The organism is Pseudomonas sp. DR208, assembly GCF_019823005.1.
Classification (GTDB): Bacteria; Pseudomonadota; Gammaproteobacteria; order Pseudomonadales; family Pseudomonadaceae; genus Aquipseudomonas; species Aquipseudomonas extremorientalis.
The window spans coordinates 5371924-5484546 of the sequence record NZ_CP081944.1 but is presented as its reverse complement, the minus strand read 5'-3'; the positions used below and the strand labels follow the sequence as shown (position 1 = coordinate 5484546).

Sequence of the window (112623 nt, the reverse complement as noted above, 5' to 3'; positions counted from 1 at the left end):
CGGCCTCGCGCGCTTCAGCCAAGTCCTGCTCTGTGTGCACAACCCTTGCCGCCACCATTGGTCCGACATCGTCGCCGACAAAGACCTGCTGCGTAACGAATATAAGCGTCAGGCGCGTAAAGCGGGCATGCCGGTCACCATCGACCCACAAACCCTGCACCAGCACGCCCACCCGTTACTGGCGGCCTGGGGCAAGCAAGGTCGTGACTACATCAGCTTGCTGGACAGCTACGACGACCCCAACAGCTACCGCGCCGCTTTCCGCGACGGCCGCATCGACCTGTTCAGCGACAGCGAGCCGGCAACACTGCTCAATCAACTCCAGGACGATATCCTCGAACTGCGCCCACTCAATGAAACCCGCGAACTATGGCCCGCTGTGGATCTGGAGCGTGATACCTCAATCCGCTTCCACATCGCCCACAGCGCCCAACGCGAAGTGGAAATCCTCCACGACCAACTGCTCCAACGCTTCAGCGCCGACCCCACGCTGCGCCCCCGGGATATCATCGTCATGGTACCTGACGTCGACAGCTACGCGCCGCACATCCGCGCCGTGTTCGGGCAGCTCGAGCGCAATGACCCACGCTTCATCCCGTTCACCCTGACCGACCAAGGCCAACGCGGCCGCGACCCTCTGCTGATCGCTGTCGAACACCTGCTGAAACTCCCCGACAGCCGCTTTCCCGTCAGCGAAATTCTAGATCTGCTTGATGTTCCAGCCTTGCGCGAACGCTTTGCCATCAAGGAGCGCGACCTGCCCACGTTGCACCGCTGGATAGAAGGCGCCGGCATCCGCTGGGGGCTCAACGCCGAACAACGTGCAGACCTCGGCCTGCCAACCGGGCTGGAACAAAACAGTTGGCGTTTCGGCCTGCGCCGCATGTTGCTCGGTTACGCCGTAGGTACAGGTGCAGCGTGTGACGGTATCGAGCCCTACGACGAAATCGGTGGACTCGACGCTGTCCTGATCGGCCCCCTGGTCGCCGTGCTCGACGCACTCAACGATGCGCACCAAGCCCTGTCTCAACCCGCTCCCGCGAAGGAGTGGGGCGAACGCCTGCAACGCTTGATGCAATTGTTTTTCTTGCCGAGTAGCGAACACGACGACTACCTGCTGGGCCAACTCGAACAACTCAGAGAAGCGTGGCTGGAAACCTGCGAGTCCGTCGGCCTTAACGACGACTTACCCCTCACCGTAGTCCGTGAAGCCTGGCTAGCGGGTTTGGACCAAGGCCGCCTGTCCCAACGCTTCCTCGCCGGGGCTGTCAATTTCTGCACCCTGATGCCTATGCGTGCGATCCCTTTCAAGCTGGTGTGCCTGCTCGGTATGAACGATGGCGACTACCCGCGCGCGCAGCCCCCGTTGGACTTCGACCTGATGGGCAGTGACTACCGCCCCGGCGACCGTTCACGCCGCGAAGACGACCGCTACTTGCTGCTCGAGGCGCTGCTTTCAGCCCGCGACCAGCTCTATATCAGTTGGGTCGGCCGCAGCATCCGCGACAACAGCGATCGCCCGGCCTCGGTGTTAATCGGCCAACTGCGTGACCATCTGGCCAGTGGCTGGCACTGCGCTGACAGTGACGAGCCGCTGATCGAAGCCATGACCCAGGAGCATCCACTGCAACCGTTCAGCGCTCGCTACTTCCATGAGGGCGACTCGCTGTTCAGCTATGCGCGCGAATGGCAGTTGCTCCACGAAGCATCCGATACCACTCCGACAGAACACGGCCTGGCGCCCCATCAACAGGACGAGCCCCTGACCCTCGGCCAGCTACAAGACTTCCTGCGCAACCCCGTCAAACACTTCTTCAGCCAACGCCTGAAAGTATTCTTCGAGGCCGCCGAAGTACCGCTGGCCGACGAAGAACCCTTCGTGCTCGACGCGCTGCAACGCTACAGCCTGAGCGATAGTCTGCTCAGTGCAGCACTCACCGCGCCCGATCACTTCGACCAGGCGCTGAACGCCCAGGCTTTGCGCCTGCAAAGCAGTGGCCTGTTGCCGATGGTGGGTTTCGGCGAGTGCCTTCGCAACGAACTGATCGAGCCATTGCCCGATCTGCTGCGACGCTACCAACAATTATTGGCCCTCTGGCCCACCCCGCACCCCGGCGCCGAACCGATCAGTTTTGAGCATCGCGGCATTCAGTTGGAAGGCTGGATCAGCGGGCTGCATAGACGCAGTGATGGTGGGTTGCTCAGCGTCACCACCATCCCCAACAGCATCGGCTCGATCAAGACCCGCAAGTGGCATCGCCTGATTCGACCCTGGGTCAATCACGTGGTTGCCTGCGCTTGCGGTCTGCCGTTAAGCACCGGCTTGGTGGCCAGTGATGACACCCTGCTGCTGCCACCGCTGGATCAAGCCAATGCCCAGGAAATTCTCTGCAACTTGCTGCTCGCCTGGCACACCGGGATGAGCAAACCGTTGCCCATCGCCGTCAAGACCGCGTTTGCCTGGCTCGGCCAAACTGACCCGGCCAAGGCCGAAGCCGCCGCGGGTAAAGCCTACGAGGGTGACGGGCTCAATAACGAAGGCGAGCGCCGCGAAACCCCAGCGCTCACCCGGCAATTCCCGGACTACGCCACACTTATTGCCAGCGAAGAATTCGAAGGTTGGTGCGAAACCCTGTATCGCCCCCTGCTCAACGCCCCCTGGCGATCACTCACAAGCGAGGAGGCCGGCGCATGAACCACAAACCCTTGGCCCTGGCCTTCCCGCTCAACGGCAGCCAGCTGATTGAAGCCAGCGCCGGCACCGGCAAAACCTTCACTATCTCCGCCCTTTATCTGCGCCTTGTCCTCGGTCACGGTAGTGAAGGGGCTGGCTTTGGCCGCGAACTGCTACCGCCTCAAATCCTGGTGGTGACCTTTACCGACGCCGCCACCAAAGAGCTGCGTGAACGCATCCGTATCCGTCTGGCCGAAGCCGCACGCTTTTTCCGCACAGAAATTGAACAGCCCGACGCCCTTATCGCTGATCTGCGTGACGAATATCCCGTCGACCAATGGCCGGCCTGCGCCAATCGGCTGGACATCGCTGCGCAATGGATGGATGAAGCCGCCGTTTCGACCATCCACAGTTGGTGCCAGCGCATGCTGCGCGAGCACGCCTTCGACAGTGGCAGTTTGTTCACCCAGACTCTGGAAACCGACCACAGCGATCTGCTCGGCGAGGTGCTGCGCGACTACTGGCGGCTGTTCTGCTACCCGATGCATGACGATGCGCTCAACTGGGTGCGCAACAACTGGGTCGGGCCTGCCGCGTTGATGCCGCGAGTCCGTGCGCTGTTCGGCAGCGAACGGCCCGTCGGAGAGACCCGCGAGCCCGCCGAGCTGATCGACGCCTGCCTCCAAGAACGCCGTGAAGCGCTGATGCAACTCAAGGCACCGTGGCAGCAGTGGGCCGCCGAGCTACGTGATATCTGCCTGCAAGCCGTGGCGGCCAAGGCCGTCGATGGCCGCAAGATGCAAGCCCGCTACTTCGAGCCCTGGTTCGAGAAGATCAGCGCCTGGGCTGTTGACGACACCCTCGAACAACTCGATATCGGCACCGGTTTCACTCGCCTGACACCCGACGGCATGGCCGAAGCCTGGAAGGGCGAGCCGCCTCAGCATCCGGGTATCGATGCCATGGCCGGCCTCAAGGCTGCCCTGGATGCCTTGCCGACGCCCGACGCCGCCGTGTTGCAACACGCGGCCGGTTGGGTCGGCAAACGCTTCGAAGAGGAAAAGCGTCGACGCGCCGAAATGGGCTTCGACGACATGCTCATCCGCCTCAATGCCGCCCTGCAATCCGAGGGAGGCGAGCGTCTGGCGAGCGTGATCCGCGAGCAGTTCCCGGTGGCGTTGATCGACGAGTTCCAGGACACCGACCCGGTGCAATACAGCATTTTCGACAGCATCTACCGCATTGAAGAAAACCACCTCGACAGCGGCCTGTTCCTGATCGGCGACCCCAAGCAGGCGATCTACGCCTTCCGTGGCGCCGACATCTACACCTACTTGCGCGCCCGCCAGTCCACCACCGGCCGCCATCACAGCCTGGGTACCAACTTCCGCTCCAGCCATGCGATGGTCGAGGCGGTGAACCATGTGTTCCAGCGTGCGGAAACGGGCCGGGGTGCGTTCCTGTTCCGCGAGCCGGATGGCAAAAACCCCGTACCGTTCCACTCGGTGCTGTCCCAAGGCCGCAAGGAACACTTGCAGGTCGATGGGCAAACGTTGCCGGCATTGAACCTCTGGCACTTGCCCACCGACCAGCCGATTTCCAACGTGCTGTATCGTCAGCAGCTGGCGGCGGCCTGTGCCACGCACATTGTTGAATTGCTCAACGGCGGCCAGCAGGGCAGTGCCGGTTTCCTGCAACCGGACGCGAGCTTCAAAGGCGTGCTGCCGTCAGATATTGCCATTCTGGTGCGCGACGGCAAGGAAGCCCAGGCGGTACGCGCAGAACTGGCCGCCCGTGGTGTGCGCAGCGTTTACCTGTCCGACAAGGACTCGGTGTTCGCCGCCCAGGAAGCCCACGACCTGCTGGCCTGGCTCAAGGCCTGCGCCGAACCGGACGTGGAGCGCCCTTTGCGTGCCGCCTTGGCCTGCGTCACCCTGAACCTGTCTTTACCGGAACTGGAGCGTCTGAACCAGGACGAACTCGCGTGGGAAAGCCGCGTCATGCAGTTCCGTGGCTACCGCGCAATCTGGCGCACCCAAGGCGTGCTGCCGATGCTGCGGCGCCTGCTGCACGACTTCAAACTGCCGCAAACCCTGATCGCGCGCAGTGATGGCGAGCGTGTGCTGACCAACCTGCTGCACCTCAGCGAACTGCTGCAACAAGCGGCCTCGGAACTGGACGGCGAACAGGCGCTGATCCGCCACCTGGCCGAACACCTGGCGCTCTCGGGCCAGGCGGGTGAAGAACAGATCCTGCGCCTGGAAAGTGATGAGCAACTGGTCAAGGTCGTGACCATCCACAAATCCAAAGGCCTGGAATACGACCTGGTTTTCCTGCCGTTCATCTGCTCGGCCAAACCGGTGGACGGCAGCCGCTTGCCGCTGCACTACCACGATGAACACGGCAAATCCCAGGTCAGCCTGCGCCCAACGCCCGAGTTGATCGCCCAGGCCGACAACGAGCGCCTCGCCGAAGACCTGCGCCTGTTCTACGTCGCCCTGACCCGTGCCAAACATGCGTGTTGGCTGGGCATTGCCGACCTCAAGCGCGGCAACAGCAACAGCTCCGTACTGCACCTTTCGGCACTGGGCTATTTGCTTGGCGCAGGCGCATCGCTGGGAGAGTCCGCCGGTTTGGCGCGCTGGCTCTTGGACCTTCAAGAAGGTTGCACGGCAATCAACTACGCCCAAGTGCCCGAAGCGCAAGACATCCTCTTCCACCCACCGCGCAACCAAGCCACGCTGCGCGCGCCCCTGCTGCCCAAGCGCAAGGCGGCGGAAAACTGGTGGATTGCCTCCTACAGCGCCTTGCGCATCGGCGACAGCATGAGCGCTGCCGCGCTCGAAGCGCCGGAAAGCCCAAAGGCCCAAAAGCTGTTCGATGACGAACGCCTCGACCCCGACGCACCCCGCGAAGTGGCGGCGTCCGGCGGTGACATTCACCGCTTCCCACGTGGGCCCAACCCCGGGACCTTTCTCCACGGGCTGCTGGAGTGGGCCGGGGAGGAGGGCTTCAACGTCACACCCGAGGCGATCGAAAAAGCCGTGGGCGCCCGCTGCAATCGGCGCAACTGGGAGGGCTGGATCACCACCCTCGGCAGTTGGCTCGGCCACCTGCTGCAAACACCATTGCCGGTGGAAAACGGTCACGTTTCCCTCAGCCGGTTGCAGCAGTACCAGATTGAAATGGAGTTCTGGTTCGCCAGCCACAAAGTCGACGTACTCGCCCTCGACAAACTGGTGTGCCAATACACCCATAACGGCGTCTCCCGCGTCGCCGCCGAACCGGTGCTGCTCAACGGCATGTTCAAGGGCTTTATCGATTTGACCTTCGAACACGACGGACGCTATTACGTCGCCGATTACAAATCCAACTGGCTTGGCCCCGACGATTCGGCCTACACCCCGGACGCCATGGAACAGTCGATCCTCGAGCATCGGTACGACCTGCAATACGTACTTTACCTGCTGGCCCTGCACCGCCAACTCAAGGCGCGCCTGCCGGACTACGACTACGACCGCCATATCGGCGGTGCGCTGTACATTTTCCTGCGTGGTACGCAGTCCGCGAGCCAGGGGGCGTATTTCACCCGGCCGCCACGAGAGCTGATCGAAGGCCTGGACCTGCTGTTCCAGGGCAAGCCGATCCCGCCCAGGGTTGAGCCCGCCTGGGAACAAGGAGTGTTGTTATGAGCCTGTCGCCATTACCGCTGGAGGAGCTGACACCCCTCAGCCGCGCCGCCGACCTGGTGCAATTGCTGGCGCGTTGGGTGGAGCGTGGCTGGTTGCGTGCCCTGGACAAAGCCTTCGTCGGCTTCCTGCACGAGCTCGATCCACAGGCTGACCCGCTGGTGCTGCTAGCCGCCGCGCTGACCAGCCATCAATTGGGTCATGGTCACGTCTGCCTCGATTTGTTCGAAACCCTCAAGGCGCCCGATTTCGCCCTGTCACTGCCGCCTGAAGGCGACCTGCAAACCGGCGCCATGCTGCTGCCATCGCAGTTGCTCGACGGCCTCGACGGCGCCCACTGGTGCCACGCGCTCGCCGCCAGCCATCTGGTCGCCCTGGCCGTCGATGGCAGCGAGCCCGCCCAAAGCCGTCCGTTGGTCCTATCCGGCAAACGCCTGTATCTGCGCCGCTACTGGACCTACGAGCGGCGCATCGATACCGCCTTGCGTCTACGGCTCGCCACCCAGGAAAACGTCGCCGCCGATCTGCCGCAGCGCCTGAGCCGTTTGTTTGACCAACCGCCGCCCGACGGCGTGATCGACTGGCAAAAACTCGCCTGTGCCTTGGCCACTCGCGGCGCATTCAGCATCGTCACCGGCGGCCCTGGCACTGGCAAGACCACCACTGTGGTGCGCCTGCTCGCGCTGTTGCAGGCGCCCGCCGTGGAAGCCGGCAGTCCGTTGCGCATTCGCCTGGCCGCACCGACCGGCAAGGCTGCCGCACGCCTCACCGAGTCCATCAGTCAGCAAGTGCTGTCGCTGAAAGTGCCGGACAACGTGAAGGAAAAAATCCCGACCCAGGTCACCACTGTCCACCGCCTGCTGGGCAGTCGCCCGGGCACGCGGCACTTCCGGCATCACATTGGCAACCCATTGCCCCTGGATGTGTTGGTCGTGGACGAAGCCTCGATGATCGACCTGGAAATGATGGCCAACCTGCTCGACGCCTTGCCGCCCCATGCACGCCTGGTGCTGCTGGGCGACAAGGACCAACTCGCGTCGGTAGAGGCGGGTGCAGTGCTCGGTGACTTGTGTCGCGACGCCGAAGCCGGCTTCTACAGCACCGAGACCCGCCAATGGTTGCAAGCGGTCAGCGGCGAAGACCTCAGTGCCAGCGGCCTGCAGGAAGACCTCGACGCCAGCCACCCATTGGCCCAACAAGTGGTGATGCTGCGTTACTCGCGGCGTTTCGGCGAGGGCAGTGGCATCGGCCAACTGGCGCGTTGGGTCAACCAGCAAAATGCCGAAGAGGCGCGCAAGCTGCTGGCGGCGCGCAGTCACGATGATCTGTTCTGCGTCAGCCTAAAGGGCGAGCACGACCACGCCCTGGAGCGTCTGGTGCTGGACGGGCAGGGTGATGGCGCCCACGGTTATCGCTATTACCTCAACCTGCTGCACAGCGCCCGCCCGTCACTTGATATCCCGCGGGAAAGCGACGCCTGGACCCACTGGGCGCAACAACTGCTGCAGGCCTTCGATGCGTTCCAACTGCTCTGCGCGGTACGCAAAGGCCCCTGGGGCGTGGAAGGCCTGAACCTGCGCATCACTGCTGCCCTGCGCAAGGTACGTTTGATCGAAGGCGACGAGCAATGGTACGAAGGCCGCCCGGTGCTGATGACCCGCAACGATTACGGTCTTGGCCTGATGAACGGCGATATCGGCATCGCCCTCAAATTGCCCGAAAGCGACGGCGGTCCCCAGGTGTTGCGCGTGGCCTTCCCACGCAATGATGGCCAGGGCGGTGTGCGATTTGTGCTGCCTAGCCGTCTGAATGATGTGGAAACTGTTTACGCCATGACCGTGCACAAATCCCAGGGCTCCGAGTTCACCCACACCGCATTGATCCTGCCGGATGCGTTGAACCCCGTGCTCACCAAAGAACTGATCTATACCGGCATCACGCGGGCCAAGCGCTGGTTCAGCCTGATCGAGCCCCGAGGTGGTGTGTTTGAAGAGGCGGTCAGGCGCAAGGTCAAGCGCTTGAGTGGGCTGATGCTGGAATTGGGCCACGAACCGGAAAAAACTGACTGACAGGTCATGCCATATTTCTGATTCAGTCGACTGATTTTTCTGGAAAAATAGCGGCCCCCGTGAAGACCTACTCTTCGCGGGGTTTTGCGCCGCTGTGCTATCGTTGCGGCATCATCTAAAAAACACCTGAGAGAATCGCTGCATGAACGTGGCTGTCTCGCCCACAGAGCGCAGTTTGAGCTGGAGACGCATGCTGCTGGTGGCGTTGCTGTGCGTACTCGCGCCGCGCGCCTTCGCCCAGGCGCCCGACCCCGCTGATCTTGCCGCCCAGCGCGCCCAAGCGGTCACTCAGGTGGTACTCGGTATCCTCAGTTATGCGCGCTGGCCGGTCGAGCCTGCGCAATTGCGCCTGTGCGTCGTCGGCCCGACCCAATACACCGACGACCTAATCAAAGGCACCACCCAGGCCACCGGTCGTCCGGTGGTGGTGCAGCGCCTGCTGGCCAACCATCCCGATATCGTCAATGCGTGCGATGCGGTGTACATCGGCAAACTGAGTGCCGATGAGCGTAGCCAGTTGTTCACCTCGTTGATCGGTCACCCGGTGCTGAGCATCAGCGAAGGCGGCGACCAGTGCACCGTGGGCAGCCTGTTCTGCCTGCGGGTGAGTGATGAGCAAGTGTCCTTCGAGGTCAACCTCGACTCCGTGGCGCGCAGCGGCGTGCGCATTCACCCCAGCGTGCTGCAGTTGTCCCGTCGGCGAGCGCCTGCGCCATGACTGTCACCAAAGTGCGACCTACCCTGCGCTCGGTCATCGGCAGGGGGCACCTGATCCTGGCTCTGGTGGCGGTGACCCTGGCCAGCATCTCGCTGACCCTGCTGGGTGTGCTGGCGCTGCGGGTGTATGCCGAACACAACCTGCACCTGATCGCGCGCTCTATCAACTACACCGTGGAAGCGGCAGTGGTGTTCAACGACAGCGCGGCAGCCACTGAAGCGCTCAGCCTGATCGCCTCCACCGAAGAAGTGGCCCAGGCCGAAGTCTTCGACGCCAATGGCAAGTTGCTGGCGCAGTGGATACGTCCGGATACCGGCATGCTCTCGCGAGTTGAACTGGAGCTGGCGCACACCCTGCTCGAACAACCCATCAGCCAGCCTATCCTCCACCAAGGGCGAGTCATCGGCAGCACTCACCTCACCGGTCACGGCGGTAGCCTGCTGCGTTTCCTGCTCAGTGGCCTGGCCGGGATCCTCATCTGCACCGCGCTCAGCGCGTGGATCGCTCTGCACCTGGCGCGACGCTTATTGCGCGGTATCACCGGCCCACTGCAAAGCCTCGCCGCCGTGGCCCACGCCGCCCGCAGCGAACGCGACTTCGATCGCCGTGTGCCGCCGGCGCGAATCGCCGAGTTGGACAGCCTGGGCAGCGACTTCAACGCTTTGCTCGGCGAGATGGAAGCCTGGCAAAACCATTTGCAAAGCGAAAACGAATCCCTCGCCCACCAGGCCAATCACGACAGCCTCACCGGCCTGCCTAACCGTGCGTACTTCGAAGGCCGTCTGATCCGTGCCCTGCGCAGTGCGGCCAAGGCCAAGGAACAACTGGCGGTGCTCTACCTCGACAGCGACCGTTTCAAAGAGATCAACGACAGCTTTGGCCACGCCGCCGGCGATGCCGTTCTCGTAGCGGTGGCCGAGCGCGTGCGTGCTCAACTGCGTGAGGATGACCTTGTCGCGCGCCTGGGCGGTGACGAGTTCGCCATCCTGCTGGCGCCGCTGCACAAGGTGGAAGACGCCGAGCGCATCGCCGACAAAATCATCGCCAGCATGGACCTGCCGATTCCGGTGCCCGGCAACACCCAGGTGTTGACCTCACTCAGTATCGGTATCGCCATCTACCCTGATCATGGCGCCACACCCGGCACCTTGCTCAATGCCGCCGACGCGGCGATGTACCAGGCCAAGCGTTTGTCCTCGGGCGGCCAGCAAACGGCGGAGTCGGAGAATTCCGTCGTCAACGTTCAACACAGGAGTTGACCCCTTGTTCACGACCGCGCGTTTCATGTTTATCACCTTGCTGGTGGCCCTGCTCGCCCTTGGCGGCTGCCAGACCGCTCCACCCAAAGGCCTTACCCCGGCACAAGTCGCGGTCCTCAAGCAGCAAGGCTTCGAACTGACCGACGAAGGCTGGGCCTTCGGCCTGTCCGGTAAAGTGCTGTTTGGCAGCGACGTCGAGACGCTCAACCAACCCAGCACCGACATCGTCCAACGCATCGGCAAGGCCCTGCTGGGCGTGGGCATCGAACGCGTGCGCGTCGACGGCCACACCGATGCATCGGGCAAGGAAACCTACAACCAGCAACTGTCCCTGCGCCGCGCGAAAAGCGTGGCGGCGGTGTTGACCGGTGTGGGCATGAAAGAAGAAAACATCCAACTGCGCGGCTTGGGCAGCAGCGAGCCGGTGGCCTCCAACGATACGGCGGCAGGGCGCACCGAGAATCGGCGGGTGTCGATTGTGGTGATTGCGGACTGAGTCACTACCCCCATCTCGACTTGAAACCCAATCAACTGTGGGAGCTGGCTTGCCAGCGATGGCAGTGTGTCAGTCAGTACATCCGGTACTGAGACACCACTATCGCCGGCAAGCCAGCTCCCACAGTTGGTTTGGCGGTGCGCATGGAACAGCGTTTGCTAAGTAACTTCTACGTAGGAAAGCTCTGCCATGACGAATTTTGATGGCTAGGCTGACGAGGTTTCGCTTTTTCGCAAATGGTGAGCTTAGTTAAATGAACGCTCCAACTAACCACCGTAAAGGATTGCGATGAATATAAACGTCAGTGATTTCCGGCAAGCAGTTTCCAAAGTTAGACATTTCAAAATGTGCCTTCGATGAACTTTTGAGCGCAAGAGAGTTGCTAGCATCTGAAAGTCAGGGGGCTCGATTCGATACCAAGGCTGCCTACATCAATTCTCTACAATCATCCGTCTTGAGTGAGGAGCTAGATAGAATCCGAACCATGATCGACCATGAATGCCATGTCTTGATTCTTGATGGTTTTAAGGTCGAGAAACTTGAAAACTTTAAATCACTGATATGGACATTTGGTTCGCTACTTGGCGTACCTATGGTACAGAATCATCTGGGTCACAAGGTGATTGAGGTTTATGACAGAGGCGGTAAGAGTATTGAGGAGGGGGCTAGATACCATCAAACCCGTCAAGGTGCGTACGTACACAACGATGGAGTGAGCGATCCGCTACCTATCGATTACTTGATCCTGGCTTGCGGACAGCAAGCGCTTTTGGGCGGCGAGAGCATCCTGATTGATGCAAGCGCGGTATACGCGGAGCTGATGGCGTTTCCGGAAATATTGGAAGAGCTTAAATGCAACTTCTTTTTTGAAAACCGCGGTATGTCAGATGAAGAGCAGCTTTTCAAGGCGCCCATTCTGAGTTTTTCCAATGAAGGCATTCCACTGATCAGATACTTTCGGGTCTACATTGAATCCGCCCACATCAAAGCGGGAGTGCCGTTAACGGTGGCTCAATGTCAAGCGCTGGACTTTCTGGATACTGTTCTCGATCAGTCATCCGTTCAGCAGCGAGTGTTGCTGGAATCAGGGCAGGTACTTATTTCGGCCGATAATAAGTTTCTTCATACTCGCACGCACTTCATTGACAGGAATACGCCACGTTGTGTGATAGATGATGCTGAGTCTTTGAGCGATCTAAATCGCTACATGCTACGGATGTGGTTGCGTAAACAATGACACCTCGATGCCCATAGCGTACATCCTCTACTATCCGCCATAAGCCGAGCCCCATGGACAACTCCGATATCGCGATCACGCTGGTCTTGATCTCAGCCTTCATGCACGCCACTTGGAACGCTGTCGTCCGCGCCGGCAGCAGTCGCTTCATGACCTTGGCCATGGTGGATGGCACCGCCCTGGTGATATGCCTTTTGGCGTTGCCGTTTGTCAGCGTGCCGAGCCTGGAGGTGTGGGGCTACATCCTCGTCTCCGTGGGACTCAATACGGTCTATCGGCTATTTCTGATCAAAGCCTACGAAGCGGGAGATTTCGGGCAGGTGTACCCGGTGATGCGTGGGATACCGCCGGTACTGGTCGCTTTATTTTCCTACTTTCTGTTGCATGAGCAGTTGTCACGCGAGGTGCTGGCGGGTGTGGTGTTGATTTGTGTAGGCATTATCAGCCTGACCTTTGTGCGCAGGATGACGGCGCAGATGCTCAAGCCGATCCTGATGGCGGTGTGTGCCGGGGCGTTTATCGCGGCTTACACGGTGGTGGACGCCAAAGGCGTGAGAGCCAGTGAAACGGTGTTGCAATACATCATCTACCTGACGGTATTCCAGAGCATTCCGATCCCGGTTCTGGCGTTTTCCAGGGAGCGTTTGGCCTTGATGCGAGCGATACGTGGGCATTGGCGAGTCGGCCTGTTGGGCGGTGTTTTTTACCTGGCGTCTTACGGATTGGTGTTGTTTGCATTGTCGCTGGACGCGGTGGCCAAGGTCTCAGCGCTGCGGGAAACCAGTGTTATTATCGGCGCCATTATTGCCGCGCTGTTCTTCCACGAACAGTTTGGTTGGCGACGGATGCTGTCGGCATTCGTCATTGTTTGCGGGATCATCTTGATCAAAGTGAGCACCTGATGGCCCAGCGTCCGCCTCCCACTCCGATGCTTCAAGCGTTCGTCAGCGCTGCGCAAACCGGTAGCTTTGCGCGTGCGGCGTCGCAGCTTAACCTCACCGCCAGCGCCATCAGCCATCAAATTGCAGGCCTGGAGGAATGGTGGGGCGTGCAGTTGTTTGAGCGGCATTCGCGCGGCGTCAAGCTGACGTCCGCAGGGCAGGCTTTGTTGCCAGTCACCGACGGATTTTTCAAGGCGCTGGATGGGGTCTTGCATTCACTCAACCCCGCAAAGTCCCGTCCGCTGTACCTCTCATGCACGTCCTCGCTCTGTTCGACATGGCTGATCCCCAGGATGCACGGCTCTCACACTGAGGCTTCGTTCAACCTTGATCTGGTGTTGACCAGCGCCGACATCAACAGCACCAGTCTGGAAGCGCATCAATACGATGTCGCGGTGGTGATGGGGTATGGCGATTACCCGGATCATCATGTTGAACTGCTGATGCGTGACGCGGTGTTCCCCGTTTGCTCGCCGGAATTTCTAAGGCCGAAGGGGGATATTGCGCCGGAGGATGTCGCCCAATACCCGCTGATTCATAGGGTGGACGATCAGGTGTGTCCGGGGTGGGAAAGCTGGTTTGCGTTTCAGGGCCTGCCGACGCCGCCTTATCACCATGGGCCGCGCTTTCCGGATTCGAGCCTGGCGATCAGTCTGGCGGTAAAGGGCGCAGGGATTGCGCTGGGCAGGACTGCGTTGGTGTATGACCAATTGGAAAACGGTGCATTGGTTGCGTTGAAAAGCCCAGTGATGATGTCCCCAGCGGCCTACTACATCATTTGTCGAAATGGGCGGCAGTCAGAGCCGGATATTGCGCGTCTGATTGAATGGCTCAAAAACCGTGCGGGTGAGTTCCTGCGCGAAGTTCGGGCTCGGTATCCACAAATAGCCGGGACTACCGTCGTTTAAATGTTGGGAGGAGCAGGGCTCCTCCCGCATTCGAGCGGTGTTCGCTTAACGGCCCGGTGTCATCGCTTGCGTGAGGTCATCGACCACGGCTTTGCCCATCTCACACAGGTAATGCGCGGCCCACGCGTATTGCTCGCCGCGTACATCCATGGCGGCTTCCATCGCGAGTTTCTTGGAGTAGAACAGCAGGGTGGAGGCGTGCTCCAGCGCTTCCTCAATGGGCATGCCGGCGTTGACGCGGAACAGCGGTTTTTCGTTTTCGCCGTAGTCGCCGAAGGTGACTACGCCGAGGGTAGTGATGGAGGAAAGCGGTGGATCGGGGACGATTTTTGACATGATGTTTCCCAAATTTGCAGTAGGGGTCACCACGGCATGTCGCTAAACATGAAGAGGTGGCAGCTGTACACGGGTTAGCGAACCGGTAAATTTGGGAACCCGGCAGACCCGAAGGTCTCCCGCGTACAGCCGCCATAAAATGGTAGAGACAGGTAAAAAGCCTGGCAATACTTTGGCATCACATCCCAACTAATCCGAGTCGCTAAACCCGATCGCTGATGAGCAGCGAAGTCAGGAGGCTAGTGACCCAAACGGTAAGGCGCAATGGGGTAGAGAGTCTCTAGGAAACGTCCTGCAAATTAAAGCGAATCATCGTTGATGGCCCTTTAATCCGCGAACCTGATCTCCCTGGTCTCCCCCATCAACAGCCCCTGATTCTGCTCCGTCACCTCCCTGATGTAGTCCCACAACAACGTAATCCGCTTCAACTTCCTCAGATCCTCCCGGCAATACATCCAGAACTGGCGAGTGATGGAAATCTGCTCCCCCAGCACCGGTAACAACCGTGGATCCTGCGCCGCCAAAAAACACGGCAATATCGCCATCGACCGCCCTTGCTGCGCCGCCACGTACTGCGCAATCACGCTGGTACTGCGCAAACTGGCGCTGGCTCCGGGCACTACGTTTGCCAGGTACAGCAGCTCCGAGCTGAACGCCAAGTCATCCACATAGCTGATAAACGGATGCTCGGCCAAGTCCACTGGTTTGCGGATCGGCGGGTGTTGATCGAGGTATTCCTGGGTCGCGTACAGCTGCAATTTGTAGTCGCACAGTTTGCAGCACACATACGGCCCGTGTTCCGGGCGTTCCAGGGCGATGACGATGTCGGCTTCGCGCTTGGACAGGCTGATGAAGTGCGGCAGGGGCAGGATGTCTACCGAGATGGCCGGGTAGGTGTCGACGAAGTGGCTCAATTGCGGGGTGACGAAGAAGCTGCCGAACCCTTCGGTGCAGCCCATGCGCACGTGGCCGGACAACGCCACGCCGGAGCCGGAGACTTGTTCGCAGGCCATGTGCAGGGTGCTTTCGATGGACTCGGCATAGCCCAGCAAACGCTGGCCCTCGCTGGTGAGTACGAAGCCGTTGGTCCGGGATTTTTCGAACAGCAGGGTGCCGAGCGACACTTCCAGCGAACTGATGCGCCGCGACACGGTGGTGTAGTCCACCGCCAGGCGCTTGGCGGCCACGCTGGCCTTGCGGGTGCGGGCCACTTCGAGGAAAAACTTCAGGTCATCCCAGTTGAGGGAGCCCAGGGACGTGATGTTTTTTTGCATATTGGTCCGGCTTTTATGTGCGTTCTTATTAGAGATTTGCACATCTATACTCCAAAAACAGTCCGAACGCCTCATTTCCCAAGGCGGTTACGCGCCTTGTCTCTGCATAAATATAAGATTGGAGACCACATGAACGCATCTGCCGATATTTCCGTGCAACAGGTCAAGTTGCTGATCAACGGCGAGTGGGTCGAGTCCAAGACCACCGAGTGGCAAGACATCGTCAACCCGGCTACCCAAGAGGTGCTGGCCAAAGTCCCGTTCGCCACTGCCGATGAAGTCAACGCTGCCATCGATGCTGCCCACCGCGCCTTCCAGACCTGGAAGCTGACGCCGATCGGCGCGCGCATGCGCATCATGCTCAAGCTGCAAGCCTTGATCCGCGAACATTCCAAGCGCATCGCCGTGGTCCTCAGCAACGAGCAGGGCAAGACCATTGCCGATGCCGAGGGCGATATTTTCCGTGGCCTGGAAGTGGTGGAACACGCCTGCTCCATCGGCACCCTGCAAATGGGCGAGTTTGCTGAAAACGTCGCTGGTGGCGTCGACACCTACACCCTGCGCCAACCCATCGGCGTGTGCGCCGGCATTACCCCGTTCAACTTCCCGGCGATGATTCCGCTGTGGATGTTCCCGATGGCGATCGCCTGCGGGAACACCTTTGTCCTCAAGCCCTCCGAGCAGGACCCGCTGTCGACCATGCTGCTCGTCGAGCTGGCGCTGGAAGCTGGCGTGCCGGCTGGCGTGCTCAACGTGGTGCACGGCGGTAAGGATGTGGTGGATGCGCTGTGCACTCATAAAGACATCAAGGCCGTGTCCTTCGTGGGCTCGACCGCCGTGGGCACTCACGTCTACGACTTGGCCGGCAAACACGGCAAGCGCGTGCAGTCGATGATGGGCGCCAAGAACCACGCCGTGGTGCTGCCGGATGCCAACCGTGAACACACCCTCAATGCCCTGGTCGGCGCCGGTTTCGGTGCGGCGGGCCAACGTTGCATGGCCACTTCGGTGGTGGTGCTGGTGGGCGCGTCCAAGCAATGGCTGCCGGACCTGAAAGCGCTGGCGCAAAAGCTCAAGGTCAATGCGGGGAGCGAAGCCGGCACCGATGTCGGCCCGGTGATTTCCAAGCGTGCCAAGGCACGCATTCTGGAGCTGATCGAAAGCGGTGTGAAAGAGGGCGCCAAGCTGGAGCTGGATGGCCGCGACATCAAGGTGCCGGGCTTCGAGCAAGGCAACTTTGTCGGCCCGACGCTGTTCTCGGGCGTGACCACCGACATGCAGATCTATACCCAGGAAATCTTCGGCCCGGTGCTGGTGGTGCTGGAGGTCGCGACCCTCGACGAGGCCATCGCCCTGGTCAACGCCAACCCGTTCGGCAACGGTACCGGCCTGTTCACCCAGAGCGGCGCGGCGGCGCGCAAGTTCCAGAGCGAAATCGATGTAGGCCAGGTCGGCATCAACATCCCGATCCCGGTGCCGGTGCCGTTCTTCAGCTTCACCGGTTCCCGTGGTTCCAAGCTTGGCGACCTCGGCCCATATGGCAAGCAAGTGGTGCAGTTCTACACCCAGACCAAGACCGTCACCAGCCGCTGGTTCGATGACGACACGGTCAACGATGGCGTCAACACCACCATCAACCTGCGCTGATCCGGGAGACGATCATGAAGATTGCATTTATCGGCTTGGGCAACATGGGCGCACCCATGGCCCGCAACCTGATCAAGGCCGGCCATGCGCTGAACCTGTTTGACCTGAACCAGGCGGTGCTCAAGGAACTGGCCGAGTTGGGTGGCACCATCAGCGATTCGCCGCGTGATGCGGCCACCGGCGCTGAGCTGGTGATCACCATGCTGCCCGCCGCCGCCCATGTGCGCAGCGTGTGGCTGAATGATGACGGTGTACTTGCCGGTATCGGCAAAGGCGTACCGGCGGTGGATTGCAGCACCATCGACCCACAAACTGCCCGTGACGTCGCCGCTGCCGCCGCCAAACACGGTGTGGTGATGGCCGACGCGCCCGTTTCTGGCGGTACTGGCGGCGCCGCCGCAGGGACGCTGACCTTCATGGTCGGCGCCACCCCGGAACTGTTCGCCACCCTGCAACCGGTGCTGGCGCAGATGGGCCGCAACATCGTGCACTGCGGTGAGGTGGGCACGGGGCAAATCGCCAAGATCTGCAACAACTTGTTGTTGGGGATCAGCATGGTCGGCGTCAGCGAAGCCATGGCGCTGGGCGACGCGCTGGGCATCGACACCCAGGTGCTGGCCGGCATCATCAATAGCTCTACCGGGCGCTGCTGGAGTTCCGATACCTACAACCCGTGGCCGGGTGTGATTGAAACCGCGCCGTCGTCCCGTGGTTATACCGGTGGGTTTGGCGCCGATCTGATGCTCAAGGACCTGGGCCTGGCTACTGAGGCTGCACGTCAGGCCAAGCAACCCGTGATTCTGGGCGCTGTGGCCCAGCAGTTGTATCAATCGATGAGCCAGCGTGGGGAAGGGGGCAAGGACTTCTCGGCGATCATCAATAGCTATCGCAAACCCAAGTAGGGGCGGTTCCGGGAGCCTGCTAATAGTGGGCTCCCGGGTTTTTGCGGCTCAAGCAAACACAAAATATTTACGCACCGTCTCGACCACTTCCCACGTCCCCTTCATCCCCGGTTCCACCACGAAGATATCCCCAGCTCGCAAGTGAATCGGCTCCAGGCCTTCCGGCGTGATGATGCAGTAGCCTTCCTGGAAGTGGCAGTATTCCCACTTCACGTAGTCCACGTACCACTTGCCCGGGGTGCAGATCCAGGTGCCCATGATCTTGCTGCCGTCTTCGCTGGTGTAGGCGTTGAGGTTGACGGTGTGCGGGTCGCCTTCGAGTTTTTCCCATTTGCACGCGTCCAGGACCGGCAGGGGATGAGTGTCGCGCAGTACGGTGATGGGCTTGGACATGATGACTCCGAGGAAGGGAATGGAAGGATGCACCCTAAGGCCTAGGGCGTTGCGTCAGTGGTCTGAACTCGACATCGGGATGCCCAGAAGCGCAGCGGTGTGATGATCCGGAAATTACCGCGAACCCCTGTGGGAGCCGGGCTTGCCCGCGATAGCGGAGTGTCAGGCTATGAAGATGCAAGCAGTGCCACCGTCATCGCGGGCAAGCCCGGCTCCCACAGGGCACGGTGACGCATCCGGACGATATATTTGTGCGATTTCTCGTCCGTTCTTCGCAGTAAGTGCGAAAGATTTCCCGCTTCACGCCAGAATTCGCAAGAAAATTCGCAGCCGGCCCTCGTATCATTCACCCCAGTAACCGCCGAGAGCCTTGAAATGAACCCAATAAAAACGTGGTGGGATATCAGCCCGCCCTTGAGTACGGCGACCCCGACCTGGCCGGGGGATACGCCGTTCCAGGAAGAGCGCGTGTGGCAGTTCGGCCCGGAGTGTCCAGTGAATGTCGGGCGCATCACCTTGTCGCCGCACACCGGCGCCCACGTGGATGCGCCGCTGCATTACAGCGCGGACGGCGCGGCCATTGGTGAGGTGTCGTTGGATGTGTACATGGGGCCTTGCCGCGTGCTGCATTGCCTGGACAGCGGTGCGCTTATACAGCCGCACCAACTTCAAGGCCGTGTGGATAACTTGCCGGAGCGCGTGTTACTGCGTACTTATCCACAAGCGCCGCTGACCGAATGGGATTCGAATTTCACCGCCATCGCCCCGCAGACCATCGAGTTGCTCGCCAGCCTCGGAGTGCGCTTGATCGGCATCGATACGCCCTCGCTGGACCCGCAGCAGTCCAAGACCATGGATTCCCACAACGCCGTGGCGCGCCATGGCATGGCGATTCTCGAAGGCATCGTGCTCGATGACGTCCCCGAGGGCGATTACGAACTGATCGCCCTGCCGCTGCGCTTTGCCAACCTCGACGCGAGCCCTGTCCGCGCCATTCTCCGCCCGCTCAAGGAGCCCACGCGATGAGCCAATGTCCCTTCTCTGCTGACTATCAGCCGCCCGAAGAATGGCATAACGCCGAACTGAATTTTTCCGAGTCCATGAGCTACGGCGATTACCTGGACCTGGGCAAAGTCCTCAGCGCCCAGCACCCGTTGTCGCCGGACCACAACGAAATGCTCTTCATCATCCAGCACCAGACCTCGGAGCTGTGGATGAAGCTGATGCTCCACGAACTCAAGGCCGCCCGCGAACATGTACGCCTGGGCGAGCTGCCACCGGCGTTCAAGATGCTGGCGCGGGTGTCGCGGATCTTCGATCAACTGGTGCACGCCTGGGCGGTGCTGGCGACGATGACGCCCTCGGAGTACAAGGCGATTCGCCCGTTCCTGGGGCAGTCGTCGGGGTTCCAGTCATTCCAGTACCGCGAGATCGAATTTATCCTCGGCAATAAAAGCGCGGCGCTGTTGCGGCCCCATGCCCATCGGCCGGAACTGTTGAACGAGTTGAAAGTGGCAATTGCCACGCCGTCGCTGTATGACGAGGCGATCAACCTGATGATCAAGGCGGGCCTGGCGATTGATCCAAAGCGGGCCGAGCGCGACCCGACGGCGGCGACGGTTCACGATGAGTCCGTGGAGGCGGCGTGGCGTGAGGTGTACCGCGACCCGAAGCGTTACTGGGATTTGTATCAGTTGGCCGAGAAGTTTATCGACCTGGAGGATTCGTTCCGTCAGTGGCGTTTCCGCCATGTGACGACGGTGGAGCGGATTATCGGCTTCCAGCCCGGTACCGGCGGTACGGAGGGTGTGGGGTATCTGCGCAAGATGCTCGATACCGTGCTGTTCCCAGAACTGTGGCGAGTACGTTCCACGCTGTAAACAAAATGTGGGAGGGGGCTTGCCCCCGATGGCAGTGTCAGTCAGTACATCGGGTACTGATAGACCGCTATCGGGGGCAAGCCCCCTCCCACAGGCATCACTGCGCGTTGACTATCGCGTGACTTCTGCGAACCCGCAGCCGATAGGCAATGTAGATAATCCCCACCCACACCGGCATCGCATACACCGACTCGCTGATGCCCGGAATCGCCAGCATCACGCTGATGATCATCACCATGAACGCCAGGCACAGGTAGTTGCTGAACGGGAACCAGAAGGTCTTGAACGACGGCGTCAGGCCCTGTTCGCCCATGGCCTTGCGGAACTTGATGTGGGTGATGCTGATCAGCGCCCAGTTGATCATCAGCGAGGCAACCACCAGCGCGAACAGCAACTCCAGCGCGCTCTTCGGTGCGACGTAGTTGACCACCACGCACAGCATCGTCACCAGGGCCGAAATCGCCAGGGCGCGGATCGGCACGCCTTGCTTGTTCAACTTCATCAGCGACTTGGGCGCATCGCCTTGCTCGGCCAGGCCGAACAGCATGCGGCTGTTGCAGTACACGCCGCTGTTGTACACCGACAGCGCCGCGGTCAGCACCACGAAGTTGAGAATATGGGCGGCGGTGTCGTTACCGATCAGCGAGAAGATCTGCACGAATGGGCTGCCGCTGTAGGCATCGCCCGACGCGCCGAGGGTTTGCAGCAGTTGGTCCCATGGGTAGAGCGACAACAGCACGGTCAATGCGCCGACGTAGAAAATCAGGATGCGGTACACCACCTGGTTGATCGCTTTCGGGATGACCTTGCGCGGTTCGCTGGCTTCGGCGGCGGTGATGCCCACCAACTCCAGGCCACCGAAGGAGAACATGATGAACGCCATGGACATCAACAGCCCCATGCCGCCATTGGGGAAGAACCCGCCGTGGCTCCACAGGTTGCTCACCGACGCCTGCGGGCCGCCGGTGCCGCTGAACAGCAGGTAGCAACCGAGCACGATCATGCCGACAATCGCCACCACCTTGATGATCGCGAACCAGAACTCGGCTTCACCGAAGAACTTCACGTTGAGGGTGTTGATCAGGTTCACCGCCACGAAGAACACCAGCGCACTGACCCAGGTCGGGATCTGCGGCCACCAGAACTGGATGTACTTGCCCACCGCCGTCAGTTCGGCCATGCCTACCAGCACGTAGAGTACCCAGTAGTTCCAGCCGGCCAGGAAGCCCGCGTAGCCGCCCCAGTATTTGTGGGCGAAGTGGCTGAAGGAACCGGCCACCGGCTCTTCGACGATCATCTCGCCAAGCTGGCGCATGATCAGGAATGCGATAAAACCGGCAATCGCGTAGCCCAGGATCATCGACGGCCCCGCCGACTTGAGTACCCCGGCCGAGCCGAGGAACAACCCCGTGCCGATCGCCCCTCCCAAGGCGATCAACTGAATGTGCCGGTTCTTCAGGCCACGCTTGAGGCCCACCGGGTTAACCATGTCATCCGCCATTAACATTCCCTTCTACTTGTTTTTCTCAGGGTGGAGTGCACGCCGCATCTACCCCTCAGAAGTGCTGAGGGTCAGATATTACTCTGCGTGAACTTTTCGTAATACAGCTGAACGCCATCAAGTGCCTGATCCGCCAGCCATTGTTGGACGGATTCGACCATTGGAGGGGGGCCGCACAGGTACATATCCGCCGATCTGTCCCGCCATTCGGCCAGGTCGAAATGCTCGGTGAGGTAACCGCGCTTGCCGGGCCATTCGTCCGAGGGCGCGCTGAGCACTTCGGTGTAGCGAAAGTCCGGGATTTTCGCGGCGTAGGCCTGGATGCGCGCCGCTTCGCACAAGTCTTCTGCGCCACGCACGCCGTAGTACAGGTGCACGGGCTGGTCGCAGCCGTTGGCGGCCAGTTCATCGAGCATGCCCAGCAACGCCGATAACCCGGTGCCGCCCGCCACCAGCACCAAGGGTTTGGAGACGTGCCGCAGGTAGAAAGCGCCGAGTGGTGCTTCCATCACCAGTTCATCACCCACCTGGCAACGCTCGCGCAGGTAGTTGCTCATCACCCCATCGGGCAGCAGGCGCACCAGGAATTGCAATTGATTGCCCGGAAGGTTGGCGAAGGAATACGAGCGCCAACTGTCCGTTCCAGGCACCGACAGGCGTGCATATTGGCCCGGCAGGAATTCCAGTGCCTGATCCAACTGGACCTGCAGGATCGCCGTGCTGGCCGACACCTGCTCCACCGCGCTCACGGTGCCCTTGACCTGAACCGGCCCCGGCGCATTGCACAGGCTCGAATCAAAGTCGAAGTAGAACGTCGCATCGGACTTCACCCGCGTCTGGCAACTGAGCATCTTGCGCTGTTGCAGGTCGAGGTTGGACAGGGCCTCTTCGTCGACATAATCCTGGCTGTAGTCGCCGGATTCGCAACGGCCCTGGCAAGTGCCGCACACGCCTTCACGGCAATCCAGCGGGATCTTGATGCCGTTGCGCAGTGCTGCATCCAGCAGGATTTCATTGGCGCCGACGGGGAAGAACAGGGTCTTGCCGTCGGCAAAACTGAAGGCCACTTTGTGATTCATGTGTTGCTCTCCGCATATTTATAACGTGCGCTCGCCACAAGAAGCCCGGTTGCCACAAACCCCTGTGCCATAAAAGGTCGCTGCTAGAGGTGATAGAAATCCAGCACCGAGTTAATGGTGTCGTTGAGCAGCAGCGCATGCTTGCGGGTGATCAACCAGCTGTCGCCTTCCGGTTTCAGGGTATAGGTGGCGTGGCCGTAAAACTGCTCCGACGTGGCCAGGCGATAGAACAGCGTGTGCCAATTCAGTCGCACCTCCAGCGTGCCATCCGCCTGCTCGGCAACGCGCACGTTGTTGATCATGTGCAGGGTGCGCGGCATCGGTGTGGCCGACGCCGCCTTGCCGGTGCGCAAACGGAACACGCGGTCTTCCAGGCCCGAACGGTTCGCGTAGTAGATCAGCGACATTTCGCGCTTGGGGTCGCGGGTGTAGACGTGTTCCGAGTCCCACTGCGGCAAGTGGAACTCACTCTGCGGGTCGAACAACTGCACATAGGCGTCCCAGTCCTGGGCGTCGCACAGCTCGGACTTGCGGTAGAAGAACTGTTCGATGCGGTACTGCAATGGGGCATTCATCATTTCACCTCCCGCAATTTCAGCGCTTGTTGATCGAGGCCGTTGAGCAGGAACTGCTGCCAGTTGCGGTGTTGGTTCACGTAGAGGCCTTCATGGGTGAATTCTGTGCCGGTCATGGCCGGCTGGATGCCGATGGCTTCGCTGTTCGGCGTGGGCCCGGTTGCCCAGCGGTGGCTGCCGCGTGAGATGTCGCTCCAGCGTTCAAGCCGGCCTTGGAACCCGCGCTGGGCTTCGCGGAACTCCACCAGGTCATCCGGCGTGCCCATGCCCGACACGTTGAAGAAGTCTTCGAACTGGCGGATGCGGTTCTCGCGATCGGCGTCGGACTCGCCCTTCACCCCCAGGCATTGGCTGATGATCTCGGTCTTGTTCCACGCCACCGGGCGGATGATGCGCAGCTGCGAGCTGATCTGGTCGAGGAAGAACAGGCTCGGGTAGATATTCAGGTTGCGCAGGCGGTGCATCATCCACTCGGCCTTCTGCTGGCCGTGCTCCTGCACCAGGCGCGGCATGATGGTGGCGTAGCCGGAGCGCACGCTGGGGTTGGGCATGTCGCTGAACAGCACACTGTGGCCATTGTGGAAGGCGAACCAGCCGTCATCGGTATTGGCGTCGCCGGCGCCGAGTTTGCTGTAGTCCAGGGTGCTGCCGGCCCCTGTGCCGTTCTCGGTGTTCACCTGCTGGCGATGCTGCACGGTGGCCACGTAGTTGTAGTGCACGGTGCTGACGTGATAACCGTCCAGGCCGTTTTCGTTCTGCAGCTTCCAGTTGCCGTCGTAGGTGTAGGCGGATTTGCCCGGCAGTACCTCCAGTTCACCGGTGGCGGACTGCGCGACCATCATGTCGAAGAACACTTTGGCGTCGCCGAGGAAATCTTCCAGGCTGTCGCTGCCATTTACGTCCAGGCTGATAAACACAAAGCCCTTGTAGCTTTCGATGCGCGCCTTTTTCAGGCCGCGCGTGGCCTTGTCGAAACCGTCCGGGTATTCCCCCGGCGCCTTGACCTTCACCAGCCGGCCATCGCTCTTGTAGCACCAGGCATGGAACGGGCAGGTGAACGTGGATTGGTTGCCTTTGCCGACCCGCGTCAGCGTGGTGCCGCGGTGCTGGCAGGCGTTGATCAACGCATTGAGGCGCCCTTCGCCATCGCGGGTGATGATCATCGGCTGGCGCCCGGCGCGCAGGGTCACGAAGTCGTGGTTGTTGGCCAGTTCGCTTTCGTGGCAGGCGTAGATCCAGTTCTTTTCGAAGATCAGTTCCATCTCCAGATCGAACAGTTCCGGCTCGGTGAACATGTCGCGGGCGATGCGGAATACTTCATCCACCGGGCGAAAGTCCAGGCAACCTTCGATAAACGTTTTCCAGTGCTCGACGCTTCTTGCACCACTCATGGGAGGCACCTTTTTGATAGGGGCTGATCGGTGGTTTATTAGAGGCAGTGGGGCAGGGCGCGGGCTATCCGCTTAGTGGGGGAACCTGCGCCGGATAATTGGGCAGCAAATACCCAACCCGGTGCGCAGCGGTGACGGGATGCGCTACTGTCTTGCAGGGCAGTGGTCGCAAAAGCCGGGGTCTTATCCACTTAGTCGACCCTTGCTATCCACCCGCTGGTCATTGCGCCGGCGTGGCGCATTAATTGCTGTCGAACAACAACGACGCGCCGCCAGAGCGCGCAACAGCCTAACCGCCGTGGGTGCACCTGATGAGCAGCCAAACGATTCAACGCTTCGACCTGGAAGGCGCCCGCAGCTGGATGTCGGGCATTTGCGGGCCCCATCGCCTGGCCACCAATACGCCGGAGCGCCTGCGCTTTCACCACAGCGCCAACGTGTTCAAGTCCCGCGCCACCACCCTGGGGGTGATCGAATACGGCACCGACGTGACCATCGACATCGAAGACGCCGAGCATTTCAGCAGCTATAGCCTGAGCCTGCCGCTGGTGGGCGAACAGGAGTTGAGCAAGAACGGTGAGCGCCTGAGTTCCAACCGCGACCAGGGCGTGATCATCTCGCCCAATGAGCATCAGGTGCTGGCGATCTCCGGCGATTGCCGCAAGTTGCAGGTGGTGATCACGCGGGCGGCGATGAGTGAATCGCTGGAAGGTTTGCTGCAACGGCCGATTGAGGCGCCGCTGCGCTTTGAGTCGGTGATGGACGCAGTGGACGGCGCTTCGGCGTCGTGGTGGCGCATGGCGCGCTACTTCATCGCCGAGCTTGAGCATGGCAGCGAGTTATACGAGCAGGCCGCTTTTACCCGCGACCTGGAAAGCTCGCTGATCAAGGGCCTGATCCTGGCGCAGCCGAACAACTACTCTGAAGAACTGCGCGATGTCCTGGGCGTGAAACTGCCGCATTATCTGATCCGTGCGCGGCAGTACATCCATGACAACGCTCGGGAAGCGGTGCACCTGGAGGACCTGGAGGCCGCTGCGGGGGTGTCGCGGTTCAAGCTGTTCGATGCCTTTCGCAAATACTTTGCGTTGTCGCCGATGGCCTATTTGAAGAAGTACCGGCTGGGCGTCGTGCGCCAGGAAATCCTTGAACACGGCTCTACCCGTACCATCTCTGAGATCGCCCTGGGCTGGGGCTTTACCCACCTGGGGCGGTTTTCGGCGGAGTATCGAAAATTGTTCGACGAGTCCCCTAGCCAAACCCTGCAGCGCAAGCGCCTGCGCAGCCTTTGAATACAATGAAGATCCAAATGTGGGAGCTGGCTTGCCTGCGATAGCGATGTGTCAGTCAGCTGATGTGCCAGCTGACCCACCGCTATCGCAGGCAAGCCAGCTCCCACAGGGGTTTGTAGTGTTTGGGATAAATCAGATGAGCTCTTCCACCAGTTGCAGGCAATGACTGAGCCCTGGCGACTGGTCATTCACCCGTCGGCTAAGGATGATCGGCGAGGTCGCCGTGGCCTCCACAACGGGTGTATAGCCGATGTCCGCGCGGTGCAGCACCTGCACCGAGGCGGGCACCAGCGTCACGCCCATGCCGGCGCCGACCAGGCCAATGGCGGTCTGCAACTCGTTGGTCCACTGCGCCACCTTGAGGCTCAAGCCATGGGCGTCGAACAGCGCGATCACATGGTCGGCGTAGCTGGGGCGTGGGTTGCCGGGGTAGAGCACAAAAGGTTCGGCGGCCAGTTGGGCGAGGGTGGCGGGCGCATCGAGCAACGGGTGACCGGCAGGCAGCACGGCGACCAGCCGGTCCTCCACCAGCACGCGCTGGACGATGGCCGGGTCATCGATGCGAATTCGCCCGAACCCCACGTCGATGCGCCCGGCCTTGAGCGCTTCGACCTGCTGCAAAGTGGTCATCTCCGACAGCCCCAACTCCAGCTCCAGCGCCTCATGGGTACGCAATCGGCGGATCAATTCGGGCAGCACGCCGTACAGGGTCGACGGCGCAAAACCGATGCCCAGCCACGTCTTCTCGCCCTGGCCGATACGCCGGGTGTTGTCACAGACCTTGTTCAATTGCTCCAGCAGCACGTTGGCGTGTTCATAAAAAAACCGCCCGGCCTCGGTCAGCCGCAGCGGTCGGCCACGTTCAAGCAAAATGACGCCCAGTTCATCCTCCAATTGCTGGATCTGCCGACTCAATGGCGGCTGGGCGATGTGCAGGCGTTCGGCGGCGCGGGTGAAGTTGAGGGTCTCTCCCAGCACCTGGAAGTAGCGCAGGTGACGCAGTTCCATGACGGCTCCTTTCATACCTTCAGGGTATTGTGCGAGACCCATTCTATATTGGAAGCCTTGAAAAATACGGCACAGAATCGGCTAAAACCTATAAATAACCCAACGGGTATAGCCATGCCGATTTGCCCCATCGAGTCGATCGACACGATCATCGTCGACCTCCCCACCATTCGCCCGCACAAGCTGGCGATGCACACTCTGCAAAACCAGACCCTGGTGATCATCCGCCTGCGCTGCGCCGACGGTATCGAAGGCATCGGCGAAGCCACTACCATTGGCGGCTTGAGCTATGGCAATGAAAGCCCCGACAGCATCAAGGTCAACATCGACCGCCACTTCGCGCCGCTGCTGATCGGCCAGGACGCCAGTAATATCAACGCTGCCATGTTGCGCCTGGAGCGCAGCATCCGTGGCAACACCTTTGCCAAGTCCGGTATCGAAAGCGCCTTGCTCGACGCTCTCGGCAAACGCCTGCACCTGCCGGTCAGCGAACTGCTCGGTGGGCGTGTGCGCGACGCGCTGCCGGTGGCCTGGACCCTGGCCAGCGGCAACACCGAGCAGGACATTGCCGAGGCCGAAAAGATGCTCGACCTGCGCCGCCACCGCCTCTTCAAGTTGAAGATCGGCGCCGGTGAAGTCAGCCACGACCTGGCCCATGTGATCGCGATCAAAAAGGCCTTGGGCGACCGCGCCAGTGTGCGCGTCGACGTCAACCAGGCCTGGGACGAAGCGGTGGCACTGCGGGCGTGCCAGGTGCTCGGCGACAACGGCATCGACCTGATCGAACAGCCCATCTCGCGCAATAACCGTGGCGGTATGGCGCGGCTCAACCTGTCGAGTCCGGCGCCGATCATGGCGGATGAATCCATCGAGTGCGTCGAGGACGCGTTCAACCTGGCCCGCGAAGGCGCGGCGTCGGTGTTCGCCCTCAAGATCGCCAAGAACGGCGGCCCACGTGCCGTGCTGCGCACCGCCGCGATTGCCGAAGCGGCGGGTATCGGCCTGTACGGCGGCACCATGCTCGAAGGCGGCATCGGCACCCTGGCGTCGGCGCATGCCTTCCTTACGCTGAACAAACTGGTGTGGGGCACCGAGCTGTTCGGCCCGTTGCTGCTCACCGAAGACATCCTCACCGAGCCGCCGGTGTACCGCGACTTCCAGCTGCATATCTCCACCGCACCGGGCCTGGGCCTGGCCATCGATGAAGAGCGCCTAGCGTTCTTGCGTCGTGACAAACACTAAGAGGCGCCTGCCATGTTGTTCCACGTAAAAATGACCGTGAACCTGCCGCTCGACATGAACCCCGAGCGCGCAGCCCGCCTCAAGGCCGATGAAAAGGCCCTGGCGCAGCGCCTGCAACAGGAAGGCAAATGGCGCCACCTGTGGCGCATCGCCGGGCACTACGCCAACTACAGCGTGTTCGATGTCGACAGCGTGCAGGCACTGCATGACCTGCTGATGCAACTGCCGCTGTTCCCCTATATGGCCATCGAAGTGAACGCCCTGTGCCGGCACCCGTCGTCGATCCATGACGACGACCGCTAGGCCGGTTTCCAGACCAATAACTACAAGATGAGGAATGCACCATGTCCATCCGACTGTCCCAGACTGCCCATGCCCAACAGTTTCTCGAAGAAGCCAGCGGCAACCTCAACGACGCTGGTAACCCGCGCACCAAGGCGCTGATCTACCGGATCCTGCGCGACACCGTGAACATCATCGAAGACCTGGAAGTGACCCCGGAAGAGTTCTGGAAGGCGGTCAACTACCTCAACGAGCTGGGCAAGCACCAGGAAGCCGGATTGCTCGCCGCCGGGCTGGGCCTTGAGCATTACCTGGATTTGCTGATGGACGCTGCCGACGAGGTAGCCGGCAAATCCGGCGGCACGCCGCGCACCATTGAAGGCCCGCTGTATGTGGCCGGGGCGCCGTTGAGCAAGTACGAGGCGCGGCTGGATGATGGCAAGGACGATGCGGTGCCGCTGTTCATGCGCGGGCAGGTGCGCGATACCAACGGCAAACCGCTGGCCGGGGCGATTGTGGACGTGTGGCAGGCCAATACGGGCGGTACTTACTCGTGGTTCGACCCGACGCAATCGGAGTTCAACCTGCGCCGACGCATCGAGACCGATGCCCAGGGCAACTACCGGTTCCGCAGTATCGTGCCGTCGGGCTACGGTTGCCCACCGACCGGGCCGACCCAGCAACTGCTGGATCAGCTCGGGCGCCACGGGCAGCGGCCGGCGCATATCCACTTCTTCATCTCGGCGCCGGGGCATCGGCACCTGACCACGCAGATCAACCTGTCGGATGACCCGTACCTGCATGACGACTTTGCCTATGCGACGCGGGATGAGTTGATCGCCGAGATTCGCTTCTGCGACGACCCGCAACTGGCGCGGGAGTTTGGCGTGGAGGGGCGGTTTGCGCAGATTGATTTTGACTTTGCGTTGCAGGTAGCGGATGCGCCGGTGGAGCAGAAACGCATGCAACGAGTCCGCGCTCTGGAAGATTAAACGCGATTCAAAATGTGGGAGGGGGCTTGCCCCCGATGGCGGCGGTGAAGCCAATATATTAATTGGCTGAACCATTGCTATCGGGGGCAAGCCCCCTCCCACAGGGTATTGTGGTGGCGTGGTTATTTGCGTACCACCAAGTCCAGCACCTCATCCCGATCCTTGATCTTCTGCAACACAATCTCCGAACGGATATCCATCACCCCCGCCGTGCGGTTCAGATGGTTCACGATAAAGTCCGAAAAGTGCTTGAGGTTGCGCGCCTGCACCCGCAGCACATAGTTGCTGGCGCCGGTGATCACGTAGGCGCTGGCGACCTCCGGCCAGCCCTGCACCTTCTTGATGAACGTCTCGTGCCAATCCTCCACATCCTGGCGCAACGACAGGTGCACGATGGCCTCCAGCTCAATCCCCAACTGCTCCGCATTCAGCACCGCACGGTAACCGCTGATGATGCCCTCGCTCTCCAGCAGGCGCAGACGGCGCAGGCACGCGGACGGCGACAGCGCGACTTTTTCGGCCAGTTCCTGGTTGCTGATGCGGCCATCCTGCTGCAGGAAATGCAGGAGGCGCAGGTCGGTGGCGTCGAGAATCATGGTTAGAATAAATCCGCGTGTTTGGGGGTTAAATTCGAATTTCCTACAGCTTAATTAGCCTGTTACCCGCCACTTTGCACGAAAATTCTCTAAAAGTTCGTTCATTATTTGGTCCATTCTTACCTATAAAAACCAGGACAGCCCATGACCACGCGAAGCCACTGCCTAGCCCTCGACGAACAAGATCCGCTGGCGCCACTGCGCCGCCAGTTTGCGTTGCCGGAGGGCGTGATCTACCTCGACGGCAACTCCCTTGGCGCACGCCCGTTGACGGCGTTGGCACGAGCCCAGGCAGTGATTGCCGAAGAATGGGGTAATGGCCTGATCCGTAGTTGGAACAGCGCCGGCTGGGCGGACCTGTCCCAGCGCCTGGGTAACCGCCTGGCGCCGTTGATCGGCGCGGGCGACGGTGAAGTGGTGATCACCGATACCACCTCGATCAACCTGTTCAAGGTGCTCAGCGCCGCGTTGACCGTGCAGCGTCAGCGCCAACCGCACCGCAAGGTGATCGTCAGCGAGGCGAGCAACTTTCCGACCGACCTGTATATCGCCGAGGGCCTGGCCGAGCTGCTGCAACAGGGCTATGCCCTGCGCCTGGTGAACAGTCCGGACGAATTGCCCCAGGCCATCGACCAGGACGTGGCGGTGGTGATGCTCACCCACGTCAACTACAAGACCGGCTACATGTACGACATGCAGGCGCTGACTGCCCTGAGCCATGAGTGCGGCGCGCTGAGTATCTGGGACCTGGCGCACTCGGCGGGCGCGGTGCCCATCGACCTGCATCAGGCCGGTGCCGATTATGCGATTGGCTGCACCTACAAGTACCTCAACGGCGGCCCGGGCTCCCAGGCGTTTGTGTGGGTCAACCCGGCGTTGGTGGATGTGGTGCGCCAGCCGTTGTCGGGCTGGTTCGGCCACACCCGGCAGTTCGCCATGGAATCGAACTACGCGCCGAGTGCGGGTATCGCGCGTTACCTGTGCGGCACCCAACCGATCACCTCGCTGGCGATGGTGGAATGCGGGCTGGAGATTTTCGCCCAGACCGATATGGCGAGTCTGCGCAGCAAGTCCCTGGCGTTGACCGATCTGTTTATCACATTGGTCGAAGCACGTTGCGCTGCTCATGAACTGGTGCTGATCACCCCGCGTGAACACGCCCGGCGCGGCAGTCATGTGAGCTTTGAACACCCCGAAGGCTACGCGGTGATCCAGGCCTTGATCGCCCGTGGCGTGATCGGTGACTACCGCGAGCCGCGCATCATGCGCTTTGGGTTTACGCCGTTGTACACAAGCTTTACCGAGGTGTTTGATGCCGTGGAAATCCTGGGCGAAATCCTCGACAACCGCACCTGGGACCAACCGCAATTCAAAGTCCGCAACAGCGTGACCTGACCACAACGCAGATAAAAATGTGGGAGGGGGCTTGCCCCCGATTGCAGTGTGCCAGCCAATACAGCGTTGACTGATCCACCGCTATCGGGGGCAAGCCCCCTCCCACAGGGAATCTGTGACAACAGTTAATAAACAGTGCAATCACAATAATAAAGGGGCACACCACGTGACTACGCCAGACACCGGCTTTGCCGAGATCACCCACCGCGAACTGGGCCTGCGGCGCCAGCTCACTTCCGGCCAGATGAGCATGATTGCCATCGGTGGCGCCATTGGCACCGGGCTGTTCATGGGCAGCGCGTACGCTATCGGGTATGCCGGGCCCAGTGTGCTGGTGAGCTACGCCATCGGCGCGTTGATCACCCTGCTGTTGATGGGCTGCCTGGCGGAGATGACGGTGGCGCATTCCACCTCGGGCTCGTTCGGCGCCTATGCCGAGTTCTACATCAGCCCGCTGGCCGGTTTCCTGGTGCGCTACGCCTACTGGGCGGCGATTGTGCTGGCGGTGGGCGCCGAGGTCACGGCGGTGGCGATGTACATGAAGTACTGGTTCGCCAACGTGCCGGAATGGGTGTGGATCGTGTCGTTTTCCAGTGTGCTGATCCTGCTCAACGCCATCAGCGTGAAGACCTTCGGCAACTTCGAATACTGGTTCTCGACGATCAAGATCAGCGCCATCGTCGGCTTCATCATCCTCGCCGTGTACGTGGTGTTCGGCTCCGGCAACCGGGAGTACGGCGTGCAGAACTACACGGCCCACGACGGCTTTTTCCCCCATGGCCTGAGTGGCATGTGGATCGCCGTGATCGTGTCGATCTTCAGCTACCTGAGCGTGGAGATGATCGCCGTGGCCGCCGGTGAAGCGGCCGATCCGGAACAGGCGGTGAAGAAAGCCTTCCGTGCGACCATCGTGCGCCTGGTGGTGTTTTACCTGCTGACCCTGGCGCTGATGCTGGCCATCGTGCCGTGGAACCAGGCCGGGCAGACCCAGAGCCCCTTCGTCACGGTGATGCAGACCATCGGCATTCCCGGCGCCACCGGGGTGATGAATTTCGTGATTTTGATCGCAGCGTTGTCGGCCATGAACAGCCAGCTCTACATCACCACCCGCATGATGTTCAGCCTGTCCCGTGCCGGCTTCGCGCCCAAGGCCATGGGCGCCTTGAGCAAGAGCGGCATCCCGCTGAACGCGTTGCTGCTGTCCAGTTCGGGCATCGCCCTGGCGACGTTGCTCAACGTGGTGTACCCGGAAAGTTCGTTCACCTTGATGATGGCAATCTCGATGTTCGGCGCGATCTTCACCTGGTTCATGATCTTCCTTACGCACCTGTTCTTCCGTCGCTACCGCCAGCGCCACGGCGGACCGAAGCTGTCGTTCCAACTGCGCTTGTTTCCCTACAGCACCTTGCTGGGCCTGGTGCTGATGGGCGCGGTGATGATTACCACGTATTTCACCGAGGCGTTCAAGATGACGCTGGTGTTTGGCGTGCCGTTCCTGCTGATTCTGTCAGTGGTGTATTACGGGTTTTTCCGCAAGGGCAGGGCCAAGGCGTCGAGCAAGGCCTTGGCGTAACCGGGCAGGAGTTCGAACGAGCGCGCGCATAACAGCAGCTTCCGGCAGGCCCATTCTTCTTGCAGGGGGTGGACCTTGAAACTGGATGCCAGCGGCCAGCGCTCCAGTGCCGCCCGGGGCACGATACCCAGGCCGGCGCCGCGGGCGACCATACGGATCACTCCGTCAAACCCCTCGGTGCGGATGCGTGTTTGCAGACGGAAACCTGCGTGCAATGCCTGTTCTTCGAGGTAAACCGTCAACGCGCTGTGGGCGGCGAGGCCCACAAAGTCGTGTTGCAGGCTATCGATAAAGCTCCCTGCGGTGAACGGATGATCCAGCGGTGTGATCAGCACCAGCGGGTCATTGCGAAACGGCAGGGTCTGCAAGCCGTGGGTGTCTACCGCGTCGGAAATGATCCCGAGGTCCGCTGTGCCCTGGCGCAAGGCCTGGGTGATGCGCAGGCTTGGCAGTTCCTGCAAGTCGATGCCGAGGTTGGGGTGTTCACGCAAAAAGTCCGCCAGCAACTCCGGCAGGTATTCGCTGAGGGCCGTGGTGTTGCACAGCAGGCGCACCTGGCCCTTGATGCCGTTGGCGTATTCCGCGAGGTCCTGGCGCAGATGCTCGGCCTGTTGCAGCAACAGGCGGGCGTGGCGGGCCAGGGCCTTGCCTGCGGGCGTTGGGGTAACGCCACGGCGGCCACGTTCAAGAAACTCGATGCCCAGCGAAGCCTCCATCGCTCGGATGCGGGCGCTGGCAGCCGCGAGGGACAAGTGGCTGCGGGCTGCTCCAGCGGTGATATTGCCTGTGTCGAAGATATGCAGGTAAAGGCGCAGGTCCATCAGGTCAAAGTGCATGGCACCAGCCTCTGGCAAAACAAGAGTCTGCCTCAGTATATGGCGAATTTTCGACCTCATCGAAAAACCGCACTATCACCCCATGAATACATTCCTCGCGTTTTACCAAGATATCGGCCCAGCCATGACACTGCTGGTGATCGGCACCTTCATGCTCGCCGGCACCGTCAAGGGTGTGATTGGCCTGGGCTTGCCGACAGTCTCCATGGGGTTGCTCGGTCTGGCTATGCTACCGACGCAGGCTGCAGCGTTGCTGATCATCCCGTCGACGATCACCAACCTGTGGCAACTGGCGTTCGGTGGCCATCTGAATGCGTTGCTCAAACGCCTGTGGCCGATGCTGTTGCTGATCTTTCTCGGTACCGGGTTTGGCACGCTGTGGCTGGGCCTGAGTGGAGGGCGATGGGTAGGCCATGCGTTGGGCGGGGCGTTACTAGCGTATGCAGTGAGCGGGCTGTTCCTGCCCGCGTTCAAGGTGAAGCCTCGAACCGAACGCTGGTTGGGCCCTTTGTGTGGTGTTATCACCGGCATCATCACCTCGTCGACCGGTGTGTTTGTGATCCCCGCCGTGCCCTATCTGCAAGCCCTGGGCTTGGACCGCAATCAGTTGGTGCAGGCGCTGGGGCTGTCCTTCACCGTGTCGACCCTGGCGCTCGCTGCCGGCATGGCGTTGGACGGCACGCTCGGAGGTGGGGAGATCAATGCTTCATTGTTGGCATTGGTGCCGGCGCTGCTGGGCATGTGGTTGGGCCAGGCGGTGCGTCAGCGCATCAGTGCGGTGTTGTTCAAGCGCGTATTTTTCATCGGCATGGCGTTGCTGGGCGCCCATCTGCTGATCAGCGGTTAACAATGCGCGGGTAATTCGTGCCTTTTGGTCAAATGTATTTTGCCGCACCACCGCTTATTCCGAGGGGCCGATGTCGATAGCCTGCCGGCAGACATTGTTAACCCCTCTGGATACCCTCCCATGAAAAAAGTCCTCCTGCTCAACGGCGGCAAGAAATTCGCCCACTCCGATGGCCGCTACAACACCACCCTGCATGACACCGCCGTGGCGGCGTTGGACCGTGCGGGCATCGACGTCAAGGTCACCCACATCGACGAAGGCTACGACGTGGCCGAAGAAGTGGCCAAGTTCCTCTGGGCGGATGTGATCATCTACCAGATGCCCGGCTGGTGGATGGGCGCGCCGTGGATCGTCAAGAAGTACATCGACGAAGTCTTCACCGAAGGCCACGGCAGCCTGTACGCCAGCGACGGTCGCACCCGTTCCGATGCCTCGCAGAAGTACGGCAGCGGTGGCCTGATCCACGGCAAGCAGTACATGCTCTCGCTGACCTGGAACGCGCCGCAGCAAGCCTTCGATGACCCGACCGACTTCTTCGAAGCCAAGGGCGTGGACGCGGTGTACTTCCCGTTCCACAAGGCCAACGAGTTCCTCGGCATGACCGGCCTGCCGACGTTCCTGTGCGTGGACGTGATGAAACGCCCGGCCATCGACGCTGATGTAGCGCGCTACGAGCAGCATCTGGCGCAGGTGTTCAATTTCTCGGTGTAAGCTGCGCTGAACCGATAACGAGGAGCGCCTGTGAAAGCCCGGTCCGATGAGCTGCAGATCTTCGTCAGCGTGATTGAATGCGGTTCGATTTCCGCCGCCGCCGAGCAAGTCGGGCAGACACCCTCGGCTGTCAGCCGTACCTTGTCGCGCCTGGAAGCCAAGCTCGACACCACGCTGATCAACCGCACCACGCGACGCATGGACCTGACCGAAGAGGGCAAGTACTTCTTCGAGCAGGCCAAGGTGATCCTGGCGCAGATGGAAGAGTTGGAGGAGCGCCTGTCATCACGCCAGCAGAAACCGGCGGGGCGCCTGCGCATCAACGCTGCCGTGCCGTTCATGCTGCATGGGATCGTGCCCTACATCGCTGAATTTCGCGGCCTCTACCCGGACATCCAGCTGGAGCTGAACAGCGATGACTTGATCATCGACCTGCTGGAGCAGAGCACCGACATCGCCATCCGTATCGGCGTCCTGGCCGACTCCACCCTGCATGCGCGGTCTCTTGGCTGTACGCCGCTGCATATCCTCGCCAGCCCCGACTACCTCAAGCAATACGGCGTGCCCACCACGGTGGCCGAGCTGGCCGATCACACGCTGTTGGGGTTCACCCAGACCGAAACCCTCAACCACTGGCCGCTGCGCCATGTGGAGGGCGATCGCTGGCTGATCCAGCCCGGCGTGGCGGCGTCCAGCGGCGAAACCGTGCGCCAGTTGGCGCTGGAAGGGCAGGGCATCTGTTGCCTGTCGAACTTCATGACCATCGACGATATCGAGGCCGGGCGCCTGGTGCCGGTGCTGGAGGCGTTCAACAGCGGTTATCGACAGCCGATCCACGCAGTGTTCTACCGCAACTCGCAGCTGGCATTGCGTATCCAATGTTTCCTGGACTTTATCCAGGCCAAGCTGGCGCGGTATGCCTGCTGATTCGTGAGCTGCGCGCAAGAGTGAATTGGGCGGTAGGGGCTTATTCGTCAGGGATGAGTGCTTGATACTGGGTTCATCACTTACCCAGTCAGGAGAGTCCTCCATGAATGTATTCATTACCGGCGCAGCAGGTTTTATCGGCGGTTCCATTGCCACCGGCCTGGTCAAGGCCGGCCACACCGTTACCGGCCTGGTGCGCAGCGCCGAGCAGGCGGCCGAGATGACCGCGCTGGGCATCAACCCAGTGATCGGCACCCTGGATGACGCGGCTGTATTGACCGAGCAAGCGCAAAAGGCCGACGCGGTGATCAACGCCGCCAGCAGCGACCACCGTGCCGCCGTGGAAACCCTGCTCGCGGCGTTGAAGGGCTCGAACAAGCCGTTCCTGCACACCAGTGGTTCGAGCATTGTCGGGGATGCGTCGGGCGGCAAGGCCAGCGATGTCATCTACTTCGAAGACAACCTGCCGGAACCGACGGTCGACAAGGCGGCTCGTGTGGCCATCGACAACCTGGTTCTGGCGGCTGCCAAAGACGGCGTGAACTCGGCGGTGATCTGCAACACCTTGATCTACGGCCAGAGCCTGGGCGTGAAGCGCGACAGCGTGCAACTACCGCGTCTGCTCAAGCAGGCACGCAAGAGTGGTGTAGTACGCCATGTGGGTAGCGGGCAGAACATCTGGTCCAACGTGCACATTGAAGACGTGGTGGCGCTGTACCTGTTGGCGCTGACCAAGAATGTGCCCGGTACCTTCTACTTCGTGGAAAGTGGCGAGGCCGCGTTTATCGACATGACCACTGCCATTGCCGAAGCACTGGACCTGGGCAAACCGCAGGATTGGCCATTGGCCGAGGCTGAAGCCGAGTGGGGCTATGAAATGGCCAACTATGGCCTGGGCTCCAATAGCCGGGTGCGCGGCAAGCATGCGCGTGAACTGCTGGGCTGGGCGCCGAAGCGTACGTCGGTGGTGGAGTGGATTCGCAACGAAATGGTGTGATGTTCACGTGATCTCCAGGTGTTGCTATCGGGGGCAAGCCCCCTCCCACAGTTGACCGAGTTCCAACTGTGGAGTGCAGTCTAGTGTGGGAGGGGGCTTGCCCCCGATTGGCACGACTCGGTCTCCGAGACTAGCCCCATCTCCCTCAATTCCGTACCATTCCCCGCCTTATCCCCCGCATTACCTGGTACTCCATGAACCTCACCCGTCTGCGCGCCGATGCCCTGGCCGGCCTCACCACGTCTTTTGCGTTGCTGCCCGAATGCATCGCCTTTGCCCTGGTGGCCCACCTCAACCCGTTGATGGGGCTCTACGGCGCTTTCATCATCTGCACCCTCACCGCGTTGTTCGGCGGCCGGCCCGGCATGGTGTCCGGTGCGGCCGGCTCGATGGCGGTGGTGATCGTCGCCCTGGTGGTGCAACACGGTGTGGAGTATCTGCTGGCCACGGTGGTACTGGGCGGGCTGATCATGGTCGCGTTCGGCGTGCTGCGCCTGGGCAAGCTGGTGCGCATGGTGCCGCACCCGGTGATGCTCGGCTTCGTCAACGGCCTGGCGATCATCATTGCCCTGGCGCAGTTGGAGCATTTCAAAAACGGTGAAACCTGGCTCAGCGGCACGCCGCTGTACGTGATGATCGGCCTGGTGCTGGTGACGATGGCCATCGTCTACCTGCTGCCGCGCATCACCCGCGCCGTGCCGCCTGCGTTGGTGGCGATCCTCGGCGTGGGGCTGGCGGTATACCTGCTCGGCCTGCCTACCCGCACCCTCGGCGACATGGCGCATATCGCCGGCGGCCTGCCGACTTTCGCGCTGCCGCAGATTCCGTGGACACTGGACACCCTCGGCATCATCGCGCCGTACGCGTTCCTGATGGCGATGGTCGGCCTGCTGGAAACCCTGCTGACGCTGAACCTCACCGACGAAATCACCGAGACCCGTGGCTACCCCGACCGTGAAAGCGTGGCCCTCGGCGCGGCCAACATGGTCTCCGGCCTGTTCGGCGGCATGGGCGGCTGCGCGATGATCGGGCAGACCGTGATCAACCTCAGCTCCGGTGGGCGCGGGCGTTTGTCCGGGGTGTTTGCCGGGGTGATGATCCTGTTGTTCATCCTGTTCCTGTCGCCGTTCATCGAGCGCATTCCGCTGGCGGCGCTGGTGGGCGTGATGTTCGTGGTGTCCCAGCAGACCTTTGCCTGGGCCTCGCTGCGGGTGATCAACAAGGTGCCGTTCAATGACGTGCTGGTGATTCTTGCAGTGACGGTGATCACGGTGTTCACCGATCTGGCTACCGCCGTGCTGTGCGGGATCGTGATTGCGGCGTTGAATTTCGCCTGGCAGCAAGCGCGGGAGCTGTATGCCGATGAGCATCTGGAGGCCGATGGCAGCAAGCTCTACCGCCTGCACGGCACCTTGTTTTTCGCCTCGACCACGCCGTTTTTGAATCAATTCGACCCGGCCAACGACCCGGCCCAGGTGACACTGGATTGCCGTCACCTGAGCTTTGTCGATTACTCAGCGATTGCCGCGCTCATGACCCTGCGCGAGCGTTACAGCAAGGCTGGCAAGCACCTGCGGGTGCTGCATCTGTCGGAGCGTTGCAAGAAGCTGCTCAAGCGTGCGCGGGTCCATCATGAGTAAGTGATCAAGGCCCGACCAGGTCTTCCAGCTCCTGGGCACGGGTCTGGGTCATGTCGAGTATGCAGCCGGAACCGTTGACCTGGTCGATAGTGCCGCCGGTAGCGGAACCGGCGAAGGCGCAATTGGCGTCACGGTACTTTATCCACAGGCGTTGCACGTCTTGCAGTTGCTGCTTGCGCGGGCCTTCCTGGGCGGCGAGCGCGGTCTTGTAGGCGCGGTTCAGGCGGGTGTCCTGCACCTTGGCTTCCTTGGTATTGCACGTGACCATGTCGGCGGTCGTGTTGGCGCTGTCCATGCACTTCTTCAGCGCTGGGCTGTCGGCGGCAGAAGCGGTGCCGCTGAGGGCGAGGAGCAGGGCGCCGGCGGCGAGGGATGTGCGAATCATGGTCGGTTTCCTGGTCATGAAGGGTTGCGCATTCTATGACTCAACGGCAGCGTTCGAGTTTCCGGCATCCTCTGATCTTCATGTAAGAACACCCCTCGAATTTTCATTCATCCCTGTCGGGCATATCCCAACGCGACAGCGCTTATCTGTGGGCGAAAGTTACTTTCATAAAAATTGAAAATAGTCCTCGCTAATGATTTATGAGTTTCACAACCAATTCGACGTGACCCTTTCCGAGGAGTACCGCATGGCCGCATCACCGGGCTTCGGGCTGTTGGCATACGCTGCCATCGCCATCATTGCTTTGATCGTGCTGATTGCACGTTACCGACTCAACCCGTTTATCGTCATCACCCTGGTGTCCATCGGCCTGGCGCTGATGGCCGGGATGCCGGCGGACACCATCATGGGTTCCTACGAGGCGGGTGTCGGCAAGACCCTGGGGCATATCGCCCTGGTGGTGGCGTTGGGCACCATGCTCGGCAAGATGATGGCCGAGTCCGGCGGTGCCGAGCAGGTGGCGCGCACACTGATCAACCGTTTTGGCGAGCGTAACGCGCATTGGGCGATGGTGTGCATCGCGTTCCTGGTCGGGCTGCCGCTGTTTTTCGAGGTGGGTTTTGTGTTGCTGGTGCCGATTGCCTTTACCGTGGCGCGGCGGGTGGGCGTGTCCATCCTGATGGTGGGTTTGCCGATGGTCGCCGGCCTGTCGGTGGTGCATGCCCTGGTGCCGCCGCACCCGGCGGCGATGATGGCGGTGCTGGCGTATAACGCGTCGGTGGGGCAGACCGTGCTCTACGCCATCCTGATCGGTATCCCGACGGCAATCATCGCAGGGCCCGTCTACGCCAAATTCATCGTGCCGCGTATTCACCTGCCGGCAGAAAATCCGCTGGAGCGCCAGTTCATCGAGCGTGAACCGCGTACCCGCTTGCCCAGCTTTACCCTGACCATGGGCACTATCCTGTTGCCGGTGGTGTTGATGATGATCGGTGGCTGGGCCAACGTGATTTCCACGCCAGGCACCGGTTTCAATCAGTTCCTGCTGTTTATCGGCAACTCGGTGATCGCGCTGCTGGTGGCGACATTGTTGAGCTTCTGGACCTTGGGTATCGCACAGGGCTTCAACCGCGAGTCGATCCTCAAGTTCACCAATGAATGCCTGGCGCCGACCGCCAGCATCACCTTGCTGGTGGGCGCGGGCGGCGGGTTGAACCGCATCCTGGTGGACGCAGGTGTGACCCACGAAATTCTCGGCCTGGCCCATGCCTTTCACCTGTCGCCGTTGGTGATGGGTTGGCTGTTCGCCGCGCTGATGCGAATTGCCACGGGCTCGGCCACCGTCGCCATGACCACCGCATCCGGTGTTGTAGCGCCGGTCGCCCTGGGCCTGGGTTATCCACACCCTGAACTACTGGTGCTGGCCACCGGTGCGGGTTCGGTGATCTTTTCCCATGTTAACGACGGCGGCTTCTGGCTGATCAAGGAATACTTCAATATGACGGTGATCCAGACCTTCAAGACCTGGACCGTGTTGGAGACTTTGATTTCCCTGGTCGCCTTCGGTCTGACCTATGGTCTGTCCTGCATCTTGTAACCCGGAGAGCCCATGGACATCCTCTACCAGATCCGCGCCCGCCAGGACGCCTTCAGCGCCGGCGAAGGGCGTATCGCCAAGCTGATGCTCGATGACGTGGGGTTTGCCGCATCGGCCAGCCTGGAAGCATTGTCGCAACGGGCCGAGGTCAGCACGGCCACCTTGTCGCGGTTTGCGCGCAGTGTGGGGTGCCGGGATTTACGTGACTTGCGCCTCCAGTTGGCCCAGGCCAGCGGCGTCGGCAGTCGCTTCCTCGACCCGGCGGGGTTGCCGGAACAGTCGGCGTTTCATCGGCAGATCCTGGGGGATATCGAGGCGACGTTGCGTCAGCATTTGTCGGGTTTCAACCAGGCGAGTTTTGTCGATGCGGTGAGCCTGCTGGGCAAGGCGCGGATGATCCATGCGTTTGGCATGGGCGGGCCGTCGAGCCTGTGCAGCGATGAGTTGCAGGTGCGCCTGGTGCGCCTGGGCTATCCGATTGCGGCCTGCCATGACCCGGTGATGATGCGGGTCACGGCGGCGACACTGGGGCCTGAGCATGCGTTGATTGTGTGTTCCTTGACTGGCCTCACCCCCGAACTGCTGGACGTGGTGGAGCTGGCGCGCAATTACGACGCGCGCATCGTCGCCATCACCCTGGCCGACTCGCCCTTGGCCCAATTGGCCGATGTGCTGCTGCCGCTGCAGCCGGCCGAAACCAGTTTTATCTATAAGCCCACCGCCGCCCGCTACGGCATGCTGCTGACCATCGACCTGCTCGCCACCGAGCTGGCCCTGGTCTCGCCGGACGACAACCAGGAACGCCTGCGTCGGATCAAGCTGGCCCTGGACGATTATCGCGGCGGCCCTGACAGCCTGCCGCTTGGAGACTGATATGAAGTACGACACGCTGATACGCCAGGCATTGATCATTGATGGCAGCAACACCCCAGGCTATGTGGCTGATGTGGGGGTGCGTGACGGGCGTATCGAGGCGATTGGCGATTTGTCGACGGCTGTGGCCGAACAAGAAATCGAAGCTGCGGGCCGTGTGCTGGCGCCGGGTTTTATCGACGTGCACACCCACGATGACACGGTGGTGATCCGCCATCCGCAGATGCTGCCCAAGCTTAGCCAGGGTGTAACGACGGTGATCGTCGGTAACTGTGGCATCAGCGCGTCGCCGGTGACGTTGCGCGGTGATCCGCCCGATCCGATGAACCTGCTGGGCAGCGCTTCGGCGTTTGTGTACCCGCGTTTCAGTGACTATCGAGCGGCGGTCGAACAGGCTCACCCGGCGGTCAACGTTGCCGCATTGATCGGTCACACGGCACTGCGCAGCAATCATATGCAAGACCTGCATCGCAGCGCTTCAGCGGATGAAATCGCTGCCATGCGCATGCAACTGCAAGAGAGCCTCGAAGTTGGCGCCTTGGGGTTATCCACAGGCCTGGCCTACGCCAGCGCGTTCAGTGCCGAGACCGATGAGGTGCTGCAACTCAGTGAAGCACTGACGGCCTTCGGTGCGGTGTACACCACCCATTTGCGCAGCGAATTCGAACCGGTGCTGGAGGCGATGGATGAGGCGTTTCTGATTGGCCGGCACGCTCGGGCGCCGGTGATTATTTCCCATCTCAAATGTGCCGGCGCCGGCAATTGGGGGCGCAGTCCGCAACTGTTGGCATCGCTGGAGCGGGCGGCGAAAACGCACCCGGTAGGCTGTGATTGTTATCCCTATGCCGCGAGTTCTTCGACCCTGGATCTCAAGCAGGTCACTGACGCGTTTCGCATCACCATCACCTGGTCGACGCCGTACCCGGAGATGGGCGGGCGCGACCTGCAGGATATCGCCGCTGAGTGGGATGTTTCGCTGATGGACGCAGCGCGTCGCCTGCAACCGGCGGGGGCGGTGTATTACGGAATGGATGAAGCGGATGTGCGACGCATCCTGGCGCATCCGCTGTCGATGGTCGGTTCGGATGGGCTGCCGGAAGATCCGTTCCCGCATCCGCGTTTGTGGGGCGCATTTCCACGGGTGCTGGGGCATTTCAGCCGGGATGTCGGGTTGTTCCCGTTGCACACTGCCGTGCACAAGATGACCGGCTTGTCGGCGGCGCGATTTGGTTTGGCCGAGCGCGGTGAAATCCGCGAAGGGCACTGGGCCGACCTGGTGTTGTTCGACCCGTTGCGCGTGCGCGATGTGGCGGACTTCAAGCAACCGCAGCGGGCGGCGGAAGGCATTGATGGGGTGTGGGTCAACGGTGTATTGAGCTACAGCGACGGGCAGGCGAACGGTCAGCGGTCGGGTCGGTTCCTGGCGCGCAGTGGGGATTTGCGTCGGGGGTTTTCGTCTCTATAGTGGGCGCTCTTATGAACGGAGCGATTGCCATGCACTTAGGAAAAGTCACCCCCATCCTGCGGATTTTCGACGAGGCCAAGGCGTTGGAGTTCTACGTGGACTTTTTGGGGTTCAAGGTGGATTGGCAGCATCGTTTCGAGGCGAATTTTCCGTTGTACCTGCAGGTATCGCTGGGTGAATGCGTGTTGCATTTGACTGAGCACCATGGCGATGCGTCGCCGGGAGCGGCGGTGCGGATTCAGGCACAAGGGGTGGACGCGTATCAGCAGCAGTTGGTTGGCAAGGATTACCGGTATGCCAAGCCAGGGGTTGAGGAAACGCCTTGGGGATCGCGGGAGATGAGCATCAAGGATCCGTTTGGGAATCGGCTGGTGTTTGTTGAGGAAGGCGAGGGCTGAGGGGTAAATCGCGGGCAATAAAAAACCGCCTTGGTAGGGCGGTTTTTTTGCAACACCAGTTAGTGGCTGGGGTTGCTCTCTCAAAAGACTCAACCGACTCGCGTCCGAAGGCTCACGTGTTCCGGTAAGTGTGCTGGAGGTAAGGCCCAACTCACGGAGGGCCGAGTATGTCTAGGTTTGCCTGTGGCGAGGGAGCTTGCTCCCGTTGGGCTGCGTAGCAGCCCCAAGCATTCACTGCGCTCTCAACTTCAAATCTGCATCAACTTGATCAGGGCCGCTTCGCGCCCCAACGGGAGCAAGCTCCCTCGCCACCGGGACTGCGGTTCTTAAACCCGGAAGTGGCTGACCATCTGCTGCAACTGGCTGCCCAGCCGCGCCAGTTCCACACTGGACTTGGCCGTCTCGTCACTCGCCGTAGCGGTTTGCTCCGACACATCACGCACATTCACGATGCTACGGCTGATCTCTTCAGCCACGGCGCTTTGCTGCTCGGCGGCGGCGGCGATCTGCTGGTTCATCGACTGGATATTCGACACCGTACGGGTGATGTTTTCCAGCGACACTCCGGCCTTGCGGGTCAGCTCGACACTGCTGTCGGTGAGGCTGCGGCTGTTGTTCATCACATTGGCCACTTGCTGGGTGCCGTTCTGCAAACCGGCGACCAGGCCTTCGATTTCTTCGGTGGATTTTTGCGTGCGCTGGGCCAGGCCGCGCACTTCATCGGCCACCACGGCAAACCCACGCCCGGCTTCACCGGCCCGCGCCGCTTCGATCGCCGCGTTGAGGGCCAGCAGGTTGGTCTGTTCGGCCACGGCCTTGATCACGTCCATCACACTGCCGATTTTGTTGCTCTCTTGTTGCAGATGGGTCATGGCGTCGGTGGAGCGCGCGACTTCGGCGGCCAGGCGTTCGATCTGGGCGATGGCCTCGGCGACCACCCTGTCGCCGGCACGGGCTTGACCATCGGCGTCGGCAGCGGCGAGGGAGGCTTGTTCGGCGTTACGCGCGACTTCCTGCACGGTGGCGGTCATTTCGTGCATCGCCGTGGCAACCTGGTCGGTCTCGATTTTCTGGCTGTTCACGCCAGCGCTGGTCTGCTCGGTCACGGCCGACAGCTCTTCGGCGGCGCTGGCGATCTGGGTCACGCCGTCGCGGATGCCGCTGATCAATTCGCGCAGGGTGGTGCCCATGCGCTGGATGCCTTGTTGCAGCACGCCCAGCTCATCGCGACGGGTAACCTGGATATTGTGGCTCAGGTCGCCGGAAGCGATACGTTCCACCACGGCCAGGGTTTCCTGGATCGGGCGAGTGATCTGGCGGGTGATAACCAGCGCGGCAATTACGCCGACCAGCAGGGCCAGCAAGGTGCTGATCAATTGCAGGCTGCGGGCCTGGGCGCTTTCGGCGTCGCGGCGGTTCAGCTGAATGTCGTACAGCTTGTCGCTGATGGTCACGATATCGGCGCCTTGGGTGGTCATTTCGGCCCGGGCGGTGACGATGTTGGCATTGGCCGCCTTGTAGTTCTGCACGGCAGTGCGGTAGGCGCCCAGAGCGGTTTCCAGGGAGGTCAATGCGTTCTGTTGGCTGCTACCGAAAGCGGCGCTGAGGTCTTTCAAGCCGGCGATGGTTTTTTCAATCTGTGCGGCGGCACGGGCTTCGGTGTCCGGGTTGACGTTGCCGGTGTAACCGCGCACTTCGTAACGCGCCAATTGGAATTGCAGCTTGGCGTCGGCCACGGCCTGGAACTGGGCCAGGTGCTCCGCACTGTCAGGCATTTGCTTGACGCTGCTCTCCAGCGCATTGATCTGGGCGTTGGCGATGTCGGCTTTGTCGCCCATCACCTGGCGAGAGGCATTGCCGTTACGGTAGGCCTCGCGCATTTTGGTCAGCGACTGTTGGTAAGCGGTGATGATCGCTTTCTGCTCGTTGAGCAGTTTGAGGTTTTCCGGGCTCTTGAAGCTGTCGAGCAGTTTCTGTTGCTGGGCAGCAAAGGCATCCAGGTTGGTCTGTACGGTCTGGGCCACGGCCTCGTCGCCGTTGGCGAGCATGTATTGCAGGCGCACGATGCGCAGCTTGGTCAGGGACGCGTTGAGCTGGGTGATGTCGCTCATCCAGTTGCTGCGGTCGATCAGGCCGCCCAGGCTGGTCCAGCCGGTGAGGGCCAGGATCGAGGTGAGGACCAGCACCAGGCCGAAGCCCAGGCCGAGTTTGAGGTTGACGCTGATGTTACCGAACCAGCTGTTCATCGAATGCTCCGCAAAAGTGATGTCTGTCTGCTGGGCGGTGTTGTTGTTTGAGCCAGCCAAGATGTGTAGGGCTGTATCGGCGGACGAGTTGGAATCTGAAACTTTTTATTCATGCATCAGTGGGTAACCCCCGCCTGACCGACCAACGAAGCCCGCAGGCATGAGGCGCGGGGTTCATCGTGCATGCCGGTTTTATGCTAGTCTGCGGGCCCTTTTAGTTTTGGATGGCGCAGGAAACTGTGTCGCCCTACAGCGGAGCCTCTTCATGTCCGAAGTTAATCTGTCCACCGACGAAACCCGCGTCAGCTACGGTATCGGCCGTCAGTTGGGCGACCAACTGCGCGACAACCCGCCACCGGGCGTAAGCCTGGATGCAATCCTGGCCGGCCTGACCGACGCTTTCGCCGGCAAGCCAAGCCGTGTTGACCAGGAGCAAATGGCTGCCAGCTTCAAGGTGATCCGCGAAATCATGCAGGCCGAAGCCGCTGCCAAGGCTGAAGCTGCGGCGGGTGCCGGCCTGGCGTTCCTGGCTGAAAACGCCAAGCGTGATGGCATCACCACCCTGGCTTCCGGTCTGCAATTCGAAGTGCTGACCGCCGGTGATGGCGCCAAGCCGACCCGTGAAGACCAAGTGCGTACTCACTACCACGGCACCCTGATCGACGGCACTGTGTTCGACAGTTCCTACGAGCGCGGCCAGCCTGCAGAATTCCCGGTGGGCGGCGTGATCGCCGGCTGGACCGAAGCCCTGCAACTGATGAATGCCGGCAGCAAATGGCGTCTGTACGTGCCGAGCGAACTGGCTTACGGCGCTCAAGGCGTTGGCAGCATCCCGCCGCACAGCGTTCTGGTGTTCGACGTCGAGCTGCTCGACGTTCTGTAAGGCCTGCTGATTACCTGTGGGAGCGAGCCTGCTCGTCCCCACAGTGTTTTGCGGTTGTGCTCATGGATGGAACTTGCCATTGAGCTCCGTGGCCGGGCGCAACGCTCGGGCATAGCAGAACAGAAACAGATTGCGCACCACCTCCTTCAACACCCCAGGTTCACTGGAACTCAGGCCATTGACGTCCAGGTCGCCCTGATCCTGCAGTTCACTCAACGCTTCTTCTTCCAGTACCGCACAGACTTCACCGGTTTCCCGATGCAGGATCCGCAGGTAAGGGTGTGGACGGTCCAGCCAGGCATCTATCAAATAAGTCATGGGTCGCATCTCCTTGATGGGGCTTCAATGAGAATAATTCTTATTCGTAGAATAGCAAGTGCCTATTGGCGATTTCCGGGTTTTTCTGTGTGGATATTGCGAGAGGTCAACGCAGAGGGCGAAACGCCATCCCGCGGCGGGCGCGGGATGGATACAGCGTGTTCAGACTTTACGCACGAACTCGGACTTGAGCTTCATCGGGCCGATGCCGTCGATCTTGCAGTCGATATCGTGGTCGCCGTCACACAGGCGGATGTTCTTGACCTTGGTACCGACCTTGACTACCAGGGAGGTGCCCTTGACCTTGAGGTCCTTGATCACGGTGATGGTGTCGCCGTCCTGCAGGACGTTGCCTACAGAATCTTTCTTCACGGTTTCATCGCCGGTCGCTTCGGCCTCGCCAGTGGCGGACCACTCATGGGCGCATTCCGGGCAGATCAGCTGGGCGCCATCTTCGTAGGTGTATTCGGAATTGCATTTCGGGCAGGGTGGCAACGTGCTCACTAAAGCTCCTTGAAAGTCAGGATGGCTAAAAGTCGCACATTATATAGGGATTTGTGGTCTTACAGGTTGTATGAAATCTAAATGTGGGAGGAGCGCCTCCCACATGGGCCCGCGTCAATGGGTACGGGCGACCGCAAACTCACTCAGTTCAACCAGGGCATCCCGGTATTCGCTGGCTGGCAGGGCTTCCAGGCACTGGATGGCTCGGGCCACGAAATCACGCGCCAGCTGCGCGGTGTAGTCCAGGGAACCCGATGCTTCGACAGCGGCGCGGATGGCTTCCAGATCTTCGATCCCGCCTTTCTGGATCGCCTTGCGCACCAGGGCGGCCTGTTCCGGCGTGCCTTCGCGCATGGTGTAGATCAGTGGCAGGGTCGGCTTGCCCTCGGCCAGGTCATCACCGACGTTCTTGCCCAGGGTTTCGGCGTCGCCACGGTAGTCGAGCAGGTCGTCCACCAATTGGAACGCCACGCCCAGGTGATCGCCAAAGGTGCGCAGCGCTTCGGCCTGTTCGGCGGTGGCGTTGCACAAGGCTGCGGCGCTGTGGGTGGAGGCTTCGAAGAGCATCGCGGTCTTGCCGCGAATCACTTCCATGTAGGTTTCTTCGGTGGTGCTGGCGTCGCGGACCTTCGACAGTTGCAATACTTCGCCTTCGGCGATGATGCGCGTGGCCTGTGAAAGAATCTTCATCACCGGCATCGAGCCGAGTTCAACCATCATTTCGAACGAGCGCGAGTACAGGAAGTCGCCCACCAATACGCTGGGGGCGTTGCCCCACATGGCATTGGCGGTCTCACGGCCACGGCGCATGCCGGACATGTCGACCACGTCGTCATGCAGCAGGGTGGCGGTGTGCAGGAACTCGATGGTGGCTGCCAGCAGGCGCAGGTCATCGCCTTCACGGCCCAGGGCCTTGCCGCACAGCAACACTAATAAAGGACGCAGGCGCTTACCGCCCGCCGACGTAATATAGTCGCCAATTTTGGAGACCAGCGGCACTTTAGAAGTCAGCTGCTTCTTGATGATGCCGTCGACGGCGCTAAAATCGTCCGCGACCGCGCGGTAGAAAGCTTGGGGTTGCATCAGCGACAGTCGCTCCAGAAGGGTTGCGCGGCATGCTAGGACCCAGGCCCCCGGGTGTCAAGGCGCGATGGACGGCCACTTGCAACACCCCTTTACCTTGCGTACAATCGCGCACCCTGAACTTCCTGGGCAGCACCTGCCTTACGCAATTGCATTCGGGACGTCCATCCCATGCAGCCATGCCAGCCAATACCTCTTCTTATAAAGCGCTGGGTGAGCAGGATTATCGGAGAAATACCATGTCGTACGCAGTAATTGTTACTGGTGGCAAGCAATACAAAGTCGCCCCAGGTGAATACCTGAAGATCGAAAAACTGGAAGTCGCTACCGGCGAATCCGTTACTTTTGATCGCGTTCTGTTGGTCGCCAATGGCGATGACGTGAACATCGGCGCTCCAGTTGTTGCTGGCGCTACCGTTGTGGCTGAAGTGATCTCCCAAGGTCGTCACGATAAAGTCCGCATCATCAAGTTCCGTCGTCGTAAGCACCACATGAAGCGTATGGGCCACCGCCAGTGGTACACCGAGATCAAAATCACCGGTATTCAGGCTTAATTTCAGCCTAATTCCTCACTAGGAGAATTGACTCATGGCACACAAAAAAGCTGGTGGTAGTACCCGTAACGGTCGCGACTCAGAAGCCAAACGCCTTGGCGTTAAGATGTATGGCGGCCAGAAAATCATTCCGGGCAACATCATCGTGCGTCAGCGCGGCACCCAATTCCACGCCGGTTACGGTGTAGGCATGGGTAAAGATCACACCCTCTTCGCGAAAATCGAAGGCGTGATCAAGTTTGAAGTAAAAGGCGCGTTCAACCGCCGTTACGTGAGCGTTGTCGCAGCTTAATTGCGAGATCGCTGGAAAAGCCCTGTCTTGCGACGGGGCTTTTTCGTTTGTGGGGTGAGTCTCTTGCAAAGCTGTTTGTAATGGGCTCAAGCGCTGGTTTTGCGGTCGCTGGTTGAGGTCGCTGCGCTCATTTTTGCAAGAGTCTTATGTCTTGGTTTCTTAAGCTCGTCCAAGCGGCGAGAGGCGTTTTGTTATGAAGTTCGTTGATGAAGTTTCCATCCGAGTAAAAGCAGGCGACGGCGGTAACGGTTGCATGAGTTTCCGTCGCGAAAAATTCATCGAAAACGGTGGCCCCAACGGCGGTGACGGCGGTGACGGCGGTTCCATCTACATGATGGCCGACGAAAACCTCAACACCCTGGTCGACTACCGTTACACCCGGCACTTCGATGCCGAGCGTGGCTCCAACGGCGGCAGCACCGACTGCACCGGTAAAAAAGGCGAAGACCTGGTACTGCGCGTACCGGTCGGCACCACGATCATCGACTCTGCGACCCAGGAAGTGATTGGCGACCTGACCAAGGCTGGCCAGAAGCTGATGGTAGTGCAGGGCGGCTGGCACGGTCTGGGTAACACCCGATTCAAGTCCAGTACCAACCGTGCACCGCGCCAGACCACGCCAGGCAAGCCGGGCGAGCAGCGTGACCTCAAGCTGGAAATGAAGGTGCTCGCCGACGTGGGCCTGCTGGGCCTGCCGAACGCCGGTAAAAGTACCTTCATCCGTTCGGTCTCGGCCGCCAAGCCGAAAGTCGCCGACTACCCGTTCACCACTCTGGTGCCGAACCTGGGCGTGGTCAGCGTCGACCGTTGGAAAAGCTTCGTGATCGCCGACATTCCCGGTCTGATCGAAGGTGCCTCCGATGGCGCAGGCCTGGGCATCCGCTTCCTCAAGCACTTGTCGCGTACCCGTTTGCTGTTGCACCTCGTGGACATGGCGCCGCTGGATGACACCAGTGCACCGGACGCCGCCGAAGTGATCGTCAGCGAACTGACCAAGTTCAGCCCGTCCCTGGCCGAGCGTGATCGTTGGCTGGTGCTGAACAAGTGCGACCAGATCCTCGAAGAAGAGCACGAAGAGCGCGTCAAGGAAATCGTCGATCGCCTGGAGTGGGAAGGCCCGGTCTACGTGATCTCGGCCATTGCCAAAGAAGGCACCGAGCGCCTGACTCGCGACATCATGCGTTATCTCGAAGACCGTGCCGACCGCCTGGCGGCCGACCCGGTATTCAAGGCAGAGCTGGCCGAACTCGACCAGCGCATCGAAGACGAGGCACGTGCTCAACTGCAGGCTCTGGACGACCAGCGCGCCCTGCGCCGCAGCGGCGTGAAGTCGGTCCATGACATCGGCGACGACGATTGGGACGAAGAAGACGTGGATGATGAAGACGGTCCTGAAATCATTTACGTGCGCGACTGAGTCGTTGCGATAAACTTGAACGCCGCTCCTTATAGAGCGGCGTTTTAGTATCCGGGTTTAACGTTATGGGCCGCGCTGGGTCGCGCAGCCCTCAATCTAAGGTTGAAGATGATGCGGAGCAAAGTGACAGGTGCGCAGCGCTGGGTCGTAAAGATCGGCAGTGCGTTGCTGACGGCGGATGGCAAGGGGCTGGATCGCGCGGCCATGAGCGTCTGGGTCGAGCAGATGGTGGCCTTGCATGAGGCCGGCGTAGAGTTGGTGCTGGTGTCGTCCGGTGCGGTTGCCGCCGGGATGAGCCGCCTCGGCTGGACCGCGCGACCCAGCGCGATGCACGAACTGCAAGCCGCCGCCGCCATCGGCCAGATGGGCCTGGTGCAAGCCTGGGAATCCAGCTTTGCCGAGCACGGTCGCCATACGGCGCAGATCCTGCTGACCCACGACGACCTGTCCGACCGCAAGCGCTACCTCAATGCCCGCAGCACCCTGCGCGCGCTGGTGGAGCTCAAGGTCATCCCGGTGATCAACGAGAACGACACGGTGGTCACCGACGAAATCCGCTTCGGCGACAACGACACCCTGGCCGCCCTGGTGGCCAACCTGGTGGAAGCCGACCTCTTGGTGATCCTCACCGACCGCGACGGCATGTTCGACGCCGACCCGCGTAACAACCCTGACGCCCAGTTGATCTACGAAGCCCGTGCCGATGACCCGGCGCTGGACGCCGTGGCCGGCAGCGTTGGCGGCGCCCTGGGACGCGGCGGCATGCAGACCAAGCTGCGGGCTGCACGCCTGGCGGCACGTTCCGGTGCGCACACCATCATCGTCGGTGGGCGCATCGAACGTGTGCTGGATCGCCTCAAGGCCGGTGAGCGCATCGGGACGCTGCTGTCGCCGGAACGCGGCATGCTCGCGGCGCGCAAACAGTGGCTGGCCGGTCATCTGCAAACCCGTGGCACCCTGGTGCTGGACGATGGCGCCGTTTCGGCGCTGTCCCAAGGCAACAAGAGCCTGCTGCCGGTGGGCGTCAAGTTGGTGCAGGGCAGCTTCCGCCGTGGCGAGATGGTGGTGTGCGTGGCGCCGGACGGTCGCGAGATCGCCCGGGGCCTGGCCAACTACAGCGCGCTGGAAGCCCAGAAAATTATTGGACAATCCTCCGATGCGATTGTCGGACTCTTGGGTTACATGGCCGAACCGGAACTGGTTCACCGCGATAACCTGATCCTGGTCTAACCAAAGGAATACACCATGCGTGTCATGAAGGGATTGCTCGGCCTGCTGCTGGCCATGCCGTTGCTGGCCTCGGCCGAGGAAATCGGCCAAGTGTCGACGGTGTTCAAGTTTGTCGGGCCCAACGACCGGATCGTCGTCGAAGCCTTTGACGACCCCAAGGTCGACGGCGTGACTTGCTACCTGTCCCGTGCCAAGACCGGCGGCGTGAAAGGCGGCCTGGGCCTGGCCGAAGATCGCGCCGAAGCCTCGATTGCCTGCCGCCAGGTAGGGCCGATCCGCTTCAAGGGCGAACTCAAGGACGGCGACGAAGTGTTCAAGGAGCGCACCTCGCTGGTGTTCAAGACCATGCAGGTGGTGCGCTTCCTCGACAAGAAGCGCAACACTCTGGTGTACCTGGTCTACAGCGACCGCCTGATCGAAGGCAGCCCGCAGAACGCCGTGACGGCGATTCCGATTTTGCCCTGGCCGACCGCTCAGTAACCTGCAGGCGAGTTTTGCAATCGGCGTCTATGATTGCAGGCTTGCGGGCTGTAATCTCGAAGTGCCGCAATGTGAAGAACATGGGATATCTGGAGTTCGTCATGAGTGCTTTCCACGACCTGAAACTCAAAGCTTTGGACGGACAAGAGCTGCCGCTGGCGCCCTTCAAGGGGCAAGTGGTGCTGGTGGTCAACGTGGCCTCCAAATGTGGCTTGACCCCGCAATATGCGGCACTGGAAAACCTCTACCAGCAATACAAGGACCAGGGGTTTACCGTGCTTGGCCTGCCGTGCAATCAATTTGCTGGCCAGGAGCCAGGGACAGAAGAAGAGATCCAGGAGTTCTGCAGCCTGAACTACGGGGTGACCTTCCCGTTGGGCAGCAAACTTGAGGTCAACGGTCCTGACCGTCACCAGTTGTACCGCCTGCTGGCGGGCGAGGGCGCTGAGTTTCCTGGGGATATCACCTGGAACTTCGAAAAATTCCTGCTGGGCAAGGATGGGCGAGTGCTCGCGCGCTTCTCCCCACGCACTGCACCGGATGACCCGACAATTGTCCAGGCCATCGAAAAAGCCCTCAGCTAAGCGCTGCAGTTGTAATGAGCGGGCTTGTCCCGCGCTGGGCTGCGAAGCAGCCCCGACCGGCCATCACTTTTACCCCTTAATCACCCAGATCAATAGTGCTACCCAGCACCTTGCACTCCCCATATTATCCACATCATAAATCCCGTCTTCCGTGGAGTGCCCCCATGCCTGTCCAAGCCTTGTTCAAACCGTTCCAGCTCGGCGCATTGCAACTGTCGACCCGCGTCGTCATGGCGCCGATGACCCGCTCGTTCTCGCCGGGTGGCGTGCCCAACTCCAAAGTGATTGAGTACTACCGCCGCCGCGCCGCTGCCGGTGTGGGGCTGATCATCACCGAAGGCACCGTGGTCGGCCACCAGGCCTCCAACGGTTACCCCAATGTCCCGCACTTCTACGGTGAAGCCGCCCTGGCCGGCTGGAAGAAAGTGGTCGACGCGGTACACGCCGAAGGCGGCAAGATCGTCCCGCAACTGTGGCATGTAGGCAGCGTGCGCCGTATCGGCACTGAACCTGACGCCAGCGTACCGGCCTACGGCCCGATGGAGAAGCTCAAGGATGGCAACGTGGTCGTGCATGGCATGACCCAGCAAGACATCAAGGACGTGATCAACGCCTTCGCCCAAGCCGCCAAGGATGCCCAGAGCATCGGCATGGACGGCGTTGAGATCCACGGTGCCCACGGCTATCTGGTCGATCAGTTCTTCTGGGAAGGCAGCAACCAGCGCAACGACGAATACGGTGGCAGCCTGGCCAACCGCTCGCGCTTTGCCATCGAGCTGATCCAGGCTACCCGTGCTGCCGTCGGCCCGGAATTTCCGATCATCTTCCGTTTCTCCCAATGGAAGCAGCAGGACTACACCGCGCGTCTGGTGCAAACTCCCGAGGCGCTGGGCGAGTTTCTCAAGCCGTTGTCTGATGCGGGCGTAGACATTTTCCACTGCTCCACTCGGCGTTTCTGGGAGCCGGAATTCGAAGGGTCCGACCTCAACCTGGCCGGCTGGACCCGCCAGCTCACCGGCAAGCCGACCATCACCGTGGGCAGCGTGGGCCTGGATGGTGAGTTCCTTCAGTTCATGGTCAACACCGACAAAGTCGCGCAACCGGCCAGCCTGGAAAAACTGCTGGAGCGCTTGAACAACGACGAGTTTGACCTGGTCGCCGTGGGCCGTGCCCTGTTGGTGGACCCGGATTGGGCGTTGAAGGTGCGCGAGGGTCGCGAGGGCGACATCCTGCCGTTCAGTCGTGAGGCGTTGATGACGCTGGTGTGAGTGGCTGGGCTCCCTGTGATTACACAGGGAGCTTTATGCTGTCGGGCGTTAGTACTGCGGCCCCTTGTACAGTTCTTTTGTGTGATCGGTTTTGTTCAGGTCTTTATGCCCCGGTTGGCCGTAGACAGGAGGTTCTGCCCGAGATTTATCCATCCATTGTTGCTGGCGCGCCCATTCGGCGTTTGGCATGTTGACGCCATTACGTACACCCATTCCGTAAGCTGACATGTACCTTACCTCCATTATTGAAAGCCCTGCTCAGATAGCAGGTATCAATAATTGGTATGCAGCATTAAGCAGTTCCTGATTTAAATATCAGGAAAGACATATTGATTCATCGCACATAAGGCTGTGTAGGAAGCGCGAGGCTTTCATCACATGCGCCGCGTAACTGATGCTCAAACTGCTCGATAATCGCCGGCCAGCCCTGGCGGCTCGCATGCTGGCGTGCATTCAGACGCATGCGGCGCAGGCTTTCAGCGTCCTCCAGCAGCCAATTGGCGGCCTCGCAAAACGCGTTCTCGTCTCCGGGCATCGCCAGCACGCCGTTGTAGCCGTGGCGGATATGCTGGCTTGCAGCGGCCTGGTCATAAGCCACCACCCCCAATCCTGATGCCATGGCCTCCAACACCACGTTGCCGAAGGTTTCGGTGAGGCTGGGGAAGAGGAACACATCGCCCGATGCGTAATGCCGCGCCAGTTCCTCTCCGCGCAAGGTGCCGCAGAAAATCGCCTCCGGCAATTCCTTCTCCAGCGTCGCCCGCTGCGGGCCATCACCCACGATGATGAGTTTCATCTGGCGCAGTGGATAGGTGTCCTGCAAGGTCTCGAAGCAGCGCTTGAGCAACCCCAGGTTTTTCTCCTGCGCCAGTCTGCCCACATAGAGCACGGCGGTTTGCTCACTGTTCAACGCCCAACTTTCCCGCAGCGCATTGTCGCGTTTGGCGGGATGGAACAGTTGGCTGTCCACTCCGCGCGACAACATCCCCAGACGCTCGAAATGCCGGCGCTCCAGCTCCAGGCGCTGGCTGGCGCTGGGTACCAGGGTCAGCGTCGAACGGTTGTGGAACCAGCGCAGATAGTGCGTGACCATCCGGCTCAGCATGCTCAAGCCGTACTGGTTCGAGTACTGCTGGAAGTTGGTGTGAAAGCCGCTGACCACACTGATCCCCAGGCGCCGGGCCGCACGCAGGGCAGACAAGCCCAGGGGCCCTTCCGTGGCGATGTAGAGCACGTCCGGACGCTGACGGGTCCAGCGCCGCAGCAACTTGTGCATCGACGACTGCCCCCACTGCAGGCCAGGATATCCCGGCAGCGGCCAGCCACGGCATAGCAATAACGCGTCGTCGCTGGGACGGCTCTGGTCGACGCCCTGGCGCGGTCGCACCAGTTCGACTTGATGGCCACGCGCCCGCAAACCCTCGCACAGGCGACCAAGGGTATTGGCCACCCCGTTGATCTCTGGCGGGAAGGTTTCGGTGATGAGGGTGATGTGAAGCGAAGCTGTCGTCATGACCCACAGTGTCTCTGTGGGCCATGTCGTCATTGTGTCATCGAGATGATGGATTTATGACTGGGTCACTTTTTGCTGCGCCGCCATCGCCTCGGCCCCTTGTTCGCGTACCCAGAACAGCGTCGCCCCGGCTACTGCCGCCGGCATCATCAGCAGGTTGACCACCGGCACCAGCAACACCAGGTAAACGATGCCGCCGAAGCTCATGCTCTGCCAGCGCTTCTGGCGCAGCCAGGCGAGCATTTCGTTCCAGCCCAGCTTGTGGTTGTCGGCCGGGTAGTCGATGTACTGGATCGCCATCATCCACACGCCAAACAGCAACCACAGCGGTGCGGCGACCAGATTGACCACCGGAATAAACGACAGGATAAACAGGCCGATGGCCCGTGGCAGGAAGTAGCCCAGCTTGCGCATCTCCCGGGCGAGGGTGCGCGGTACCATCGCGATCAGCTCGCCCCAACTGAAGGCTGGGAAGTCATCGGTGCCGCGCACCACCACTTCCACCTTCTCCGAGAGAAAGCCGTTGAAGGGGGCGGCGATGATGTTGGCGAGCATGGTGAAGGTGAAAAACACCATTAACACCACCAGCACCACGAACAATGGCCAGAGCAGGTAGTTCAGGAAGCCCAGCCAGCTCGGCAGCGTCGGCATCAGGTGGTCGACCCACAGGCTGAACTGATGACCGGCAAAATAGATCAAGCCGACGAACAGCACCAGGTTGATCGCCAGTGGCAGCAGCACAAACAGACGCAGGCCTGGGCTCAACACCAGTTTGAGGCCTTCGCGCAGGTATTGCGGGCCGGAAAGAGCAGGGGCGGGCATGGAGAACTCCGAGCAAAAGGGCGAACGCGCCGACCTTACCGGCTTTACATCGCAGGCGAAAGCCGCGACATCAGCCGTAACAAACCTGTCGATCAGTCGGGCCAACTACATAGTGACCGTCTATGAGCTGGATTGTTATTCCGTATTTCCTTAATCTTGCCCCCCTCGATACGCTGCACCCATTATTTTTCAGGGCCTGCGAGTTCAAGCCTTCCCCAAGTGCTTCGTGGTCCCTTTTTTATTCCAGCCGCCTTGTAGTCCGGGCGGTCGACAGGAGTGAGTCATGTCTGATACCCGTCATTCGCGAGTGATTATTCTCGGTTCCGGCCCTGCCGGTTACAGCGCCGCTGTCTACGCTGCCCGGGCCAACCTCAAGCCGCTGCTGATCACCGGCATGCAGGCGGGCGGTCAATTGACCACCACCACCGAAGTCGACAACTGGCCGGGCGACGTCCACGGCCTGACCGGCCCGGTGCTGATGGAGCGCATGAAAGAACACGCCGAACGCTTTGAAACCGAGATCGTGTTTGATCACATCAACAAGGTCGACTTTTCCAAGAAGCCTTACAGCCTGACCGGCGACAGCGGCGTATACACCTGTGACGCACTGATCATCGCTACTGGCGCCAGCGCTCGTTACCTGGGCCTGCCGTCGGAAGAAACGTTCATGGGCAAGGGCGTTTCCGCCTGCGCGACCTGCGACGGTTTCTTCTACCGCAACAAACCGGTCGCCGTGGTCGGTGGTGGCAACACCGCCGTGGAAGAGGCGCTGTACCTGGCCAACATCGCCAGCACCGTGACCCTGGTCCACCGCCGCGAGACCTTCCGCGCCGAGAAGATCCTGATCGACAAGCTGCATGCCCGTGTCGCCGAAGGCAAGATCATCCTCAAGCTCAACGCCACCCTGGACGAAGTCCTGGGAGACAACATGGGCGTGACCGGTGCCCGCCTGAAGAACAACGATGGCAGCTTCGACGAGCTGAAAGTCGACGGCGTGTTCATCGCCATCGGCCACACCCCGAACACCTCGCTGTTCGAAGGTAAGCTGGAAGCCAAAGACGGCTACCTGGTGGTGCAGGGCGGCCGTGAAGGCAATGCCACCGCGACCAACATTGAAGGTATCTTCGCCGCCGGTGACGTGGCCGACCACGTCTACCGCCAGGCCATCACCTCGGCCGGCGCCGGTTGCATGGCGGCACTGGATGCCGAGCGTTACCTCGACGGCCTGCAGAACGCTTCGTTCTAACCAACGCCGCAAAACAACTGTGGGAGGGGGCAAGCCCCTCCCACATTTTGTTTCAGGTCTGGCTCAGGATTTTCGAGTCAGAGGTTGGGCGGTGAACTTCACACCGGCCAAGCCGTTTGCGATCAATGCACGGATATTGCCGTGGTCACTGCCCTCAGGCGTCGCCACTACCGAACGGTAATGCTCACCAAACGCCAGCAGCGCTTCCTGCTCGCTCAGCCCTTCCAGCACTGCCAGGCCCAGCGTCTTGCACGACCCTTCGTTCTGCCCGGCGGCATTCTCTACCGCGCCATTGGTGAACGCCTGTGGCTGGTACTCATAACCGGCAGCGACAAACGCCAGGGTATCGGCAAAAACGTGTTCGCCGCTGTTGAGGCTGGCGCGCAGGGTATTCAAATCATTCATGGGGTTTTCCTTGGGCGAACGCCGCCTGTTGATCGGCGCTGGCTTCTTTCTGGTATTGGGTTTTCCACTCGGCGTACGGCATGCCGTAGACCACTTCACGGGCGTCATCCAGGCTCAGCTCGATCTGGCGCGCGTCGGCCTCGGCCTTGTACCACTTCGACAAGCAATTGCGGCAGAAACCGGCGAGGTTCATCAGGTCGATGTTCTGCACATCCTTGCGGCTGTCCAGATGCGCCACCAGCCGGCGGAAGGCGGCGGCTTCGAGTTCGAGGCGTTGTTGGTCGTTCATAAGGTTCACGCAAATCTCAGGGGTTAACGGCTGGCCGCCAGGGTAATCGAAACCGACTCGGCAAAACGCAACGCATGGGGCTTGTCCACTTCCACTTCGGCGTACAGCACCGACTCATTGCTCATCACCAGGTCCAGCAACTCCTGGGTCAGACGCTCCAGCAGGGCAAAACGATTGCCTTCGACATGGGCGATGATCGCCTTGGTGATGGTGCGGTAGTTCAGCGCGTGGTCGATGTCGTTGTCGCGCACGGCTTCCTGGGCGGCATACAGGATGGTCAGGTTGATCAGCACATCCTGCTTGTTGAGGATTTCGTCCTCGTTGATGCCGATGAAGGTGCGCAGGCACAGGTCCTTGACCCGGATGCGCGCCATGCCTGGTTGAAGTTGTGGCATTGCTACTTGCTCCGTCCGATCAGTTGCAGGAACTCCATGCGCGTGGTGTTCGACTCGCGGAACGCGCCGAGCATCACCGAGGTGTTCATGGTTGAATTCTGTTTTTCCACACCGCGCATCATCATGCACATGTGCTTGGCTTCGATGACCACGGCCACGCCGGCGGCCTGGGTCACTTCCTGGATGGCGTCGGCGATTTGCCGCGTGAGGTTTTCCTGGATCTGCAGGCGGCGGGCGAACATGTCGACGATGCGCGCCAGCTTCGACAGGCCCAGCACCTTGCCGGTCGGGATATAGGCGACGTGGGCCTTGCCGATAAAGGGCAGCAGGTGGTGCTCGCACAGCGAGTACAACTCGATGTCCTTGAGGATCACCATCTCGTCATTGTCAGAGGCAAACAGCGCGCCGTTGACGATTTCTTCCAGGTTCTGCTCGTAGCCATGACACAGGTATTGCATGGCCTTGGCGGCACGCTTGGGGGTATCGAGCAGGCCTTCGCGCTCGGGGTCTTCGCCCAAGCCCTTGAGGATCTCGCGGTAATGGTGGGGCAGGGATAAGGTCATACAACATCCTCAAAAGCGGCTTACTTGATATGCCGCCCGCCGTTGACGGTCAGGGTGGTACCGGTGACATAAGGGTTATCCAGCAGGTAACGCACGCTCTGGTAGATCACCTCGGGCCCGGGCTCGATGCCCAGTGCGGACTTGGCCAGTACCTTGGCGCGGTAGGCGTCGTCGTCGCCGTCGTTGAACATCACCATCGCCGGGGCGATGCCGTTGACCTTGATCAACGGCGCCAATTGCGCGGCAAACGACAACGTCAGGCTGTCGAGCCCGGCCTTGGTGGCGCAATAGGCGATGTGCTGGCGGCTGCCCTTGCGCACCACGTCGTCGCTGATGTGCACGATGTCGGCCGGTGTCGAGCGTTGCAGCAAGGGTGAACAATGCAGGTTGATCAGGTACGGCGCAAGCATGTGCACGCTGAACATGTCGGTAAACGCGCGACTTTCGTCGTCGGGGGATTCCGCTATCCAGGCCGAGGCGTTATGGATAATCGCACGCAGGCTCTGGGTATGGGTGTTCAGCTCAGCGATAAACGCCAGGATACCGGCCTCGCTGGAGAAGTCGGCAAACACTGCGATCGCCCCACGCTCGCGCAACGCCTGCACGCCGGGCCGTTCGCTGCGATAGCTGAAAATCACCGGGTGGCCGTCGTCAAGCAAACGCTGGGCGCAATGCAGGCCGACACGCTGGCCGGCGCCGGTGATCAGGATCGGGGCGTTCGTTGCAGTCATGGGAGGCTCGAGTCGCTGGCAGGTTGAAACTATACCAGCGACCGAGCACCCCTGTATTCACGCCGCGGCTTCGGTAGCCTTGCGCGGTGCAGGGGCAGGATGCAGCCAGTTTGCCAACAGGTGGGTCGACAGTGGGATGAACCAGTAGACCATCAGTGGCGTCAGCGCCATGGTACTGACCAGCACGCGCGGTGCCAGGTCCAGTTCGCTCAGCAGTGGGTTCAGGACAAAGTTGAACAGCAGCGACACCGGGAAAAACGCCAGCCAGATTGCTACAGCCTGCTTCCAGCGAGGTGGGCGCGCGCCCACGGCGCCGAACCAGCCATCGATGCCACGTACGCGATGCTCCGACGGGTCGGCAAACAAGTCGCTGCCACGGCTCAGCCACGCACTGCGCGACGCGGAAAACTCCCAGGCATGCAGGGTCTTCTCATCGGCAAAGCGGAAAATGATCTGGAATTCATCATCGTTGGGCGGCGGTGCCAGGACGCCTGAGCCCAGGTAGCCGGGAAAGTCCGTGGCCAATTGCTCGCCTTCGCGCAGCCAGGCCATCAGTTCTTCATAGCGACCCTTGGCCACGCGACGTGCAACCATCAGGGTGACGGGAGAGGTAGACATTGTGTATCTCCAAATAGTGGGCGCTCGTGACCGGGTAGGTACGACACCAGGTGCAGCTGCGGGGTGATGCGGCTGCGCCTTGAAAAAGCAGGCAAGGATTATTCCTGTTTTGCTGAAATACGCCAGACACTTCTGTCGGTTCGCCCCGTGGCTTGAATCGTTCAACCGAATAAGCGTTAAATAGGATCCAAATCGACACGGATGTTCTTGACCTCTGATGCCCGAAACTATTGCTCCGCAGCGCGAAACGACCCTTGACCGCGTCGCTGTTTCCGATGATCTATTGCCGATTCGAGAAGTCGCTCGGCTGACGGGCGTCAACCCGGTCACCCTGCGTGCCTGGGAAAGACGCTACGGCCTCATCCAGCCGATCCGCACCGAAAGTGGGCACCGGTTGTATTCGCGCACCGATATCGACACCGTGCACCGTATTCTCGACTGGATCGAACGTGGCGTCGCCGTGAGCAAAGTGGGCAGGCTGCTTGCGCGCGATGAGCGCATCGGCGAACCCGGCCTGGCTGGCGGGGACAGCGTGGAGCGGGCCCAATGGCACGGGCAACTGCGCAGTGCAATCAGCGCGTTCGATGATCGCCAACTGGATCGGCTGTACGGGCAGATATTTTCCGCCTACCCACTCGCCGTGGCGTTCCAGGATATTCTCATGCCGCTCTGGCAGGAACTGTTGCGTCATCAAGGCCGCTTCGGCGAGGCCAGCGAATGGCTGTTCTTCGATAATTTCCTGCGTTCGCGCACGGCGCAACGTCTGCAGGTGATAGCCGCTTCGCCGCTGCCACGGGTGCTGCTGGCGGCCATAGCCGGAGAATGTCGCGAGCTGGAATTGTTGGTCGCAGGCCTGCTGCTGACGGGGGAGAAATTCGCCGTGAAGCTACTGGGCGTAGGCCAGCCACTCGATGAGTTGACCCTGGTCTGTGAAAAGACCCAACCGCAAGCGCTGGTGCTGTTTTCCAACCGCGCCCCCGGCAGCGAACTGCCACTGCGGCTCAAGCGCCTGGCGCTGACCCTGGATTGCCCGCTGCTGCTGGCCGGTGACGCCGCGGACTTCGCCCAGGAAAGCCTGCAAGGCTCGTCAATCGGCTGCCTGGGCAACGAAGCACGATTGATGCAGCGCCGCTTGCTGCAATTCCTGAGCGGTAGCCTGGATACCTGATGTTTCAGGCGTGCACTTCGGGATGGACCAGGCGGTGCTGGTGCAGGATGAACTGGCGCAGGCGCTCGGTTTCATCGACGTCGTCCTGGCTGAGCCGGTAAGCGAACAGGCCGCGTGCGGTTTCCCGTTCGAACGTTCCGCGCAGCGCAATGCGCTCATAGCCGGAAGGGCTGAACCACAGCGAAAAGGTTTTCGGCGGCTTGAGCCGGCCACGGATCTCCACCAGCACCCCTTTGAACGACACTTCATGCACCCACAACGCGCCCGTGCCGCCCTTGATATTCTCCAGGGCCACCGGCGTTTCGAGCGCCAGGCGCCACGGCCGGATCATCGGCCCATCCTCGAAAATACTCGGCACGCCCAGGCGCAGGTGCACGGCATGAAACTCATCTTCCACCAGGTGCAGCGGGAAGGTGAGTTGCTGATTGTCGAACTGCGCCTGGATGGTGACGTGATCGTGGGCCGCCAGGCGCGTAAGAAGATCGCGAATCTGCGCACCGCCGTTGACTGTCAGGCTCGATGACGCATCCCGCAGGTTCAATTGCGGGTTGTGCTGCATAGTCTGGATAAAATCCAGCTCGTCCTGGGTCAGGAGTGCATCACGTTGCATGGGCTTGCTCAACGAATGTGGGAAGGCATTAAAACGCCATTATCCTCTTAATGACCGTTATTTCTAATCTTTGTTAGATCCACTGGTCGCCTTGAGTGCCGCCAGTTCGGCCTTGAGTTCGGCCACTTGCGCCTCCAGTTGAGCCACGCGCTGCTGGGCTTTGACCTGGACGCTCACATCTTTTTGCACGCCGACGCAATAAGTCTGTTTATCCGCCGGGTTGTAGACCGTCGACAGCGACAGCTCATTCCAGAAATGCGTGCCGTTCTTGCGGTAGTTGCGCAGGACTTCACGGCAGTGGGTGCCCGCGGCGAGGGCTTCGCGAATGGCGATCAGGGCGGGTTGGTCGCGGTCACCGGATTGCAGGAAGCGGCAATCCTGGTAGAGGATTTCATCGCGGGTGTAGCCGGTCAGGCGCTCGAAGGCGGGATTGACGTAGATCAGTGGCAAGTCCTTGCCTTCCCGTTCAGCGATGACGATACCGTCATTCGAGGCGTCGATGACCATTTGCATCAAGTGAGCATTAATCATGCGGGGGATCCATCCATTTGGGTGTTGCAAGTCTAAGGCACCGCGCTCCATTTTCCACCCGGTATGGCGATTTTTGTAGCGGCGTTCAAGCTGTTAATATCCCACGCTTTCGCTCAACTACAGGATCAGATTGATGAAAGTCGCCATCCTTTCCGGCTCGGTCTACGGCACCGCTGAAGAAGTCGCTCGTCACGCTGCCGATATCCTCAATGCGGCCGGTTTAGAGGCCTGGCACAACCCTCGCGCCAGTCTGGCCGACGTGCAGGCGTTTGCGCCGGATGCATTTCTGGCGGTGACGTCCACCACCGGCATGGGCGAATTGCCCGACAATCTCCAACCCCTGTACTCGACGATTCGCGACCAACTGCCCGCCGCCTGGCGCGGGCTGCCCGGCGCGGTGATCGGCCTGGGCGACGCCAGCTATGGCGACACCTTCTGCGGCGGCGGCGAGCAGATGCGCAAGCTGTTTGGCGAACTGGGCGTGCGTGAAGTGCTGCCGATGCTGCGCCTGGATGCCAGCGAAAGTGTGACCCCGGAAGCCGACGCCGAGCCGTGGCTGGCTGAACTGGTCACTGCACTGCGCGCTTGACCGGAAATTCACGCAGCAACGCCAGCCAGGCCTGGGCGGCTTTCGACAGGTAGGCGCCCTCACGCCAGATAAAGGCAATGTCCCAGCGCAGGTAGTCGGGCGCCTTGAGCGTCAGGCGCACCACCCCGGGTCGCACCAGCCCACGCGCGACCACGCTGGGCAGCAGCACCACCCCCTGGCCGGCGGCGACCAATGCGGCGAGGAAGTCCGCTTGGCCGCTGCGACCGATTTCCTTCGGCGTAAAACCCAACTGTTCGCACGCCTGCAGCAGACGGTCGTTGAGCACGAAGCTGCGCTGGTACATCAGGAACGGCGTGTCGGCCAGTTCCTCCAGGCGTACCTGGGCGTTTTCCGCCAGGGGATGATCAATCGGCAACAGCGCGTCCAGGGGCTCATCGCAGAACGCTTGCCAGGCAAACGCCGGGTCGCTGGGTCTGAGGCTGCCCCCCACTTCCAGTTCACCGCTCAGGATGGCTTGCTCGATATTGCGACTGCCGCCCTCCAGCAATTGGATGGTCACGTTCGGGTAACGCCGGCGGTATTCGGCGAACAGTCCGGCAAACAAAGTATCCCCGGCCAACAACGGCAGGCCCAGGCGCAGTTCGCCTCGGGTCAACTGGTGCATATCGTCCAACTCGCTGAGCAACTCGTTTTGCAGGCGCAGCATGGCTTCGGCGCGTTGCAGGACGACTTGGCCGGCGGCGGTCAGGCGGATCTGCGAGCCGATTCGGTCGAGCAGTGGCGTGCCCAGGCTCTGCTCCAATTGCGCAACCTGTTTGCTGACGGCGGACTGGCTGATATGCAGGGTTTTGCCGGCCTGGGTAAAGCCACCCCGGTGAACCACTTCGACGAAGCTGCGCAGCTGTTTGAATTCCATGTGCGAAATTCCGGTTTGGAATAGCTGGCAGTCTAACAATTCGCTGTGGGGATGGGGCATGCCTCTTTAAAATGAAGGCCTGCGAGGACCCAAAGCCCATGAAACGTTTCACCCGTCTGTTGATTGAACTGGTCGTGCTACTGGCCATTTACCTGTTCGGCTGCCAACTGGCGATGTGGTTGACCTGGCCGATTCCCGGCGGTGTGGTGGGCCTGGGCCTGTTGTTGATGGCCTTCGCCAGCGGCCTGGTCAAACCGGCGGCCCTGCAATTGGGTGCCGGCGTGCTGATGGCTGAGATGCTGCTGTTCTTCATTCCGGCGCTGATGAGCCTGCTCGACTACGGCGGCCTGCTGCGCAATGAGGGATGGCGCATCCTGCTGGTCATCGGCTTGAGCACGTTGGCCGTGATGCTGGTGACCGCATTCACCGTGGAACTGGTGTGCCGCTGGAGGCTGCGCCATGAAGCTTGAACTGATGCCGGTGTTCTGGCTCGCCTTGACCTTGGGCACCTATATTTTCAGTCGCTGGATCTACCGTCGCACCGGGCGTTACCTGTTGTCGCCGCTGATCCTGGTGCCCGTGCTGTTGCTGGCGGTGGCCGTACCGATGAACACGGCCTACGCCGAATACTCTGCCGACACCCACTGGCTGATGCTGGTACTCGGCCCCGTCACCGTGGCGTTCGCCGTGCCGATCTGGCAACAGCGGCGGTTGCTGGCGCGTTACTGGTCGGCATTGTTGCTGGGGATGGTGGCCGGCAGCGTGGCGTCCATCGCCACCTCATTCGGCCTGGCCAAAGCGTTGGCCCTGGACAGCTCGGTGACGATGTCCCTGGTGCCACGCTCCATCACCACGCCGTTCGCCATGCCGGTGTCCTCTGACCTGGGTGGCGTGCCGGAATTGACGGCGGTGTTCGTAATGTTCACCGGCGTATTCGGTGCGATGCTCGGCGGCGTGCTGCTCAAGTGGTTGCCCCTGCGTACGCCGCTGGCGCGCGGTGCGCTGTTTGGCGTGGGCGCCCACGGTGCGGGCGTGAGCCGGGCCCATGAAGTGGGCGGCGAAGAGGGCTCGGTGGCAGGCCTTGTGATGGTCCTGACCGGCCTGCTCAACCTGTTTGCCGCGCCTTTATTGGCGGCACTTCTCTGACGTCGGTTGCGCGGATTTAAACTATTCTCAAAGCTGACCCGTACGGTCATCAAGCTGGCTGCCAAGGCAACTACGGCGGCCAGGGCGTCTGACTAGACTGGCCCATCACTCAAAAAATAATAAGAAAGTGCGCCAAGGAGGTCGTTGCCGTGAGCCTAGCCCCCGTTCCATCGCCACAGAATGTCAAAGATCAGGTCAGCGCTGCCGAGTGGCAGACCCGCGTCGACCTGGCAGCCTGCTACCGCCTGGTGGCGATGCACGGCTGGGATGACCTGATCTTCACCCATATCTCGGCCAAGGTGCCGGGCACCGATGATTTCCTGATCAACCCCTACGGGCTGATGTTTCACGAGATCACCGCGTCGAGCCTGGTCAAGGTCGACCAGGCCGGCAACAAGCTGATGGACAGCCCCTACGAGATCAACCCGGCGGGCTACACCATCCACAGCGCCATCCATGAAGTGCGCCACGACGTGACGTGCGTCCTGCACACCCACACTGCCGCGGGTGTGGCGGTGTCGGCGCAGAAGCAGGGTGTCTTGCCGATCAGCCAGCAATCGATCTTCGTGCTGTCGAGCCTGGCTTATCACGCCTACGAAGGCGTGGCGCTGAACCACGAAGAGAAGGCCCGGTTGCAGGCCGATCTTGGCCAAAATAGTTTCCTGATGCTGCACAACCACGGTCTGCTGACCTGCGGCAGCACCATCGCCGATACGTTTCTGATGATGTTTACCTTCCAGCGCGCCTGCGATATCCAGGTATTGGCGCAAAGTGGCGGCGCGCAATTGATCCCCATCGGGCCACAGATCCTCGCCGGTGCCAAGGCGATGGTGGCAGCTGTCACAAAGAGTGCTCAAGGTATGGGGGGCGCGCTGGCGTGGCCGGCGTTGCTGCGTAAATTGGACAGCCTCGATCCTGGGTATAAAACCTGATGCCTCTCGCCGAGATCCCGCTGAGTGTCTGGCGCAAACGCAGCCAGACGTTCGACTTCAACGGCCGCACTATCCGCTACTGGGTGGCGGGGCAGGGTGAGCCGTTGCTGTTGATCCATGGCTTTCCCACTGCCAGTTGGGACTGGCATTACCTGTGGCAGCCCCTGGCCCAACGCAACCTGGTGATCGCCTGCGACATGCTCGGTTTCGGCGATTCGGCCAAACCCCTCGACCACGGTTATTGCCTGCTGGAACAGGCGGATCTGCAACAGGCGTTGCTCGAGCACCTGCGCGTGGACCAGCCGGTGCACGTGCTCGCCCACGACTACGGCGACAGCGTCGCGCAGGAACTGCTGGCCCGGCACTACGAAGGTCGCTTTCACATGGCCAGCTGTGTGTTTCTCAACGGCGGGTTGTTTCCGGAAACCCACCGTCCGGCGCTGGTGCAAAAGCTGCTGCTCAGCCCGCTGGGCTGGATGATCGGTCGTGCCTTTGGGCGCAATGCCCTGGCGGACAGTTTCAACCAGATCTTCGGGCCCGACACTCGCCCCAGCGAGAGTGCCCTGGATGATTTCTGGAGCCTGATCGACTCTCATGAAGGCACGCGCATCCTGCACAAACTCATTGCCTACGTCCCCCAGCGACGGCGTCTGCGCGATCGCTGGGTCTATGCGATGCAACAGGCTGAAGTGCCGCTGCGGGTGATCGATGGCGAAATCGACCCGATCTCTGGCGCCCACATGGTGGCGCGTTACCGCGAGCTGGTGCCCCACGCCGACACAGTGCTGCTGGCCAATATCGGCCATTACCCGCAGATCGAGGCGCCGGTGCAGGTGCTCAAGCATTACCTGGCGTTTCGTGAGCGGATCGGGCGACCGACCTCGCGAATCGCCTATTCCTGAGCTGACGACTATCCCTGCGCCTTATCGAGCACCATTCAGCCCTGGCCGGCTTTATTGTGACCTGCGCCCCCGTGCCTGACACTCGACCCATTCCCATCGTCGCCATTGGAGTTCGGTATGAGTGAGTCAGTGCAGTTCCAGGATAAGGTCGTGATCGTCACCGGCGCCGGCGGCGGATTGGGCCGGGCCCATGCGCTGCTGTTCGCCAGACACGGTGCCAAAGTATTGGTCAACGATCTCGGCGGTTCCACCCAAGGTGAGGGCGCCAATGCGTCGGCGGCCGATCGGGTGGTGGCCGAGATTCGCGAAGCGGGCGGTATCGCCGAGGCCAACCACGACTCTGTCACCGACGGTGACAAGATCGTGCAGAACGCTCTCGATGCGTTCGGGCGTATCGATGTGGTGGTCAACAACGCCGGGATCCTGCGCGACAAGACGTTCCACAAAATGGAGGACAGCGACTGGGACCTGGTTTATCGGGTGCATGTCGAAGGCGCCTACAAAGTCACCCGCGCTGCCTGGCCCCATCTGCGCGAGCAAGGGTATGGCCGGGTGATCTTCACCGCATCCACCTCGGGTATCTACGGCAACTTCGGCCAGTCCAACTACGGCATGGCCAAGCTCGGCCTGTATGGGCTGACCCGCACCTTGGCGCTGGAAGGGCGCAAGAACAACATCCTGGTCAATGCCATCGCCCCCACCGGCGGTACCCGCATGACCGAAGGCCTGATCCCGCCGCAAGTGTTCGAGCGCCTCAAGCCGGAACTGGTCAGCCCGCTGGTGGTGTACCTGGGCAGCGAGGCATGCCAGGAAACCTCGGGGTTGTTTGAAGTGGGCGGCGGTTGGATCGGCAAGACCCGCTGGGAACGCAGCCTGGGCGTAGGCTTTGATCCGGAGGCGGGGTTTTCCCCCGAAGACGTGGCTGCGCACTGGCAGCAGATCTGTGACTTCGAAGGCGCTGTTCACCCCAAGGACAACATCGAGGCGTTGAAGGAAATGATGGCCAACTTGCAGAAATACAGCCTGTGATCGTTGCTTGAAAAAGCTTTAATGCTGCGGGGCGCTGATGGCGCCCCGTTTTATTCAGGGCAAAAAAAAGCCGCTGCAAACGCAGCGGCTGAAGTCAGACGTTGGATCAAGGAGCGACAAATCAACGTCAGTGAACACCGGTAACAGATTGAAAGCAGGCCTCAATCCATTTGAATCTGGCTTTTCTTCCGGTCGGGGAAGCGGGCCGTCTGCCCTGAAAGCCCGGTAAGAATAGTCGTTTGTAACAGGATGAGTAATGCCGGTTCGTGACAAGGACTGTTACTAAAACAGCAATAGTTGGACTGCGCGTCATCCATTCTCCTGATAACCCCTTATCCACCCGCTGCATGCCCGCGCCCAAACCCCGGCCAGAGCGCCTTGTCATCCTTTCGAGCGACAACACGAATACCTCCTTGGTGCGCTTATCGCTCCTGAGACGCGGCAGTAGGGTGGGGCCTTCTGTCACTCACCGGGGAAGACGCATGACAAGAACAACAATGCGCGCCATCTTCAGGCCACAGGCGCTGGCCGCTGCGGTTGCGTTGGGGTGCTGTGCCCAGGCACAGGCTGTTTCGTTCAACATTGGCGAGATCGAAGGGCAATTCGATTCTTCGCTGTCGGTGGGCGCGAGTTGGGGCATGCGCGACGCCGACAAGAAGCTGGTGAGCACCGTCAACGGCGGTACTGGCCAGGCGTCTACCGGCGATGACGGACGCCTGAACTTCAAGAAAGGCGAGACCTTTTCCAAGATCTTCAAGGGTATTCACGACCTGGAGCTCAAGTACGGTGACAGCGGCGTCTTCGTGCGCGGCAAGTACTGGTACGACTTCGAGTTGCAGGACGAGGACCGCGAGTTCAAACAGATCAGCAATCACCATCGTGACGAGGGCGCGCGTTCTTCGGGCTATGAATTGCTCGATGCCTTCGTTTATCACAACTACTCCATCGGCGATCAACCGGGCAACGTGCGCCTCGGCAAGCAAGTGGTCAGCTGGGGTGAGAGCACCTTTATCGGTAACTCTATCAACAGCATCAACCCCATCGACGTTTCGGCTTTCCGCCGCCCTGGTGCAGAGATCAAGGAAGGGCTGATCCCGGTGAATATGCTGTTCGCCTCCCAAAGCCTGACCAACCAACTGACAGTGGAAGGCTTCTACCAGCTCAACTGGGAAAACACCGTGCTGGATAACTGCGGCACCTTCTTTGGTGGGGATGTGGCGGCCCATGGCTGTAATGACAACTACACCGTGGGCAACCCGGCGATTGCGCCGTTGCAGCCCGTCGCCGCCGCGTTCGGGCAAGGCTTTCAAGTGACCCGTGAAGGGGTGATCGTGCAGCGTGCACAGGATCGTGACGCCCGTGACAGTGGCCAATTCGGTACGGCGTTGCGTTGGTTGGGGGATGACACCGAATACGGTCTGTACTTCATGAACTACCACAGCCGCACACCGACCGTGGGCACCATCACCAACAATACGAGCCTGGCCCGGCTCGGTGCGATCGCCGGTGCAGCCAATGGCATCGCGCCCGGCTCCGGCGCAGGCCTGGTCCAGAGCCTGATGCTCGGTCGTGGCCAGTACTACTTGGACTACCCGGAAGATATCCGCCTGTTCGGTGCGAGCTTCTCCACCACTTTGCCCACCGGCACGGCGTGGACCGGCGAGATCAGCTACCGCCCCAATGCCCCGGTGCAACTCAACACCACTGACCTGACCCTGGCCCTGATCAACCCGGTCGCCGGGCAACTGGCCTCGCCGATCCGCAGCAACTTCGGTGACGACAACAAAGGCTACCGGCGCAAGGAAATCACTCAGATCCAAAGCACCATGACCCAGTTCTTCGACCAGGTGCTGGGCGCCGAGCGCCTGACCCTGGTGGGCGAAGCGGCCTACGTGCACGTCGGCGGGCTGGAAGACAAATCCAAGCTGCGTTATGGCCGTGACTCGGTGTACGGCGCCTATGGCTTCCAGGGTGACACCGACGGTTTTGTCACGGCCAACTCCTGGGGTTACCGCGCCCGGGCGATCCTTGACTACAACAACGCCATTGCCGGGGTGAACCTCAAGCCCAACCTGTCCTGGTCCCATGACGTGGCGGGCTACGGCCCCAACGGCTTGTTCAACAAAGGCGCCAAGGCCATCAGCGTCGGCGTGGATGCGGATTACCGCAGCACCTACACCGCCAGCCTCAGCTACACCGACTTCTTCGGCGGCGACTACAACACCCTCACCGACCGCGACTTCATCGCCCTCAGCTTCGGCGCGAACTTCTGATCTGGCTTAAGGAAGGACAAGACTCTATGCGTAAGATAATTGCGGTAATGGCCCTCAGCCTGTTGGCGGCCCACGTCATGGCGGCGGTGTCGCCGGAAGAGGCGGCCAAGCTCGGCACCACCCTGACCCCGGTGGGTGCCGAAAAAGCCGGCAATGCCGATGGCTCGATCCCGGCCTGGACCGGCGGCATCCCGAAAAACGCCGGCGCAGTGGACAGCAAGGGCTTCCTGGCCGATCCGTTCGCCAGTGAAAAACCGTTGTTCGTGATCACCGCAGCCACCGTCGACAAATACAAGGACAAACTTTCCGACGGCCAGGTGGCGATGTTCAAGCGCTACCCCGAGACCTACAAGATCCCGGTGTACCCGACTCACCGCACGGTCAACCTGCCGCCGGAGATCTACGAGTCGATCAAGCGCAGCGCGTTGAACGTCAAGCCGATCAACGATGGCAATGGCCTCGAAGGGTTCACCGGCAACCGCTACTACGCGTTCCCGATTCCGAAGAACGGCGTGGAGGTGTTGTGGAACCACATCACCCGGTACCACGGCGGCAACCTGCGCCGCATCATCACCCAGGCTACCCCGCAGACCAACGGCAGCTACACGCCGATCCGCTTCGAGGAAGAGGTGGCGGTGCCGCAACTGATCCCCGACATGGACCCGGCGAAGGCGGCCAACGTACTGACCTTCTTCAAGCAGTCGGTGACGGCGCCGGCGCGCCTGGCGGGCAACGTACTGCTGGTGCATGAAACCCTCGACCAGGTGAAGGAACCACGCCTGGCGTGGATCTACAACGCCGGCCAGCGTCGCGTGCGCCGGGCGCCGCAAGTGGCGTACGACGGGCCGGGCACCGCCTCCGACGGCCTGCGCACCTCGGACAACTTCGACATGTTCTCCGGCGCGCCGGACCGCTACGACTGGAAGCTGGTGGGCAAGAAGGAGATGTACATCCCCTACAACAGCTACAAGCTGGACCAGCCGACGCTCAAGTACGACGACATCATCAAGGCCGGCCACATCAACCAGGACCTGACCCGTTATGAGCTGCACCGCGTGTGGGAAGTGGTCGGCACGGTCAAGCCGAGTGAGCGGCACATCTACGCCAAGCGCCACATGTACATCGACGAAGACAGCTGGCAGGTGGCGCTGGTGGATCACTACGACGGCCGTGGCCAACTGTGGCGGGTCGCCGAAGGCCATGCGCAGTTTTACTACGACCACCAGACCCCGGCCTACACCGTGGAAACCCTGTACGACATCATCGCCGGGCGCTACATCGCGCTGGGCATGAAGAACGAGGAGAAGAGCAGCTTCGTGTTCGGGTTCAATGCCAAGGCGGCGGATTACACCCCGGCTGCGCTGAGGGCCGAAGGCGTTCGCTGATCCCGATGTGAAATCAAAATGTGGGAGGGGGAAAGTCTCTCCCACATTGGGTTTTATGCATGGCTGGAAATCACCCCGCTGAATACTTCTTCAACAACCACCAACCACAGGGCTAGGGTAGGCGTCACGTTGCATAACAATAAGAACGCAGGATGCAGCAATGACCGCCATGACACGCTGCCTGGACCGTCCTGGATTCATGCCTCGGCTGTCCGCCCACCATCTGTTGCGCCCACGCCTGGCCGAGCCTTTGCTCGCGGCGCCGGTCAGGGTCAAGTTGCTGTGCGCCCCCGGCGGCAGTGGCAAGAGTGCGTTGCTGGCCGAATGCGCGTTGCAGGCGCCCGCGGGATGCCAGGTGTACTGGTTGCCGCTCAATGGCGTCGCCCTGAGCCCCCTCGACCTTTGCCGGCGCCTGGCGCAAAACTTCGGCTTGGCGTTCACTGACGAAGCCACGCTGCTGTCGGATCTTGGCCGCTGGCCAACATCGGCCTGGGTGTTCCTCGATGATTTCTGCCGCTTGCCCATCCCCGAAACCGATGCCTTGCTCGACCGCCTGCTCACGGCAAGCAGCCCCTCGTTGACCTGGTGGCTGGGGGCGCGGCGCCGTCCAGCCTGCAACTGGCCGCGCCTGCTGCTCGACGATGAGTTGCTGGAGGGCGGCACTGAGTTGGCGTTCACCCTTGAAGAAATTCAGCAACTGCTCCCGCTGGGGCAGTCACCGGACAGCGTGTTGCAGTTCAGCGCCGGCTGGTGTGCCGGCGTGCGCATTGCGTTGCTGGGGGACGGCCATCCGCAGAAAACCTTGCTCGATTATTTGCAGCACGAACTGTTCAGCACTTTGCCGCCCGAGCTGACGGAAGCCTGGCACGTGCTGGCACACATGCCACGCTTTAATCCGGGATTGTGTGAGCACTTGTTCGGCTTTGGCGACGGTGACCACTACCTGCGCGAGCTGCAGGCCCTCGGCGCCTTTATCCAGCCTTGGGACGATACCGAGTGGTTGCAGGTTTTCCCGCCGCTTGCCCGGCTGATACGTGATGACCCCTGGCCGGCCAAGCGTTCCTGGCATCGGCGTGCCTGCCAGTGGTTCACCGCCGAACAGGACTGGCAGGCCGCGTTCGAGCACGCGCTGCTGGCCGAAGAATACGAGGTGGCGGTCAGCCTGCTACAGCACTTCAGTTTCGAAGACCTGTTCCGCCAGCAGAACGCCGTATTGCTGCTGCGCTTGCATGAAGAGCATGGCGAAGAGTTGATGCTCGGCTCGGCGCAACTGGTGGGGCTGGTGACGGCGGCGTTGCTGTTCGCCGGGCGCTTCGACCAGGCCGCGCAATGCATCGACCAGTTGGCAAGGTTTGCGCCGCAACCGACGGCGGTGCAACAACGCTCCCTGCTGGCGCGCTGGCAGGCGCAGTGGGGTTGGCTGCTGCACTTGGGCGGCGATGCCGAGCGCTCCCGCGAACATTTCCTCGAAGCGCTGCAAGCCTTGCCCGACAGCGCCTGGACGTCGCGGCTGATGTGCCTGTCGGGCCTCACCCAGCAAGCGTTGCTGCGCGGCGAACTGGACGTGGCCCAGGCGCTGAGCCGCGAAGCGTTATGCCTGGCCCGCGCCCATGGATCGTTGCTGCTCGAGGCCTTGCTTGAGCTGGATCACGCGCAGTTGCTGGAGCAGCGCGGCGCCCCGTATCGCGCGCAGAGCCTGCTGGAGAATGTGCAGGCGATGGTGCTCAAGCAACGCCTGAAAGCCGGGCCGCTGGTGGGGCGTATCGCCCTGCGACGCGGGCACCTGGCGCTGCGTCAGGGCCAGGACAGCCTGGCTGCCGAGTGCTTCGAGAGCGGCATGAAGATGTGCCTGCACAGCCAGGACAAGCGCGTGCTCTACGGGTTTCTCGGCCTGGCCCTGCTGGCCGCCAACCGTGGTGACTACGCCGGGGCCTTTGTGCAACTGCGCGAGGCCGAACGCTTGATGCAACAGCGCCAGGTCCCCGACACGGTGTACCGCGCGGTGCTGCTGTTGGTCAGCGGGCATTTCTGGTTGCAGCAGGGGCGCGCCGAGTTGACGGTGGAAGCGATGCGTCGTGTGCTTCGCCACTTTCGTGGTCCCCAGGCCAAACAGGCGCCGCCGGCCACCCTGGAACTGATCCCGCGCCTGGAATACTTGCTGGTGCTGGCGGAAGTGAAGCTGGGCTGCGCCGAGCAACCGGTGGCGCGTATGACGGCTTTGCTGGAGGCGGCCCATCAACGCGGCATGCTCTGCCTGGAAACCGAATTGCACCTGGTACTGGGTGAGGTCGCCTGGCAAGTCGGCGACCCAGGTCAGGCGCGCCGCTCGCTGCAAACCGGGCTTGAGCTGGCGGCGCGCTGCCAGGTGCAGCAGGCGATTCGCGAACTGCGGTTGCGCTCGCCGGGGTTGCTCAGTGAGTTGGGCATGGAGCCCCAGGCCGCCGTGTCGGGCACGGCGGAGAACCCCCTGAGCCAACGCGAGCTGGAAGTGCTGCAGTTGATCGCCCTGGGCAACTCCAACCTGGAAATCGCCGACCGCCTGTTTATCTCCCTGCACACCGTCAAGACCCATGCGCGGCGCATCCACAGCAAGCTGGGGGTGGAACGGCGTACGCAAGCGGTGGCCAAGGCCAAGACCCTGGGGTTGATGACCTAGGCGCTGAAGGCCTGGCGATATTCGCCGGGGGTGGCACCCATGGCCTGGCGGAAGCGATGGGTGAAGTGGCTGGCGCTGGAGAAACCGCAGATCAACGCGACTTCACTCAAGGGCAGGGCGCCGCTGCGCAGCAGCGCCTGGGCGCGGGTCAGGCGGCGCGCCAGCAGGTACTGATGGGGCGGCAGGCCGAAGCTCTGGCGGAACATCCGCGCGAAATGGTATTCCGAGAGTGCGCACAGGCCGGCCAGTTGGCCCAGGCTGATCGGGTCTTCCAGGTGCTGGTCGATGTACTCCACCAACAGCCGCCGCTGGTACGCCGCCAGCCCGCCTTTAAGGCGCAGCCCGTCGCGTGCGCCCACTTGGCTGAGCAGCGTGTGGCTGAGCATTTCATGGGCCAGGCTGCTGGTCAGCAGGCGCTCGGCGGGTTCGTGCCAGTTCAGCGCGATCAACTGGTGAAAGCGTCGCGCCTGGCCGGCGTCTTCCAGAAAGGTGCTTTCGCGCAATTGCAGGGCGCGCGGTTCGCGGTCGAGCAGGGTGACGCAACCGAGGGCGAATTGCTCCGGGCTGAAATACACGTGGGCCAGGCGGATCTCGCCGTTGATCACCCAGGCTGACTGGTGTTCGGCGGGCAGGATGCACAGTTTGTCGGGCCCGCCCTTGGTGCCGGGTTGGTCGCGCCGAAACGTGCCGGTGCCGCCGCCGATGTAGCAGGATAACGTGTGATGGCTGGGGGCCTGGTAGTCCTGTGAGTCGTGATGGTTGCTCCACAGCGCCGCAGACAAGCCGTCACCGAGCTCGGCGCAGGCTTCGAGGCGTGCGTTGGGCGAACGGTTAAGCGCTTGGAAGACTTGCAGGGATTCCAGATCTGGCATGGTTCGTACTCTCCGACGCCTTGCATCCTACTCCGCACGGTTGTTGCTGTGATCCCATTGGCCGACAAAAGCGCAAGATTGTGCAAGAGCGCATCCCAGGCCGGGGGCCACACTGTGGCTCAACCGATGGAGCCCGCTATGAACCTTTCCCTGTATTTACTCACCGTGCTGATCTGGGGCACCACCTGGATCGCCCTCAAATGGCAGTTGGGCGTGGTGGCGATTCCTGTGTCCATCGTCTATCGCTTTGCCCTGGCGGCGCTGGTGCTGTTTGCGCTGTTGCTGGTGAGCCGCAGGTTGCAGGTGATGAACCGACGCGGGCACCTGATCTGTCTGGCCCAGGGGCTGTGCCTGTTTTGCGTGAACTTCATGTGCTTCCTCACGGCCAGCCAATGGATCCCCAGCGGGTTGGTGGCGGTGGTGTTTTCCACGGCCACGCTGTGGAACGCGCTGAACGCCCGGGTGTTTTTTGGCCAGCGGGTGGCGCGCAATGTGTTGATGGGCGGCGGCCTGGGCCTGGCGGGGTTGGGCCTGCTGTTCTGGCCGGAGCTGGTGGGGCACACCGCCAGCCCGCAGACTTTGCTTGGCCTGGGCTTGGCGTTGCTGGGGACGATGTGCTTCTCGGCCGGCAATATGCTGTCCAGCCTGCAGCAGAAGGCCGGGCTCAAGCCGCTGACCACCAATGCCTGGGGGATGGCCTATGGATCGGCGATGCTGGCGGCTTACTGCGCGGTGCGCGGGATTCCCTTCGAGATGGACTGGAGTGCGCGCTACATCGGCGCGCTGGGGTACCTGGTGATTCCAGGTTCGGTGATCGGCTTTACCGCGTACCTGACGCTGGTCGGGCGCATGGGGCCGGAGCGTGCGGCCTATTGCACCGTGCTGTTCCCGGTGGTGGCGCTGAATGTGTCGGCGTTTGCCGAGGGGTATCAGTGGACCGCACCGGCGTTGGCGGGGTTGGTGCTGGTGATGCTGGGCAATGTGCTGGTGTTTCGTAAGCCCAAGCCAGCGAGCCCGGCCTTCAAGGCAAAGGCAATCTAAAAATGTGGGAGGTGCCTGGGTTATTTGAGGCCCAGGCGCTTGGCCATCCGCCCGAGGTTGGCACGGTCCAGGCCCAGTTCGCGGGCGGCACTGGCCCAGTTGTGCTGGTGGCGTTCCAGGCAGGCGCTGATGATCTGGCGCTGAAAGTGTTCGGTGGCCTGGCGCAGGTCGCCGGTCACCGGGGCGACCGCCTCGGAGGATTCTTCAACCAGCGGTGCGCTGACATCGGGCAGGTCCAGGTCCTGGGCGTTCAGGCTGAGAATCTTCGGACGCTCGCGACAGTTACCCAGCGCCTTGAGTGCGCTGCGTCCGATCAAGTGTTCCAGCTCCCGCACATTGCCCGGCCAGTTATAGGCCAACAGTGCCGCCTGGGCATCGCTGGTCAGGCGCAGGCTGCCCAGGCCCATGCGCGAGCGGTTCTGCTCCAGGAAGAAACCGGCCAGCAGCAACACATCGCGTCCGCGCTCACGCAGCGCCGGGACCTGCAGCGGGTACACACTGAGGCGGTGGTAGAAGTCGGCGCGGTAGCGACCGTTGCGTACTTCGTCGGCCAGGTCGCGGTTGGTGGCGGCGATCAGGCGCACATCGACCTGGTGTTCCTTGTCCGAGCCCAGGCGTTGCAGCTGGCCGCTTTGCAATACGCGCAGCAGCTTGGCCTGTACGGTCAGTGACAGTTCGCCCACTTCATCCAGGAACAGCGTGCCGCCGTTGGCCAGTTCGAACTTGCCACGGCGTTCGTTCAACGCGCCGGTAAAGGCGCCGCGTACGTGGCCGAACAACTCGCTCTCCACCAAGGTTTCCGGCAGGGCGGCGCAGTTGAGGCTGATCAGCGGTTTGTCGGCGCGGGTTGAGGCGGCGTGGATGGCCTGGGCCACCAGCTCCTTGCCCACGCCGGTTTCACCGGTGATCAGCACGGTGAGGTCGCTGCCGCCCACCAGCTTGATTTCCTCGACCAGGCGCTTGTGGGGTTTGCTCTGGCCGATCATTTCCTTGTGCTGTTGGCCGCTGGCCTCGCGGTAGATTTCGGCGCGCAGGACCAGGTGTTCGATACGTTCGGCGACGTTCACGGTGGCGGCAGCGAGACTGGCGAACGCCTGCAGGGCGTCCAGCTCCACGCGTTCGAAACGCTCGGTATCGAGGGCGTCCAGCGTCAGCAGGCCCCAGGGCTGGTCGTCGACGAACAGCGGGCAACCCATGCAATCGTGTACTTCCAGGTGCCCGTGCAAACCATCGACCAGACCGTCGTAGGGGTCGGGTAATTCGCTGTCGCTGTCAAAGCGCGTGGGGCCGGGGCTGCTGAGCAGCACGGCAAAGCGCGGGTGCTCGCTGACCTTGAAGCGCCGACCCAGGGTGTCGGCGCTGAGCCCGTCCACCGCCAGCGGCACCAGCCACTCGCCGTCCAGGCGCAACAGCGCGGCGGCGTCGCAGGGCAACAGGGCGCGCATGGCTTGCAGCAGGCGGCGGTAACGTTCGCCCTCGGGCAGTTCGCGGGACAGGTCGGCGACCAGGGGCAGCAGGGTGGTGAGCAGCGATTGCGCAGTCATAATGACTCCTTGTAGTCCTAATGACTATAAGCTGTAGGAGGTCATACTGACTACATGTTAATTAAGTCGTTGAAAATAAACGGATTATTGGTTGGCACGAATGCTGAGTAGATAAAGACAATCAGTAAAGAAGCCCAGGAGGCTCCCATGCTTAGTGCCCAAGACCGTGCCATCGTCAAATCCACCGTGCCCCTGCTGGAAAGCGGCGGTGAAGCGTTGATCACCCATTTCTACCGCATGATGCTGTCCGAGTACCCGGAAGTCCGCCCGCTGTTCAACCAGGCTCACCAGGCCAGCGGCGACCAGCCCCGTGCCCTGGCCAATGGCGTGTTGATGTACGCGCGACATATCGACCAACTCGACCAATTGGGCGACCTGGTGGCCAAGATCATCAACAAGCACGTGGCCCTGCAGATCCTGCCGGAGCATTACCCGATCGTCGGTGCCTGCCTGCTGCGTGCGATTTACGAAGTGCTGGGCAGCGAGATTGCCACCCCTGAAGTCATGAGTGCCTGGGGCGCGGCCTACGGCCAACTGGCGGATATCCTGATCGGCGCCGAAGCTGCGATTTACGCCGAAAAAGCCCAGGCACCCGGTGGGTGGCGGGGGGCGCGGCCGTTTATCGTGGTCAAGCGCGTGGTCGAGAGCGACGAGATCATCTCCTTCTACTTTGCCCCTGTGGACAATGGCCCGATCCTCGCGGCCGCGCCGGGCCAGTACATCGGCATGAAGCTGGTGCTCGACGGTGAAGAAGTGCGCCGCAACTACTCCCTGTCGGCGTTGACCGATAGCGGGATGTATCGCATCAGCGTCAAGCGCGAAGCGGGTGGCCGGGTGTCCAACTACCTGCACGACCAAGTGCATGTCGGTGCGACCATCGACCTGTTCACGCCGTCGGGCGAGTTCACCCTGGCGGCCAGCGATAAGCCGCTGGTACTGATCAGCGGCGGGGTAGGGATCACACCCACCCTGCCGATGCTCGAAGCCGCCCTGGCTACCGAGCGCCCGGTGCACTTTATCCACTGTGCACGTAACGGCGGCGTACATGCGTTTCGTGACTGGGTGGACGCCCTGGCGGCGAAGCATCCGCAACTCAAGCGCTTCTACTGCTACACCGAAGACGATGGGGTGAGCCCTGCGGCGGACAAGGTGGGTTTGCTCAGCCAGGAACAACTGGCCGCCTGGCTGCCCGAGCAGCGCGACCTGGACGCCTACTTCCTCGGGCCTAAAGGCTTCATGGCTGCGATCAAGCGCCACCTCAAGGCCCTGGGCGTGCCTGAGCAGCAAAGCCGCTACGAATTCTTTGGCCCGGCTGCGGCTCTGGAATAGGGTTTAGCCGATACACCGGGTCGGCATCATCGCGGGCAAGCCCGGCTCCCACAGGGGATCGCATTCCTCTGTGGGAGCCGGGCTTGCCCGCGATGGCGTCCGCCCCGTCACAACATTTCTCTGGATTAATCCGCTGTTAACCCCCCTCTGTTTAAACGGTGGCCTGTGTGTAAACTTGCGCCCATTGGCACAACCAAACAAAGGGATACGGGGATGAGTGACGAATTGCGTTTAGGCAGGGAGCGGCGCTTTCTGGTGTTGCTGGGCATCATCTGCCTGGCGTTGATCGGCGGTGCGTTGTACATGCAGGTGGTACTCGGCGAGGCGCCATGCCCGCTGTGCATCCTGCAACGCTATGCCTTGCTGTTGATCGCGATCTTCGCGTTCATCGGCGCGGCCATGCGTAAAAAAGGTGCGATCACGCTGTTCGAAGGCCTGGTAGTGCTCAGCGCCCTTGGCGGTGTCGCCGCCGCCGGTCATCACGTGTACACCCAGTTCTTCCCCCAGGTCAGTTGCGGCATCGATGTGCTGCAACCGATCGTCGATGACCTGCCGCTGGCCAAGGTGTTCCCCCTGGGCTTCCAGGTCGATGGCTTCTGCAGCACACCGTACCCACCCGTACTGGGGCTTTCCCTGGCGCAATGGGCATTGGTGGCCTTCGTGCTGACCGTGATCCTGGTACCGCTGGGCATCTATCGCAATCGCCAGCGCAAAGCCTGAATCATTCACTCAAACGCCCCGGCGCTTCTTCATGAAGGCCGGGGCGTTTTTGTGTGTGGGAATTTGTGAACGGAACGTGACGCCGGACAATTTTGGGTGCGCGCAGTGTGCGACATGTTGTCACACGGAAGCCGCCGCAGGACGATTCTGACCCGCCGAACACCCGCTTAAATTTGCATAAAACCGCCAAGATGTGCTGTCAGTTCGTGGTGCTGGGAAGGCCGCGCACCTCGCGCCGCGCCAGGGATTCGGTGATGTCCGAATGCCTTGTTTTATGGGGGGTTGCATCGGTTTGGCAGCCCCTTACACACGGTAAGGGGGGCGGCAGGCTGCCCTATAACACGGCAATTTTTGTGGTTTTTGTTGAGAATCGAACACGATAAGATCGCGAACCGTTGCAATAATGGTGAAGGATTATTGCTGTAATCGATAAAAATTATTTCTTTATAAGACATGGTTTATACATCGCTAGCTAACTACAATCGCCCGCACTGAATGTCCGGTGCTGTTCAATATTTGAGCACTGGAGCGGTCGAGGGGCAGATGGACGGCTCTGTGCGACCCCAAGGTTCCGGCAGCCTTTCAACTATCCGCACCAAATGGAATTGGTCTGTAACAAGGCCTTTAACCACGAAATCGAATAAGAACTCACCGCAGGTCCGTGAAACGTTCCCTTATGACGTGATGGGCAGGCTCTTATTCAATCGAAGAGAAATGCCAACCCTTGGCAGGGTGAAGTGTTGGCGATCAAAACCCAACTGCATTGCGCAAGCTGCTTTAGAGGTCGTGAGATGAGTAAAAACAGGTACCCCCGATTACTAGGCTTTTTGCCGCTGCTTGGCATGATGTTAATGCTGGGAGGCTGCAAGTGGACCTTGATGGACCCGAAAGGACAGATCGGTCTGGATCAACGAAACCTGATCATCACCGCCACCCTGCTGATGCTGCTGGTCGTGGTTCCTGTGATCATCATGACCTTCGCCTTCGCCTGGAAATACCGCGCGTCGAACACCAGCGCGACCTACGCGCCGAAGTGGTCGCACTCCACCAAGATCGAAATCGCGGTGTGGCTGGTCCCGATCCTCATCATCATCGCCCTGGGTTACATCACCTATAAGTCGACCCACGAGCTGGACCCGTACCGTCCGCTGGAGTCCGACGTCAAGCCGATCAACATCGAAGTGGTCGCGCTGGACTGGAAGTGGCTGTTCATCTACCCGGACCTGGGTATCGCCACGGTCAACGAGATCAAGTTCCCCGAGCACACCCCGCTCAACTTCCGGATCACCTCCGACGCCGTGATGAACTCGTTCTTCATCCCTGCCCTGGGTGGCCAGATCTACGCGATGGCAGGCATGCAGACCCGCCTGCACCTGATCGCCAACGAAAAAGCTGAAATGGAAGGCATCTCCGCGAACTACAGCGGCGCTGGCTTCACCGGCATGAAATTCAAAGCGATCTCGACGAGCCAGGAAGATTTCAACGCCTGGGTAGCCGAAGTCAAGGCCGCACCTAAACAGCTTGATCAAGCTGAATACGATGCCCTGACCAAACCGAGCCAGAACAACCCAGTCGCCCTGTACTCCGCGTATGAGCCGAACCTGTTTCAGAAAATCGTCGACAAGTACGAAGGTATGAAGCCAGGCAAGCCGGTCAAGCACGAGAAGAAAGAAGTGGCCGTGGTTGAAGGTTCTGACACGGGCTCGCATTCAACTGCTGGGGCAGAGGAGTAAACGATGTTTGGTAAATTAAGTTGGGATGCGGTCCCGTTCCACGAGCCGATCGTGATGGTGACCATCGCCATGATCGCGCTGGGTGGTCTGGCACTGTTTGCAGCAATCACTTATTTCAAGAAGTGGACCTACCTGTGGACCGAGTGGCTGACGTCCGTCGACCACAAGAAAATCGGCGTCATGTACGTCATCGTGGCCATGGTCATGCTGCTGCGTGGTTTTGCCGACGCCATCATGATGCGTACCCAGTTGGCCATGGCCACCGAGGGTTCGCCTGGCTACCTGCCACCTGAACACTATGACCAGATCTTCACCGCCCACGGTGTGATCATGATCATCTTCATGGCGATGCCATTCTTCACCGGCCTGATGAACCTTGCCTTGCCGCTGCAGATCGGTGCCCGTGACGTTGCCTACCCGTTCCTGAACTCCCTGAGCTTCTGGCTGCTGGTTTCCGGTGTTGTGCTGATCAACGTGTCCCTGGGCGTCGGCGAATTCGCCAAGACCGGTTGGGTTGCGTATCCGCCATTGTCGGGGATCCAGTACAGCCCGGGCGTGGGTGTGGACTACTACATCTGGGCGCTACAGTTATCAGGGCTCGGGACGACATTGACGGGGGTCAACTTCCTGGCCACCGTCCTGAAAATGCGCGCCCCTGGCATGAAACTGATGGACATGCCGATCTTCACCTGGACCTGCACCTGGGCCAACGTCCTGATCGTGGCTTCGTTCCCGATCCTGGCCGCTACCATGGCGCTGCTGTCGCTTGACCGTTACCTGGATTTCCACATTTTCACCAACGAACTTGGTGGCAATCCAATGATGTACGTGAACCTGTTCTGGGCATGGGGTCACCCTGAGGTGTACATCCTGATCCTGCCAGCGTTCGGTATCTTCTCCGAAGTGATCTCGACCTTTACCGGCAAGCGCCTGTTCGGTCACCACTCGATGGTCTACGCATCGGGCGCGATCTCCGTACTGGGCTTCATGGTGTGGCTGCACCACTTCTTCACCATGGGTTCGGGCGCCAGTGTCAACGCCTTCTTCGGCCTGGCGACGATGCTGATTTCCATCCCGACGGGGGTGAAGCTATTCAACTGGCTGTTCACCATCTACCACGGCCGTCTGCGTATCACCAGCCAGGTTCTGTGGACCCTGGGCTTCATGGTGACTTTCGCCATCGGCGGCATGACCGGCGTACTGCTGGCCATCCCGGGTGCTGACTTCGTCCTGCACAACAGCCTGTTCGTGATCGCTCACTTCCACAACGTGATCATCGGCGGTGCGGTATTCGGTTACATCGCTGGTTTCAGCTTCTACTTCCCGAAAGCGTTCGGCTTCAAGCTGCACGAAGGTTGGGGCAAGGCTGCATTCTGGTTCTGGATCTCGGGCTTCTTCGTCGCGTTCATGCCGCTCTACGCCTTGGGCTTCATGGGCATGACCCGTCGTCTGAACGCCACTACCAACCCTGAGTGGGTGCCGTACCTGTACGTCGCCATGTTCGGTGCGGTGATGATCGCCGTGGGTATCGCCTGCCAGCTGATCCAGTTGTACGTGAGTATCCGTGACCGTAAGCAGAACGCTTGCGAATCCGGCGACCCATGGAATGGCCACACCCTGGAATGGTCGACTTCGTCGCCACCGCCGTTCTACAACTTCGCCGTGATCCCTACCGCGAACACCATTGATGCGTTCACCGAAGCCAAGGAAGACGGTACTGCGTACCAGCGTCCGAAGCACTACGAACCTATCCACATGCCAAACAACACCGCCACTGGTGTGGTGATGGGCGCGCTCTTGACTGTGTTCGGTTTCGCGATGATCTGGCACATCTGGTGGCTGGCAATCGTGAGCCTGGTGGGCACTATCGGTTACTTCATCATTCACGCTGCCCGTGATGATCAAGGCTACATGGTGCCGGTCGAGACGATCGAGCGCATCGAAGCCGAGCAGCACGCTCGCCTGGTAGCCGAGAAGAAGATCCCGGCCAACCGTGTTGAAACCTCGTTGGAACAGGCTTAAACCATGTCGAACTTAGTGACCAATGCTGGACACGCCCATGTCGATGACCATGGGCACGATGACCATCACCACGACTCGGGGCCGATGACCGTTTTCGGTTTCTGGCTCTACCTGATGACCGACTGCATCTTGTTTGCGTCGATCTTCGCGGTGTACGCGGTACTGGTAAACAACGTAGCGGGTGGCCCGTCGGGCCACGACATCTTCGAACTGCCTTACGTGCTCGGCGAAACCGCCTTGCTGTTGTTCAGTTCGATCACCTACGGCTTCGCCATGTTGGCCTTCTACAAGGGCAACAAGAAAGGCGTACTGAGCTGGCTGGCCCTGACCTTCCTGTTCGGCCTGGGCTTCATCGGCATGGAGATCAACGAGTTCCACCTGCTGATCTCCGAAGGCTACGGCCCGCACCGTTCCGGCTTCCTGTCCGCGTTCTTCACGCTGGTAGGCACCCACGGTCTGCACGTGTCTGCTGGTCTGCTGTGGATGGCGGTGATGATGTATCAGGTCAATAAGCACGGCCTGACCAACACCAACAAGACTCGCCTGACCTGCCTGAGCCTGTTCTGGCACTTCCTGGACGTGGTCTGGATCTGCGTCTTCACCGTTGTTTACCTGATGGGGACTCTGTAATGGCTAATGCACACTCCCATGACCATGACAGCCATGATGCAAGCCACGGCAGCGTCAAGTCGTACGCCATCGGCTTCATCCTGTCGGTAATCCTGACGCTCATCCCGTTCGGTCTGGTGATGTACCCGACCCTGCCGAAGTCGATCACCTTGATGATCGTGCTGGCATTCGCGGTGATTCAGGTTCTGGTGCACCTGGTGTACTTCCTGCACCTGGACCGTTCCAAGGAGCAGCGCGACAACGTGGTTGCGTTCGTGTTCGCAGGGATCGTAATCGTACTGCTGGTTGGCCTGTCGATATGGATCATGTTCAGCATCCATACGTTCATGATGGCGAAGTGAGGTAAGACCCGATGTCGCTTAAGCACTTTATCCAAATCACCAAACCGGGGATCATTTTCGGTAACGTGCTTTCTGTGGCGGGCGGTTTCTTCCTGGCCTCCAAGGGACATGTCGATCTGGCCATCTTCCTGGCTGCAATGATCGGTACGTCCCTGGTGGTAGCTTCCGGATGTGTGTTCAACAACTGCATCGACCGTGACATCGATATCAAGATGGAGCGCACCAAGAATCGTGTGCTGGTCCAGGGCCTCATCTCCCTGAAACTGGCACTGATCTACGCGACCGTCCTGGGTGTTGCCGGTGTGGCGTTGTTGTACAAGGTGGCCAACCCGCTGGCGGCGCTGTTTGCCGTGATCGGTTTTGTCATCTACGTCGGCCTCTACAGCCTGTACCTCAAGCGCAAGTCGGTTCACGGCACGCTGGTGGGCAGTCTGTCGGGGGCGATGCCGCCGGTGATTGGTTATGTGGCTGTGACCAATAGCTTCGACATGGCCGCGCTGACGCTACTGGTGATGTTCAGCCTGTGGCAGATGCCGCATTCCTACGCCATCGCGATTTTCCGCTTCAACGACTACCTGGCTGCTTCGATTCCGGTATTGCCGGTAAAACGGGGTATCCAGGTCGCCAAGAAACACATCCTGCTGTACATCCTGGCCTTCCTCGTGGCGACCTTGATGTTGACCTTCAGTGGCTACGCCGGCATGAGCTACCTTGCCGTTGCCGCCGCCATGGGCATGTACTGGTTGTACATGGCTTGGACCGGCTACAAGGCGGTGGATGACACCGTCTGGGCGCGCAAGCTGTTCGTGTTCTCGATCTTCACCATCACCGCGCTGAGCGTGATGATGTCCCTGGATTTCCAAGTGCCGAAAGAGCTGCTGCTGACCTACGCTCACTGAGTGGTCCTGCAGTGAAAAAGCCCCGCCTTCGAGAGAAGCGCGGGGCTTTTTCTTGGACGGGGTTTAAATCCCCGGCTGCGTTTATCGTCATACCCCTCAGTACGTGCTGTGCGAATCCATCACCCGCCTACAAGGAGTAGCCCTATGGTCAGCGTAAGTCGTCGGTCCCTTCTCGCCCTGGGCGCCGCCCTGCCTCTGCTGGGGCGCCTCGATTGGGCGGTTGCCAGCCCGCCGCCGACCAAGACTGACAAGGTGCTGCTCAACTACAACGAAAGCCCCTATGGGCCCTCTCAGGTCGCCCGCGAAGCCATGCAGAAGGGAATCGCCACAGCCGGGCGTTATCCCTACAAACACATGTACGCCCTGGCCGGGCTGTTTGCCCAGCAGCAGGGGATTGCCGAAGAACAGGTGGCGGTATTTGCCGGCTCCATGGCTGCACTGCGCTATGCAGTGCTGGCATTCACCAGCGAGACCCGCGGTCTGGTGATGGCTACGCCATCCTACGAAGTGCCACGCCAGGCGGCGCAGGCGAACAAGGCCTCGGTCAAGGAAGTCAGCCTCAACGCCGACCACGCCCACGACATCCCGGCCATGCTCGCCGCCGACCCCCAGGCCGGCATGCTTTACCTGTGCAACCCCAACAACCCGACCGGCACCGTGACGCCCACCGACGCCATCCGCCAGGCCTTGGCACACAAACCCGAAGGCAGCGTGTTGGTGGTGGACGAGGCCTATATCGACTTCGCCGACACGCCCAGCGTGGTCAGTTGGGTCAAGGACCACGATGACCTGCTGGTGCTGCGCACCTTCTCGAAAATCTACGGCATGGCCGGCGCCCGCCTGGGCCTGGCGGTCGGTCATCCGGCGCTGCTGGAACGCCTGGCCGTGTTTGGCGGTGACAACGTCCCGGCGGGCAGCACGTTGCTGGGCGGCCTCGCCAGCCTGGAAGACGTGAAGCTGTTGCCGCAACGCAAGGCCCTCAACAATCAACTGCGTGATGAGACCGTGGCGTGGTTGAAAGGCCGGGGTTTCACCTGCACCGCGTCACAGGCCAACTGCTTCATGATCGACGTGACGCAACCGGCGGAGCAGGTGATCGAAAAGCTGGCGGCGCAAGGTGTGATGATCGGCCGGGTGTTTGAAAGCTGGCCGCAGTGGGTACGGGTGACGGTGGGGGACAAGCAGGATATGGCGCGGTTTCGCGAGGTGTTTGCGCAGCAGGTCAGTTGACGCGACGCCGAACACATGTGAGAGCGGGCGTGCTCGCTCCCACATGGTACCCAGCAGTGTTGCGGATTAAAGGGCTGGGATTAAGGGTTACTGCTGCGCGATGCTGTACCCATCAAACGCCGTCTGCTGCTGCAACGCAGTAATCACGCTCTTGCGGTTCAAAGGCTGTTCGGCGCCGGCGTTATCCACAAAGCTCTCGACTTCCAGCTCCGCTTCATCGCCTTCACCCACAAAGCTGAAGCCCAGGAACTCGAACGCCTCACGGTCAACGTTCAGTTTCGAGCGCGGCGTGCGCAGCGGCAGGGTGACGCTGATGCCATCCTTGCTGATCACAAACACTTCGGCTTCTTTCTTCGGGCGGGATGCCTTGCTCTTGCCGGCGCTCGGGTTGCTGATGGCCTGGTGGCTCTGGTTCAGCACTTTCAACGCCAGGCCGTAGACCAGCTCCTGGAACTCGGGGTCGTCCTTGAAGCAGGACAGGATGCGGCTGATGGAGAACTGGCTGCTCAAGTTTTCCAGGGCAGCGTTGTCGGCGGCCTCGGCGTCCTTGAGCTGTTTGAGCTGACCCATCAGGTCGTAGGCCTTGTCGTCGTCGAAGGCATCGTGGGCCTGACGGATAGCCACGCGCAGTTCGCGGATCTGGTCGCTTTCCTTGGAGGTGTGGAACGCGTCCAGCACCATCTCGCTGATGATCTTGGCGGCGGGCAGATGCTGTGAAAGATTGATGGCGTTTTCGTATTCGGCTTTGGCGTGCAAGGCGACGACGGATTCTTCGGTGGCGGATTGTTCGGTGTAAGAATCGGACATTGAAATTTCACTACTTCAGTAAACGAGGACAAAAAAGCGTCGGGCATTTTCAGGGGGGAGGGAGGTCAGGTCAAGGCAGCACACTGCCTTTGAGGTTGCGCTGATCCATATCAAGTGGCTGCTTGGGGAATTTCGCGACAACAAGCCTGGGGCTTGGCTGGCCCTGGTGATCTGCCTGATGACGCATAAAAACAATTGCACACCTGAACCGAGGAGACCGCTCCAGGTCAGGTTTTAAAGAAATATTGCGATGTTCTCGGGTCAACCGCGCCCGGACTTCCCCGACAAGGTCAAGGACTGGCCGAACGGCGGCAGGCCCTTGGATGCGCGCTACTAGTCCAACTGCTTGAGGCAGGCCTCGAGGATATCCAGGCCTTCTTCCAGCACTACGGGTTCAATGGTCAGCGGCGCAAGCAAACGGATAATGTGCCGCGACTTGCCGCTGGGCATCAGCAACAACCCGGCGCCCCGCGCCAGGCCCAATAGTTGAGCGAGCTGTTGCGGTGCAGGGGTGCCGTCGGCGTTGGCCAGCTCGATGCCGCGCATGGCACCGGTACCGGTCAGGCGGCCGATGTACGGCAAGCCTTGCGCCCGCCAGCTTTCATAGCGGCTGACGATGGCGTGTTGCTGCTGTGCGCCCCAGGCGTGCAGGTGTTCGTCGGTCATCGCATCCAGCGTGGCCAAGGCCGCCGCACACGCGATGGGGTTGCCGGAATAGGTCCCGCCCAAACCGCCTTTGGGCAGGTTGTCCATCAGCGCCTTGCGCCCGACCACGGCGCCCAGCGGCACTCCACCGGCGATGCTTTTGCCGAGCAGGATCAAGTCCGGTTCGATACTCAGCCGCGAAAAGGCAAAGCGCTGGCCGGTACGGCCAAAGCCTGACTGGATTTCATCGGCAATCAGCAGGATGTTGTGTTCATCGCAAAAGCGTCGCAGCGCCTGGGCAAACTCAACGTCCAGCGCAAGAAAACCGCCTTCGCCCTGCACCGGCTCGATGATGAAACAGGCCACATCGTTGACATCGATTTCCACGCTGAACAGGCGTTCCATGGCCTTCAACGCCTCGGCGCAGCTCACGCCGTTGTCGGCACTCGGGTAGGGCAGGTGAAACACCGGACCCGGCAGCACACCGACCTTCTGTTTGTAGGGCGCTACCTTGCCGTTGAGGTTGAGCGTGGCCAGGGTGCGGCCGTGGAAGGCGCCGTCGAAGGCGATCACCGCCGTGCGGCCAGTGGCGCCGCGTACGATCTTCAGGGCGTTTTCCGCGGCTTCCGCACCGCTGTTGGTGAGCATGCCGCTGACTGGGTAGGTCACCGGGATGAATGTGGTCAGCCGCCCCATCAGTTCGATGTAGGGTGTGTGCGGGGCGGCGTTGAACGCGTAGTGCGTCAACCGGGTGGCTTGGTCACGAATCGCCTCGACCACGCCCGGGTGGCAATGACCGAGGTTGAGCACACCGATGCCGCCGACAAAATCGATGTAGCGTTTGCCCGTGGTGTCCCAGACTTCGGCGTTCTTACCGTGGCTGAGGCTGATGGGGTGAACGATGGAAATCGACTGGCTGATGGTTTCGTGGCTCATGAATCGCAGACTCGGCAGTGACGGGCGTCTTTTTATCTAAGCCGGGCACCTACCCTCGTCGCAAACGAAATAAAGTCGCCGGGTCATGACTGAAAATCGCGATGTGCGCCTACATAGTCGACCATCCAGCTCAGGAAAGCCTTCACCTTGGGAATCTCGCCGGCATGTTCGGCATGGGCGATAAAGTGCGCGCCGCTGCTGGGCATCGCATAGTCCCATGGAATCATCAGGCTGCCCTGGGCCAGTTCTTCGGCCACCAGGTACTGCGGCACCAATGCGACGCCATAGCCCGATTGCGCCGCACGAATGCACATGTAGAACGTGTCGAAGCGCGGCCCGTGGTAGCTGTTCTGCGAGTGCAGGCCCTGCTCCAGGAACCACTCATGCCAGGCCTCCGGGCGCGAGGTGCATTGCAGCAGGGTGTGACGTGACGAAGCATCACTGCCTTCGGTGACAAAACCCGGCGCGCACACCGGCACCACCGCCTCACGGAACAGCTCGATGCAGGTCGCTCCCGGCCATGAACCCTGGCCGAAGAAAAACGCGATATCCGCCTTGGCCTGCAACACATCGAACGGCTCCAGCTCGTTGCGCACATCCAGGTGGATGTTCGGATGCTTCGCTGCAAAATCCTTGAGCTTGGGCACCAGCCAGCGGTCGCCGAAGGTCGGCTGGGTGGCGATGCGCAGCACTTCGGTCTCGCCGCCGTAGGTGAGGATGTAGCGGCTGGAGATGTCCACCTGTGTGAGGATTTTGTGAACTTCGGCCAGGTACAGCGACCCGGCCGGCGACAGGTACAAACGCTGGCGCACCCGGTCGAACAGGTTGTGGCAGAGCATCTCTTCCAACTGCGCGACCTGTTTGCTCACCGCACTCTGGGTCAGGTGCAGTTCTTCGGCGGCACGGGTAAAGCTCAAGTGGCGGGCGGCTGCCTCGAAGCATTGCAGGGCAGTCATCGAAGGGGTCAAGCGTTTTGAAATCATGCACTTCATTCCAAATCGGAAGGAGCCTTTGCCTAAAGGTCGTTTGTGGCAGCGGCGCAAAGCCGTTGATACTGCCCGGCAGCACTATAAACCGGCGCGGGCTGCACGACGCCGAATAATAAGGAATGACAGGGAGAGCCTTGCATGAACCCATTCAAAACTACCTTGGCCGTGATCGGCGCCACCGCTGCATTGGGCCTGGCGAGCAGCGCGCAGGCGGGCGTGACCCTGGACGCCATCCAGAAGAAAGGCTTCATCCAGTGCGGTGTCAGCGACGGCCTGCCGGGTTTTGGCGTACCGGACAGCGCGGGCAAGATGACCGGCATCGATGTGGACGTGTGCCATGCGGTGGCGGCGGCGGTCTTCGGCGACGCATCGAAAGTGAAGTTCACCCAGTTGACCGCCAAGGAGCGCTTCACCGCACTGCAATCCGGTGAAATCGACCTGATCTCGCGCAACACCACCTGGACCAGCTCCCGCGATTCGGGCATGGGCCTGGTGTTCACCGGCGTGACCTACTACGACGGCATCGGCTTTCTGGTGAACAACAAACTGGGCGTTACCGGCGCCAGGCAGTTGGACGGCGCGACCGTGTGTATCCAGGCCGGCACCACCACCGAGCTGAACGTCTCGGATTACTTCCGCACCCACGGCATGAAGTACACGCCGATCACCTTCGACACCGCCGACGAAAGCGCCAAGGGCCTGGAGGCCGGGCGCTGCGACGTGCTGACCACCGACCAGTCGGGCTTGTACGCCCAGCGCATCAAGATGGCCCACCCGGACGAGTTCGTGGTGTTGCCGGAAGTGATCTCCAAGGAACCTTTGGGGCCGCTGGTGCGTAAAGGCGATGATGAGTGGTTCAGCATCGTCAAGTGGACCTTGTTCGCCATGCTCAATGCCGAGGAAATGGGCATCACCTCGCAGAACGTCGAGGAGCAGGCCAAGAGCAGCAAGAACCCGGATGTTGCCCGGTTGCTGGGAGCTGATGGCGAATACGGCAAGGACCTCAAGCTGCGCAAGGATTGGGTGGTGCAGATCGTCAAGCAGGTGGGTAATTACGGCGAGGTGTTCGAGCGCAACATCGGCCAAGGCAGCGTGCTGAAGATCAAGCGCGGGCTCAATGCGCTATGGAACAACGGCGGCATCCAGTACGCACCGCCGGTCCGATAGCACGGGGGCTGTTATTCAGATACTCCATCTTTTCCCGCCGCTTTGGCGCGGTACAACGCCTGGTCGGCACGCGCCATCAGCGCGGCGGGGGACTCATCCTGCTCGCGCTCGGCTACACCCAGGCTCAAGGTGACTCTGAAGTCGCCGCCTTGCGAGCTGTTTTTCAATTGCTGGCGGATGCTCTTTGCCAGTGCCTTCGCACTGTCCAGCGAGGTCTTGGGCAGGACCAGCACAAACTCGTCGCCGCCCCATCGGGCCAACAGATCACCAGGGCGAATACAGCGTTGCAGGCATTCCACTACCTGCACCAGCGTCTGATCGCCCACGCCATGACCGAAACGGTCATTGATCGGCTTGAAGTCATCGATATCCATCGCGATCAGCGTCAGCGGCAGGCGAAAGCGTTGGGCGCGGTCGCATTCTTCCAGCAGCACTTTCTCCAGGCGGTAGCGGTTGGCGACCAGGGTCAGGGCATCCCGTTCGGCCAGCGAGCGGTTTTCATCCAGCTGTAGCTGCAACTGCTGGTTGACCCGCGACAGCTCGCGTGTGCGCTCGGCCACCAGCGCCTCAAGGGATTGATTGCGTCTTTCCAACTGTTCGACGGAGCATTTTCGCAGATGAATGTTGCGATGGGCGCCTACCATCCTTGCGACCGAGCCGTCGGCGTTACGCGCAATCACGTAGCCACGGTCTTCGATCCACAAGTAGCTGCCGTCTTTTTTGCGACAGCGGTACTCGGCCTGGTAGTGAGGGGCACGCCGGTGGATGTAATCGTCAAACAACTTCATCACTTGGGCATAGTCGTCCGGGTGAATCACGCTTTCCCAGGTGAATACACTGTTCTCCAGCGCGTGGCGGGGATAACCCAGCATTTCGTACCAGCCTGGGTTGCGGTAGACGAACCCTGTATTGGCGTTCCAGTCCCAGATCCCGTCGCTGACCAACTCCAGCACGGTGTGCAGCATGTCGGCGTTGAAGTGAGAGAAGTCCTGTTCCAACGGGTTGTTGTCGGAGTTATCGACCATGTGCGCATTCCTTGCCTGAGCAGGCCTCAAGGCCTGCCGTTGTTGACGCCGATACTCCGTGGCTGGCGCTACTGTACAACGGGGCCTGGGTGCTTTGAATAGGGCAGATGTACGGCTAAAGGTTGATGGCTAATGGCTATTTACCAGGTGCCATCATCTCCGTCCGCCCCTTCCCATCCGCGTTGTGCTGGTAGATCGCCTCAGGCTGGCCTTGCTCGTTGAAAAACACCTGGCCGATCCCCGCCGAATTCCACAACCGCTCGCCGGCTTCGGCATGCTCGGGAATATGCGGCACCACCTGCATACTGCGACGGCGCGTGAACCCGTTGAGGGGCGAGCGGGGTGAGTAGAGCCAACGGTTGAGCCGGTCAAACCATTCCAGCAAGCGTGGGGGGAATTCATTCTTGATGCCGCTGCTGGTGATCTGCCAGATCCTGGGGCCGGCGTTGCGATGGCGGATCAGCACTTCGTAGACGAATGAATAGTGAACGTCACCTGAAAGGATCACGTAGTTACCCGGTGTACGCGAGTGGCGAAAGATATTGAGGATCACCTGGGCAGCGCCACGGTGGGCCATCCAGTTTTCCGCATCCACCAGCAACGGGTGGCCGCACCAGCTGAAAATCTTCTGGACCGTCTCGATCAACTTCACGCCAAAGATGGGGGCGGGGGAAACAATGATGGCCGAAGGATGGTCGAGCAGTTCCTGTTGCAGCTCACTTAACGCCTCCCAGTCCAGCAGGCCGGACGGTTGCTTGAGGGTGAACTCGCTGCGCCACCGGCGCGTGCGGGTGTCGAGCACCACCAGGGCCGGGGTAGTGGGTAGCACGTAGTGCCATTGCTGGAAGTTGAGCAGCGCTTGGATCAAATCATCCTGGGCGGCGGATTGCAGGTGGTTGGCCTGGGGCTGGCAGGTGAGCGCCTGGGTTTGGCTGACCAGTTCGTTGAACGCCTCCGGCTGGTTGCCCCAGCCCTGGCAGAGCAGGTAGGCCAGCAGAGCGTTACCGATGATGCGTTTGGAGAACGGGTGGCCGTAGGCGGTGGCTTCCCATTGGGCGCTGAGGTTCCAGTCGTCGGTGATGTCGTGATCGTCAAAGATCATCAAGGTGGACAGGTGCGCGAACACCCGGGCGACGGCTGGCAGGTCCTTGCGGAATCGGTCGAGCTGCACTTGTTCGCGGGTGTAGCGCTGCAGTTCTTCTGTACCCAGCTGAGGCGCTTCGGGCGCGATCAGTTCCCAGGACGTTGGCGACCATACCAGCAAGTACATCGCGATGACTTCAGCGAAGGTCACGAGGTGATTATCAGCAGTGCTGCTGGTGAAGATCGGTTTTTTCACACCGCCAAAGAAGCGTTCACGCAGGGTTTCGTTGCTGTCCAGTGCCGGCAGCAGGTCGGCGCGATGGTAGTAGCTGGCACGATGCCCGTAGAGGCTGGCGCTGTCATCGATCACGGCGCCCTCCAGGTATTCATCGAACAGGCCCAGGCGTGCGATCAATGCATGTATGGCGCGCAACATCGGCCCGGCCACATCGTCGGCGTACACCTGGTCACCGCTCATTATCAGCAGGGCCGGGCGCTCGGCGGCAGTGGTGGCATCGGCCAGCAGGCGGTCGACACACAGCAGGCCTTCATCGGCGCTGTGATGGGGTTTGCGGCATGAGCCGTGTACCAACTGGTGGATACGGCTGTGCAAAACGAAGCTTGGGTATTGGGCGTTGGCGTACAGCAGGTGTGGCGCCCAGTCGGCGATGCCGGTGTTGTCGAACAATAGGTCGTAACGGATCGTTATGTCCTGGGGCAGGGCATCGTCCAGCGGTACATCGATCAAGTGGATAAAAGCATGGCGCCCCACCGGAACGACCTGGCAATGATCCAGGTTGATCTCCAGGATTTGGGCGGGCAGATGCAACTGCAGGGTCAGTTGCAGGGCTCGACTGCCCACCAGCCACAACACCAGGCGCCGGGATTCGAGGCGGCGCAGCAGTGGGCCGGCCAATACGGCGGGCAGTGTATCGAGGTGCGGCATGCAGGTAATGGTTCCACGCTGGGTTTAACCGGCAAGGTTAGCCCAGTGAATGTCATGGTTTTGTTAAGCAGGAGTACGAAGGGCCGTGCACTGCCCTTCGAATCAATGCAGGTTAGGGCAACCTGCCCTGCCCCAGGGAGTCTATCCCACCTCCGCTTTTGCGACGGTCGCTGGCGGCCGTGCTCCCAGGATCGGCGGCGTTCAGTGGCGAGTGTGTGACGTCAATGCTGCGCTTCCTGCGCTGGGGCTCTGCATCATCCTGCTGCAGTGGGGGGTAAAAGCTGCCCAGTGTGTGATTGATTGCGCTTGGCATGGATGTTTCCTTATAGCGTTTAGAGGATGACTTCGCCTGTTGCAGCGAAGTGAGGCCAAACATAATGACGGCATAGCGAGCAGGCTATAAACCCACTGCTGCAAGAGATTACATGGTTGGCTACCGCGCTCTGAAGTCATCCGAAGCGCTGTTCGCACAACTGTCCAGCGCAGGAGATGTCGCGCCTGCCTGGCCCTCGCGCACAAAAGCCGCCCGATTTTCCGCCACTACATTACGCAACGCGCTGTAGTAATCCGGCAGTTTCTGCAGGCTGTCGGTGAGCGGTAACAATGATGCACGGGTATCGACCGTGCCGCCCACCAGGCTGATGGTGCCCAGGGTTTGCACGGTATCGCTGTCGCCCAGTGGCGAAACCAGGAAGCTCAAGACCTTGCCCGCCGCATCCCGGCTATTGCTGGTGCCCAGCAACGGCAGTTCGACAATCGGCCCATTGCCGATCCCCCACACGCCGAACGTCTGGCCGAAGTCGGCTGTATGGCGCGAGATGCCCAGGCGGTCCGACACATCGAACAGCCCCACCACGCCCACCGTCGTGTTCACGGCGAAACGCCCCAGGGTATTGACCGAGCGTCGCGGGTTGCCTTGCATGAGGTCGTTGATAAACACCGCCGGCTCGCCGAAGTTGCTCGCAAAGTTATGCACACCCTGCTGGAAAAAATCCGGCAGGTCACGGTAACCACGTGCTATCGGCGCCAGGGCGTAGTTATCCACAATACGGTTGAACGCAAACACGCCACGGTTGACTGGCTCGGCCGGGTCATACACCGGGTAATTCACCTGCGCACAGCGAGCAGGTGGCGCCACCTGGGTTGGGCTTGCGCAGCCCGTCAGGTAAGACACTGTCAGCAACAGCACGGCCTGGCGGGCCAGATGCCGGGGGTAGGTCAACGAGCGCATGGGCACAGCCTCCGCAAAAAAGGGAGGCCGATCCTGGCAGTGCAACCTTGCGCAAAGATGTCTGGTTTATTGCGGCGTTGACGCTTTATTGCACGATTGAAATATATGACGGACCGCGCCGAATGGTTTTAGATAGCGCCTCGAACCCACCCAGTGAAGACCGTCGGTGAGCAACTTGTTGATTGTGGACGATGACCTTGAAGTCCTCGCCCTGCTGAAGAAATTTTTCCTGCAACACGGCTATGGGATCGAGACGGCTGCCAGTGGCGCCGAGTTGTGGGCGGCCATGGAGCGCCAGCCGGCTGACCTGATCATCCTCGACCTGATGCTGCCCGGTGATAACGGCCTGCTGCTGTGCCAGCGCCTGCGCCAGCAATATGCGACGCCGGTGATCATGCTCACTGCCATGGGCGAACTCAGCGACCGTGTGGTAGGCCTGGAAATGGGCGCAGACGACTACTTGAGCAAACCATTCGATGCTCGCGAATTGCTGGCGCGGGTGCGCGCGGTCTTGCGTCGGGCGGGCGAAACGCGACTGCCTATGGGGGAGGTGGCACGCCCCCGGATCCACTTTGCCGGTTGGCAGTTGGACCTCACACGCCGCGAATTGCGTTCGCCAGACCAGGTGATGATCCCGTTGTCGTCTGGCGAGTTCGACCTGCTGCTGGTGTTCACCGAACACCCCCAGCGCGTGCTGACCCGTGAGCAGTTGTTGAACCTGGCGCGAGGCCACAGCCACGACGCTTTTGACCGCAGCATCGACGTGCAAGTGAGCCGCCTGCGTCGCAAGCTGGAATTCGATACCAAACGCCCGGCGATGATCCGCACGGTGCGCAATGGCGGCTACCAATTCACCGTCAGCGTGACCCGTTCATGAGTCGCCGCCCACGCGACACCGTGGCGCGCTGGATCGCCCTGACGGTGCTGGTCGCGATGTTCACCGCATTGGCGTTCAACGCCCTGTTCGTGCAACTGGCGGGGGTTTGGGCACGGCCGCCGCTCACCGAGACCGGGCTGCTGGAAAAGATCGCCGTGGTGGTGCGTGTGATCGAAGCGTCGGAGCCGGCGCAACGACCGCGTCTGGCCGAGGTCATGGCTGATGACGCGTTCAGCGTGAGGTGGTCGGCGCAGCGAACCGCCTTTGATCTACCCGTGCTGAATGACCCGGATTTCCAATCGGGAGAACAGGCCTTCGAGCACCTGCTGGACGGCCCGATCCGTCCCATGGAAGCCTATGAACCGTCTGACTGGCCCGACGGCAATGGCCACTACCTGCTGCTGATGCAACTGGCCGATCAGTCCTGGCTGATGTTTACCGCGCCTGCCCGCAGTTGGGGCCTGGACGAGGGCGCACGCAGTGTGATCGTGGTGTTAATGGTGCTGATCTCCACCGCACTGGTCACCCTGGTGGCCACTCGGCGACTGGCGCGGCCGCTGCAGGACTTTGCCCAGGGCGTGCGGCGCTTTGGTGCAGACTTTCGCGCACCGCCCATCGAGCCGGTGGGGCCCCATGAAATCCGCCAGGCGATCCTTGCGTTCAACAGCATGCAGGCGCAATTACGCCACTTCATCCAGGACCGCACGCAAATGCTCGCGGCCATCTCCCACGACCTGCGCGCACCGCTGACGCGCCTGCGCCTGCGCGGGGAATTCATCGAAGATGCCGACCAGCAGCAGCGGCTGTTTCGCGACGTCGATGAAATGCAGGCCATGATCAACACCGCCCTGGAATTCTTCCGCGATGACGCCCGGCTGGAGCAGGCTACGCAACTGGACCTGGCCGAGTTGCTGCAAACCCTGATCGACGACTACCGCGACCAGGCGATCGACATCACCTTTCGCGGCCCGCCACGCCTGGTGTACTTCGGCCGGCCCCTGGGCCTCAAGCGGGTGATCACCAACCTCGTGGACAACGCGATCCACTATGGCATCGCGCCGGAGATCGAGTTGCAGCACACACAGGACGAGGTAGTGATTCGCGTGCTGGATCGCGGGCCGGGCATTGCGGCCGAATATCGGGAGGAGGTGTTCCTGCCGTTCTATCGCCTGGAAGGCTCACGCAACAAAAGCACGGGCGGTGTCGGCTTGGGACTCTCGACCGCTCGGGCGATTGTGCTGGAACATGGCGGCACCGTGACCCTGGCTGAGCGCCAGGGCGGAGGGCTGGAAGCGGTGGTGGTGTTGCCCGTTTAAACATGGCTTGTGGCAAGCCCGCTCACCACAAAAGTCTCGACCTTCACAGTCGGGACGTTCAGTCAGGTATGCGAGTCGTCGATCACCTTCGGCACCGTAAACCGGAACTCACTCCCCCGACCCACTTCACTCTCGGCAACGATCTTGCCGCCATGGGCCTGGACGATGCCTTGGGTGATGTACAGCCCCAACCCGCTGCCGGTCGGGTTGTTTTCCGTCTGGGTCCAGTAGCGATCGAACACGTACGGCAGTTGTTCCGGCGCAATGCCTTCGCCGGAGTCGCGCACAGAGAACACGATCTCTTCGCCATTGCTCATGGCGCTGATGCCGATGTTGCCCTGGCGCGGAGTGAACTTGATCGCGTTGCCGATCAGGTTCGACAGCACCTGGAACAGACGCTCCGGGTCGGCATTGATCTGCAGGCCCGGCTCGGCGTTGAAAGACAGGTCGATGCCCTTATCCATCGCCAGTGGTGCCAGCAGGGAATAGGCTTCCTCGAAGATCTGGGTCACGTCGAGTGCCACCGGCTTGACCACATACCGCCCGGCCTCGATTTTCGAGGTGTCGAGCAAGTCTTCCAGCAGTACGTTCATGCGCCCGGCCGCCTGTTGCATGGTGTCGATGGCCGAGGAAATCCGTCGCGAGGTGTGTGGGCCATCGGAGCTGAAGGCCTTTTGCATCATGCCGCACAGCATCGAGATCACTGTCATCGGGTTACGCAGGTCGTGGGACACCACCGCCACCAGTTCATCACGCGCACGCACCGCTTGTTGCTCACGCAGCACCTGGCGCGCCAGGTCGTTTTCCAGGGCCGAGCGGCGCAGGTCGTTGGCGGCAAAGTGGTCGCCATGGCTCCACTTGGTGGAGATACCGGCCATCTCCACTTTCCAGATTTCAAACGAGGTACGTGGGCGAAGGCGCAGGCCAGCGTCGGAGTTTTCCAGGTCCAGCGGTTTTTTCGGGTCGCCACTCCAATTGATGTTCTCTTTCACTTCCGGACGGAACCACAGCACAGCGTTATCCACCGGCTTGGGCAGGCTCATGGCCAACACGCCACTGGCCACCTGCTGGAACTCGGCGGCCGGCGGGTACACCGACACCAGGTTATGGCTGGAAAACACCGGCTCGCTGCGCCCTTGCAGCCACTTGTGCAAGGCGCGGATCTGCGCCGGCTCCGGGCAGTTGCCGTAGCGGTGCAACTGCTTGTCTTCGATGATCGCCACGCCGCCGGACAGGGTCAGGTCCATCAGTACCTGCGGTTGCTGGGCCAGGCCGTCGAATACGTTATCTTCCGAGCGTTTCATCGCCTGGTCGAGCAATGCCAGGGCCTCGACTTTTTCCTCGCGCTGACGGCTCAGGTCCAGGGCCTCCATGGCGCTGATTTGCAACGACAGCACCTGGCCGATGGTCTGGCAGGTGGTGCGCAGCTCGTTCGGCACCAGCAGCGGCTCGCGGTTGCCGCAACTGATCAGCCCCCAGAGTTTGTCGCCCTTCATCAGCGAAATGCTCATGGACGACAACACGCCCATGTTCTGCATGTACTGGCAGTGAATCGGCGACACGCTGCGCAGGGTGGCAAAGCTCAGGTCCAGCGGCTGGCCGGTGTCCGGGCGCAGCTTGGGCAACAGTGGAACCGGCTCGTAGGCCGCGTTCGGGATGATGCGTAGCCAGTTGGTGCGATACAACTCGCGGGCTTGCTCCGGGATGTCGGACGCGGGGAAGAACAATCCGTTGAACAGCTCCATGGACGGCGCCGACGCTTCGGCGATCACCTGGCCGTGGCCTTCCTCTTCGAAGCGGTAGATCAGCACGCGGTCGTAGCCGGTCATGGCCTGGATTTCAGTCACGCTGATTTCGTACAGCGCTTGCAGGGTTTTCGCCGCCTGCAAACGTTGCAGCATCTTGCCTAGGTCACTGATGCGCCCGTTCAGTGCCCGTGGGCGGAAGTCTTTGAGACGTGGCTCGAATTCCAGCACCAGCACATTCTGATGGCGGTGCAGCAGGCCCTCGAACTCTGCGCCGTTAAAGGAAACGTGCAGCGGTGGCGCGTCAAAAAACGTGTTGTTTTCGGCCATGGCGGCAACCGCCTGGGCGTGCTCGGCGCCCATCAGCGTGTGCAGTGGCTGGCCCAGCAGCGCCTCGGGCGCATGGCCGAACAGGCTGCCAACGTTGGCACTGACCTGGATGATAGTCAGCTCGGGCTCGGACAATGTCAGCAGCACGCCATGGGGCTGGATCGCCCCCGGGAAGCGAATCGGCTCGTCGGCACAGTTGGCAAGCAGCTCTTCAAAATCTTCGGGTTTCATAGCAGTACCTCCTGGCTGTCGAGCCATTGCTCAAAGCAGCGGAATGTCGAACGGGCTGCCTCTACCGCGCGCTGTTTGGCGGGGGCATCCAGCGGCAGGCGGCCCAGGTAATCGAGAAAGTCTTTCCAGCGTCGACCGGTCTCGGCGCCGTATACATTGAGAAACGCCCCACCGTTGTTGGCATTGACGTCCAGGCGCTGGGCCATTTCCCGGCGCAGCACTTGGCCGCCGAGGGTCGCGCCTTCCAGCACGTACAGGGCTCCGAGGCAGGCGGCGGGGGTGTCGAGGGTCGGAAGTTCGGCGCAGCGGGGCAGGGCGCCGATCGCCTGTTCATTCAGGCCCAGTGCATCGAGATCGTGCAGTAGCGTCGGCGTTTTCGTACGCGCCCCCTGATCAAAGCCCTCAGGGATCAACTCACATTCGTACAGCGCCGCTTCCATCGGTCCATAAAAACCGTAGTACGCCTCAAGCAAGCGCTGATACCAATCGGCATCCAGATGCTCAGAGAAAAACGGCAGGCGCTTCTCCAGCGCCACATGCAGCAGGGCCGTGCCTGTGCGCAACGTTTCCAGCAAAGAGGGCGCACCAACGTCATGGGCCTGTGAATGCATTCAGTGAGCTCGAACTGTGGGCCTCTCGGCCATGAATGACGCGTTAAACGGGCGACAATTCTACACAACTCATGGCGGGCAGCTGTACGCGCAAGGCGAAAAGGCTGACCAGCGGATCAGAAAAGTCGCTCCTTGCTTTCATAATGACTCTGGACGGCGCCATGAAGTTCGATCTGGATGATATCGTGACGCTATCAGTGCATTGACAAGCCTTGTTGGGTCAGCGCCGTTTGTACGCACTCAATCAAATGCTCAGTGCTCCACGGTTTGGGCAAAAACCGCACCGAGCCGCCCAACTGCGCCGCCAACTTGGTATTCCCCGAGGTCAACACCACCGGCACCTTCGGCCAACGATGGGCCACCACCTTGCTCAGGTCATAGCCATTGAGCAGGCCCGGCATCTGGATATCGCTGACAATCAGGTCGACCGGATCATCGGCCCGCTCAAGATAAATCATCCCCTCATCCGCCGAAGGAAACGACGTCACCAGCGCGCCGAAATCCTCCAGTACATCCACCATTAACGCCCGAATGATTTCGTCGTCTTCCAGCACCAAAATCGATGGCTGAGCCATGATCCTTACTCCACCATCAGGGATTCAGTAAGGTGGAGTGGGATGGGTTGGAATAGGTTCGATTGGATGTGTACCGGGCGATGGATGGTCGTTTCAGAGCGCTTCCCGGGCTGTTACCAGAAGCGGCGGAGTGAAATTGATACAGGCATAATCGGCCTACCGTTGCCGGCTGTGGAGCCTTTGATGAAATATGCCTTTTTCACCCTCGCCCTGATCCTTAACGCAAGCCCCGCTCTGGCGGCCGGCGACGCCGAGGCAGGCGGCAAGCTCTTCACCAAGACCTGCGGCGGCTGCCACAGCATCGGCGAAGGCGCGCGCGGCGGTTTCGGCCCGCAGCTCAACGGCATCATCGGCCGGCCCGCCGCGACGACCACGGATTATCAGTATTCCGACGCGATGAAAAACTCCGGTGTGGTCTGGACCCGTGACAAGCTCGCGGCCTATATCGAGGCGCCGAAGAAGGTGGTGAGTGGTACGCGGATGATCTTCTGGGGTATCAGCGACCAGGAGAAAATTGAAAACATCCTGGCGTATCTGGAAACCTTCCAGCCCAAGTGATTGGTGTCGATCGAAGCCTGCGGGCTTCACCTTAAAAAACCAGAGGCACGCTGATGGACCGGCAACTGCTCAAGCTCGCCCGCAACAAACAACTGGCACACCCCGCGATGCTCGACGAGTTCGACATCAACGATTGGATTGTGAAATACCAGGCGCTTTATCCTGGGCACAGTATCGAAAGAGGCTTCCTGGAAGGCGCACGCTGGCTGAACACCCAATTTAAACGGGTGAAGAGCAGCCGTCTGCACTATTCGTTCAGTACAGATGAGCCGCTGACGTATGACGCGCTGATCAGCGCACATATCGGGTCGGCCAATCACTTCTTCTGCGCAATGGCTGCCGAGGCCCTGCAGGCCGTCGAGGCCAACCCGACAGCATCCCTTGAAGAGCACCTTTCATTCCGTTCTTCATTGACCAACGGTGAGTCCGGCCTGCCACCGGATCACCTCAACATGCTGCGGCTGGATTCGCTTTGCGGGCCGATCTGGGATCTGTATCAAAACCGCCATGACCTGCGTGTGCTGTTCCCCGACAATTGCCCGCATATGCTCAGCGCTATCAACTTTTTTGCCTATGAAAGCGACCTGGTTCAACTGACCCATAGTTTCAAAAAAATCTGGCAAGAGTTGTTGTACGGCGGCATGGAGTTTTTTGCCGACTCCAAAGGCGTACTGCTCTCCTCTGCGTCGGAGCATCTGGATCTGGTCAAAGTGATTTATGAATACCGCCGTGATCACCACAACGGTACCAACGGTCTGAGAATTTCCAATGACCTTCATCAGGGTCGCCAAACCTATATGCCCCGGCTCGGGTGGCAGCGCTATATCCAATGCGTCGGCACTGACGTGTTGTCGATCGGCAGCTGGTCTGAATTAAGCGACAGCGTCCAGACAGCCGCGCTTTATGCGTATCTGTCGCCGTATTACATGATCGACGAGTACCTGCATCCGTTGTTCGATGCCTCTCCCGACCCGGCTGTAAAAAGTACCGAGTGCCAAAATCTGCTGCATATCTGGCTGCACCTTGCGGTGATCGCGGCGCAACTCAAAGAGCGCTATGGGCAGATGCCTGCGCCTCGGCAGTGGGAAGACCTGCTCAAGCTGTGTCCGCGGTTTTCCCGCAACACTCTTGTCGAACGGCTTGCAGAGTCCACGGGGCTTGCAGTTGAACAGGTAAACGCGGCCATTGATCTGCTCCTTTACGAGGCCAAGAGCCTGCAGCACGACCTGTGGTCGCGACCGTTGGTGAAGGTGGATGAACACGTACTGATTCCGATCAGTGCGCCGTTGACGGCCAGCATCTCCAGGAATTTTGATATCTGGCTCAGCATCATCGACCCCAAAGGGAAGCAACGCGGACGACTGTTTGAGCGTTACCTGCTCGCGGTGTTGGAAGATTGTCGCAAAACCAACCCGATCATGGCGGGCTTGACATGGTTGGGGGCGGTGAAGTTCAGAGGACCGTCCAAGGTTGTCGAGGAGATCGACCTTGTGTTCTCGTTTGGCAGTCTGCTGGTGGTGTGTGAATTGCGCAGTCGTCGAGCACCGATAACACCGCTGGATTACCACAACGATTTTTCCGACAACAATGGCATCATCCATAAAGCCCGCCAGGCGCGGCGAAAAGCCCAGCATATTCAGCAAGGACTGGGGGCATTTTGCAGCCAGTATTTTCCTCACCTCAGCGACGCGTCCGAAGTCACCGTGCTGCCGCTGGTGATCGTCAGTGGTCCTTACCACGCCGGTTTTGCATATGACGACGTGCCTATTCTGGACGCTCACTTGCTCAGGCATTTTCTCAAGGATGGCGAAGTCCGGTTTGGAGGACGCGCGGACTCCGATACCGCTTACGACTACGGCTATGCCTTATATAGCGACGTGGAAAGTGCGCAGCGTGAGTTCGCAGGTTATGCCGCGAACCCGGCTCTGATCAGGGTCTACCGAACCATGGCCCAGCCCCGGCTGCACAGGTACCCCCTGCGGGGCGAACAGGCTCAGCCAGTGCGGAGTCTGTTCTACGAGCTTTCGGGTTTCAGCTTCGAGGAGCAATTGGCCGTGGCACAGTCGGTTTCAGGCGGCAAACTGCGCAAAATTGACAGGTGATAAGGTTTGGAACATTCCCTGTGAGCCCTAGTCTCTTCATCACCCTCATTCGATAAGGATATCCTCCGTGAAGCGAATCGCATTGCTCTCCCTCGCTCTGGCCCTGGGCGCCTGCCAATCCAACCAACGCGACTCATCATCCAGCCTGTTCAAGGACGGCATTCAGTTTCGCCAGAAAACCGTGGCTGTGGATGCGGAACACGCCAAAGTCATTATGAAGTCCAGTGGCGGCACCCCCGCCGTCGACTTCTCGATCAGTCGCGAAGGCGATCCTGACTCACGCATGGAAGCCCTCGGCACGGTGATGGACACCGGCGAAGGCAAGGTCTTCAACTGGATCGCCAAGCTCAACCAGACCGTGGCCAGTGCGGGCTTCAAGCGTTTCCCACAACTGGAAATCCAGGCCGACCCCGGCAAGAAACTCACTGTATCGGGTTACGCGAACGACACCCGTACTGGTTACTACTACACCTGCGGGCCGGAGATGAATACGTTTAGCCCGGAGAAGGCAAAAGTGTATCTGGTGGAATTCCAATTCAAGGGTTCGGGGTGTGAGCAGCATGTGTATGACGTGACGGACCCGGCAAATCGGGTACCGGTGGCTGAGGCGGGGAGTGGGGGTAAGTCGGGTTGAGGGTTAGCCGTGGTGTGGTAGACCCTGCGGGAATACCACACCGTTGAAAGTGTGGGTGCAGCAGTTGCAGAAGGGTTTCATCTGCTCGGGCGTCAGCTGTGGGTTGACCTTTTGCAGCAGGCCGCCTTCGTCGACCCACAAGCCGCTGTAGTAGCTGTTTTCATCCGTTCTCACGTAATCCTGCTTGTCGCTTTCATGTTGCGCGACCATCCAGAACATCGGCTCCGGACGATCCAGGCGGGCGTTGGCTTCGCTGAACACCTGATCCCATGGGTGACCGACTTTGGAAAGTAGAAAGCGGAATAGCGGGGTGTAATCAAAGCCATGCCGTTGATGGCTATGCATCGAACCGCGGTTTGATTGTTTGTCTTTTTCGCTTTTGGTGTGCCGCTCATACCGGTAGGCGCGACAACTGCCGTGGCGCACGCCATGGGTTCGGGTGTTGACTGAGCGGTAGAGAAGGGGCTTTTGCGATGTGGGTTTCATTGCATCACGACGCCTTTTTGGATTGTTTTGGAGGCGGTGGCCAGGCGCCTTGGTAGCGGAAGGAGATTTGGTAGTCGAAAAGGCCAGGCTCTATAACGTGTCGGAAATGTGGCTGGAGAATCGCTACCCAGCTTGGGAGAACATCGAATCCTCCGGCATAAATTTGAGGCTCGTCATTAAGGTCCAATGCTTTGAGAATGCCATCATCCTCGTTGAGGTTTGCTGAGTATTCATCCGCCTCTAAGTTTTCGGTTTGTTTGTCAAACCATTCCAGTCTTATCTTCATCACCATGATTGACTCTCCGTTTATTTTGTAATTCGCCGTTCATCTTTCGCCGGGCCCCGCCGCTCACCGGTATAAGGGTCAAATGAACCTAGGTGTTTCACATCGCTGTATCGGTAGACTTCCAGCTCACCTTGTTCCGAATCCCACTCAAAAAGTCTCTTTCCTTTCGCGTCCTTCCAACGTTCCCGAAGACCGCCGCCGTTACGTTTTCGCGTCTTTCTCTTCTGTTCTATCAAACCAGGGAAACCAGTAATTTCCTCGGTCTTGGGGGCCGGGTGGTAGCCATAATCTGGGTTTTTCAAGCCCTTCCGAGGCTCATTCACTACCACATACAGCGGCCGTACCCCCGACTCCACCGGGAACACCAGAATAAAATCCCGATACTCCGGCGGATAAACCGGGTTCACCAGAATCTGCGCCGCTTTCTCCGTCGGCGGATAAATCCAGATCATCGGCGCTTGCGGCGCAGCCTCCAATGGCGGAATCCCCAGCGTGTCGCTGGGATCAACGGCGGGTGTCCAGATCAACTCCACACCCTCACCCAAATCCGCTACAAACTGATCGCTACGGTTTTGGAACTGCACCACATCAATCATCTGCCAATCGGCATGGTTGCCCGTGTAGAACCCATACCCCTTGAGCGTGCCGTCCTCGCGTTGCTCGATATGCAACCGCATCTGCGACCGCGCCCGTTGCATCGAACGCAACTGCTCCTCGCTGTAGAGCGCGCTATCACCCAGCTCTGACGGCCAGGCCAGCGCCACCAAGCCCGTCAGCAGGCCCCCGGCGACCGATCCAACTGCAGTTGCCGCCGACTCCCAAACGGCCGACCGCAACGCCAACTGGCCCAAACCTGCAGGCAATGTGCTGCCGCCGATCTTGCGCAAGGCAACCGCGCCCCTGCTGTCCACCTCACGCCCACCCAGCAGGCTTAAGTGGCCGTACTCCCTGATCAGTTCCAACGGCACATACCCTGCCGGATTGAAGTAATGAGTGATGCCGTCAGGCAATTGGCAAGGCTTCATGAAGACGCAGCCGGGAGGTTTGGCTCGCGTAGGGGCTGGGGCAGGGGATGGCTCGAAAAAATCAACCGATGGCGAATACGGCGCACGCGATGGCTGTGGCGTCAGGATGCGTCGTTTGCGTAACTCTTCTTCGGTGGGTGGGTAAAAGCGTTCTGGCATGACGGGCTCACGTCCTTGTGCGAGGAGGTGAGCCTACGAGCGCGCGAGCAGAAGCTTATGTCGGCTTAATTCGATTGTACGTGTGGGAAAAGTGGACTGAGATCTGGTTGGAAAGGCACGTTTCCATTATCTCGTTTTCTGTTTTTTTCGTTTAGCATTGGACTCAATCAGGTTGCGTAATACCGGAGTTGTATCTCTCAAACGATCCGTCCGTGAGAAAAGGAGGTAAAAGTTGCCGCGCAACGCCAGCCGAAATGGGAACCTTGGTTGCGGAGCCAATTGAAAACTGACATTTATATCTTTGATAAAGAAGATAAAACTGCGCCCGCATATAGACATCCTTCGCATCGCGCCTGCGGTTTGATAGCCTCGGAAACTGGCCGTATGAAACGCCGGGGGTAAAGGTAATAAAGAGCGAACAGGAAACTATTTATGATTTATGACAACGTTGATCCAGCGCTGCTTGCCTTTTTGCATAATCCTATGGCGGTAATGACCACGGAGCCTCCAGTAGGGGAACGTCTCAAGTGGCACACTCGAGTGCTTTACCGTATCCCGTTACTGCGTAGCCTGATTCGCTCCGAGCAGATCCAATCGTTACTCTGGGAAAAGCTTAGCGTTAACTTGCGGCATGCCCGCGACACCCTGCCTGATTATTTATTTGAAGACTACACACCCCTTAATCAGGAAACCATGCATCGTTTTACTGATCAGTTAGGTCTGTATTTCAAGGTTGGAGTTTTATTGTCGGGAGAGGACATTAAGTCAGCGTCTCGACGCGAAATGATCGCTGGGTTTAATGCGTCTTATACGTGGGCAGCGCTCGAATATACTTGTAATAGGGTTGCCGAAAGCTTGAAGCTGCGTGCAGTTCATAATTTGGCCATCCTCATGAATGCTAATTTATGGACGAGTTACTACCTAAGTGAAGTTTATTTTCTGATGGCGCAAGGTCTGCTGACGGCTAGGCTGGCGGGAGACACTCTTCATATTACGCCTACTGTGAAGCTACAACGACGGGTTAAGGGTTTTTGGCTAGCGGAAATTACCGAGGCTAATTCAAAGATCAGTGACTTGATTTCTCGGCATGACGCTATACCTTTACTTCAAAGATATGGGCGGTTGCCAGAGGCGCTCCGAAAACTTTTGGTTGATCAGACCTTGGATAAATGTTTTTCCATACATGCCGACTATTTGTCAGAAGATATGGTCCGGCATCCGAAATATCAGTACCTGCGAGAAATCGTCGATTTTGCAGTTCACCTTGAGCTGCGTGTGATTTCAGGTCAAGTCACGACCGACGAAGCCTACTTGAGAAGTATTGTCAGCTCCGCAACAGTGGATATGATCAACAGTGCGCTGATTGGACGTTCACCCACGTTGGACTCAGCTAGCAGCTTTATTGAATACAAAGGCGGCGTATATATCAGGGGGGCGCTGAACTTTAAGTATGGGTTGAGAAAGTTTGTCAGGTTTTTATTGGGTGAGGCAAAAGGAAGTGAGAAAGGCCAAAATTTTGGTCATTTGCTAGGGGTGGGGTTCGAAAAAAATTATATCCTCAACTACATTCGGGATCTTAATGATCCGCGCTTCAAGGTCTATGATGAGTTTAAGCCGAGCAATAATTCGAAGGTTAAGGGGTATGATATAGATTTTATTCTTCAGGATGTAGAGGATGATATTTATTACTTTGTTCAGGTTAAGTATCAGTTGTCGGACATGCCGACCTACCTCGCGGAACAATGTCAGTTGTTTCTTAATGATAATTTCCGCGCCGGTTTTGTTCGCCAGTTAGCAGTGCTTAGAGATAGTCTGAGTGATGAGAGTATCCGCAAAAAGTTAAGTCGGCATGGTGTGGGCGGGGCTTATGAGCATAATAGTTATTTCGTGTTGTTGCACAATATCCCATTTTTGAATTTTTATGAGTTGGACGGGTTTTTCTTTTATGAGTGGAATTTGCTCCGTAATTTACTGCGAGACGGGCGCGTGCAGGTTCGCAAAAAACGAGACCTTACGGAGGAGCGAGTTCTGAATAAACCACGGTTGCACCGACCACAGGAGATGGTCGATGCTTACTTCAATCATACCCAGAGCGGCAGGCAGATGGCTGAGCACTATGATGTCTATTGTCGAGCTAACGCGCACTTTCTTTTTGATGACTTGAAGGTCATCTGCAAGCTGCTGTGAAATCACGCTCGCCGGTCACAGTGAGAAAACTGCATCGATCGTTTAAGCGGTGCAGGCTTTCACACTGTAGACTTTTCAAGGCCAGGAGTCAGAGCAGATGTTTGGAAATCAACCGCGAGATTTCCACAATTGAAGTCTTGCCGGTAAATTCGAATTTCACTTTGCCCAGCGACGAAAAATAAATCTCCAACTCCGAATCCAGATCAAACGTCCCGGATGTCTCCACCGAATACGCCACGATGTTTTTATATGGCAGCGACGTGAAGTCTTTCTTGCTGCCGGTTATCCCCTGCACGTTCACCGCGATGATGCGCTTGGTGGTGAACACCACGCCGTCGCGCATGGCCTTGTAGGCGTCGACCACTTCTTCGCCGTCCAGCAGCAGGGCGGCGACGCGTTCGGCGTATTCGTTGTTTTGCTTGAGCTTGAAGAAGCCTTTGTTGTTGAAGTCGATCATGTCCTGTCTCTTGGGTGTATGCCGTTTTACTCGCGGATCTGTATCTAACGCGCGCATTTTGAACGCCCTACCATGGCGGCCAAGCTGACAACCTTGGCCAAATGTTTCGCCGACAACCTTACACCCCAGGAGCCCAACAATGCCCGAACCGTCCAGTTGGCTGGCCTATGCGCTGATTTCTCTCGGCATGGTGCTCACGCCCGGTCCGAATATGATTTACCTCATCTCCCGTTCGATCTGCCAGGGCCGCACGGCCGGGTTGATTTCCCTCGGCGGCGTGGCGTTGGGGTTTCTGGTTTATATGGTGTGCGCGGCTTTGGGGATCACGGCCCTGGTCATGGCGGTGCCGTTTGCCTATGACGCGCTGCGTTTCGGCGGTGCGCTGTACCTGGCGTACATGGCCTGGCAGGCGATCCGGCCGGGTGGGCGTTCGCCGTTCCAGGTGCGGGATCTGCCCAAGGACAGCCCGCGCAAGCTGTTCACCATGGGCTTGGTGACCAACCTGCTCAACCCCAAGGTGGCAGTGATGTATTTGTCGTTGCTGCCGCAGTTCATCGACCCGAACGGTCATGGCAGCGTGTTGACGCAATCCCTGGTGCTGGGCTTTACGCAGATTTTCATCAGCGTGAGCGTCAATGCGGTGATTGCCACCATGGCGGGGTCCATCGCGGTGTTTTTCGTTACCCGGCCGGGTTGGCAGGTGGTGCAGCGCTGGTTGATGGGCTCGGTATTGATGGGGCTGGCGGTGCGGATGGCGGTGGAGGGGCGGCGCTGAACCGTGCGTTACAGGATGGCTTTCAGGTAATCCTTGAGTGCGTTGAGCGGGGCATTGAGTTCATCCAGTGTCGACGCCTGGCGCACGTCCAGCGCCAAGCGCTGCAACTCGCGCCCCATCACTGTATCGGCCCCGCCCAGTGCTTCAAGCGCTTGATCAACACATTCCGCGACTTTGGATTGAATGGCCGCCAAGTCTCCCTGCCGCACCAGCAGCCCGAATACCTCCCGCTCATACCCATCCATCACCGGATCGTCCCGCAAGACCGGGCTGCCGCCGTCCGTCTCGTGCACCAGCTTCAGTGCAAAAAGCGCAACAGCTTCCAGCGTCAACTCCATGGTCTTGGTTCCTAGGGCTTGGGGGAGGGCGATGATCACTGTTCCAGGCAGGAAAAAAAAGACCCCAATACCGCGAACTGCCAGGCTCACCCTCCTGTGAAGTCATCTTCCCAAGGAACGATATTAATTAGCCATGTTCCAACTCGCCGTGCCAAATGCACCCGGCCACCAGACTGACAGTGTGCAAGGCTTAACCCATTACAAGGACGCAAACACTTATGCAGTCATCCCCTACCCAAGCACCTTCGGCCACCGGCGAGCTGATCGCGAGTTTCCGCCACGGCAAAGGCTTCCTGATTTTCAGTTTGATATTCGGGGTTGTGTTACTGGCCCTCGCCGGTTTTGTGCTGTACCTGGGCACGATACTGCCACCGGGCAACGATGGCCCGGTCAACCTCCAGACATCACGTGGCATGGCCTTGAACTTTGCCAACCCACATACCCTGATCTACGCCACCAGCGCCTTGCTGGTCGTTCTTGCCGTGGGCGTGTTTGCAGCCTACGCCTGGCACAAAAAACTGCGCGCGCCACGCTACAACGTGTTTGAGTTCGGCATCGAACGCATCATCAACGAGCAACGCGAGTACACGGCGTTTGCCGATATCGAAGACCTGTACTTGTTCGGCTCCGGGCAAACCGTGATGACCGGCATGATCACCAACCTGGCCTATCGACGAAACGCGTCCGAGCCGTTTCATCGGGTGATTGAAAGCCTCAAAGGCTTTTACGAATTCCAGCAACTGGTGCGTGAATTGCACGTTCGCGCACGCATGCCGGCAGTGATCGCGACGCTGGAGATGGGCGGGGCTGTGACGTTCAACTGCATCAGCTCGGGGCAGGTCTGGGGCAAACGCGTGAGTGGCAACTTCCTGAAAATCACCACCTCGCCAATCGTCGTCAGCCGCGCATCCCTCGAGTACCAGGGCCACAAAGTGCCGATGTCGTCGCTGCGCAGCGTCGACCTCAACGCCTGGACCGAAAAAGTGGTGATCAAGGACGAGAGCGGCAAACCTGTGTTGTCGACTATCTCTACCGGCATTCTGAGTCACGACCTGTTCCTCAATACCCTCGATGCCGTGTTTGCGGCGCAACAACAAACACGCGAGCGGGCTTGAGCCAGCAGCGTCACAGCTGAGGATTAAATGATGATCTATCGCGGCGCAGGCTGGCTGACGTT

General features: G+C 60.5%; 110 protein-coding genes and 2 pseudogenes (2 of these 112 cut by a window edge). 68 read left to right on the top strand and 44 right to left on the bottom strand.

The features are described from left to right. The 9 genes from recC to K5K89_RS24730 form a co-directional block, all read left to right on the top strand. On the top strand, positions 1-2695 hold the 3' portion of the coding sequence (recC, locus tag K5K89_RS24770; RefSeq protein WP_222540431.1) for an exodeoxyribonuclease V subunit gamma. It extends 758 nt beyond the left edge of the window; only the last 2695 of its 3453 coding nucleotides appear in the window; its start codon lies off the left edge, out of view; it ends in the stop codon at positions 2693-2695. Then, positions 2692-6366 carry an exodeoxyribonuclease V subunit beta gene (gene recB / locus K5K89_RS24765; RefSeq protein ID WP_222540430.1) on the top strand — a complete coding sequence of 1225 codons (3675 nt, stop codon included), beginning with the start codon at positions 2692-2694 and terminating at the stop codon, positions 6364-6366. Before recC ends, recB begins: the two co-directional genes overlap by 4 nt. Further along, on the top strand, positions 6363-8432 hold the full coding sequence (recD, locus tag K5K89_RS24760; protein WP_222540429.1) for an exodeoxyribonuclease V subunit alpha: 2070 nt from the start codon (positions 6363-6365) through the stop codon (positions 8430-8432). The genes recB and recD overlap by 4 nt, the downstream gene beginning before the upstream one ends. A 142-nt stretch (positions 8433-8574) precedes the next feature. Further along, positions 8575-9150 (top strand): YfiR family protein, encoded by a 576-nt coding sequence (locus K5K89_RS24755; protein ID WP_071489142.1) that lies wholly within the window; start codon positions 8575-8577, stop codon positions 9148-9150. After that, positions 9147-10409 carry a diguanylate cyclase domain-containing protein gene (locus K5K89_RS24750; RefSeq protein ID WP_071489143.1) on the top strand — a complete coding sequence of 421 codons (1263 nt, stop codon included), beginning with the start codon at positions 9147-9149 and terminating at the stop codon, positions 10407-10409. The genes K5K89_RS24755 and K5K89_RS24750 overlap by 4 nt, the downstream gene beginning before the upstream one ends. Before the next feature lie 4 nt (positions 10410-10413). Then, positions 10414-10905, top strand: a complete 492-nt coding sequence (locus K5K89_RS24745; RefSeq protein WP_071489144.1) for an OmpA family protein — start codon at positions 10414-10416, stop codon at positions 10903-10905. A gap of 484 nt (positions 10906-11389) precedes the next feature. Then, on the top strand, positions 11390-12142 hold the full coding sequence (locus tag K5K89_RS24740) for a TauD/TfdA family dioxygenase (RefSeq protein ID WP_261400791.1): 753 nt from the start codon (positions 11390-11392) through the stop codon (positions 12140-12142). A gap of 53 nt (positions 12143-12195) precedes the next feature. Beyond that, on the top strand, positions 12196-13044 hold the full coding sequence (locus K5K89_RS24735; protein WP_071489146.1) for an EamA family transporter: 849 nt from the start codon (positions 12196-12198) through the stop codon (positions 13042-13044). Then, entirely contained in the window at positions 13044-13991 is a 948-nt protein-coding gene (locus K5K89_RS24730) for a LysR substrate-binding domain-containing protein (protein ID WP_222540428.1), read from the top strand. Before K5K89_RS24735 ends, K5K89_RS24730 begins: the two co-directional genes overlap by 1 nt. Positions 13992-14036: 45 nt before the next feature. Here the strand turns inward: K5K89_RS24730 and K5K89_RS24725 are convergent, their stop codons facing one another. Further along, positions 14037-14327 carry a DUF3077 domain-containing protein gene (locus K5K89_RS24725; protein ID WP_071489148.1) on the bottom strand — a complete coding sequence of 97 codons (291 nt, stop codon included), beginning with the start codon at positions 14325-14327 and terminating at the stop codon, positions 14037-14039. 326 nt (positions 14328-14653) lie between these two features. Beyond that, positions 14654-15601, bottom strand: a complete 948-nt coding sequence (locus K5K89_RS24720; RefSeq protein WP_071489149.1) for a LysR family transcriptional regulator — start codon at positions 15599-15601, stop codon at positions 14654-14656. Positions 15602-15730: 129 nt separating this feature from the next. Between K5K89_RS24720 and K5K89_RS24715 the strand changes: the two genes are divergently transcribed. Further along, on the top strand, positions 15731-17248 hold the full coding sequence (locus tag K5K89_RS24715; protein ID WP_016974890.1) for a CoA-acylating methylmalonate-semialdehyde dehydrogenase: 1518 nt from the start codon (positions 15731-15733) through the stop codon (positions 17246-17248). A 14-nt stretch (positions 17249-17262) separates the two neighbouring features. After that, positions 17263-18150 carry a 3-hydroxyisobutyrate dehydrogenase gene (gene mmsB / locus K5K89_RS24710; RefSeq protein ID WP_071489150.1) on the top strand — a complete coding sequence of 296 codons (888 nt, stop codon included), beginning with the start codon at positions 17263-17265 and terminating at the stop codon, positions 18148-18150. Positions 18151-18198: 48 nt separating this feature from the next. Here the strand turns inward: mmsB and K5K89_RS24705 are convergent, their stop codons facing one another. Beyond that, positions 18199-18543, bottom strand: coding sequence for a cupin domain-containing protein (locus K5K89_RS24705; protein WP_010206533.1), 345 nt, complete (start codon positions 18541-18543; stop codon positions 18199-18201). A 375-nt stretch (positions 18544-18918) separates the two neighbouring features. On the opposite strand from K5K89_RS24705, the gene kynB reads away from it, so the two are divergent. After that, positions 18919-19569, top strand: coding sequence for an arylformamidase (gene kynB / locus K5K89_RS24700; protein ID WP_071489151.1), 651 nt, complete (start codon positions 18919-18921; stop codon positions 19567-19569). Further along, positions 19566-20423: a tryptophan 2,3-dioxygenase gene (gene kynA / locus K5K89_RS24695; protein WP_071489152.1), complete on the top strand. Its 858-nt coding sequence runs from the start codon at positions 19566-19568 to the stop codon at positions 20421-20423. Before kynB ends, kynA begins: the two co-directional genes overlap by 4 nt. A 97-nt stretch (positions 20424-20520) precedes the next feature. Here kynA and K5K89_RS24690 read toward each other — a convergent pair whose 3' ends face one another. The 4 genes from K5K89_RS24690 to antA form a co-directional block, all read right to left on the bottom strand. Beyond that, a complete protein-coding gene (locus K5K89_RS24690; protein WP_071489153.1) occupies positions 20521-21924 on the bottom strand; it encodes an amino acid permease in 1404 nt (467 codons plus the stop codon). Positions 21925-21995: 71 nt separating this feature from the next. Continuing rightward, complete coding sequence (gene antC / locus K5K89_RS24685; protein ID WP_222540427.1) at positions 21996-23003, bottom strand: anthranilate 1,2-dioxygenase electron transfer component AntC; 1008 nt, start codon at positions 23001-23003, stop codon at positions 21996-21998. 83 nt (positions 23004-23086) lie between these two features. After that, positions 23087-23578, bottom strand: a complete 492-nt coding sequence (gene antB, locus K5K89_RS24680) for an anthranilate 1,2-dioxygenase small subunit (RefSeq protein ID WP_092249435.1) — start codon at positions 23576-23578, stop codon at positions 23087-23089. Further along, the gene (gene antA / locus K5K89_RS24675) at positions 23578-24969 is read right to left on the bottom strand and encodes an anthranilate 1,2-dioxygenase large subunit (protein WP_222540426.1); all 1392 of its coding nucleotides are present in this window, start codon (positions 24967-24969) and stop codon (positions 23578-23580) included. Before antA ends, antB begins: the two co-directional genes overlap by 1 nt. A 311-nt stretch (positions 24970-25280) precedes the next feature. Between antA and K5K89_RS24670 the strand changes: the two genes are divergently transcribed. Beyond that, on the top strand, positions 25281-26261 hold the full coding sequence (locus K5K89_RS24670) for an AraC family transcriptional regulator (protein ID WP_071489157.1): 981 nt from the start codon (positions 25281-25283) through the stop codon (positions 26259-26261). A 132-nt stretch (positions 26262-26393) separates the two neighbouring features. On the opposite strand, the gene K5K89_RS24665 is transcribed toward K5K89_RS24670, so the two are convergent. Then, the gene (locus K5K89_RS24665) at positions 26394-27269 is read right to left on the bottom strand and encodes a LysR family transcriptional regulator (RefSeq protein ID WP_016974899.1); all 876 of its coding nucleotides are present in this window, start codon (positions 27267-27269) and stop codon (positions 26394-26396) included. A gap of 114 nt (positions 27270-27383) precedes the next feature. On the opposite strand from K5K89_RS24665, the gene K5K89_RS24660 reads away from it, so the two are divergent. Genes K5K89_RS24660 through catA form a run of 3 tightly spaced genes read left to right on the top strand, consistent with a single transcriptional unit; the run spans position 27384 to position 29785 of the window. After that, entirely contained in the window at positions 27384-28511 is a 1128-nt protein-coding gene (locus K5K89_RS24660) for a muconate cycloisomerase family protein (RefSeq protein WP_071489158.1), read from the top strand. Between the two features lie 12 nt (positions 28512-28523). After that, positions 28524-28814, top strand: a complete 291-nt coding sequence (gene catC, locus K5K89_RS24655) for a muconolactone Delta-isomerase (RefSeq protein ID WP_071489159.1) — start codon at positions 28524-28526, stop codon at positions 28812-28814. Positions 28815-28855: 41 nt separating this feature from the next. Further along, the gene (gene catA / locus K5K89_RS24650) at positions 28856-29785 is read left to right on the top strand and encodes a catechol 1,2-dioxygenase (protein ID WP_222540425.1); all 930 of its coding nucleotides are present in this window, start codon (positions 28856-28858) and stop codon (positions 29783-29785) included. Between the two features lie 122 nt (positions 29786-29907). Here the strand turns inward: catA and K5K89_RS24645 are convergent, their stop codons facing one another. Further along, positions 29908-30381, bottom strand: a complete 474-nt coding sequence (locus K5K89_RS24645; RefSeq protein ID WP_003176072.1) for an Lrp/AsnC family transcriptional regulator — start codon at positions 30379-30381, stop codon at positions 29908-29910. 144 nt (positions 30382-30525) lie between these two features. Between K5K89_RS24645 and kynU the strand changes: the two genes are divergently transcribed. After that, a complete protein-coding gene (gene kynU, locus K5K89_RS24640) occupies positions 30526-31776 on the top strand; it encodes a kynureninase (protein WP_222540424.1) in 1251 nt (416 codons plus the stop codon). 166 nt (positions 31777-31942) lie between these two features. Then, positions 31943-33349 carry an amino acid permease gene (locus K5K89_RS24635; RefSeq protein WP_222540423.1) on the top strand — a complete coding sequence of 469 codons (1407 nt, stop codon included), beginning with the start codon at positions 31943-31945 and terminating at the stop codon, positions 33347-33349. On the opposite strand, the gene K5K89_RS24630 is transcribed toward K5K89_RS24635, so the two are convergent. After that, on the bottom strand, positions 33295-34185 hold the full coding sequence (locus tag K5K89_RS24630) for a LysR substrate-binding domain-containing protein (RefSeq protein WP_222540422.1): 891 nt from the start codon (positions 34183-34185) through the stop codon (positions 33295-33297). The genes K5K89_RS24635 and K5K89_RS24630 overlap by 55 nt on opposite strands. Before the next feature lie 82 nt (positions 34186-34267). Here K5K89_RS24630 and K5K89_RS24625 point away from each other — a divergent pair, with 82 nt between their 5' ends. The 5 genes from K5K89_RS24625 (at position 34268) to K5K89_RS24605 (ending at position 39307) form a co-directional block, all read left to right on the top strand. Then, positions 34268-35032, top strand: coding sequence for a sulfite exporter TauE/SafE family protein (locus K5K89_RS24625; RefSeq protein WP_222540421.1), 765 nt, complete (start codon positions 34268-34270; stop codon positions 35030-35032). A gap of 120 nt (positions 35033-35152) precedes the next feature. Continuing rightward, positions 35153-35743 carry an NAD(P)H-dependent oxidoreductase gene (locus K5K89_RS24620; RefSeq protein ID WP_071489166.1) on the top strand — a complete coding sequence of 197 codons (591 nt, stop codon included), beginning with the start codon at positions 35153-35155 and terminating at the stop codon, positions 35741-35743. Between the two features lie 30 nt (positions 35744-35773). Further along, complete coding sequence (locus K5K89_RS24615; RefSeq protein ID WP_092249402.1) at positions 35774-36670, top strand: LysR family transcriptional regulator; 897 nt, start codon at positions 35774-35776, stop codon at positions 36668-36670. Positions 36671-36773: 103 nt separating this feature from the next. Continuing rightward, positions 36774-37667, top strand: a complete 894-nt coding sequence (locus tag K5K89_RS24610; RefSeq protein WP_222540420.1) for an NAD-dependent epimerase/dehydratase family protein — start codon at positions 36774-36776, stop codon at positions 37665-37667. Between the two features lie 194 nt (positions 37668-37861). Beyond that, positions 37862-39307 carry a SulP family inorganic anion transporter gene (locus K5K89_RS24605; RefSeq protein WP_222540419.1) on the top strand — a complete coding sequence of 482 codons (1446 nt, stop codon included), beginning with the start codon at positions 37862-37864 and terminating at the stop codon, positions 39305-39307. A 4-nt stretch (positions 39308-39311) separates the two neighbouring features. Here the strand turns inward: K5K89_RS24605 and K5K89_RS24600 are convergent, their stop codons facing one another. After that, complete coding sequence (locus K5K89_RS24600) at positions 39312-39692, bottom strand: lysozyme inhibitor LprI family protein (protein ID WP_222540418.1); 381 nt, start codon at positions 39690-39692, stop codon at positions 39312-39314. Between the two features lie 247 nt (positions 39693-39939). Between K5K89_RS24600 and K5K89_RS24595 the strand changes: the two genes are divergently transcribed. From K5K89_RS24595 to K5K89_RS24580, 4 genes are read left to right on the top strand one after another with little or no spacing between them, the layout of a single operon-like run. Then, positions 39940-41289 carry a GntP family permease gene (locus K5K89_RS24595; RefSeq protein ID WP_261400786.1) on the top strand — a complete coding sequence of 450 codons (1350 nt, stop codon included), beginning with the start codon at positions 39940-39942 and terminating at the stop codon, positions 41287-41289. Between the two features lie 12 nt (positions 41290-41301). Then, the gene (locus tag K5K89_RS24590; protein WP_071489172.1) at positions 41302-42162 is read left to right on the top strand and encodes a MurR/RpiR family transcriptional regulator; all 861 of its coding nucleotides are present in this window, start codon (positions 41302-41304) and stop codon (positions 42160-42162) included. Position 42163: 1 nt separating this feature from the next. Continuing rightward, complete coding sequence (locus K5K89_RS24585) at positions 42164-43627, top strand: N-acyl-D-amino-acid deacylase family protein (RefSeq protein ID WP_222540416.1); 1464 nt, start codon at positions 42164-42166, stop codon at positions 43625-43627. A gap of 29 nt (positions 43628-43656) precedes the next feature. Further along, the gene (locus K5K89_RS24580; protein WP_058425714.1) at positions 43657-44025 is read left to right on the top strand and encodes a glyoxalase superfamily protein; all 369 of its coding nucleotides are present in this window, start codon (positions 43657-43659) and stop codon (positions 44023-44025) included. Between the two features lie 326 nt (positions 44026-44351). Here the strand turns inward: K5K89_RS24580 and K5K89_RS29100 are convergent, their stop codons facing one another. Continuing rightward, a complete protein-coding gene (locus K5K89_RS29100; RefSeq protein WP_409996333.1) occupies positions 44352-45056 on the bottom strand; it encodes a methyl-accepting chemotaxis protein in 705 nt (234 codons plus the stop codon). Positions 45057-45254: 198 nt separating this feature from the next. After that, positions 45255-46136, bottom strand: a pseudogene (locus tag K5K89_RS29095) (methyl-accepting chemotaxis protein); the annotation flags it as partial. Positions 46137-46536: 400 nt separating this feature from the next. Here K5K89_RS29095 and K5K89_RS24570 point away from each other — a divergent pair. Beyond that, a complete protein-coding gene (locus tag K5K89_RS24570; RefSeq protein WP_003176055.1) occupies positions 46537-47154 on the top strand; it encodes an FKBP-type peptidyl-prolyl cis-trans isomerase in 618 nt (205 codons plus the stop codon). Positions 47155-47214: 60 nt separating this feature from the next. Here the strand turns inward: K5K89_RS24570 and K5K89_RS24565 are convergent, their stop codons facing one another. The 3 genes from K5K89_RS24565 to K5K89_RS24555 form a co-directional block, all read right to left on the bottom strand. Continuing rightward, positions 47215-47472, bottom strand: a complete 258-nt coding sequence (locus K5K89_RS24565; RefSeq protein ID WP_056858344.1) for a hypothetical protein — start codon at positions 47470-47472, stop codon at positions 47215-47217. A 162-nt stretch (positions 47473-47634) separates the two neighbouring features. Continuing rightward, entirely contained in the window at positions 47635-47976 is a 342-nt protein-coding gene (locus K5K89_RS24560; RefSeq protein WP_071489176.1) for a zinc ribbon domain-containing protein YjdM, read from the bottom strand. Positions 47977-48090: 114 nt separating this feature from the next. Next, the gene (locus K5K89_RS24555; protein ID WP_058425717.1) at positions 48091-49059 is read right to left on the bottom strand and encodes a polyprenyl synthetase family protein; all 969 of its coding nucleotides are present in this window, start codon (positions 49057-49059) and stop codon (positions 48091-48093) included. Positions 49060-49298: 239 nt separating this feature from the next. Here K5K89_RS24555 and rplU point away from each other — a divergent pair, with 239 nt between their 5' ends. The 7 genes from rplU to K5K89_RS24520 all read left to right on the top strand — a co-directional run bounded on the left by rplU (position 49299) and on the right by K5K89_RS24520 (position 54884). Continuing rightward, positions 49299-49613 carry a 50S ribosomal protein L21 gene (gene rplU / locus K5K89_RS24550; protein WP_007950961.1) on the top strand — a complete coding sequence of 105 codons (315 nt, stop codon included), beginning with the start codon at positions 49299-49301 and terminating at the stop codon, positions 49611-49613. Positions 49614-49647: 34 nt separating this feature from the next. Then, entirely contained in the window at positions 49648-49905 is a 258-nt protein-coding gene (gene rpmA / locus K5K89_RS24545) for a 50S ribosomal protein L27 (RefSeq protein WP_003176049.1), read from the top strand. A gap of 193 nt (positions 49906-50098) precedes the next feature. Further along, positions 50099-51322 carry an Obg family GTPase CgtA gene (cgtA, locus tag K5K89_RS24540; RefSeq protein ID WP_010206489.1) on the top strand — a complete coding sequence of 408 codons (1224 nt, stop codon included), beginning with the start codon at positions 50099-50101 and terminating at the stop codon, positions 51320-51322. Positions 51323-51433: 111 nt separating this feature from the next. Continuing rightward, positions 51434-52552 carry a glutamate 5-kinase gene (gene proB, locus K5K89_RS24535; protein ID WP_003176047.1) on the top strand — a complete coding sequence of 373 codons (1119 nt, stop codon included), beginning with the start codon at positions 51434-51436 and terminating at the stop codon, positions 52550-52552. A gap of 15 nt (positions 52553-52567) precedes the next feature. Then, positions 52568-53032, top strand: a complete 465-nt coding sequence (locus K5K89_RS24530; RefSeq protein ID WP_015885841.1) for a CreA family protein — start codon at positions 52568-52570, stop codon at positions 53030-53032. A gap of 101 nt (positions 53033-53133) precedes the next feature. Beyond that, positions 53134-53616 carry a glutathione peroxidase gene (locus K5K89_RS24525; RefSeq protein ID WP_071489177.1) on the top strand — a complete coding sequence of 161 codons (483 nt, stop codon included), beginning with the start codon at positions 53134-53136 and terminating at the stop codon, positions 53614-53616. A 164-nt stretch (positions 53617-53780) separates the two neighbouring features. Then, complete coding sequence (locus K5K89_RS24520; RefSeq protein ID WP_222540414.1) at positions 53781-54884, top strand: NADH:flavin oxidoreductase; 1104 nt, start codon at positions 53781-53783, stop codon at positions 54882-54884. Positions 54885-54932: 48 nt separating this feature from the next. Here K5K89_RS24520 and K5K89_RS24515 read toward each other — a convergent pair whose 3' ends face one another. The 3 genes from K5K89_RS24515 to cysZ form a co-directional block, all read right to left on the bottom strand. Next, positions 54933-55112 (bottom strand): hypothetical protein, encoded by a 180-nt coding sequence (locus K5K89_RS24515; RefSeq protein ID WP_071489179.1) that lies wholly within the window; start codon positions 55110-55112, stop codon positions 54933-54935. Between the two features lie 106 nt (positions 55113-55218). Then, the gene (locus K5K89_RS24510) at positions 55219-56397 is read right to left on the bottom strand and encodes a glycosyltransferase family 4 protein (protein ID WP_071489180.1); all 1179 of its coding nucleotides are present in this window, start codon (positions 56395-56397) and stop codon (positions 55219-55221) included. A 54-nt stretch (positions 56398-56451) separates the two neighbouring features. Next, a complete protein-coding gene (gene cysZ, locus K5K89_RS24505) occupies positions 56452-57219 on the bottom strand; it encodes a sulfate transporter CysZ (RefSeq protein WP_071489181.1) in 768 nt (255 codons plus the stop codon). Here cysZ and K5K89_RS24500 point away from each other — a divergent pair. Continuing rightward, on the top strand, positions 57218-57373 hold the full coding sequence (locus K5K89_RS24500; RefSeq protein ID WP_165447919.1) for a hypothetical protein: 156 nt from the start codon (positions 57218-57220) through the stop codon (positions 57371-57373). The genes cysZ and K5K89_RS24500 overlap by 2 nt on opposite strands. 129 nt (positions 57374-57502) lie before the next feature. Further along, on the top strand, positions 57503-58465 hold the full coding sequence (gene trxB / locus K5K89_RS24495; protein ID WP_222540413.1) for a thioredoxin-disulfide reductase: 963 nt from the start codon (positions 57503-57505) through the stop codon (positions 58463-58465). 63 nt (positions 58466-58528) lie between these two features. Here the strand turns inward: trxB and K5K89_RS24490 are convergent, their stop codons facing one another. The 6 genes from K5K89_RS24490 to K5K89_RS24465 are packed head-to-tail and all read right to left on the bottom strand — an operon-like array spanning position 58529 to position 61466. Further along, positions 58529-58870: a HopJ type III effector protein gene (locus K5K89_RS24490; RefSeq protein WP_071489183.1), complete on the bottom strand. Its 342-nt coding sequence runs from the start codon at positions 58868-58870 to the stop codon at positions 58529-58531. After that, positions 58863-59159 carry a DUF1244 domain-containing protein gene (locus K5K89_RS24485; RefSeq protein WP_222540412.1) on the bottom strand — a complete coding sequence of 99 codons (297 nt, stop codon included), beginning with the start codon at positions 59157-59159 and terminating at the stop codon, positions 58863-58865. The genes K5K89_RS24490 and K5K89_RS24485 overlap by 8 nt, the downstream gene beginning before the upstream one ends. Before the next feature lie 23 nt (positions 59160-59182). Further along, positions 59183-59554, bottom strand: coding sequence for a dihydroneopterin triphosphate 2'-epimerase (gene folX, locus K5K89_RS24480; RefSeq protein WP_003194073.1), 372 nt, complete (start codon positions 59552-59554; stop codon positions 59183-59185). 2 nt (positions 59555-59556) lie between these two features. Then, the gene (folE, locus tag K5K89_RS24475; RefSeq protein ID WP_024077360.1) at positions 59557-60117 is read right to left on the bottom strand and encodes a GTP cyclohydrolase I FolE; all 561 of its coding nucleotides are present in this window, start codon (positions 60115-60117) and stop codon (positions 59557-59559) included. Positions 60118-60137: 20 nt separating this feature from the next. Continuing rightward, entirely contained in the window at positions 60138-60848 is a 711-nt protein-coding gene (gene folM, locus K5K89_RS24470; protein ID WP_093513856.1) for a dihydromonapterin reductase, read from the bottom strand. A 57-nt stretch (positions 60849-60905) separates the two neighbouring features. Continuing rightward, positions 60906-61466 carry an antibiotic biosynthesis monooxygenase gene (locus K5K89_RS24465; RefSeq protein WP_222540411.1) on the bottom strand — a complete coding sequence of 187 codons (561 nt, stop codon included), beginning with the start codon at positions 61464-61466 and terminating at the stop codon, positions 60906-60908. A gap of 217 nt (positions 61467-61683) precedes the next feature. On the opposite strand from K5K89_RS24465, the gene K5K89_RS24460 reads away from it, so the two are divergent. Further along, a complete protein-coding gene (locus K5K89_RS24460; protein ID WP_222540410.1) occupies positions 61684-62634 on the top strand; it encodes a MerR family transcriptional regulator in 951 nt (316 codons plus the stop codon). A 4-nt stretch (positions 62635-62638) separates the two neighbouring features. Here the strand turns inward: K5K89_RS24460 and K5K89_RS24455 are convergent, their stop codons facing one another. Both K5K89_RS24455 and K5K89_RS24450 read right to left on the bottom strand, forming a co-directional pair. Next, entirely contained in the window at positions 62639-63244 is a 606-nt protein-coding gene (locus tag K5K89_RS24455; protein ID WP_071489188.1) for a hypothetical protein, read from the bottom strand. 63 nt (positions 63245-63307) lie between these two features. After that, positions 63308-63775, bottom strand: coding sequence for a PAS domain-containing protein (locus K5K89_RS24450; RefSeq protein WP_071489189.1), 468 nt, complete (start codon positions 63773-63775; stop codon positions 63308-63310). 133 nt (positions 63776-63908) lie between these two features. On the opposite strand from K5K89_RS24450, the gene K5K89_RS24445 reads away from it, so the two are divergent. Then, on the top strand, positions 63909-64364 hold the full coding sequence (locus tag K5K89_RS24445) for a flavodoxin (RefSeq protein ID WP_222540409.1): 456 nt from the start codon (positions 63909-63911) through the stop codon (positions 64362-64364). Here K5K89_RS24445 and K5K89_RS24440 read toward each other — a convergent pair. Beyond that, positions 64345-65241, bottom strand: a complete 897-nt coding sequence (locus K5K89_RS24440; RefSeq protein WP_222540408.1) for a LysR family transcriptional regulator — start codon at positions 65239-65241, stop codon at positions 64345-64347. The two genes, K5K89_RS24445 and K5K89_RS24440, sit on opposite strands and share 20 nt — an antisense overlap. Positions 65242-65339: 98 nt before the next feature. Here K5K89_RS24440 and K5K89_RS24435 point away from each other — a divergent pair, with 98 nt between their 5' ends. From K5K89_RS24435 to K5K89_RS24400, 8 genes are all read left to right on the top strand, one after another. After that, positions 65340-65711, top strand: coding sequence for a CidA/LrgA family protein (locus K5K89_RS24435; RefSeq protein WP_222540407.1), 372 nt, complete (start codon positions 65340-65342; stop codon positions 65709-65711). Then, entirely contained in the window at positions 65701-66387 is a 687-nt protein-coding gene (locus K5K89_RS24430; RefSeq protein WP_071489193.1) for an LrgB family protein, read from the top strand. Before K5K89_RS24435 ends, K5K89_RS24430 begins: the two co-directional genes overlap by 11 nt. 149 nt (positions 66388-66536) lie before the next feature. Beyond that, entirely contained in the window at positions 66537-67319 is a 783-nt protein-coding gene (locus tag K5K89_RS24425) for a class II aldolase/adducin family protein (RefSeq protein ID WP_222540406.1), read from the top strand. Next, entirely contained in the window at positions 67319-68221 is a 903-nt protein-coding gene (locus tag K5K89_RS24420; RefSeq protein ID WP_071489195.1) for an alpha/beta fold hydrolase, read from the top strand. The genes K5K89_RS24425 and K5K89_RS24420 overlap by 1 nt, the downstream gene beginning before the upstream one ends. Positions 68222-68338: 117 nt before the next feature. Further along, on the top strand, positions 68339-69250 hold the full coding sequence (locus K5K89_RS24415; protein WP_071489196.1) for an SDR family oxidoreductase: 912 nt from the start codon (positions 68339-68341) through the stop codon (positions 69248-69250). A gap of 482 nt (positions 69251-69732) precedes the next feature. Further along, the gene (locus K5K89_RS24410; RefSeq protein WP_222540405.1) at positions 69733-71523 is read left to right on the top strand and encodes a DUF1302 domain-containing protein; all 1791 of its coding nucleotides are present in this window, start codon (positions 69733-69735) and stop codon (positions 71521-71523) included. Positions 71524-71549: 26 nt separating this feature from the next. After that, positions 71550-72908, top strand: coding sequence for a DUF1329 domain-containing protein (locus K5K89_RS24405; protein WP_071489197.1), 1359 nt, complete (start codon positions 71550-71552; stop codon positions 72906-72908). Positions 72909-73068: 160 nt separating this feature from the next. Further along, positions 73069-75564, top strand: coding sequence for a LuxR C-terminal-related transcriptional regulator (locus K5K89_RS24400; protein ID WP_222540404.1), 2496 nt, complete (start codon positions 73069-73071; stop codon positions 75562-75564). Here K5K89_RS24400 and K5K89_RS24395 read toward each other — a convergent pair. Then, positions 75561-76436 carry a helix-turn-helix domain-containing protein gene (locus tag K5K89_RS24395; RefSeq protein ID WP_071489199.1) on the bottom strand — a complete coding sequence of 292 codons (876 nt, stop codon included), beginning with the start codon at positions 76434-76436 and terminating at the stop codon, positions 75561-75563. The genes K5K89_RS24400 and K5K89_RS24395 overlap by 4 nt on opposite strands. A gap of 138 nt (positions 76437-76574) precedes the next feature. Here K5K89_RS24395 and K5K89_RS24390 point away from each other — a divergent pair, with 138 nt between their 5' ends. Further along, complete coding sequence (locus tag K5K89_RS24390) at positions 76575-77477, top strand: DMT family transporter (RefSeq protein ID WP_093128295.1); 903 nt, start codon at positions 76575-76577, stop codon at positions 77475-77477. Between the two features lie 20 nt (positions 77478-77497). Here the strand turns inward: K5K89_RS24390 and norR are convergent, their stop codons facing one another. Continuing rightward, entirely contained in the window at positions 77498-79021 is a 1524-nt protein-coding gene (gene norR, locus K5K89_RS24385) for a nitric oxide reductase transcriptional regulator NorR (RefSeq protein WP_071489201.1), read from the bottom strand. 147 nt (positions 79022-79168) lie between these two features. Here norR and hmpA point away from each other — a divergent pair, with 147 nt between their 5' ends. The 8 genes from hmpA to K5K89_RS24345 all read left to right on the top strand — a co-directional run bounded on the left by hmpA (position 79169) and on the right by K5K89_RS24345 (position 87925). Continuing rightward, on the top strand, positions 79169-80350 hold the full coding sequence (hmpA, locus tag K5K89_RS24380) for an NO-inducible flavohemoprotein (RefSeq protein ID WP_222540403.1): 1182 nt from the start codon (positions 79169-79171) through the stop codon (positions 80348-80350). A gap of 213 nt (positions 80351-80563) precedes the next feature. After that, positions 80564-81070, top strand: coding sequence for a disulfide bond formation protein B (locus K5K89_RS24375; protein WP_058426762.1), 507 nt, complete (start codon positions 80564-80566; stop codon positions 81068-81070). A 791-nt stretch (positions 81071-81861) separates the two neighbouring features. Next, on the top strand, positions 81862-82803 hold the full coding sequence (gene cyoA / locus K5K89_RS24370; RefSeq protein WP_071489203.1) for a ubiquinol oxidase subunit II: 942 nt from the start codon (positions 81862-81864) through the stop codon (positions 82801-82803). Positions 82804-82806: 3 nt separating this feature from the next. Then, complete coding sequence (cyoB, locus tag K5K89_RS24365) at positions 82807-84825, top strand: cytochrome o ubiquinol oxidase subunit I (RefSeq protein WP_071489204.1); 2019 nt, start codon at positions 82807-82809, stop codon at positions 84823-84825. 3 nt (positions 84826-84828) lie between these two features. Then, positions 84829-85455, top strand: a complete 627-nt coding sequence (locus K5K89_RS24360) for a cytochrome o ubiquinol oxidase subunit III (protein WP_058426759.1) — start codon at positions 84829-84831, stop codon at positions 85453-85455. Continuing rightward, the gene (cyoD, locus tag K5K89_RS24355; protein WP_016979640.1) at positions 85455-85796 is read left to right on the top strand and encodes a cytochrome o ubiquinol oxidase subunit IV; all 342 of its coding nucleotides are present in this window, start codon (positions 85455-85457) and stop codon (positions 85794-85796) included. The genes K5K89_RS24360 and cyoD overlap by 1 nt, the downstream gene beginning before the upstream one ends. A gap of 11 nt (positions 85797-85807) precedes the next feature. Continuing rightward, positions 85808-86695 (top strand): heme o synthase, encoded by an 888-nt coding sequence (gene cyoE / locus K5K89_RS24350; protein WP_003194050.1) that lies wholly within the window; start codon positions 85808-85810, stop codon positions 86693-86695. Between the two features lie 144 nt (positions 86696-86839). Next, on the top strand, positions 86840-87925 hold the full coding sequence (locus K5K89_RS24345) for a pyridoxal phosphate-dependent aminotransferase (RefSeq protein ID WP_222540402.1): 1086 nt from the start codon (positions 86840-86842) through the stop codon (positions 87923-87925). 87 nt (positions 87926-88012) lie between these two features. Here the strand turns inward: K5K89_RS24345 and K5K89_RS24340 are convergent, their stop codons facing one another. Continuing rightward, on the bottom strand, positions 88013-88732 hold the full coding sequence (locus tag K5K89_RS24340) for a hypothetical protein (RefSeq protein ID WP_071489206.1): 720 nt from the start codon (positions 88730-88732) through the stop codon (positions 88013-88015). A 253-nt stretch (positions 88733-88985) separates the two neighbouring features. On the opposite strand from K5K89_RS24340, the pseudogene K5K89_RS29090 reads away from it, so the two are divergent. Continuing rightward, a pseudogene (locus tag K5K89_RS29090) lies at positions 88986-89069 on the top strand (hypothetical protein); the annotation flags it as partial. Here the strand turns inward: K5K89_RS29090 and K5K89_RS24335 are convergent. Beyond that, positions 89066-90313: an aspartate aminotransferase family protein gene (locus K5K89_RS24335; RefSeq protein WP_222540401.1), complete on the bottom strand. Its 1248-nt coding sequence runs from the start codon at positions 90311-90313 to the stop codon at positions 89066-89068. The pseudogene K5K89_RS29090 and the gene K5K89_RS24335 sit on opposite strands and share 4 nt — an antisense overlap. 83 nt (positions 90314-90396) lie before the next feature. After that, positions 90397-91296, bottom strand: coding sequence for a LysR substrate-binding domain-containing protein (locus K5K89_RS24330; RefSeq protein ID WP_222540400.1), 900 nt, complete (start codon positions 91294-91296; stop codon positions 90397-90399). 144 nt (positions 91297-91440) lie between these two features. Here K5K89_RS24330 and K5K89_RS24325 point away from each other — a divergent pair, with 144 nt between their 5' ends. Next, on the top strand, positions 91441-92469 hold the full coding sequence (locus K5K89_RS24325) for an amino acid ABC transporter substrate-binding protein (protein WP_222540399.1): 1029 nt from the start codon (positions 91441-91443) through the stop codon (positions 92467-92469). 11 nt (positions 92470-92480) lie between these two features. Here the strand turns inward: K5K89_RS24325 and K5K89_RS24320 are convergent, their stop codons facing one another. The 3 genes from K5K89_RS24320 to K5K89_RS24310 all read right to left on the bottom strand — a co-directional run bounded on the left by K5K89_RS24320 (position 92481) and on the right by K5K89_RS24310 (position 96754). Next, the gene (locus K5K89_RS24320) at positions 92481-93494 is read right to left on the bottom strand and encodes a diguanylate cyclase domain-containing protein (RefSeq protein ID WP_222540398.1); all 1014 of its coding nucleotides are present in this window, start codon (positions 93492-93494) and stop codon (positions 92481-92483) included. A gap of 136 nt (positions 93495-93630) precedes the next feature. After that, the gene (locus K5K89_RS24315; protein WP_222540397.1) at positions 93631-95523 is read right to left on the bottom strand and encodes an alkaline phosphatase D family protein; all 1893 of its coding nucleotides are present in this window, start codon (positions 95521-95523) and stop codon (positions 93631-93633) included. A 433-nt stretch (positions 95524-95956) separates the two neighbouring features. Beyond that, on the bottom strand, positions 95957-96754 hold the full coding sequence (locus tag K5K89_RS24310) for a VacJ family lipoprotein (RefSeq protein WP_093128321.1): 798 nt from the start codon (positions 96752-96754) through the stop codon (positions 95957-95959). 166 nt (positions 96755-96920) lie between these two features. On the opposite strand from K5K89_RS24310, the gene K5K89_RS24305 reads away from it, so the two are divergent. Both K5K89_RS24305 and K5K89_RS24300 read left to right on the top strand, forming a co-directional pair. Further along, a complete protein-coding gene (locus tag K5K89_RS24305; protein ID WP_093128324.1) occupies positions 96921-97631 on the top strand; it encodes a response regulator in 711 nt (236 codons plus the stop codon). Further along, positions 97628-98947 (top strand): ATP-binding protein, encoded by a 1320-nt coding sequence (locus K5K89_RS24300; RefSeq protein ID WP_093128326.1) that lies wholly within the window; start codon positions 97628-97630, stop codon positions 98945-98947. The genes K5K89_RS24305 and K5K89_RS24300 overlap by 4 nt, the downstream gene beginning before the upstream one ends. A gap of 62 nt (positions 98948-99009) precedes the next feature. Here the strand turns inward: K5K89_RS24300 and K5K89_RS24295 are convergent, their stop codons facing one another. From K5K89_RS24295 to K5K89_RS24285, 3 genes are all read right to left on the bottom strand, one after another. Beyond that, on the bottom strand, positions 99010-101253 hold the full coding sequence (locus K5K89_RS24295) for an ATP-binding protein (protein ID WP_222540396.1): 2244 nt from the start codon (positions 101251-101253) through the stop codon (positions 99010-99012). Then, positions 101250-101864, bottom strand: coding sequence for a biliverdin-producing heme oxygenase (locus K5K89_RS24290; RefSeq protein ID WP_222540395.1), 615 nt, complete (start codon positions 101862-101864; stop codon positions 101250-101252). The genes K5K89_RS24295 and K5K89_RS24290 overlap by 4 nt, the downstream gene beginning before the upstream one ends. Positions 101865-102058: 194 nt before the next feature. Further along, positions 102059-102439 (bottom strand): response regulator, encoded by a 381-nt coding sequence (locus K5K89_RS24285; RefSeq protein WP_071489216.1) that lies wholly within the window; start codon positions 102437-102439, stop codon positions 102059-102061. 183 nt (positions 102440-102622) lie between these two features. Between K5K89_RS24285 and K5K89_RS24280 the strand changes: the two genes are divergently transcribed. From K5K89_RS24280 to K5K89_RS24270, 3 genes are all read left to right on the top strand, one after another. Beyond that, positions 102623-102997, top strand: coding sequence for a c-type cytochrome (locus K5K89_RS24280; protein WP_071489217.1), 375 nt, complete (start codon positions 102623-102625; stop codon positions 102995-102997). Between the two features lie 53 nt (positions 102998-103050). Further along, positions 103051-105099, top strand: coding sequence for a hypothetical protein (locus K5K89_RS24275; protein WP_222540394.1), 2049 nt, complete (start codon positions 103051-103053; stop codon positions 105097-105099). 67 nt (positions 105100-105166) lie between these two features. Then, complete coding sequence (locus tag K5K89_RS24270; protein ID WP_092249296.1) at positions 105167-105733, top strand: hypothetical protein; 567 nt, start codon at positions 105167-105169, stop codon at positions 105731-105733. A gap of 3 nt (positions 105734-105736) precedes the next feature. Here K5K89_RS24270 and K5K89_RS24265 read toward each other — a convergent pair whose 3' ends face one another. The 3 genes from K5K89_RS24265 to K5K89_RS24255 form a co-directional block, all read right to left on the bottom strand. Further along, positions 105737-106078 carry a hypothetical protein gene (locus K5K89_RS24265; RefSeq protein ID WP_306459258.1) on the bottom strand — a complete coding sequence of 114 codons (342 nt, stop codon included), beginning with the start codon at positions 106076-106078 and terminating at the stop codon, positions 105737-105739. Between the two features lie 145 nt (positions 106079-106223). Then, positions 106224-106511, bottom strand: a complete 288-nt coding sequence (locus K5K89_RS24260; protein WP_222540393.1) for a colicin E3-like toxin immunity protein — start codon at positions 106509-106511, stop codon at positions 106224-106226. A 14-nt stretch (positions 106512-106525) separates the two neighbouring features. Then, positions 106526-107689, bottom strand: a complete 1164-nt coding sequence (locus K5K89_RS24255) for an S-type pyocin domain-containing protein (RefSeq protein ID WP_222540392.1) — start codon at positions 107687-107689, stop codon at positions 106526-106528. A 432-nt stretch (positions 107690-108121) separates the two neighbouring features. Here K5K89_RS24255 and K5K89_RS24250 point away from each other — a divergent pair, with 432 nt between their 5' ends. Next, positions 108122-109876 (top strand): hypothetical protein, encoded by a 1755-nt coding sequence (locus tag K5K89_RS24250; RefSeq protein ID WP_222540391.1) that lies wholly within the window; start codon positions 108122-108124, stop codon positions 109874-109876. 88 nt (positions 109877-109964) lie between these two features. On the opposite strand, the gene K5K89_RS24245 is transcribed toward K5K89_RS24250, so the two are convergent. Continuing rightward, entirely contained in the window at positions 109965-110333 is a 369-nt protein-coding gene (locus tag K5K89_RS24245) for a PH domain-containing protein (protein ID WP_071489223.1), read from the bottom strand. A gap of 139 nt (positions 110334-110472) precedes the next feature. On the opposite strand from K5K89_RS24245, the gene K5K89_RS24240 reads away from it, so the two are divergent. Beyond that, complete coding sequence (locus K5K89_RS24240; protein ID WP_092249278.1) at positions 110473-111108, top strand: LysE family translocator; 636 nt, start codon at positions 110473-110475, stop codon at positions 111106-111108. A gap of 8 nt (positions 111109-111116) precedes the next feature. On the opposite strand, the gene K5K89_RS24235 is transcribed toward K5K89_RS24240, so the two are convergent. Beyond that, positions 111117-111446 carry a hypothetical protein gene (locus K5K89_RS24235; protein WP_092249275.1) on the bottom strand — a complete coding sequence of 110 codons (330 nt, stop codon included), beginning with the start codon at positions 111444-111446 and terminating at the stop codon, positions 111117-111119. 218 nt (positions 111447-111664) lie between these two features. On the opposite strand from K5K89_RS24235, the gene K5K89_RS24230 reads away from it, so the two are divergent. Together K5K89_RS24230 and K5K89_RS24225 are read left to right on the top strand one after the other, a co-directional pair. Further along, entirely contained in the window at positions 111665-112561 is an 897-nt protein-coding gene (locus K5K89_RS24230; RefSeq protein WP_093128352.1) for a hypothetical protein, read from the top strand. A 27-nt stretch (positions 112562-112588) separates the two neighbouring features. Continuing rightward, a protein-coding gene (locus tag K5K89_RS24225; protein WP_093128354.1) for a hypothetical protein crosses the window boundary here: on the top strand, positions 112589-112623 show its start. The gene runs 253 nt beyond the window's last position; 35 of the gene's 288 nt are visible here — the first part of the coding sequence; the start codon lies at positions 112589-112591; the stop codon falls past the right edge of the window.

Excerpts from the sequence above, each read along its gene's own strand:
- recB (WP_222540430.1), top strand. The coding sequence starts at position 2,692 with ATGAACCACAAACCCTTGGCCCTGGCCTTCCCGCTCAACGGCAGCCAG.
- recD (WP_222540429.1), top strand. The coding sequence starts at position 6,363 with ATGAGCCTGTCGCCATTACCGCTGGAGGAGCTGACACCCCTCAGCCGC.
- K5K89_RS24755 (WP_071489142.1), top strand. The coding sequence starts at position 8,575 with ATGAACGTGGCTGTCTCGCCCACAGAGCGCAGTTTGAGCTGGAGACGC.
- K5K89_RS24750 (WP_071489143.1), top strand. The coding sequence starts at position 9,147 with ATGACTGTCACCAAAGTGCGACCTACCCTGCGCTCGGTCATCGGCAGG.
- K5K89_RS24740 (WP_261400791.1), top strand. The coding sequence starts at position 11,390 with ATGATCGACCATGAATGCCATGTCTTGATTCTTGATGGTTTTAAGGTC.
- K5K89_RS24735 (WP_071489146.1), top strand. The coding sequence starts at position 12,196 with ATGGACAACTCCGATATCGCGATCACGCTGGTCTTGATCTCAGCCTTC.
- K5K89_RS24730 (WP_222540428.1), top strand. The coding sequence starts at position 13,044 with ATGGCCCAGCGTCCGCCTCCCACTCCGATGCTTCAAGCGTTCGTCAGC.
- K5K89_RS24725 (WP_071489148.1), bottom strand. The coding sequence starts at position 14,327 with ATGTCAAAAATCGTCCCCGATCCACCGCTTTCCTCCATCACTACCCTC.
- K5K89_RS24720 (WP_071489149.1), bottom strand. The coding sequence starts at position 15,601 with ATGCAAAAAAACATCACGTCCCTGGGCTCCCTCAACTGGGATGACCTG.
- K5K89_RS24715 (WP_016974890.1), top strand. The coding sequence starts at position 15,731 with ATGAACGCATCTGCCGATATTTCCGTGCAACAGGTCAAGTTGCTGATC.
- mmsB (WP_071489150.1), top strand. The coding sequence starts at position 17,263 with ATGAAGATTGCATTTATCGGCTTGGGCAACATGGGCGCACCCATGGCC.
- K5K89_RS24705 (WP_010206533.1), bottom strand. The coding sequence starts at position 18,543 with ATGTCCAAGCCCATCACCGTACTGCGCGACACTCATCCCCTGCCGGTC.
- kynB (WP_071489151.1), top strand. The coding sequence starts at position 18,919 with ATGAACCCAATAAAAACGTGGTGGGATATCAGCCCGCCCTTGAGTACG.
- kynA (WP_071489152.1), top strand. The coding sequence starts at position 19,566 with ATGAGCCAATGTCCCTTCTCTGCTGACTATCAGCCGCCCGAAGAATGG.
- K5K89_RS24690 (WP_071489153.1), bottom strand. The coding sequence starts at position 21,924 with ATGGCGGATGACATGGTTAACCCGGTGGGCCTCAAGCGTGGCCTGAAG.
- antC (WP_222540427.1), bottom strand. The coding sequence starts at position 23,003 with ATGAATCACAAAGTGGCCTTCAGTTTTGCCGACGGCAAGACCCTGTTC.
- antB (WP_092249435.1), bottom strand. The coding sequence starts at position 23,578 with ATGAATGCCCCATTGCAGTACCGCATCGAACAGTTCTTCTACCGCAAG.
- antA (WP_222540426.1), bottom strand. The coding sequence starts at position 24,969 with ATGAGTGGTGCAAGAAGCGTCGAGCACTGGAAAACGTTTATCGAAGGT.
- K5K89_RS24670 (WP_071489157.1), top strand. The coding sequence starts at position 25,281 with ATGAGCAGCCAAACGATTCAACGCTTCGACCTGGAAGGCGCCCGCAGC.
- K5K89_RS24665 (WP_016974899.1), bottom strand. The coding sequence starts at position 27,269 with ATGGAACTGCGTCACCTGCGCTACTTCCAGGTGCTGGGAGAGACCCTC.
- K5K89_RS24660 (WP_071489158.1), top strand. The coding sequence starts at position 27,384 with ATGCCGATTTGCCCCATCGAGTCGATCGACACGATCATCGTCGACCTC.
- catC (WP_071489159.1), top strand. The coding sequence starts at position 28,524 with ATGTTGTTCCACGTAAAAATGACCGTGAACCTGCCGCTCGACATGAAC.
- catA (WP_222540425.1), top strand. The coding sequence starts at position 28,856 with ATGTCCATCCGACTGTCCCAGACTGCCCATGCCCAACAGTTTCTCGAA.
- K5K89_RS24645 (WP_003176072.1), bottom strand. The coding sequence starts at position 30,381 with ATGATTCTCGACGCCACCGACCTGCGCCTCCTGCATTTCCTGCAGCAG.
- kynU (WP_222540424.1), top strand. The coding sequence starts at position 30,526 with ATGACCACGCGAAGCCACTGCCTAGCCCTCGACGAACAAGATCCGCTG.
- K5K89_RS24630 (WP_222540422.1), bottom strand. The coding sequence starts at position 34,185 with ATGCACTTTGACCTGATGGACCTGCGCCTTTACCTGCATATCTTCGAC.
- K5K89_RS24625 (WP_222540421.1), top strand. The coding sequence starts at position 34,268 with ATGAATACATTCCTCGCGTTTTACCAAGATATCGGCCCAGCCATGACA.
- K5K89_RS24620 (WP_071489166.1), top strand. The coding sequence starts at position 35,153 with ATGAAAAAAGTCCTCCTGCTCAACGGCGGCAAGAAATTCGCCCACTCC.
- K5K89_RS24610 (WP_222540420.1), top strand. The coding sequence starts at position 36,774 with ATGAATGTATTCATTACCGGCGCAGCAGGTTTTATCGGCGGTTCCATT.
- K5K89_RS24605 (WP_222540419.1), top strand. The coding sequence starts at position 37,862 with ATGAACCTCACCCGTCTGCGCGCCGATGCCCTGGCCGGCCTCACCACG.
- K5K89_RS24600 (WP_222540418.1), bottom strand. The coding sequence starts at position 39,692 with ATGATTCGCACATCCCTCGCCGCCGGCGCCCTGCTCCTCGCCCTCAGC.
- K5K89_RS24595 (WP_261400786.1), top strand. The coding sequence starts at position 39,940 with ATGGCCGCATCACCGGGCTTCGGGCTGTTGGCATACGCTGCCATCGCC.
- K5K89_RS24590 (WP_071489172.1), top strand. The coding sequence starts at position 41,302 with ATGGACATCCTCTACCAGATCCGCGCCCGCCAGGACGCCTTCAGCGCC.
- K5K89_RS24585 (WP_222540416.1), top strand. The coding sequence starts at position 42,164 with ATGAAGTACGACACGCTGATACGCCAGGCATTGATCATTGATGGCAGC.
- K5K89_RS24580 (WP_058425714.1), top strand. The coding sequence starts at position 43,657 with ATGCACTTAGGAAAAGTCACCCCCATCCTGCGGATTTTCGACGAGGCC.
- K5K89_RS29100 (WP_409996333.1), bottom strand. The coding sequence starts at position 45,056 with ATGACCGCCACCGTGCAGGAAGTCGCGCGTAACGCCGAACAAGCCTCC.
- K5K89_RS24570 (WP_003176055.1), top strand. The coding sequence starts at position 46,537 with ATGTCCGAAGTTAATCTGTCCACCGACGAAACCCGCGTCAGCTACGGT.
- K5K89_RS24565 (WP_056858344.1), bottom strand. The coding sequence starts at position 47,472 with ATGACTTATTTGATAGATGCCTGGCTGGACCGTCCACACCCTTACCTG.
- K5K89_RS24555 (WP_058425717.1), bottom strand. The coding sequence starts at position 49,059 with ATGCAACCCCAAGCTTTCTACCGCGCGGTCGCGGACGATTTTAGCGCC.
- rplU (WP_007950961.1), top strand. The coding sequence starts at position 49,299 with ATGTCGTACGCAGTAATTGTTACTGGTGGCAAGCAATACAAAGTCGCC.
- rpmA (WP_003176049.1), top strand. The coding sequence starts at position 49,648 with ATGGCACACAAAAAAGCTGGTGGTAGTACCCGTAACGGTCGCGACTCA.
- cgtA (WP_010206489.1), top strand. The coding sequence starts at position 50,099 with ATGAAGTTCGTTGATGAAGTTTCCATCCGAGTAAAAGCAGGCGACGGC.
- proB (WP_003176047.1), top strand. The coding sequence starts at position 51,434 with ATGCGGAGCAAAGTGACAGGTGCGCAGCGCTGGGTCGTAAAGATCGGC.
- K5K89_RS24530 (WP_015885841.1), top strand. The coding sequence starts at position 52,568 with ATGCGTGTCATGAAGGGATTGCTCGGCCTGCTGCTGGCCATGCCGTTG.
- K5K89_RS24525 (WP_071489177.1), top strand. The coding sequence starts at position 53,134 with ATGAGTGCTTTCCACGACCTGAAACTCAAAGCTTTGGACGGACAAGAG.
- K5K89_RS24520 (WP_222540414.1), top strand. The coding sequence starts at position 53,781 with ATGCCTGTCCAAGCCTTGTTCAAACCGTTCCAGCTCGGCGCATTGCAA.
- K5K89_RS24515 (WP_071489179.1), bottom strand. The coding sequence starts at position 55,112 with ATGTCAGCTTACGGAATGGGTGTACGTAATGGCGTCAACATGCCAAAC.
- K5K89_RS24510 (WP_071489180.1), bottom strand. The coding sequence starts at position 56,397 with ATGACGACAGCTTCGCTTCACATCACCCTCATCACCGAAACCTTCCCG.
- K5K89_RS24500 (WP_165447919.1), top strand. The coding sequence starts at position 57,218 with ATGGAGAACTCCGAGCAAAAGGGCGAACGCGCCGACCTTACCGGCTTT.
- cysZ (WP_071489181.1), bottom strand. The coding sequence starts at position 57,219 with ATGCCCGCCCCTGCTCTTTCCGGCCCGCAATACCTGCGCGAAGGCCTC.
- trxB (WP_222540413.1), top strand. The coding sequence starts at position 57,503 with ATGTCTGATACCCGTCATTCGCGAGTGATTATTCTCGGTTCCGGCCCT.
- K5K89_RS24490 (WP_071489183.1), bottom strand. The coding sequence starts at position 58,870 with ATGAATGATTTGAATACCCTGCGCGCCAGCCTCAACAGCGGCGAACAC.
- K5K89_RS24485 (WP_222540412.1), bottom strand. The coding sequence starts at position 59,159 with ATGAACGACCAACAACGCCTCGAACTCGAAGCCGCCGCCTTCCGCCGG.
- folX (WP_003194073.1), bottom strand. The coding sequence starts at position 59,554 with ATGCCACAACTTCAACCAGGCATGGCGCGCATCCGGGTCAAGGACCTG.
- folE (WP_024077360.1), bottom strand. The coding sequence starts at position 60,117 with ATGACCTTATCCCTGCCCCACCATTACCGCGAGATCCTCAAGGGCTTG.
- folM (WP_093513856.1), bottom strand. The coding sequence starts at position 60,848 with ATGACTGCAACGAACGCCCCGATCCTGATCACCGGCGCCGGCCAGCGT.
- K5K89_RS24465 (WP_222540411.1), bottom strand. The coding sequence starts at position 61,466 with ATGTCTACCTCTCCCGTCACCCTGATGGTTGCACGTCGCGTGGCCAAG.
- K5K89_RS24460 (WP_222540410.1), top strand. The coding sequence starts at position 61,684 with ATGCCCGAAACTATTGCTCCGCAGCGCGAAACGACCCTTGACCGCGTC.
- K5K89_RS24455 (WP_071489188.1), bottom strand. The coding sequence starts at position 63,244 with ATGCAACGTGATGCACTCCTGACCCAGGACGAGCTGGATTTTATCCAG.
- K5K89_RS24450 (WP_071489189.1), bottom strand. The coding sequence starts at position 63,775 with ATGATTAATGCTCACTTGATGCAAATGGTCATCGACGCCTCGAATGAC.
- K5K89_RS24445 (WP_222540409.1), top strand. The coding sequence starts at position 63,909 with ATGAAAGTCGCCATCCTTTCCGGCTCGGTCTACGGCACCGCTGAAGAA.
- K5K89_RS24440 (WP_222540408.1), bottom strand. The coding sequence starts at position 65,241 with ATGGAATTCAAACAGCTGCGCAGCTTCGTCGAAGTGGTTCACCGGGGT.
- K5K89_RS24435 (WP_222540407.1), top strand. The coding sequence starts at position 65,340 with ATGAAACGTTTCACCCGTCTGTTGATTGAACTGGTCGTGCTACTGGCC.
- K5K89_RS24430 (WP_071489193.1), top strand. The coding sequence starts at position 65,701 with ATGAAGCTTGAACTGATGCCGGTGTTCTGGCTCGCCTTGACCTTGGGC.
- K5K89_RS24420 (WP_071489195.1), top strand. The coding sequence starts at position 67,319 with ATGCCTCTCGCCGAGATCCCGCTGAGTGTCTGGCGCAAACGCAGCCAG.
- K5K89_RS24415 (WP_071489196.1), top strand. The coding sequence starts at position 68,339 with ATGAGTGAGTCAGTGCAGTTCCAGGATAAGGTCGTGATCGTCACCGGC.
- K5K89_RS24410 (WP_222540405.1), top strand. The coding sequence starts at position 69,733 with ATGACAAGAACAACAATGCGCGCCATCTTCAGGCCACAGGCGCTGGCC.
- K5K89_RS24405 (WP_071489197.1), top strand. The coding sequence starts at position 71,550 with ATGCGTAAGATAATTGCGGTAATGGCCCTCAGCCTGTTGGCGGCCCAC.
- K5K89_RS24400 (WP_222540404.1), top strand. The coding sequence starts at position 73,069 with ATGACCGCCATGACACGCTGCCTGGACCGTCCTGGATTCATGCCTCGG.
- K5K89_RS24395 (WP_071489199.1), bottom strand. The coding sequence starts at position 76,436 with ATGCCAGATCTGGAATCCCTGCAAGTCTTCCAAGCGCTTAACCGTTCG.
- K5K89_RS24390 (WP_093128295.1), top strand. The coding sequence starts at position 76,575 with ATGAACCTTTCCCTGTATTTACTCACCGTGCTGATCTGGGGCACCACC.
- norR (WP_071489201.1), bottom strand. The coding sequence starts at position 79,021 with ATGACTGCGCAATCGCTGCTCACCACCCTGCTGCCCCTGGTCGCCGAC.
- hmpA (WP_222540403.1), top strand. The coding sequence starts at position 79,169 with ATGCTTAGTGCCCAAGACCGTGCCATCGTCAAATCCACCGTGCCCCTG.
- K5K89_RS24375 (WP_058426762.1), top strand. The coding sequence starts at position 80,564 with ATGAGTGACGAATTGCGTTTAGGCAGGGAGCGGCGCTTTCTGGTGTTG.
- cyoA (WP_071489203.1), top strand. The coding sequence starts at position 81,862 with ATGAGTAAAAACAGGTACCCCCGATTACTAGGCTTTTTGCCGCTGCTT.
- cyoB (WP_071489204.1), top strand. The coding sequence starts at position 82,807 with ATGTTTGGTAAATTAAGTTGGGATGCGGTCCCGTTCCACGAGCCGATC.
- K5K89_RS24360 (WP_058426759.1), top strand. The coding sequence starts at position 84,829 with ATGTCGAACTTAGTGACCAATGCTGGACACGCCCATGTCGATGACCAT.
- cyoD (WP_016979640.1), top strand. The coding sequence starts at position 85,455 with ATGGCTAATGCACACTCCCATGACCATGACAGCCATGATGCAAGCCAC.
- cyoE (WP_003194050.1), top strand. The coding sequence starts at position 85,808 with ATGTCGCTTAAGCACTTTATCCAAATCACCAAACCGGGGATCATTTTC.
- K5K89_RS24345 (WP_222540402.1), top strand. The coding sequence starts at position 86,840 with ATGGTCAGCGTAAGTCGTCGGTCCCTTCTCGCCCTGGGCGCCGCCCTG.
- K5K89_RS24340 (WP_071489206.1), bottom strand. The coding sequence starts at position 88,732 with ATGTCCGATTCTTACACCGAACAATCCGCCACCGAAGAATCCGTCGTC.
- K5K89_RS24335 (WP_222540401.1), bottom strand. The coding sequence starts at position 90,313 with ATGAGCCACGAAACCATCAGCCAGTCGATTTCCATCGTTCACCCCATC.
- K5K89_RS24330 (WP_222540400.1), bottom strand. The coding sequence starts at position 91,296 with ATGATTTCAAAACGCTTGACCCCTTCGATGACTGCCCTGCAATGCTTC.
- K5K89_RS24325 (WP_222540399.1), top strand. The coding sequence starts at position 91,441 with ATGAACCCATTCAAAACTACCTTGGCCGTGATCGGCGCCACCGCTGCA.
- K5K89_RS24320 (WP_222540398.1), bottom strand. The coding sequence starts at position 93,494 with ATGGTCGATAACTCCGACAACAACCCGTTGGAACAGGACTTCTCTCAC.
- K5K89_RS24315 (WP_222540397.1), bottom strand. The coding sequence starts at position 95,523 with ATGCCGCACCTCGATACACTGCCCGCCGTATTGGCCGGCCCACTGCTG.
- K5K89_RS24310 (WP_093128321.1), bottom strand. The coding sequence starts at position 96,754 with ATGCGCTCGTTGACCTACCCCCGGCATCTGGCCCGCCAGGCCGTGCTG.
- K5K89_RS24300 (WP_093128326.1), top strand. The coding sequence starts at position 97,628 with ATGAGTCGCCGCCCACGCGACACCGTGGCGCGCTGGATCGCCCTGACG.
- K5K89_RS24295 (WP_222540396.1), bottom strand. The coding sequence starts at position 101,253 with ATGAAACCCGAAGATTTTGAAGAGCTGCTTGCCAACTGTGCCGACGAG.
- K5K89_RS24290 (WP_222540395.1), bottom strand. The coding sequence starts at position 101,864 with ATGCATTCACAGGCCCATGACGTTGGTGCGCCCTCTTTGCTGGAAACG.
- K5K89_RS24285 (WP_071489216.1), bottom strand. The coding sequence starts at position 102,439 with ATGGCTCAGCCATCGATTTTGGTGCTGGAAGACGACGAAATCATTCGG.
- K5K89_RS24280 (WP_071489217.1), top strand. The coding sequence starts at position 102,623 with ATGAAATATGCCTTTTTCACCCTCGCCCTGATCCTTAACGCAAGCCCC.
- K5K89_RS24275 (WP_222540394.1), top strand. The coding sequence starts at position 103,051 with ATGGACCGGCAACTGCTCAAGCTCGCCCGCAACAAACAACTGGCACAC.
- K5K89_RS24265 (WP_306459258.1), bottom strand. The coding sequence starts at position 106,078 with ATGCATAGCCATCAACGGCATGGCTTTGATTACACCCCGCTATTCCGC.
- K5K89_RS24260 (WP_222540393.1), bottom strand. The coding sequence starts at position 106,511 with ATGGTGATGAAGATAAGACTGGAATGGTTTGACAAACAAACCGAAAAC.
- K5K89_RS24255 (WP_222540392.1), bottom strand. The coding sequence starts at position 107,689 with ATGCCAGAACGCTTTTACCCACCCACCGAAGAAGAGTTACGCAAACGA.
- K5K89_RS24250 (WP_222540391.1), top strand. The coding sequence starts at position 108,122 with ATGATTTATGACAACGTTGATCCAGCGCTGCTTGCCTTTTTGCATAAT.
- K5K89_RS24245 (WP_071489223.1), bottom strand. The coding sequence starts at position 110,333 with ATGATCGACTTCAACAACAAAGGCTTCTTCAAGCTCAAGCAAAACAAC.
- K5K89_RS24240 (WP_092249278.1), top strand. The coding sequence starts at position 110,473 with ATGCCCGAACCGTCCAGTTGGCTGGCCTATGCGCTGATTTCTCTCGGC.
- K5K89_RS24235 (WP_092249275.1), bottom strand. The coding sequence starts at position 111,446 with ATGGAGTTGACGCTGGAAGCTGTTGCGCTTTTTGCACTGAAGCTGGTG.
- K5K89_RS24230 (WP_093128352.1), top strand. The coding sequence starts at position 111,665 with ATGCAGTCATCCCCTACCCAAGCACCTTCGGCCACCGGCGAGCTGATC.